At 74.7% G+C, this 115,343-nt stretch carries 82 protein-coding genes and 1 riboswitch (1 of these 83 cut by a window edge); of the genes, 33 read left to right on the plus strand and 49 right to left on the minus strand.

Features of this window, described 5'->3' with window-relative positions; genetic code table 11:
* Positions 1–48 precede the first annotated feature (48 nt).
* The 4 genes from CP977_RS05520 to CP977_RS05535 form a co-directional block, all read right to left on the minus strand.
* On the minus strand, positions 49–432 hold the full coding sequence (locus tag CP977_RS05520) for a DUF3037 domain-containing protein (protein ID WP_109186583.1): 384 nt from the start codon (positions 430–432) through the stop codon (positions 49–51).
* Positions 429–1,298, minus strand: coding sequence for a HipA family kinase (locus CP977_RS05525; protein WP_183953350.1), 870 nt, complete (start codon positions 1,296–1,298; stop codon positions 429–431). Before CP977_RS05525 ends, CP977_RS05520 begins: the two co-directional genes overlap by 4 nt.
* Before the next feature lie 336 nt (positions 1,299–1,634).
* Positions 1,635–2,321, minus strand: a complete 687-nt coding sequence (locus CP977_RS05530) for a 4'-phosphopantetheinyl transferase family protein (RefSeq protein WP_062758135.1) — start codon at positions 2,319–2,321, stop codon at positions 1,635–1,637.
* A complete protein-coding gene (locus CP977_RS05535) occupies positions 2,318–3,187 on the minus strand; it encodes a metallophosphoesterase family protein (RefSeq protein WP_152369714.1) in 870 nt (289 codons plus the stop codon). The genes CP977_RS05530 and CP977_RS05535 overlap by 4 nt, the downstream gene beginning before the upstream one ends.
* Before the next feature lie 515 nt (positions 3,188–3,702).
* Between CP977_RS05535 and CP977_RS05540 the strand changes: the two genes are divergently transcribed.
* The 10 genes from CP977_RS05540 to CP977_RS05585 all read left to right on the plus strand — a co-directional run bounded on the left by CP977_RS05540 (position 3,703) and on the right by CP977_RS05585 (position 33,356).
* Complete coding sequence (locus tag CP977_RS05540; RefSeq protein WP_152369715.1) at positions 3,703–5,598, plus strand: HAD-IIIC family phosphatase; 1,896 nt, start codon at positions 3,703–3,705, stop codon at positions 5,596–5,598.
* Positions 5,595–5,837 (plus strand): acyl carrier protein, encoded by a 243-nt coding sequence (locus tag CP977_RS05545; protein WP_062758140.1) that lies wholly within the window; start codon positions 5,595–5,597, stop codon positions 5,835–5,837. Before CP977_RS05540 ends, CP977_RS05545 begins: the two co-directional genes overlap by 4 nt.
* The gene (locus CP977_RS05550; RefSeq protein WP_152369716.1) at positions 5,834–6,667 is read left to right on the plus strand and encodes a thioesterase II family protein; all 834 of its coding nucleotides are present in this window, start codon (positions 5,834–5,836) and stop codon (positions 6,665–6,667) included. Before CP977_RS05545 ends, CP977_RS05550 begins: the two co-directional genes overlap by 4 nt.
* 105 nt (positions 6,668–6,772) lie before the next feature.
* Positions 6,773–19,288 carry a type I polyketide synthase gene (locus CP977_RS05555; RefSeq protein ID WP_152369717.1) on the plus strand — a complete coding sequence of 4,172 codons (12,516 nt, stop codon included), beginning with the start codon at positions 6,773–6,775 and terminating at the stop codon, positions 19,286–19,288.
* A gap of 68 nt (positions 19,289–19,356) precedes the next feature.
* On the plus strand, positions 19,357–26,034 hold the full coding sequence (locus tag CP977_RS05560; RefSeq protein ID WP_244412629.1) for a type I polyketide synthase: 6,678 nt from the start codon (positions 19,357–19,359) through the stop codon (positions 26,032–26,034).
* A gap of 133 nt (positions 26,035–26,167) precedes the next feature.
* Positions 26,168–27,703, plus strand: coding sequence for an MFS transporter (locus CP977_RS05565; RefSeq protein WP_167308992.1), 1,536 nt, complete (start codon positions 26,168–26,170; stop codon positions 27,701–27,703).
* A gap of 173 nt (positions 27,704–27,876) precedes the next feature.
* Positions 27,877–30,789: a helix-turn-helix transcriptional regulator gene (locus CP977_RS05570; RefSeq protein ID WP_079131415.1), complete on the plus strand. Its 2,913-nt coding sequence runs from the start codon at positions 27,877–27,879 to the stop codon at positions 30,787–30,789.
* 27 nt (positions 30,790–30,816) lie between these two features.
* The gene (locus tag CP977_RS05575; RefSeq protein WP_079131416.1) at positions 30,817–31,425 is read left to right on the plus strand and encodes a flavin reductase family protein; all 609 of its coding nucleotides are present in this window, start codon (positions 30,817–30,819) and stop codon (positions 31,423–31,425) included.
* A gap of 41 nt (positions 31,426–31,466) precedes the next feature.
* The gene (locus CP977_RS05580; protein WP_062758151.1) at positions 31,467–32,237 is read left to right on the plus strand and encodes an AfsR/SARP family transcriptional regulator; all 771 of its coding nucleotides are present in this window, start codon (positions 31,467–31,469) and stop codon (positions 32,235–32,237) included.
* A gap of 57 nt (positions 32,238–32,294) precedes the next feature.
* Complete coding sequence (locus tag CP977_RS05585; RefSeq protein ID WP_062758153.1) at positions 32,295–33,356, plus strand: LLM class flavin-dependent oxidoreductase; 1,062 nt, start codon at positions 32,295–32,297, stop codon at positions 33,354–33,356.
* On the opposite strand, the gene CP977_RS05590 is transcribed toward CP977_RS05585, so the two are convergent.
* The 7 genes from CP977_RS05590 to CP977_RS05620 all read right to left on the minus strand — a co-directional run bounded on the left by CP977_RS05590 (position 33,290) and on the right by CP977_RS05620 (position 41,098).
* Entirely contained in the window at positions 33,290–34,360 is a 1,071-nt protein-coding gene (locus tag CP977_RS05590; RefSeq protein ID WP_062758155.1) for an LLM class flavin-dependent oxidoreductase, read from the minus strand. The genes CP977_RS05585 and CP977_RS05590 overlap by 67 nt on opposite strands.
* Before the next feature lie 147 nt (positions 34,361–34,507).
* Entirely contained in the window at positions 34,508–36,151 is a 1,644-nt protein-coding gene (locus tag CP977_RS05595; protein WP_079131417.1) for a dipeptide ABC transporter ATP-binding protein, read from the minus strand.
* A complete protein-coding gene (locus tag CP977_RS05600) occupies positions 36,141–37,073 on the minus strand; it encodes an ABC transporter permease (protein ID WP_062758157.1) in 933 nt (310 codons plus the stop codon). The genes CP977_RS05595 and CP977_RS05600 overlap by 11 nt, the downstream gene beginning before the upstream one ends.
* Positions 37,070–38,002 carry an ABC transporter permease gene (locus CP977_RS05605; RefSeq protein ID WP_062758159.1) on the minus strand — a complete coding sequence of 311 codons (933 nt, stop codon included), beginning with the start codon at positions 38,000–38,002 and terminating at the stop codon, positions 37,070–37,072. Before CP977_RS05605 ends, CP977_RS05600 begins: the two co-directional genes overlap by 4 nt.
* A gap of 2 nt (positions 38,003–38,004) precedes the next feature.
* Complete coding sequence (locus CP977_RS05610) at positions 38,005–39,633, minus strand: ABC transporter substrate-binding protein (RefSeq protein WP_152369718.1); 1,629 nt, start codon at positions 39,631–39,633, stop codon at positions 38,005–38,007.
* 8 nt (positions 39,634–39,641) lie between these two features.
* On the minus strand, positions 39,642–39,857 hold the full coding sequence (locus CP977_RS05615; protein ID WP_167308991.1) for a ferredoxin: 216 nt from the start codon (positions 39,855–39,857) through the stop codon (positions 39,642–39,644).
* Between the two features lie 5 nt (positions 39,858–39,862).
* Positions 39,863–41,098, minus strand: coding sequence for a cytochrome P450 (locus tag CP977_RS05620; protein WP_062758166.1), 1,236 nt, complete (start codon positions 41,096–41,098; stop codon positions 39,863–39,865).
* 267 nt (positions 41,099–41,365) lie between these two features.
* Between CP977_RS05620 and CP977_RS05625 the strand changes: the two genes are divergently transcribed.
* From CP977_RS05625 to CP977_RS35180, 4 genes are read left to right on the plus strand one after another with little or no spacing between them, the layout of a single operon-like run.
* The gene (locus tag CP977_RS05625) at positions 41,366–42,133 is read left to right on the plus strand and encodes a 2-oxo acid dehydrogenase subunit E2 (protein WP_062758168.1); all 768 of its coding nucleotides are present in this window, start codon (positions 41,366–41,368) and stop codon (positions 42,131–42,133) included.
* Positions 42,130–43,308, plus strand: a complete 1,179-nt coding sequence (locus CP977_RS05630) for an alpha/beta hydrolase (protein ID WP_152369720.1) — start codon at positions 42,130–42,132, stop codon at positions 43,306–43,308. Before CP977_RS05625 ends, CP977_RS05630 begins: the two co-directional genes overlap by 4 nt.
* Positions 43,305–44,183: a TIGR03621 family F420-dependent LLM class oxidoreductase gene (locus tag CP977_RS05635; RefSeq protein WP_062758175.1), complete on the plus strand. Its 879-nt coding sequence runs from the start codon at positions 43,305–43,307 to the stop codon at positions 44,181–44,183. Before CP977_RS05630 ends, CP977_RS05635 begins: the two co-directional genes overlap by 4 nt.
* Positions 44,184–44,187: 4 nt before the next feature.
* Positions 44,188–45,663, plus strand: a complete 1,476-nt coding sequence (locus tag CP977_RS35180) for an FAD-dependent monooxygenase (protein WP_109186595.1) — start codon at positions 44,188–44,190, stop codon at positions 45,661–45,663.
* Between the two features lie 87 nt (positions 45,664–45,750).
* On the opposite strand, the gene CP977_RS05645 is transcribed toward CP977_RS35180, so the two are convergent.
* Positions 45,751–46,785 (minus strand): 3-oxoacyl-ACP synthase III family protein, encoded by a 1,035-nt coding sequence (locus CP977_RS05645; RefSeq protein WP_109186596.1) that lies wholly within the window; start codon positions 46,783–46,785, stop codon positions 45,751–45,753.
* Positions 46,786–46,869: 84 nt separating this feature from the next.
* On the minus strand, positions 46,870–48,144 hold the full coding sequence (locus CP977_RS05650; protein ID WP_152369721.1) for an eCIS core domain-containing protein: 1,275 nt from the start codon (positions 48,142–48,144) through the stop codon (positions 46,870–46,872).
* 389 nt (positions 48,145–48,533) lie between these two features.
* On the opposite strand from CP977_RS05650, the gene CP977_RS05655 reads away from it, so the two are divergent.
* From CP977_RS05655 to CP977_RS05665, 3 genes are all read left to right on the plus strand, one after another.
* Positions 48,534–60,497: a type I polyketide synthase gene (locus CP977_RS05655; RefSeq protein ID WP_152369722.1), complete on the plus strand. Its 11,964-nt coding sequence runs from the start codon at positions 48,534–48,536 to the stop codon at positions 60,495–60,497.
* Positions 60,494–63,793, plus strand: a complete 3,300-nt coding sequence (locus tag CP977_RS05660; RefSeq protein WP_229991804.1) for a type I polyketide synthase — start codon at positions 60,494–60,496, stop codon at positions 63,791–63,793. Before CP977_RS05655 ends, CP977_RS05660 begins: the two co-directional genes overlap by 4 nt.
* 81 nt (positions 63,794–63,874) lie before the next feature.
* Positions 63,875–64,420 (plus strand): TetR/AcrR family transcriptional regulator, encoded by a 546-nt coding sequence (locus tag CP977_RS05665; RefSeq protein ID WP_062758184.1) that lies wholly within the window; start codon positions 63,875–63,877, stop codon positions 64,418–64,420.
* Here the strand turns inward: CP977_RS05665 and CP977_RS05670 are convergent.
* The 4 genes from CP977_RS05670 to CP977_RS05685 all read right to left on the minus strand — a co-directional run bounded on the left by CP977_RS05670 (position 64,386) and on the right by CP977_RS05685 (position 68,852).
* The gene (locus CP977_RS05670) at positions 64,386–65,180 is read right to left on the minus strand and encodes a thioesterase II family protein (protein WP_062758186.1); all 795 of its coding nucleotides are present in this window, start codon (positions 65,178–65,180) and stop codon (positions 64,386–64,388) included. The two genes, CP977_RS05665 and CP977_RS05670, sit on opposite strands and share 35 nt — an antisense overlap.
* Before the next feature lie 377 nt (positions 65,181–65,557).
* Positions 65,558–65,863, minus strand: coding sequence for a hypothetical protein (locus CP977_RS05675; RefSeq protein WP_109186599.1), 306 nt, complete (start codon positions 65,861–65,863; stop codon positions 65,558–65,560).
* A 27-nt stretch (positions 65,864–65,890) separates the two neighbouring features.
* Complete coding sequence (locus tag CP977_RS05680) at positions 65,891–67,909, minus strand: hypothetical protein (RefSeq protein ID WP_229991802.1); 2,019 nt, start codon at positions 67,907–67,909, stop codon at positions 65,891–65,893.
* A 286-nt stretch (positions 67,910–68,195) separates the two neighbouring features.
* Positions 68,196–68,852 carry a fasciclin domain-containing protein gene (locus CP977_RS05685; RefSeq protein ID WP_062758190.1) on the minus strand — a complete coding sequence of 219 codons (657 nt, stop codon included), beginning with the start codon at positions 68,850–68,852 and terminating at the stop codon, positions 68,196–68,198.
* A 226-nt stretch (positions 68,853–69,078) separates the two neighbouring features.
* On the opposite strand from CP977_RS05685, the gene CP977_RS05690 reads away from it, so the two are divergent.
* Together CP977_RS05690 and CP977_RS05695 are read left to right on the plus strand one after the other, a co-directional pair.
* Entirely contained in the window at positions 69,079–69,786 is a 708-nt protein-coding gene (locus tag CP977_RS05690) for an adenosylcobinamide amidohydrolase (RefSeq protein WP_183953351.1), read from the plus strand.
* Positions 69,787–69,824: 38 nt separating this feature from the next.
* Complete coding sequence (locus CP977_RS05695; RefSeq protein WP_152369723.1) at positions 69,825–70,922, plus strand: MerR family transcriptional regulator; 1,098 nt, start codon at positions 69,825–69,827, stop codon at positions 70,920–70,922.
* Between the two features lie 95 nt (positions 70,923–71,017).
* On the opposite strand, the gene CP977_RS05700 is transcribed toward CP977_RS05695, so the two are convergent.
* The 4 genes from CP977_RS05700 to CP977_RS05720 form a co-directional block, all read right to left on the minus strand.
* On the minus strand, positions 71,018–71,674 hold the full coding sequence (locus CP977_RS05700) for an alpha/beta fold hydrolase (RefSeq protein WP_062758196.1): 657 nt from the start codon (positions 71,672–71,674) through the stop codon (positions 71,018–71,020).
* 335 nt (positions 71,675–72,009) lie between these two features.
* A complete protein-coding gene (locus CP977_RS05710) occupies positions 72,010–72,768 on the minus strand; it encodes a sigma-70 family RNA polymerase sigma factor (RefSeq protein ID WP_152369724.1) in 759 nt (252 codons plus the stop codon).
* Between the two features lie 125 nt (positions 72,769–72,893).
* On the minus strand, positions 72,894–74,267 hold the full coding sequence (locus tag CP977_RS05715; protein ID WP_152369725.1) for a cryptochrome/photolyase family protein: 1,374 nt from the start codon (positions 74,265–74,267) through the stop codon (positions 72,894–72,896).
* A gap of 365 nt (positions 74,268–74,632) precedes the next feature.
* Positions 74,633–76,306 carry an SDR family oxidoreductase gene (locus tag CP977_RS05720; RefSeq protein WP_152369726.1) on the minus strand — a complete coding sequence of 558 codons (1,674 nt, stop codon included), beginning with the start codon at positions 76,304–76,306 and terminating at the stop codon, positions 74,633–74,635.
* A 128-nt stretch (positions 76,307–76,434) separates the two neighbouring features.
* Here CP977_RS05720 and CP977_RS05725 point away from each other — a divergent pair, with 128 nt between their 5' ends.
* The 4 genes from CP977_RS05725 (at position 76,435) to CP977_RS05740 (ending at position 80,705) form a co-directional block, all read left to right on the plus strand.
* Complete coding sequence (locus CP977_RS05725) at positions 76,435–76,926, plus strand: MarR family winged helix-turn-helix transcriptional regulator (RefSeq protein ID WP_062758200.1); 492 nt, start codon at positions 76,435–76,437, stop codon at positions 76,924–76,926.
* A 214-nt stretch (positions 76,927–77,140) separates the two neighbouring features.
* Complete coding sequence (locus CP977_RS05730; protein ID WP_152369727.1) at positions 77,141–79,273, plus strand: MMPL family transporter; 2,133 nt, start codon at positions 77,141–77,143, stop codon at positions 79,271–79,273.
* Positions 79,274–79,356: 83 nt separating this feature from the next.
* On the plus strand, positions 79,357–79,947 hold the full coding sequence (locus CP977_RS05735; RefSeq protein WP_030222020.1) for a sigma-70 family RNA polymerase sigma factor: 591 nt from the start codon (positions 79,357–79,359) through the stop codon (positions 79,945–79,947).
* Positions 79,947–80,705: an anti-sigma factor gene (locus tag CP977_RS05740; RefSeq protein WP_109186606.1), complete on the plus strand. Its 759-nt coding sequence runs from the start codon at positions 79,947–79,949 to the stop codon at positions 80,703–80,705. Before CP977_RS05735 ends, CP977_RS05740 begins: the two co-directional genes overlap by 1 nt.
* A 59-nt stretch (positions 80,706–80,764) precedes the next feature.
* On the opposite strand, the gene CP977_RS05745 is transcribed toward CP977_RS05740, so the two are convergent.
* The 6 genes from CP977_RS05745 to CP977_RS05770 form a co-directional block, all read right to left on the minus strand.
* Complete coding sequence (locus CP977_RS05745; RefSeq protein ID WP_062758208.1) at positions 80,765–81,472, minus strand: DUF6230 family protein; 708 nt, start codon at positions 81,470–81,472, stop codon at positions 80,765–80,767.
* Positions 81,469–82,050, minus strand: a complete 582-nt coding sequence (locus CP977_RS05750) for a hypothetical protein (RefSeq protein WP_229991800.1) — start codon at positions 82,048–82,050, stop codon at positions 81,469–81,471. Before CP977_RS05750 ends, CP977_RS05745 begins: the two co-directional genes overlap by 4 nt.
* Positions 82,051–82,106: 56 nt before the next feature.
* The gene (locus tag CP977_RS05755; RefSeq protein ID WP_062758212.1) at positions 82,107–82,493 is read right to left on the minus strand and encodes a DUF6114 domain-containing protein; all 387 of its coding nucleotides are present in this window, start codon (positions 82,491–82,493) and stop codon (positions 82,107–82,109) included.
* On the minus strand, positions 82,487–83,272 hold the full coding sequence (locus CP977_RS05760) for a DUF6230 family protein (protein WP_062758214.1): 786 nt from the start codon (positions 83,270–83,272) through the stop codon (positions 82,487–82,489). The genes CP977_RS05755 and CP977_RS05760 overlap by 7 nt, the downstream gene beginning before the upstream one ends.
* Positions 83,269–83,805 carry a DUF6114 domain-containing protein gene (locus CP977_RS05765; protein WP_152369728.1) on the minus strand — a complete coding sequence of 179 codons (537 nt, stop codon included), beginning with the start codon at positions 83,803–83,805 and terminating at the stop codon, positions 83,269–83,271. The genes CP977_RS05760 and CP977_RS05765 overlap by 4 nt, the downstream gene beginning before the upstream one ends.
* A 145-nt stretch (positions 83,806–83,950) precedes the next feature.
* Positions 83,951–84,631, minus strand: a complete 681-nt coding sequence (locus CP977_RS05770) for a DUF6230 family protein (RefSeq protein WP_062758216.1) — start codon at positions 84,629–84,631, stop codon at positions 83,951–83,953.
* Positions 84,632–84,819: 188 nt separating this feature from the next.
* On the opposite strand from CP977_RS05770, the gene CP977_RS05775 reads away from it, so the two are divergent.
* Complete coding sequence (locus CP977_RS05775) at positions 84,820–85,434, plus strand: TetR/AcrR family transcriptional regulator (protein ID WP_062758219.1); 615 nt, start codon at positions 84,820–84,822, stop codon at positions 85,432–85,434.
* Between the two features lie 5 nt (positions 85,435–85,439).
* On the opposite strand, the gene lepB is transcribed toward CP977_RS05775, so the two are convergent.
* From lepB to CP977_RS05790, 3 genes are all read right to left on the minus strand, one after another.
* A complete protein-coding gene (gene lepB, locus CP977_RS05780) occupies positions 85,440–86,048 on the minus strand; it encodes a signal peptidase I (RefSeq protein ID WP_152369729.1) in 609 nt (202 codons plus the stop codon).
* A 179-nt stretch (positions 86,049–86,227) separates the two neighbouring features.
* On the minus strand, positions 86,228–87,271 hold the full coding sequence (locus tag CP977_RS05785; protein ID WP_062758223.1) for an AraC family transcriptional regulator: 1,044 nt from the start codon (positions 87,269–87,271) through the stop codon (positions 86,228–86,230).
* A gap of 134 nt (positions 87,272–87,405) precedes the next feature.
* On the minus strand, positions 87,406–88,308 hold the full coding sequence (locus CP977_RS05790) for a LysR family transcriptional regulator (protein ID WP_109186609.1): 903 nt from the start codon (positions 88,306–88,308) through the stop codon (positions 87,406–87,408).
* Between the two features lie 75 nt (positions 88,309–88,383).
* Here CP977_RS05790 and CP977_RS05795 point away from each other — a divergent pair, with 75 nt between their 5' ends.
* Complete coding sequence (locus CP977_RS05795; protein WP_167308990.1) at positions 88,384–89,418, plus strand: DMT family transporter; 1,035 nt, start codon at positions 88,384–88,386, stop codon at positions 89,416–89,418.
* A gap of 61 nt (positions 89,419–89,479) precedes the next feature.
* On the opposite strand, the gene CP977_RS05800 is transcribed toward CP977_RS05795, so the two are convergent.
* A complete protein-coding gene (locus tag CP977_RS05800) occupies positions 89,480–90,814 on the minus strand; it encodes an aminotransferase class I/II-fold pyridoxal phosphate-dependent enzyme (RefSeq protein ID WP_152369730.1) in 1,335 nt (444 codons plus the stop codon).
* Between the two features lie 35 nt (positions 90,815–90,849).
* On the opposite strand from CP977_RS05800, the gene CP977_RS05805 reads away from it, so the two are divergent.
* The gene (locus tag CP977_RS05805; RefSeq protein ID WP_152369731.1) at positions 90,850–91,569 is read left to right on the plus strand and encodes a pyridoxamine 5'-phosphate oxidase family protein; all 720 of its coding nucleotides are present in this window, start codon (positions 90,850–90,852) and stop codon (positions 91,567–91,569) included.
* Positions 91,570–91,677: 108 nt separating this feature from the next.
* Here the strand turns inward: CP977_RS05805 and CP977_RS05810 are convergent, their stop codons facing one another.
* From CP977_RS05810 to CP977_RS05820, 3 genes are all read right to left on the minus strand, one after another.
* Positions 91,678–92,640 carry a DMT family transporter gene (locus CP977_RS05810; protein ID WP_062758232.1) on the minus strand — a complete coding sequence of 321 codons (963 nt, stop codon included), beginning with the start codon at positions 92,638–92,640 and terminating at the stop codon, positions 91,678–91,680.
* 175 nt (positions 92,641–92,815) lie between these two features.
* Positions 92,816–93,946, minus strand: coding sequence for an EamA family transporter (locus CP977_RS05815; RefSeq protein ID WP_152369732.1), 1,131 nt, complete (start codon positions 93,944–93,946; stop codon positions 92,816–92,818).
* A gap of 41 nt (positions 93,947–93,987) precedes the next feature.
* A complete protein-coding gene (locus CP977_RS05820; RefSeq protein WP_062758237.1) occupies positions 93,988–94,629 on the minus strand; it encodes a Clp protease N-terminal domain-containing protein in 642 nt (213 codons plus the stop codon).
* Positions 94,630–94,825: 196 nt separating this feature from the next.
* Here CP977_RS05820 and CP977_RS05825 point away from each other — a divergent pair, with 196 nt between their 5' ends.
* Positions 94,826–95,050, plus strand: coding sequence for a hypothetical protein (locus CP977_RS05825; protein ID WP_062758239.1), 225 nt, complete (start codon positions 94,826–94,828; stop codon positions 95,048–95,050).
* A 68-nt stretch (positions 95,051–95,118) separates the two neighbouring features.
* Here CP977_RS05825 and CP977_RS05830 read toward each other — a convergent pair whose 3' ends face one another.
* Together CP977_RS05830 and CP977_RS05835 are read right to left on the minus strand one after the other, a co-directional pair.
* Positions 95,119–95,745 carry a PadR family transcriptional regulator gene (locus tag CP977_RS05830; RefSeq protein WP_079131424.1) on the minus strand — a complete coding sequence of 209 codons (627 nt, stop codon included), beginning with the start codon at positions 95,743–95,745 and terminating at the stop codon, positions 95,119–95,121.
* Between the two features lie 175 nt (positions 95,746–95,920).
* Positions 95,921–96,355: a VOC family protein gene (locus CP977_RS05835; protein ID WP_062758244.1), complete on the minus strand. Its 435-nt coding sequence runs from the start codon at positions 96,353–96,355 to the stop codon at positions 95,921–95,923.
* Positions 96,356–96,450: 95 nt separating this feature from the next.
* On the opposite strand from CP977_RS05835, the gene CP977_RS05840 reads away from it, so the two are divergent.
* Positions 96,451–97,128, plus strand: a complete 678-nt coding sequence (locus tag CP977_RS05840; RefSeq protein WP_062758245.1) for a HEAT repeat domain-containing protein — start codon at positions 96,451–96,453, stop codon at positions 97,126–97,128.
* Positions 97,129–97,133: 5 nt separating this feature from the next.
* The gene (locus tag CP977_RS05845) at positions 97,134–98,195 is read left to right on the plus strand and encodes a MerR family transcriptional regulator (protein WP_109186615.1); all 1,062 of its coding nucleotides are present in this window, start codon (positions 97,134–97,136) and stop codon (positions 98,193–98,195) included.
* A 79-nt stretch (positions 98,196–98,274) separates the two neighbouring features.
* Here the strand turns inward: CP977_RS05845 and CP977_RS05850 are convergent, their stop codons facing one another.
* On the minus strand, positions 98,275–98,634 hold the full coding sequence (locus tag CP977_RS05850; RefSeq protein WP_152369733.1) for a hypothetical protein: 360 nt from the start codon (positions 98,632–98,634) through the stop codon (positions 98,275–98,277).
* Positions 98,635–98,768: 134 nt separating this feature from the next.
* Between CP977_RS05850 and CP977_RS05855 the strand changes: the two genes are divergently transcribed.
* On the plus strand, positions 98,769–99,578 hold the full coding sequence (locus tag CP977_RS05855; protein WP_062758248.1) for a PhzF family phenazine biosynthesis protein: 810 nt from the start codon (positions 98,769–98,771) through the stop codon (positions 99,576–99,578).
* Between the two features lie 72 nt (positions 99,579–99,650).
* Here CP977_RS05855 and CP977_RS05860 read toward each other — a convergent pair whose 3' ends face one another.
* Both CP977_RS05860 and CP977_RS05865 read right to left on the minus strand, forming a co-directional pair.
* A complete protein-coding gene (locus CP977_RS05860; RefSeq protein ID WP_062758250.1) occupies positions 99,651–100,433 on the minus strand; it encodes a CPBP family intramembrane glutamic endopeptidase in 783 nt (260 codons plus the stop codon).
* A gap of 108 nt (positions 100,434–100,541) precedes the next feature.
* Entirely contained in the window at positions 100,542–102,041 is a 1,500-nt protein-coding gene (locus CP977_RS05865; RefSeq protein WP_062758252.1) for a glutamate-cysteine ligase family protein, read from the minus strand.
* A 480-nt stretch (positions 102,042–102,521) separates the two neighbouring features.
* Between CP977_RS05865 and CP977_RS05870 the strand changes: the two genes are divergently transcribed.
* Positions 102,522–103,136 (plus strand): hypothetical protein, encoded by a 615-nt coding sequence (locus CP977_RS05870; RefSeq protein ID WP_062758253.1) that lies wholly within the window; start codon positions 102,522–102,524, stop codon positions 103,134–103,136.
* A gap of 332 nt (positions 103,137–103,468) precedes the next feature.
* Positions 103,469–103,675: a DUF5999 family protein gene (locus CP977_RS05875; RefSeq protein ID WP_030221925.1), complete on the plus strand. Its 207-nt coding sequence runs from the start codon at positions 103,469–103,471 to the stop codon at positions 103,673–103,675.
* Positions 103,676–103,773: 98 nt separating this feature from the next.
* Here the strand turns inward: CP977_RS05875 and gcvP are convergent, their stop codons facing one another.
* Positions 103,774–106,659, minus strand: a complete 2,886-nt coding sequence (gene gcvP / locus CP977_RS05880; protein ID WP_152369734.1) for an aminomethyl-transferring glycine dehydrogenase — start codon at positions 106,657–106,659, stop codon at positions 103,774–103,776.
* Positions 106,660–106,837: 178 nt separating this feature from the next.
* A riboswitch (glycine riboswitch) is annotated at positions 106,838–106,937 on the minus strand.
* A gap of 112 nt (positions 106,938–107,049) precedes the next feature.
* Here gcvP and CP977_RS05885 point away from each other — a divergent pair.
* On the plus strand, positions 107,050–107,424 hold the full coding sequence (locus CP977_RS05885; RefSeq protein ID WP_062758256.1) for a PRC-barrel domain-containing protein: 375 nt from the start codon (positions 107,050–107,052) through the stop codon (positions 107,422–107,424).
* A 148-nt stretch (positions 107,425–107,572) separates the two neighbouring features.
* Here the strand turns inward: CP977_RS05885 and CP977_RS05890 are convergent, their stop codons facing one another.
* The 9 genes from CP977_RS05890 to CP977_RS05930 form a co-directional block, all read right to left on the minus strand.
* Positions 107,573–109,024 (minus strand): DNA polymerase IV, encoded by a 1,452-nt coding sequence (locus tag CP977_RS05890; protein ID WP_152369735.1) that lies wholly within the window; start codon positions 109,022–109,024, stop codon positions 107,573–107,575.
* Between the two features lie 133 nt (positions 109,025–109,157).
* Positions 109,158–109,775 carry a whiB transcriptional repressor BldO gene (gene bldO, locus CP977_RS05895; protein WP_183953352.1) on the minus strand — a complete coding sequence of 206 codons (618 nt, stop codon included), beginning with the start codon at positions 109,773–109,775 and terminating at the stop codon, positions 109,158–109,160.
* 192 nt (positions 109,776–109,967) lie between these two features.
* The gene (locus CP977_RS05900) at positions 109,968–110,441 is read right to left on the minus strand and encodes a bifunctional nuclease family protein (RefSeq protein WP_017238433.1); all 474 of its coding nucleotides are present in this window, start codon (positions 110,439–110,441) and stop codon (positions 109,968–109,970) included.
* Between the two features lie 53 nt (positions 110,442–110,494).
* Positions 110,495–111,238, minus strand: a complete 744-nt coding sequence (gene ftsR, locus CP977_RS05905; RefSeq protein ID WP_062758263.1) for a transcriptional regulator FtsR — start codon at positions 111,236–111,238, stop codon at positions 110,495–110,497.
* Between the two features lie 31 nt (positions 111,239–111,269).
* On the minus strand, positions 111,270–112,211 hold the full coding sequence (locus CP977_RS05910; RefSeq protein WP_079131470.1) for an FHA domain-containing protein: 942 nt from the start codon (positions 112,209–112,211) through the stop codon (positions 111,270–111,272).
* An 82-nt stretch (positions 112,212–112,293) separates the two neighbouring features.
* Positions 112,294–113,073, minus strand: coding sequence for a DUF881 domain-containing protein (locus tag CP977_RS05915; RefSeq protein ID WP_062758267.1), 780 nt, complete (start codon positions 113,071–113,073; stop codon positions 112,294–112,296).
* Between the two features lie 533 nt (positions 113,074–113,606).
* The gene (locus CP977_RS05920; RefSeq protein WP_015032176.1) at positions 113,607–113,939 is read right to left on the minus strand and encodes a small basic family protein; all 333 of its coding nucleotides are present in this window, start codon (positions 113,937–113,939) and stop codon (positions 113,607–113,609) included.
* Positions 113,936–114,862 carry a DUF881 domain-containing protein gene (locus tag CP977_RS05925; RefSeq protein WP_152369736.1) on the minus strand — a complete coding sequence of 309 codons (927 nt, stop codon included), beginning with the start codon at positions 114,860–114,862 and terminating at the stop codon, positions 113,936–113,938. Before CP977_RS05925 ends, CP977_RS05920 begins: the two co-directional genes overlap by 4 nt.
* Before the next feature lie 101 nt (positions 114,863–114,963).
* Positions 114,964–115,343, minus strand: the 3' portion of a protein-coding gene (locus CP977_RS05930) for a mannose-1-phosphate guanyltransferase (RefSeq protein WP_062758271.1). It continues 2,116 nt past the right edge of the window; 380 of the gene's 2,496 nt are visible here — the last part of the coding sequence; its start codon lies beyond the right edge, outside the window; it ends in the stop codon at positions 114,964–114,966.

Raw genomic sequence — 115,343 nt, forward strand, 5'->3', positions numbered from 1 at the left:
AACGGCCCACCGGGTGCACCTGGTCACCCTCCGTCCGGGTGCGGGCGCTCAGCGCACGAGGAGATCGAGCAGGCGTTCCACCTCGGCCTCGGGATCGGCGGTGAGGCCGGTGTGCACGGGGCCCGGCTGCACGACCGTGGAGCGCGGCGCGATCAGCCAGCGGAAGCGGCGCCCCGCGTCGTCGCGCGCGGCCTGCCCGGCCGCGTCCCCGCCGAGGCAGACCCCCTCGACGGCGCGCAGGGCCGCCCGTACCCCGGTCACGTCGGCCGCCGGGTCGAGGGCCGTAAGTTTGGCCTCGTCCAGGTGGGTGCGGGCGGCCACGAAGGAGCGGGCACGGCAGTAGACGACCACGCCCGCGTTGAAGCACTCGCCGCGCTCGACCCGCGGCACCACGCGCAGCAGCGCGTACTCGAAGACGTCGCGGTCGCTCACGGGGTGCCGTCCTTCTCGATGGCCCCGTCGGCGGGCCGGCCGGTGAGGTGCGGGCGGGGGGCGAGGCGCTCGGCGAGCCAGCCGGGCGGCTGCTGGGGGCGGTTCTCGGTGCGCGGCCCGAGCGTGATCCGCTCGTGGATGGTGGCGGCGCGGGGCAGCAGCGCCTCGACGTAGGCGGCGCGCACCTCGTCGGTGCTCGTGAAGCCGGGCTCGTCGACGAGCCATTCGTCGGGCACGTCGGCGGCGACCCCTTCGAGGAGTTCGCGGGTGACCAGCGGGGCCAGCTCGGCGGCCGCGGCGGCGATGTCGGGGCCGAAGGGGGCGAGCGCGTGGTCGGAGGCGTCGTACGGCTTGGCGGCGGACGTCTGCGCGCCCGGCCAGTTGTGGTGCCAGATCATGGTGGCGCCGTGGTCGATCAGCCACAGGTCGCCGTGCCAGACGAGCATGTTCGGGTTCCGCCAGGACCGGTCGACGTTGTTGATCACCGCGTCGAACCAGACGACCCTTCCCGCCTCGGCCGGGTCCACCTCGTACGCCAGCGGGTCGAAGCCCAGCGAACCCGGCAGGAAGTCCATGCCCAGGTTGAGCCCGCCGCTCGCCTTGAGCAGCTCCTGCACCTCCTGGTCGGGTTCGGAGAGCCCGATGACGGGGTCGAGCCGGATGGCGACGAGCTCGGGCACCCGCAGCCCGAGGCGGCGGGCGAGCTGCCCGCAGATCACCTCGGCGACCAGGGTCTTGCGGCCCTGCCCCGCGCCGGTGAACTTCATGACGTACGTGCCGAGGTCGTCGGCCTCGACGATCCCGGGGAGCGAGCCGCCTTCACGCAGGGGCGTGACATAGCGGGTCGCTACGACCTCTTCCAACACTTTCCCAGGCCACCCATCTCTTCAGGCTTGCACTTCACGGACGGCTTCTTCCCGGTTCTCCCCGGCGCAGAGGCGGGAATCACCGGTCGGCCGCGCCGGGGAGAATCCGGGGAGTCCCGGCCGGCGGGCCCGTCTCCCCGCTCCCCGGGCAGGCCGTCGAGGGTGCCGCGTCCCTTGCCGCCGGCTTCCGGCCTCCGGCCTCCGGCAGGAAGTGAGCATAGTAACCGAGGGTGATCGTCGGCGCGGAGTGGTCGAGCCGCCGAGCCGGGGGCACGGCGGGCGGCGGGGCGGGGCGGGGCCGGAGGCTGTGCCGGGAGCGCGGGCGGCCCGTGCGGCTCATCCCGGGACGGCGATCGCGGTGAGCAGGAGGCCCCGCTCGGCGAGCCAGCGTCCTTCGAGGCGGTCGGGCGAGGCGGCCGGCCTCGGGGCGGGGAACAGGATGCGGGCCGTGAAGCCGCCGCCGAGACGGCCGCCCCCGTCGCCCGCACCGGTCTCCACGGTGAAGGTGAGGGCCGCGTCCTCGAAGCCCAGGCGCCGACCGGTCCAGGGGTACCAGGTCTTGTACACGGCCTCCTTGGCGCTGAACAGCAGCCGGTCCCAGCGGACTTCGGGCTCCGCCCGCGCCAGCTCGCGCAGATGCCGCCGCTCGCCGGGCAGCGCGATGGTCCCGAGGACGCCGTCACGCACGGGCCCGTTCGGTTCGGCGTCGATGCCGAGGGCGGCGACGGCCGACGAGCGGGCGGCGACCGCCGCGCGGAAGCCCGTGCAGTGGGTGATGCTGCCGAGGACGCCCTCGGGCCAGGCCGGAGCGCCGTGCGGGCCGGGGAGCAGCGGCGCCGCGGGCGCGCCCAGGCCCGCCAGGGCCCGCCGGGCGCACCAGCGGGCAGTGGTGAACTCACGGCGCCGGGTGTCCACGGCCCTCGCGATCAGCGCGGCCTCCTCCGGATGGAGGTCGCCGGGCTCGGCGACGTCCTCGAAGGCGTCCACGGCGACGACGCCCTCCGGCACCAGTCGCTCGATCACCCGCCCTCCCCGGACTCCACAGGCGCGGACTCCTCGGGCAGGATCCGGCGGAGGCCGACCTCCGGGTGGCGGGGCCGGCTCCACTCGCGCGGGTAGCCGACCGACACCTCCTCGAAGCGCACCCCGTCGTACCAGGTGGTCCGGGGGATGTGCAGATGCCCGTAGACGACCGCGCGGGCCCGGAAGCGGAGGTGCCAGTCCGCCGTCCGTTCCGTGCCGCACCACTGCGCGAAGTCCGGGTGGCGCAGGATCCTCGTGGGTTCGCGGACGAGCGGGTAGTGGTTGACGAGCACCGTGGACAGCTCCGGGTCGCAGGCGGCGAGACGCTTCTCGGTCAGCGCGACACGGGCCTCGCACCAGGCCTCGCGGCTCGCGTACGGGTCGGGGTGGAGGAAGAACTCGTCGGTGCAGAGGATGCCGTTCTCCTCGGCACGGGCGAGGGACTCCTCCTTGGTGGTGACGCCGGGCACGCGGAACGAGTAGTCGTACAGCACGAAGAGCGGCGCCACCGTGACCGGGCCTCCCGCCCCCCGCCACACGGGGTACGGGTCCTCGGGCGTCAGGACGCCGAGGCGGCGGCACAGCTCGACCAGGTACTCGTACCGCTCCTGGCCGCGGAGCTGGACCGGGTCGTCCTTCGGGGTCCACAGCTCGTGGTTGCCGGGCGCCCACACCACCCGCGCGAAGCGCTCGCTCAGCAGGGACAGGGCCCACTCGACGTCCTCGGACATCTCGCCGACGTCGCCGGCGACGAGCAACCAGTCCTCGTCCGTCGTGGGCCGCAGCGACTCGACGATCGCCCGGTTCTCCCGGTAGGCAACGTGCAGGTCGCTGATGGCCAGCAGGCGGCCCTTGCTCTCGGTCATCCCGTCTTTCCTGTCGTCGGGGTCGGTCACGAGGTGCCCATGAGGTGCTCATGAACGCCTCATGAGATCAGGAAGACCGCGTCCCGGCCCGTGGCGGCGGCAGGGTGCCGGGGCGTCGATGGGGGACGGGCGCTCCAGGACGACGGTACCCCGGAGGTCCGCGCCAACTGGCGGTGCTCGAACGGTGATTCGGGTCATGGGGGGAGGCCGGCACGTCCGCCGGGCGGCCGGCCGCCGATCGCGCCGTGGCGCGGAGCAAAATCTAGGCGGGCCCGCCAAACCACGGCTTAAGAGCGCCTAGGGCCTACCCGACCCTGATCCGCCGGACAGGCCCTAGGGGGTGCCTCGTCGATCGGGTCATGACCCGATCGACAAGACCCGGCCCCACGGACGCCGCTCCGTCCCCGCCCCGCGAGGCAAGATCCGCAAGGCTCGGCACAGGCGGCTGCAAGGGCGGCTTTAGAACGCTCGCCAAGCATGGCCGACGTCGCACCCGACGTACGGGAGAGCTGGGAATGGTCGAGAAGACGGACGACGACGACACGCTGCGGTCGCTGCACGAGCGGGGCCGGGTCGCCGCCGAGTATCCGAGGGTACGGGCGCTGGTCGGCGCCGCCGACGCCGCCGGGCGGCGCTGGGCGGGCAACCTGCTGGCCCGCATCGGCCCGGACGCCGTGCTCGCCGAGCATCCGGACACACCGGTGGTGTCGGTGGCCTTCACCGGGCACAGCACCGTGTCCGGCCTGGTCGCGCCGGTCACCGCCGAACTGGCCCGGCACGGACTGCTGCTGCGCCCCCACGTCTCCGACTTCGACGGCTACGTCTTCGACCTGTCGGACACCGGGAGCGAGCTGTACGCGGCGAAACCCGACGCCGTCGTGTGCCTCCTGGACGCCTCCGTCGTCTTCGACGAGGTCCCCCGGCCCTGGCGGCCCGACGACGTGGCCCGGGTCTTCGACGAGAAGCTGCGGCTGCTCGACGGGCTCGCCGGCGTGTTCGACGGCGCGGGCCGCGGCACGCTGGTCCTCAACACCCTTCCGCTGCCGCGCGAGTGGCCGGCGCAGCTGGTCGCGCTGCGCGACCGGGCGCGGCTCGGCGCGGTGTGGCGGGAGGCCAACGCGCGTCTGCTGCGCCTGATGGACGGGCACCCCTCGCTGACCGTCCTCGACCTCGACCCGCTGCTCGGCGCGGACCTGCCGCTGCGCGACGACCGGCTGGGCGTCTACACGCACACCGAGCTGTCGCCGCAGGCGCAGGCGGCGTACGCGGGCGAGCTGGCCGGCGTGTTCCGCGCGGCGACCGGGCGGTCGAAGAAGGTCCTGATCCTCGACCTGGACAACACGGTGTGGGGCGGCGTCCTCGGCGACGACGGGATCGAGGGCATCGAGGTGTCCGGCTCCTACCGCGGCGAGGCCTTCCGCAGGCTGCAGCACACGGCGCGGCAGATCGTCTCGCAGGGGGTGCTGCTCGCCGCGGTCAGCAAGAACGACCTGGAGCCGGTGCGCGAGGTGCTGGGCCGGCACCCGGACATGACGCTGCGCGAGGACGACTTCGTCCGCGTGGTCGCCAACTGGCGCCCCAAGCACGACAACCTGCGCGAGCTGGCCGCCGACCTGAACCTCGGCGTCGACAGCTTCGTGTTCGCCGACGACAGTCCGTACGAGTGCGGCCTCGTCACCCGTGAGCTGCCGGACGTCGCGGTGGTCGCGCTCGACGACGAGCCGGCGCTGCACGTCGAGAAGCTGCTGCGGGACGGCTGGTTCACCGTGCGGGACGTCACGGCCGACGACCTGAAGCGCCCCGAGCGGTACCGGGAGGAGCTGGACCGCAAGGACTTCCTGGACAGCTTCTCGTCACTCGACGCCTATCTGCGCGAGCTCGACGTCCAGGTGCGCTTCGCGGACGCCTCGCCCGACGAGGTGGCCCGCGTGTCCCAACTGACCTTGCGCACGAACCAGTTCAACCTGACCACCGAGCGGCTCCAGGAGGCCGAGGTCGCCGAGCGGGCGGCCGCGCCGGGCTCCCTCGTCCTCACCGTCCGCTCCGCCGACCGGTTCGGCGACAACGGCGTCGTCGGCGCCGTCCTCGCCCACCGCGACGGCGACGCCCTCGTCATCGACAACTTCCTGCTCAGCTGCCGGGTGTTCGCCCGGGGCATCGAGCAGGCCTGCCTCTCGGCACTGCTCGCCCACGCCCGTGAGCAGGGCCTGAGCGCGGCACGGGCCGGCTACCGGCCGTCGGCCAAGAACGGCAAGGTGCGGGACTTCTATCCCGCCAACGGCTTCGTGCCGGTCGACCCGGACGGCGCCCCCGACGGCTCGCCCGTCCTCTTCCGTCACGACCTGGCGGACATCACCGCGCCGCCGGAACACGTCCGGCTGACCCTGAGCCTCGGAGGGCTGCACCAGTGAAGAACCTCGGCGACTTCCTGCTCCTCGTGGAGAACGAGATCGGTCTGTCCCTCACGCCCGCGACCGTCGGCGCCGGATTCGACGAACTCCCCGGCTGGGACTCCCTCCATCTGCTGACGCTGCTCACCGCGATCGAGCGGGAGACCGGGCAGCGGGTGCCCATGGCGCAGGTCCTGGAGGCGTCCAGCCTCCACGACATCTTCGTGCTCACGGCGCCGGCACGGACGGCGGGGACGTGACCGGCGCCTCCGCCGGGGCCGGCGCGACCGTGCCGGACCGCCGGGGCCCGGCCCGCTCGCCGTACCTGCTGCCCCGGCAGCCGGACCCGACGCGGGCTCCGCTGCGGCTGTTCTGCTTCCACCACGCGGGCGGCACGGCCTCCTCCTTCTCCGGCTGGCAGGAGCGACTGGGCGGCGGCGTCGCCGTCGTGCCGGTGCAGCTGCCCGGCCGCGAGCACCGGGCCAAGGAGCCCAGGCTGCGCGAGTTCGCGCGGCTCGTCGACGAACTCGACGAGGCCCTCGGCCCGCTGCTCGACGCCCCCCACGCCTTCTACGGGCACAGCATGGGCGGCATCGTCGCCCACGAGCTGACCCGGCGGCGGGTCGAGCGCGGCCTCACCCCGCCCCGGCAGCTCCTCGTCGGGGCCTGCCCGCCGCCGCACCGGCCGCACCCGGCCGACGGCGTCCCCCCGGAGCATCGCTCCGACGAGGAGCTGACGGCGTGGATGGCCGGTCTCGGCGGGCTGCCCGACCTCGTACGGCGCTACCCGGACTGGCTCCGGCTCGCCGTCGCCGTGCTGCGCGACGACCTGAGCCTCGTGCACAGCCACGCCTCGGGGCCGGGCGGCGCCACGGCGCCCGACCCGCTGCCGGTCCCGGTCCGCGCGCTCGCCGGGTCCAGCGACCCGCTGGTGACACCGGGGCTCGCCGCCGAGTGGGCCCGCCACACGACGGCCGACTTCCGGGTGTTCACCCTGGCCGGCGGGCACTTCTTCCACCGCACGGCACCCGGCGTCGTGCTCCGGCTCGTCGCCTCGCTGCTCGCCGCCGAGCACAGCACCCGGTCCTGAGGGCTCCCCCCGGTCCCGAGGGCTCCGCCCGGCGCCCCTTCTTCCACCCCCTCCCCCCGGCTCGACCTGTAACCCGCGCACACCGAAACTCGGAGACGGTAGACGATGACTGCTGCACCCCGCCCCGTCGTACTGTGGCCGGTCTCGGCGCCCGGACCGGCCTCGCTGCGAGCCCGCGCCACCGCGGCCGCGGAGCTGCTCGACGGCCTCACCGGCCTGTCCCCGGCGTCGGCCGCGGCCGCCCTGACGGCGGCCGACGAGGCCTCGGACCATCGGGCCGTGGTCGTCGGACGGGACCGCGACGAGCTGCTCGCGGGGCTGCGGGCCCTGGCCGCCGGGCGGGTCGAGGACGCCGGCGCGGAGGTGCGGCGGGGCCGGCTTCCGGAGGACGGCGCGGCACCCGGCGTCGTCTTCGTCTACTCCGGGTTCGGCGCGCACTGGGACGGCATGGGCGTCGATCTGCTGGACGGCTCCGAGGCCTTCCGGACCAGTCTCACCGCCTGCGCAGACGAGCTGCGGCCACTGGTCGGCTGGGACCTGCTCGACGTCCTGCGGGGCGCCGAGGGGGCGCCGGAGCTGGACTCCGCGGCCGTCGTGATGCCCGCTCTGGTGGCCGTCATGATCGCGCTGACCGAGGAGTGGCGTTCGATGGGCGTCGAGCCGGTCGCGGTGGTCGGGCACAGCATCGGCGAGATGGCCGCCGCGTACGCGAGCGGGGCGTTGCCGCGGGCCGAGGCCCTGCGGATCGCGTCGGTGTGGGGTGCGGGCCTCACCGACGCGCTCGCGGGCGGCCACGGCATCGTGGCGGTGCTGCTGCCCGCCGAGGAGATGCGGGAGCGTCTCGCGCGGTGGGGCGGCCGGCTGGGGCTCGCCGCCGTCAACGGCCCCGGTTCGGTGACCGTGTCGGGCGAGGAGGCGGCGCTCGGCGAGCTGGAGGCGGTGCTGGCCGCCGAGGGCGTGCGGACCCGCCGGATCCGGTCCGACGTGCCGGTCCACGTGGCGCAGGTGGACGCGATCACGGACCGGCTCCTCGCGGAGCTGCGGACGGTACGGCCCGCCGCGTCCCGGATCCCCTTCTACTCCTCCGCGCTCGGCGCCGCGGTGGACACGGCGGAGCTCGACGGGGCCTACTGGGCGGGCCAGTTGCGCCGCCCGGTGCGCTTCGAGTCGGCGGTGCGCGCGCTGCTCGCGGACGGTCACGGCGCGTTCCTGGAGGCCGGACCGCATCCCGTGCTCAAGATGGCCGTCGAGGAGACGGTCGAGGACACCGGTCTGGCGGCGGACGTCGTGGTGGCCGGGTCGCTGGTGCGCGGCCGCAACGGGCGGCAGGCGCTGTCGGAGGCGCTCGCCGGCCTGTGGACGTACGGCCTGCCCGTCGACCTGACCCGGGCGGCGGCGCCCCAGGAGGACCGCGCGGGTGGGCCCGCACCCCTGGAGCTTCCCCCGTACGACACCGCCGCGGACGCCTCCGAGGCCGCCCGCTCCGTCACCGGGCTCCGCGCCGAACTGGACGCGTCGACCGAGGACGAGCGCCGTCGGCGCCTCCTGGAGCTCGTACGGGAGCAGACCGCGGACGCGCTCGGCGTCGACCGGGGCACCCCCGCCGGCGGGCCCGACGACACGTTCCGCGACCTCGGCCTCGAGTCCTCGGCCGCGGTCGCGCTGCGCAACCGGCTGGCCGAGGCGCTCGGCCTGCGGCTGCCCGTGGCCGTCGCCTTCGACCATCCCACGCCCGCCGCTCTCGCCGCGCACCTCCACGCGCTGCTGTACGGGACGGCCCGGACGCCCGCGACCAGGGGCCGCCGCGCGGACGCCGACCCCGGCGAGCCGATCGCGATCGTCGGCATCGCCTGCCGCTACCCGGGCGGGGTGTCCTCGCCCGAGGACCTGTGGAAGCTGGTCAGCGAGGGCGTCGACGCCATCGGCCCGTTCCCCGGGGACCGGGACTGGGACGAGGACCTGTACGACCCGGACCCGGAGGCCGTCGGGAAGTCCTCGACGGCCCGGGGCGGATTCCTCTACGACGCGGGCGGGTTCGACGCCGGCTTCTTCGGCATCGGTCCGCGCGAGGCGACGGGCATGGACCCGCAGCAGCGGCTGCTCCTGGAGACGGCCTGGGAGGCGTTCGAGCGGGCGGGCATCGACCCGACGACCCTGCGCGGCAGCGACACCGGCGTCTTCGCGGGCACGTACGGCCTCGAGTACGGACCTCGGCTCGCGGACGCCGCCGAGGGCGGTGTCGACGGGCACCTCCTGACGGGCCAGTTCGGCAGCGTCGCCTCCGGTCGCATCGCCTACACCCTGGGCCTCGAAGGCCCGGCGATCACGGTGGACACGGCCTGCTCCTCCTCGCTGGTGGCGCTGCACCTCGCGGTGCGCTCGCTGCGGCAGGGCGAGTGCTCGCTCGCCCTCGCGGGCGGCGCCGCGATCATGGCGAGCCCCGGCATGTTCGTGGAGTTCAGCCGTCAGCGCGGACTGTCCCCGGACGGGCGCTGCAAGGCCTTCTCTGCGGCGGCCGACGGTACGGGCTGGAGCGAGGGCGTCGGTCTGCTGCTCGTCGAGCGGCTCTCCGACGCCGTCCGCAACGGCCACCCCGTCCTCGCCGTCGTACGCGGCACCGCGACCAACCAGGACGGCGCGAGCAACGGCCTCACCGCACCCAGCGGCCCCGCGCAGGAGTCCGTCATCCGCCAGGCGCTGGCCGACGCGGACCTCGGCGCGGGGCAGATCCACGCGGTCGAGGCGCACGGCACCGGCACCACGCTCGGCGACCCGATCGAGGCCCAGGCCCTCATCAACACCTACGGCACGGAACGCGACGCCGAACACCCCCTCTGGCTCGGCTCGTTGAAGTCCAACATCGGGCACGCCCAGGCCGCCGCCGGTGTCGGTGGCGTCATCAAGATGGTGATGGCGATGCGGAACGGGGTGCTTCCCCGGACCCTGCACGCCGACGAGCCGACGGACCACGTGGACTGGTCGGACGGCACCGTACGACTCCTCACCGAGGAGCGGGCCTGGGACGCGACGGGGGGCGAGCCCCGGCGCGCGGGTGTGTCGTCGTTCGGCATCAGCGGCACGAACGCGCACGTCGTGATCGAGCAGGCCCCGGCGACCGTGGAGGACACCGAACGCGCGGATCTTCCGTGGTTGTTGTCGGCGAAGAGCGAGCAGGCCCTGCGCGACCAGGCCCGTCTCCTGCACACGTACGCAACCGAGCACCCCGACACCCCGCCGCAGGACATCGCGGGAGCGCTCGCGGCCCGTACTTGCTTCGACCACCGCGCCGTCCTGCACACCACCGACCGCGACGCCCTGCTCACCGGTCTCGCCGCACTCGCCGACGGCGTCGAGGCCCCCGGCCTGACCACCGGCACCGCACTCACCGGCAAGACGGCCTTCCTCTTCACCGGCCAGGGCAGCCAGCGCCCCGGCATGGGACACGAACTCTACGAATCCGAGCCCGTGTTCGCCACCGCGTTCGACGAGATCACCGCTCTCTTCGACCCCCACCTCGACCAGCCCCTGCGCCAGGTCATGTGGAACCAGGACCCCACCACCCTCCACCAGACCCAGTACACCCAAGCAGCCCTCTTCACCCTCCAAACCGCACTCCACCGCACCCTGGAAGCCCAAGGACTCACCCCCGACGCCCTCATCGGCCACTCCATCGGCGAAATCGCCGCCGCCCACGCCGCCGGCGTCCTGGACCTCACCGACGCCGTCACCCTCGTCGCGGTACGCGGCCGGCTGATGCAGGCCGCCCGTGACGACGGCGCCATGCTCGCCCTCCAGGCCACCGAGGACGAGGTCGTCCCGCTGCTCACCGAGGGCGTGGACATCGCGGCGCTCAACGCACCCGGCTCGCTCGTGGTCTCGGGCGACGCGGAGAAGGTCGTCGCGCTCCAGGAGCACTTCGCGGCGCTGGGCCGCAAGACGAACCGTCTGTCGGTCAGTCACGCCTTCCACTCACCCCACATGGACGAGGTCCTGGAGGAGTTCCGCACAGCGATCAGCGGCCTGACCTTCCACCCCCCGAAGATCCCCGTCATCTCCAACATCACCGGCCTGCCCGCCACCGACGACGACCTCCGCTCCCCCCACTACTGGGCCCGCCACATCCGCGGAACCGTCCGCTTCCACCCCGGCATCCAACACCTCCAGACCAACAACACTACCCGCTACCTCGAACTCGGCCCCGACACCACCCTCACCGCACTCGCCCAACAGACCCTGGACGGAACCGAAGCCCTCCTCACACCCACCCTGCGCAAGAACACCCCCGAACCCACCACCCTCACCACCGCACTCGCCCGCCTCCACACCACCGGCCACACCCCCACCACCTGGCAACCCCAGACCCCGACACCCTCCGTGGAAGGCCTGCCCACCTACCCCTTCCAGCACGAGCACTACTGGCTGTCGCCGCGGCGGGCGGGCACGGACGTCACGGCCGCGGGGCTCACCGCCACTGATCACGCGCTGCTCGGCGCCGTGGTGACGCTCGCCGACAGCGACCAACTGGTCCTCACGGGCCGGATCTCGCTGCGTACCCACCCCTGGCTCGCCGACCACACCATCTCCGGCACCACCCTCCTGCCCGGCACCGCGTTCACGGACCTCGCCCTCCACGCCGCAGGTCTCGCGCAGGTGCGGACGGTGGAGGAGCTGACCCTCGAATCCCCCCTCCCCCTGGGCGCGGACACCGCGGTCACCCTCCAGGTGACGGTGGAGGCGGCGGACCGAACCGGCCGCCGGGCGATCACCGTGCACTCGCGCACGGACGAGTCGGAGCCGTGGACCCGGCACGCCTCGGGCACGCTCACGGACGCCGCCCCGGCTCCCGAGCCGATCGCGTGGCCGCCGCCGGGCGAGCGGGTCGATCTCACGGGCGCGTACGAGCGGCTCGACGCGCACGGATACGCGTACGGTCCGACGTTCCGGGGGCTGACCGCCCTCTGGCGGGACGGCGACGACTTCCACGCCGAGATCGAACTCCCCGAGGGCGTCGACACCACCGGCCACACCCTCCATCCGGCGCTGCTCGACGCCGCGCTCCACCCGCTGGTCGACGGCGCCGAGGGTCTGCTGCCGTTCGGCTTCGGCGGCGTGACCCTGTACTCGACGGGTGCGACCCGGCTGCGGGTGCACGCGGCCCCGTCCGCCGAGGGCGGTGTCACGCTCCGGCTGGACGATCCGGCGGGCGCGCCGGTCGCGGTCGTCGAGTCGCTGGTGCTGCGCCGGGCGGAGGCCGGTCGGCTCGCCGACGGCGGGCGCCGTCAGCCGCTGTTCACGGTCGCCTGGCAGCCGTCCGTGGCCGCCGGGGCCGAGGGCCACGACGACGGCGAGCGCCGGGTGGTGCTGGGTTCCTCGCCCGGGGCCGGCGAACTCGCCGTCGCGCTCGGCGCCGAGGCGTACACCTCCCTGGACGCGCTGCGGGCGGCTCTGGACGCCGGTGCGGCGACCGTCCCCGGGCTCGTCGTGCACGCGGCCGTGACGACCGGCTCCGGCCCGGAGTTCCCGTCGGCGGAGGCCCGCGGGGTCGCGCACGAGGCGCTGGCGGCGGTGCGGGCGCTGCTCGCCGACGAGCGGTTCGCGGACACCCGGATGCTGGTCGTCACGCGGGACGCCGTGGGCACCGCCACGGAGCCCGCAGCCCCGGGCGCAGTGCCCGAGGTGACGACGTGGGGCCTGGTCGCCGCGCCCCTGTGGGGCCTGCTGCGTTCGGCGCAGTCCGAGTACCCGGGCCGTTTCGCGCTCGTGGACGTCGACGGGGCCGCCGAGTCGCGGGAGCGGCTGCGGGCCGTGATCGCGTCCGGGGAGCCGCAGAGCGCGGTCCGCGCGGGCGAGGTCCTGGTGCCCCGGCTGGCCCGGGTCGCGGAGGACACCACGACGGCCCCGTCCACCACGACCGATGTTTCGGCGCCCACCGATTCCTCCGCGCCTTCCGCGCCCCTCGCCGCGGACGGCACCGTCCTGATCACCGGCGCCTTCGGGCGGCTCGGGCGGCTGCTCGCCGAGCACCTGGTCGTCCGACACGGCGTACGGCGTCTGCTGCTCACCAGCCGGCGCGGCCCGGAGGCACCCGGTGCGGACGAACTCGTCGCCCGGCTCGCCGAGGCCGGTGCCGAGGCGCGGGTCGTGGCCTGCGACACCGCCGACCGGGAGGCGCTCGCGGCCCTCGTCGCGTCGGTGCCCGCCGAGCACCCGCTGACCGCGGTCGTGCACACGGCCGGTGTCCTGGACGACGGCGTGGTCACCGCGCTGTCGGCGGAGCGGCTCGACACCGTGATGCGTCCGAAGGCGGAGGCCGCCTTCCACCTCCACGAGCTGACCGCGGGCCTGGACCTGGCGGCGTTCGTCGTCTACTCCTCGGTGTCGGGCCTGATCGGCACGGCCGGTCAGGCGAACTACGCCGCCGCGAACACCTACCTCGACGCCCTCGCCCACCACCGCCGCGCGCTCGGCCTTCCGGCGACCGCGCTGGCGTGGGGCCTGTGGGGCGAGGGCGGCATGGGCGAGAAGCTCGGCGGCTCCGACCTGGCCCGGATGGCCCGGTCCGGGGTGGTGGCGATGACGGAGGACGAGGGCCTCGCCCTGTTCGACGCGGCCTTCGGGCGTCCGGAACCGCTGCTCGTGCCCGCGCGCCTCGACCTGGCGGCGGTACGGGCGCGGGCGGCGGCCGACGGCGTGCCGCCGCTGCTGCGCGGTCTGGTCCGCGCGCCGCTGCGCCGGGTGGCCGCCGCCGCGCCCGCCGCCGGCGGTCTGGCGGCCGAGCTCGCCGGTCTCGACGAGGCCGGGCAGCGGCGCAGGATCACGGAGCTGGTGCGGGAGCAGGCGGCCGCGGTGCTCGGTCACGCGTCGGCGGCGGCCGTGGACGTCACCTCCGGGTTCAAGGACCTGGGCTTCGACTCGCTGAGCGCGGTGGAGCTGCGCAACCGGATCAACGCGGCGACGGGGCTGCGCCTCTCGGCCACCCTTATCTTCGACCACCCCTCGCCGCGGGCCCTGGTGGCGCACCTGCGGGAGCGGCTCACCTCCTCGGGAGCGCGGGGGGCGTCCGGTGGTTCCGCGCTCGTCCGGGCGGCGCGGCCCGCGGCCGGGGCCGGGTCGGACGACGCGTACGAGCCGATCGCGATCGTCGGCATGGCCTGCCGGTTCCCCGGCGGGGTGTCCTCGCCCGAGGACCTGTGGCGCCTGGTGAGCGAGGGCACGGACGCGATCGGGCCGTTCCCCGGGGACCGCGGCTGGGATCTGGAGAACCTGTACGACCCCGACCCGGAGGCGGTCGGCAGGTCCAGCACCGACCAGGGCGGGTTCCTGTACCGCGCGGGCGAGTTCGACGCCGAGTTCTTCGGCATCAGCCCGCGCGAGGCGACGGCCATGGACCCGCAGCAGCGGCTGCTCCTGGAGACGGCCTGGGAGACCTTCGAGCGGGCCGGCATCGACCCGGGCGAGGTGCGCGGCAGCGACACGGGCGTGTTCGCGGGCACGATGTACCACGACTACGCGCCGCACGTGCAGCAGATGCCGGAGGAGTTGGAGGGCATCCTCCTGACGGGCACGCTCGGGAGCGTGGTGTCGGGCCGGATCGCCTACACGTACGGCCTGGAGGGTCCGGCGATCACCGTGGACACGGCGTGCTCGTCGTCGCTGGTGGCACTGCACCTGGCCGCGCAGTCGCTGCGGCAGGGCGAGTGCTCGCTGGCCCTGGCCGGCGGCGCGACGGTGATGGCGACTCCGGGCACGTTCGTGGAGTTCAGCCGGCAGCGCGGTCTCTCGCCGGACGGCCGCTGCAAGTCGTTCTCCAGCGCCGCCGACGGCACCGGCTGGAGCGAGGGCGTCGGCCTGCTGCTCCTGGAGCGGCTCTCCGACGCGCGCCGCAACGGGCACCCGGTCCTCGCCCTGGTGCGGGGCACGGCCACCAACCAGGACGGCGCGAGCAACGGTCTGACCGCGCCGAACGGCCCTTCGCAGGAGCGGGTGATCCGCCAGGCCCTGGCCAACGCGCGCCTGACCGCCGGCCAGGTCGACGCGGTCGAGGCCCACGGCACCGGCACCCGCCTCGGCGACCCGATCGAGGCCCAGGCCCTCATCAACACCTACGGCACGGAACGCGACGCCGAACACCCCCTCTGGCTCGGCTCGTTGAAGTCCAACATCGGGCACGCGCAGGCCGCGGCGGGAGTCGGCGGCGTCATCAAGATGATCATGGCGATGCGGAACGAGGTGCTGCCCAGGACCCTGCACGCGGAGGACCCGACGGATCACGTCGACTGGTCCGACGGCACCGTACGGCTGCTCACCGAGAACCGGCCCTGGCTGCCGGCCGACCGGGAGCCGCGCCGGGCGGGCGTCTCGTCCTTCGGCATCAGCGGCACCAACGCCCACGTGATCATCGAACAGGCCCCGGAAGGCACCGGCGCCGCCGATGACACCGAACTCCCCGACCTGCCCTGGCTGCTGTCGGCCAAGAGCGAGCAAGCCCTGCGCGACCAGGCCCGCCGGCTCCACACCTACACCACCGAACACCCCGAAGTACCCGCACAGCAGATCGCCGCCACACTCGCCACCCGCGCCCGCTTCGACCACCGCGCCGTCATCGCCGCCGACGACCGCACGTCCCTCCTCACCGCCCTCGACGCACTCGCCGAGGGCAGGGAGGCCCCGGGTCTGACCGCGGGCACCGCGCTCACCGGCGGCACCGCGTTCCTGTTCACCGGGCAGGGCAGCCAGCGGCTCGGCATGGGACGGGAACTCCACGCCGTCGACCCGGTGTTCGCCGCCGCCCTCGACGAGGCGCTCGCGGCGCTCGACCGGCACCTCGACCGTCCGCTGCGGGAGGTGATGTGGGGCGAGGACGCGGAGCTCCTGAACCGCACCGAGTACACCCAGCCGGCCCTGTTCGCCCTGCAGACCGCGCTCCACCGGGCCCTCGAGCACCGGGGCGTCGTCCCGGACCGGCTGGCGGGCCACTCCATCGGCGAGATCGCCGCCGCGCACGCCGCCGGCGTCCTCGACCTGGAGGACGCGGCCCGGCTCGTCACGGTCCGCGGCCGGCTCATGCAGGCGCTGCCGGCGGGCGGCGCGATGGTCGCGGTCCAGGCGACCGAGGAGGAGGTGCTGCCGCACCTCACCCCGGGGCTGTCCGTCGCCGCGCTCAACGCGCCCGACTCCACCGTGGTGTCGGGCGTCGAGGAGGACGCGCTCGCGGTGCGCGACGCGTTCGCCGCGCTCGGCCGGCGCACCACCCGGCTCAAGGTCGGTCACGCCTTCCACTCGCCGCTCATGGAACCGATGCTCCGCGCGTTCGAGGAGGCCGTCGCGGGGATCCGCTTCCGGCAGCCGTCGGTCCCGCTCGTCATGAGCGGCGATCCGACGACCGCGGCCTACTGGACGGCGCACATCCGTGACACCGTCCGCTTCACCGACCACGTCCGGGCCCTGGAGGAGAGCGGCGTCGTGCGGTACGTCGAGCTCGGTCCGGACGCGATCCTGACGGCCCTGGCCCGGCAGACGCTGTCCGGTGCCGCCGTGCTCGCCCCGGCCCTGCGGCGCGGCGGCGACGAGGCGGGCACGTTCGGCGCGGCCCTGGCCCGGCTGCACGTCGGCGGGGCCTCCCCTGCGGACTGGCGGCCGGACCGCACCCCGGCGCGCCCCGAGGACCTGCCGACCTACCCCTTCCGGCGGGACCACTTCTGGCTCACCCGCCGCGCGGAGCGGTCGGGCGGCGCCGGGTCCGGGCACGCGCTGCTGGACGGCGCGGTCCGGCTCGCCGACGACGACGGGTTCGTGCTGACCGGGCGGCTGTCCCGGCGCGGCCACCCGTGGCTGGAGGAGCACGCGGTCGGCGGGGCGGTGCTGCTGCCCGGCGCGGCCCTGGTCGACCTGGCGCTGCACGCGGCGGACCTCGCGGCGGCCGGGTCGGTCGGCGACCTCACCCTGGAGGCCCCGCTGGTGCTGCCCGAGACGGGCTCCGTCGACCTCCAGGTGAGGGTCGGCGCGCCCGACGAGACGGGCCGCAGGCCGCTCGCGGTGCACGCCCGCCCCGCGGACGGCGGCGAGGAGACCACCGGGGCCGGTGACGGGGCGGACTGGACCCGGCACGCGACCGGCACGCTCACCGGTGCACCCGACGGCGCGGCCGTGGAGCACCTCTCCTGGCCGCCGGCCGGCGAGCGGGTGGACCTCACCGACGCCTACGACGCGCTCGCCGGGCGCGGGTACGCGTACGGGCCGTTGTTCCAGGGCCTCACGGGCCTGTGGCGGGACGGCGACGACCTGTACGCCGAGGTCGCCCTGCCCGACGACGCCGAGGAGGACGCCACCGCGGGTCACGTGCTGCATCCCGCGCTGCTCGACGCCGCGCTGCACGCCCTGCTCGTGGCCGACCCGGAGGCGCCGCTGCGGGTGCCGTTCAGCTGGTCCGGCGTCTCGGCGTACGCCGAGGGGGCCCGGTCGCTGCGGGTGCGGCTGCGCAGGACCGGGCCGGACACGGCGGCCCTGACGCTGGCCGACGCGACCGGTGCTCCGGTGGCGGAGGTGGCCGAACTGGCCCTGCGCACCGTGGACCCGGGCGCGCTCGCCCGGGCCTCGGGCGGCTCCCGCGATCCGCTGTACGTGCTGCGCTGGCGGCAGGTTCCCTCGGAGCGGCCGACGGATCCGGAGGCGCCGGCCGCGTCGTGGGCGACGCTCGGGAAGCACGGTGACGCGGTGGCCGACCGGCTGGGCGTCCGGGCCCGGCACGCGGACCTCGCGGGGCTGCGGGCCGCGCTGGACGCGGGCGGTCCCGTGCCGTCGGTGGTCGTGCTGCCCTGGCGGGAGGACGGCGCGGACGTGCTCGCCACCGCCGACGCGACGGCGGTCGACGCGCTGGCCGTGGTGCAGGAGTGGCTGTCCGACGACCGCCTCGCCGGCACCAGGCTCCTCATGGTCACGAGCGGCGCCGTCGCGGCGGGGCCGGACCCCCGGGTGACCTCACCGGGCGTGTCGACGGTGTGGGGTCTGCTGCGGACCGCGCGGCAGGAGACCGAGGGCCTGTTCACGCTGGTGGACCTCCCGCCCGTGCCTGCCGCCGACGGTGCCGTGGGCGGATCCGGGGGCGACTGGGCGGCGGAGGCGGAGTCGCTGCCGGCCGTCGTCGCCTCCGGGCGCGGCGAAGTGGCCGTACGGGACGGGCGGCTGTTCGCACCGACGCTGGCCCGCGCCGAAGGGACGGCGGGCTCCGAGGGCGCGCCGGCCGCGGGACGGTTCGATCCGGAGGGGACGGTGCTCATCACCGGCGGCACCGGCGCGCTCGGCAGCCTCCTCGCCCGCCACCTCGTGACCAAACACGGCGCACGCCACCTCATCCTCACCAGCCGACGCGGACCCGACGCCCCCGGCGCCACCCAACTCACCACCGAACTCACCCGACTCGGCGCCCACATCCGCATCGAAGCCTGCGACACCACCAACCCCGACCACCTCACCCACCTCCTCACCACCATCCCCACCCAACACCCCCTCACCACCGTCATCCACACCGCAGGCACCACCCACGACACCCCCCTCCACCACCAAACACCCACCCACCTCCACACCACCCTCAACCCCAAAGCCCACACCGCCTGGCACCTCCACACCACCACCCACAACCACCCCCTCACCCACTTCCTCCTCTACTCCAGCCTCTCCGGCCTCACCGGCACCCCCGGCCAAGCCAACTACGCCGCCGCCAACACCTTCCTCGACGCCCTCGCCCACCACCGCCACACCCACGGACAACCCGCCACCAGCCTCGCCTGGGGACTCTGGAACGAGGGCGGCATGGGCGAGCGGCTGACCGCGACGGACCTCGCGCGGCTGCGCCGCTCCGGGATCGTGCCGATGCCTCCGGAGGAGGCGCTGCGGATGCTGGACACGGCGCTCGGTTCGACGGAGGCGCTGCTCTATCCGGCGCGGCTGGACCTGAACGCCCTGCGGACCCTCGCGGCCGCCGGGACGGGCCCGGAGCCGCTGCTCGGCCTGGTGCGCGGCGGGCCCGCGCGGCGCGGTGCCGCGGCGGGCACGGGTGCCCGGGGCGCCGGAGGCGCGGTGCCGCTCGCGGACCGGCTCGCGGCGGCACCGGCGGAGGGGCGCGAGGAGCTGGTGCTCGCTCTGGTGCGGGAGCACGTGGCGGCGGTCCTCGGGCACGGTTCGCCGGACCGGATCGACGCGGAACGCGGGCTCCTGGACCTCGGCTTCGACTCGCTGACGGCGGTGGAGTTCCGCAACCGGCTGGGCGCCGTGACGGGGCTGCGGCTGCCGACGACGGTGGTCTTCGACCACCCCACGCCGGCGGCGCTCGCCCGGCACCTGCTCGACGAGCTGGCCGTGACGGCCTCCCCGACGGGGTCCGCGGGGCCGGCCGATCCCCTGGAGGCGATCGGGCACCTGGAGGAGCTGCTGCGGCGGCACTCGGCGGGGACCGCCGCGCGGGACGCGGCGGAGGCGGCCGAGATCACCCGGCGGCTGCAGTCGGTCCTGCGGGGCTGGCACGACGTGAGCGCCGCCCTCGGCGAACCGGCGGCCCACGACCTCGACTCCGCGACGGACGACGAGCTCTTCGAAGCCCTCGACAAGGAGCTCGGCCCGTCCTGACCTCCGCCCCGGCGCCCGGCGCCGTCCCGTCCATCCCTCCTTTCGACAGCAGTGAAGGTTGAGCTCCCGTGGCGAACAACGCTCCCGTGGCGAACGTGGCGAACAACGAAGACAGACTGCGCGACTACCTCAAGCGCGCGACCACCGACCTGAGGCTGGCGCGCCGCCGGATCTCGGAGATCGAGGGGGCCCGGCACGAGCCGATCGCGATCGTCGGCATGGCCTGCCGCTACCCGGGCGGGGTGTCCTCGCCCGAGGACCTGTGGAAGCTGGTCAGCGAGGGCACCGACGCCATCGGCCCGTTCCCGGACGACCGCGGCTGGGACGAGGACCTGTACGACCCGGACCCGGAGGCCGTCGGCAGGTCGACGACGGCCCGCGGCGGGTTCCTGTACGACGCGGCGCGGGCGGACGCGTCCTTCTTCGGGCTGAGCCCGCGCGAGGCGATGGCCACCGACCCGCAGCAGCGGCTGCTCCTGGAGACGGCCTGGGAGGCGTTCGAGCGGGCGGGCATCGACCCGACGACCCTGCGCGGCAGCGACACCGGCGTCTTCGCCGGGGTGATGTACAACGACTACGCCTCGCGGCTGCGGCCGGCCCCCGAGGAGTACGAGGGCTATCTCGCCGGCGGCAGTCTCGGCAGCGTGGCCTCGGGCCGCCTCGCCTACGTCTACGGCCTCGAAGGCCCCGCGGTGTCCGTGGACACGGCCTGCTCCTCGTCCCTGGTGGCGCTGCACCTCGCGGTGCAGTCGCTGCGGCAGGGCGAGTGCTCGCTGGCCCTGGCGGGCGGTGCGACGGTGATGGCCACGCCCAACACCTTCGTGGAGTTCAGCCGTCAGCGCGGTCTGTCCGCCGACGGGCGCTGCAAGGCCTTCTCGGCGGCGGCCGACGGCACCGGCTGGAGCGAGGGCGTCGGCCTGCTGCTCGTCGAACGGCTCTCCGACGCCGTCCGCAACGGCCACCCCGTCCTCGCCGTCGTACGCGGCACCGCGACCAACCAGGACGGCGCGAGCGGCCGGCTGACGGCGCCGAACGGTCCCTCCCAGGAGCGGGTCATCCGCCAGGCGCTCGCCAACGCCCGGCTGACCTCCGACCAGGTGGACGCGGTCGAGGCGCACGGCACCGGCACCACGCTCGGCGACCCGATCGAGGCCCAGGCCCTGATCAACACGTACGGGCGCGAGCGCGACGCCGAACGCCCCCTGTGGCTCGGCTCGTTGAAGTCGAACATCGGCCACACGCAGGCGGCGGCGGGGGTCGGCGGCGTCATCAAGATGGTGATGGCGATGCGCAACGGCACGCTGCCGCGCACGCTGCACGTCGACCGGCCGACGGACCACGTCGACTGGTCGGCGGGCACCGTACGGCTGCTCACCGAGGAACAGCCGTGGAAGGCCGCCGACACGGCTCCGCTGCGGGCCGCCGTGTCGTCGTTCGGCATCAGCGGCACCAACGCGCACGTCGTGATCGAGCAGGCGACGGAGCTGCTGGTCGAGCGGCACGCCGAGCAGCCCGGCGGCGAGCCGGCCGGGCGTGAGACGGCGGATGCCACGGCCCCCACGGCCGACACCCCGGAGCCCTCGGACGGGGCCACCGCGCTCACCGCCCTTCCGTGGCTGTTGTCGGCGAAGAGCGAGCAGGCCCTGCGCGACCAGGCACGCCGGCTCCACACGTACGCCACCGAGCACCCCGACACCCCGCCGCAGGACGTCGCGGCGGCGCTCGCGGCCCGTACCCGTTTCGACCACCGCGCCGTCGTCGACGCGGCGGACGGACGCGAGGCGCTGCTCACCGCCCTGGACGCGCTCGCCGACGGCTCCGAGGCCGCCGGACTGACGACCGGTTCCGTCCTCACCGGCAAGACGGCCTTCCTCTTCACCGGCCAGGGCAGCCAGCGCCCCGGCATGGGACGCGAACTGTACGAGTCCCACCCGGTGTTCGCCGCCGCGTTCGACGAGGTGTGCGACCGCTTCGACGCGATCCTGGACCGGCCGCTGCACGAGGTGATGTGGGGCCAGGACGCGGCGACGCTCAACCGGACGCAGTACGCGCAGGCCGCGCTCTTCACCCTCCAGACCGCGCTCCACCGCACCCTGGAACACCACGGCCTGGTCCCCGACACGCTGATCGGCCACTCCATCGGAGAGATCGCCGCCGCGCACGCCGCCGGCGTCCTGGACCTTCCCGACGCCGTCACGCTCGTCGCGGTACGCGGCCGGCTGATGCAGGCCGCCCGTGGCGACGGTGCGATGCTCGCCGTGCGCGCCTCGGAGGAGGAGGTGCGGGAGGTCCTCGCCGGTGTCGAGGGCGATCTGGACGTCGCGGCCGTGAACGGGCCGGAGGCCACGGTGATCTCCGGCTCCCGGAGCGCGGCCGAGGCGGTGGCGCAGCACTTCGCGGCGCTGGGCCGCAAAACCACCCGCCTGACGGTCAGCCACGCCTTCCACTCACCCCACATGGACGAGGTCCTGGAGGAGTTCCGCACGGCGATCAGCGGCCTGACCTTCCACCCCCCGAAGATCCCCGTCATCTCCAACATCACCGGCCTGCCCGCCACCGACGACGACCTCCGCTCCCCCCACTACTGGGCCCGCCACATCCGCGGAACCGTCCGCTTCCACCCCGGCATCCAACACCTCCAGACCAACAACACCACCCGCTACCTCGAACTCGGCCCCGACACCACCCTCACCGCACTCGCCCAACAGACCCTGGACGGAACCGAAGCCCTCCTCACACCCACCCTGCGCAAGAACACCCCCGAACCCACCACCCTCACCACCGCACTCGCCCGCCTCCACACCACCGGCCACACCCCCACCACCTGGCAACCCCAGACCCCGGCACCCTCCGTGGAAGGCCTGCCCACCTACCCCTTCCAGCGCGAGCGCTTCTGGCTGTCGCCCGGCACGGTGGCGACGGACGTCGCGTCCGCCGGTCTCGTGGCCTCCGAACATCCGCTGCTCGGCGCCGTGGTGACGCTCGCGGACAGCGACCAGCTGGTGTTCACCGGCCGGATCTCGACGCGCACCCACCCCTGGCTCGCCGACCACACCATCTCCGGCACCACCCTCCTCCCCGGCACCGCCCTCGCCGACCTGGCTCTCCACGCCGCCGGCCACACCGACACGCCCACGCTGGAGGACCTCACCCTCGAGTCCCCGCTGGTGCTGCGGGCGGACACGCCGGTGACCCTGCACGTCACGGTGGGCCCGGCGGCCGGGGACGGCAGCCGGACGATCTCCGTGCACTCGCGCACGGACGAGGCCGAGTCCTGGACCCGGCACGCCTCCGGCACCCTGTCGGACACGGTCGAGGCGCCCGAGGAGCTGCCGTGGCCGCCGCCGGGCGAGCGCGTCGACCTCACGGGCGCGTACGAGGAGCTGCACGCCCACGGCTACACCTACGGCCCCGCGTTCCAGGGCCTCACGGCGCTCTGGCGGGACGGCGACGACCTCTACGCCGAGATCGAGCTCCCCGAGGGCGTCGACGCCGCGGGGCACACCCTGCACCCCGCCCTCCTCGACGCCGCCCTCCACCCGTGGGCGCGCGAGGTCATGGGCGAGGACGCCGAGAGCGTGCTGCTGCCCTTCAGCTGGCAGGGCGTGACGCTGCACGCCGTGGAGGCGACCCGGGTGCGGCTGCGGCTGACCCGGACCGGCGAGGACACCGTACGGCTGTGGCTGACCGATCCGGCGGGCGCTCCGGTCGCCACGGTGGCGGCCGTGACCGCGCGGGCCGGCGCGCCGGCCGATCTCCCGGCCGGCGCGGACGGGCCGGGTGCCGGGCGGACGCCGCTGCTCCTGGTCGACTGGAAGCCGCTGCCCTCGGCCGGGACGCCGGCCCCGTCGCCGGAGGCGGTCGCCGTGCTCGGCCCGGACCCGCTGGGCCTGGCCGTGGCGCTCGGCGCGCCGGCCCACCCCGACGCCGCCGCGCTGCACGCGGCCGTCGCGGCGGGCGCGGAGGTGCCGGGTGTCGTGCTCGCCACCTTCCTCGACGAGACTCCGGCCGCGGACGACCTGACGGCGGCCGCCGGACTTCCGTCGCGGGTGGAGGCGTTGAGCGGCCGGGCGCTCGCCCTGACGCAGGACTGGCTGGAGTGGGAGTGGCCGGCCGACGCCCCGGCGGAGCCCCGGTTCGTGGCCGTGACCCGGGGCGCCGTGGCCGCGAGGCCCGGTCCGGAGATCCGGGACCTGGCCGCGTCCGCCGTGTGGGGCCTGCTGCGCGCGGCTCGCACCGAACACAGCGGCCGGTTCGGCCTGTTGGACCTCGACGACGTCGCCGGGGAGCGTACGGAGGGGCTGGCCGCCGCCGTGTCGGCGCTGCTCGCCGGGGACGAGCACCAGCTCGCGGTGCGTGACGGCGGTGTCTACGCGCCCCGTCTGGTGCGGGCCGACCGGGCGCCCGAGGTGCTGGTGCCGCCGAAGGACACCCCGTTCTGGCGGCTCGACGTGCACAGCTCCGGCACCCTGGGGAATCTGGCGCTGCTGCCCGCCCCGGAGGCGGGCGCGCCGCTGGGCCACGGCGAGGTGCGGGTCCGGGTGCGGGCCGCGGGGCTGAACTTCCGTGACGTCCTCGTGGGTCTCGGGATGTACCCGGGCGACGAGGCGCGGATCGGCGGCGAGGCGGCCGGTGTCGTCCTGGAGACGGGGCCCGGCGTGACCTCGGTGGCGGTCGGCGACCGGGTGATGGGGCTGTTCCCGCTGGGCGCGATCGGTCCCGTCGCGGTGACCGACCACCGCTGGGTGACCCGGATGCCGCGGGGCTGGACGTTCACGGACGCGGCGGTGATCCCGGTCGTGTTCCTCACCGCGTACTTCGGCCTGGAGGACCTGGCCGAGGTGCGCCGGGGCGAGTCGCTGCTCGTGCACGCGGCGACCGGCGGCGTCGGCATGGCCGCGCTGCAGCTCGCGCACCACTGGGGCCTGGAGGTCTACGGCACGGCGAGCAGGCCCAAGTGGGACGTGCTGCGTTCGCTGGGCGTGGCCGAGGACCGCATCGCCTCCACCCGGACGCTCGACTTCGAGGAGCAGTACCGGGCGGCCACCGGCGGCCGGGGCTTCGACGTGGTGCTGAACTCGCTGGCGCAGGAGTTCGTGGACGCGTCGCTGCGGCTGCTCGCGCCGGGCGGCCGGTTCCTGGAGATGGGCAAGACGGACATCCGTGACGAGGCCGAGGTGCGGGAGCGGCACGCGGGCGTGTCCTACACCGCGTACGACCTGATGCGGGTGGAGCCGGAGCGGGTCCAGGAGATGCTGGTCGAGCTGGTGCGGCTGTTCGAGTCCGGGGAGCTGCGGCGGCTGCCGGTGACCGCGTGGGACGTGAGCCACGCGCCGGAGGCCCTGCGGTATCTGAGCCAGGCCCGGCACACGGGCAAGGCGGTCCTGACGCTGCCGGCTCCGCCGGATCCGGAGGGGACGGTGCTCATCACCGGCGGCACCGGCGCGCTCGGCAGCCTCCTCGCCCGCCACCTCGTGACCAAACACGGCGCACGCCACCTCATCCTCACCAGCCGACGCGGACCCGACGCCCCCGGCGCCACCCAACTCACCACCGAACTCACCCGACTCGGCGTCCACATCCGCATCGAAGCCTGCGACACCACCAACCCCGACCACCTCACCCACCTCCTCACCACCATCCCCACCCAACACCCCCTCACCACCGTCATCCACACCGCAGGCACCACCCACGACACCCCCCTCCACCACCAAACACCCACCCACCTCCACACCACCCTCAACCCCAAAGCCCACACCGCCTGGCACCTCCACACCACCACCCACAACCACCCCCTCACCCACTTCCTCCTCTACTCCAGCCTCTCCGGCCTCACCGGCACCCCCGGCCAAGCCAACTACGCCGCCGCCAACACCTTCCTCGACGCCCTCGCCCACCACCGCCACACCCACGGACAACCCGCCACCAGCCTCGCCTGGGGACTCTGGAACGAGCGCAGCTCGCTGACGGAGAAGCTCGGGGACGCGGATCTGGCGCGGATGGCGCGGGACGGCATCCTGCCGCTGGGCACCGAGGAGGGGCTCGCACTCTTCGACGCGGCGCTCGAAGGCCGGCAGCCGCTGGCCGTGGGGGTCGGGCTCGATCGGGCGGCGCTGCGGTCACGGGCCCGGGCGGGCTCGCTGCCGGCGCTCTTCGGCGAGCTGGCCGGCGAGGGCCGGACGGTACGGAAGGCGGCGGGCGGCGCGTCGGCCGGCGCGGACGGCGGGGCCGGGGTCCGGGAGCGGCTCGCCGCGCTGGCCGGTCCCGAGCGTCTCGACCTGCTGCTCGGCCTGGTGCGCGGCCACGCGGCGACGGTGCTCGGGCACACGGACGCGGCCGGCGTCGGCACCGAGCGGCCCTTCAAGGAGCTGGGCTTCGACTCGCTGACCTCGGTGGAGCTGCGCAACCGGCTCAACGCGGAGCTGGGTCTCCGGCTGCCGAGCACGCTGGTGTTCGACCATCCGACGCCGCTGGCACTCGCCCGGCACCTGCTGACGGCCCTCGCCCCGGCGGAGGAGGACCCGGTGGCGTCGGCCCTGGCCGAGCTCGACCGGATCGAGGCGCGGCTCGTGTCGCTGGGCGCGGGCGAGGGCGGTCGCGGCCGGCTGACCGGCCGGGTGCGCGATCTGCTGCTGCGCCTGGAGTCCGAGGCCGGTGACGCGGTGGAGGCGAACGCGGTGGAGTTGAAGGAGGCGTCCGACGACGACCTCTTCGACTTCATCGACCGGGAGCTCGGCGTCAACTGAGCCGCCGGACGCACGTCGACGGCGGCGCCAACTGCCCCGGCGCCGCCGTCGATTGCTAAACGGGGACGGTCCCTGTATGTTCGGAGAGAATCGTGGAACGTCCCCGTTTAGCTCCTCGAGGAGATGCCGAATCATGAGTGAAAAGTCCGTCACGAGCGCCGCGGGCCAGGGTCCGCCCACCGCCGAGGCGGCCGGCCGCCGCAACGGCATGGTGCTCCTCATCGTGCTCACCCTCCAGACGATGCTCATCCTCGACGTGAGCGTGGTGAACATCGCCCTGCCCGACCTCAAGGTCGCGCTCGACTTCACCCCCACCGGTCTCTCCTGGGTCCTCAGCTCCTACCTGCTGACCTTCGGCGGTCTCCTGCTCCTCGGCGGCCGCGCCGGAGACGTCCTCGGCCACCGCCGCGGGCTGCTCATCGGCGTCACGATCTTCACCGCGGCCTCGCTGCTCGGCGGTCTGTCCGACTCGGCCGCGATGCTGCTCGCCGCGCGCGCCCTGCAGGGCGTCGGCGCCGCCTTCGCCGCGCCCACCGTGCTCGCCCTGATCGCGACCCACTTCACCGACGAGAAGGCCCGGGCCAAGGCCCTCGGCATGTACGCGGCGGTCTCCGGCTCCGGCGCGGCCATCGGCCTCATCGGCGGCGGCCTGCTGACGGACTGGCTCTCCTGGCGCTGGGTGCTCTTCATCAACGTGCCGATCGGCCTCGCGCTGCTGATCACGGCCCCGATGTTCATCCGCGAGACCGAGCGCAAGCCCGCCGGTTTCGACCTCGGCGGCGCGCTCACCTCCACCCTCGGCATGACCGCCCTGGTCTACGGCTTCATCCGGGCCGCCGAGAGCGGCTGGGGCGACGCGCTCACCCTGGCCTCCTTCGCCGCCGCCATCGTGCTGCTCGTGGTCTTCGTCTTCATCGAGACCCACGCCAAGCAGCCGATCACCCCGCTGCGGCTGTTCGCCGACCGCAACCGCGCGACCGGCTACCTCTCGCTGCTCTTCGTGATGGCGGCCGGCAACTCGATGTTCTTCTTCCTCACCCAGTTCCTGCAGGAGGTGCGGGGCTTCAGCCCGATCCAGGCGGGTCTGGCCTTCGTGCCGCTCGCGGTGCTGATCCTGATCTCCTCCAGCGTCGCCGCCAAGTTCCTGCCCAAGGCCGGACCGCGGGTCCTGACCGCCGTCGGCGCCGCCGCCATGAGCGTCGGCCTGATCTGGTTCGCGCAGCTCAGCCCCGAGGCCGGCTTCGCCTCCGCGATGCTCGGCCCCATGCTCATCGCCGGTCTCGGCATGGGCACCCTGCTCGTCGGCGTCACCACCATCCTGATGTCCGGCATCGCGCCCGAGGAGACCGGCGCCGCGTCCGGCCTGCTGAACGTCATGCAGCAGATCGGCGGCGCACTGGGCCTCGCCATCATGGTGACCGTGTTCGGCGCCGCGAGCCGCGGCGCCGCCGACGAGGTGCCGGCCGGTCTCGACGCCAAGGGCTCCGCGGACTTCGTCCTCACCGAGGGCGTCACCATGGCCTTCGCCTGGGGCGCCGGCTTCACCGCCCTCACCATCCTGCTCACCCTCATCATGCGCTCCGTCCCCATGGGCGGCGGCGCGGAGCAGGGCGCGGAGGACGCCCCGGAGCAGTCCGGCAGCCCCACCCAGCCCGTCTCGTCCCTGTAGTTCCCTTTCGCGACTCCACGCGCAGCCCTGGCCGGTTCTCGACGGTCAGGGCGCGTTCGTGTGCCGGCGGGGCGGACATCTCCGGCTCAGACCCCTGTAACAAAGCGCTCGTACCATCGGGGTCGAGGGACAAGGATGACCTGCGGACGAGACGCCGACACAAGGGGGAAGAGATGGTCACCACAACCGTGTCGCTGGTTGGCGACCAGAGCACGTCGTCGGTCCGGTGCGAGGAATCCTTACGGTTACTGGGCGCCCTACAGGCCCTGCAGGAGGGCCGGGGAGGCATCGTCGAGCTGCTCGGAGAGCCCGGTGCGGGCAAGAGCCGGCTGCTGGCACAGCTCGCCTCCGCCGCACGCGCCCGAGGAGTGACGGTCCTCGACGGACACTGCTACCCCTCCGAACTTGACGAACCTCTGCACGTTTTCACCCGCGCACTGCACGGCATCATGACGGCCGACCGGCTGTCCGCCCTCTCGCGCGAGCACGCCGAGCTGCTACGGGCCGGCCTCTGCGCCCGGCTGGGCGGCCGGGGCCCGCAACCGTCCCCGTTGCAGCTCTCCCAGGCGCTGCACGCCCTGCTGAGCCAGGCCGCCGATCACGGCCTGCTGCTGGTCCTGGACGACTTCCACTGGGCCGACCCGCAGTCGCTCGCGCTCGCCGACCACCTGGCCCGCTGGAACTTCCGGGCCCCGGTGCTGCTGGTGATCGCGCACCGGCCGCGACAGGCCGCGCCCTCGCTGCTCAGCACCCTCGCCCAGGGCGCCGAGCAGGGCCGGGTGGAACGCATCGACCTGCCGCCGCTCGACCTGGACCAGGCAGCCCGGCTGCTCGGCGTACGACCCGACGCGATCCGGCTGCCGTCGGCGCTCCACGAGAGCGACGGCAATCCGCTCTACCTGCTGGCGCAGGACGAGACGACCGTGAAGGGCGCGGACCCGCGCACCCAGCTGCTCACCGGGCGCCTCGCGCCGCTGGCCGCCGAACTGGCCGAGCTGGACCCCGCCGAAAGGCTCGTGGCCGAGTCCGCGGCCGTCCTCGGCGACCGGTTCAGCCGGGACGAGCTGGCGGCCGTCTCCGAGCTGCCCACCGAGGAGACCTGCGCCGTCGTCAGCGCGCTGATCCAGCTGGACGTGCTGCGGCCGCTGCGCTGCTCCGGCACGCTCCTGGGCTTCCGGCACCCGACGCTGCGCCGGGTGCTGCACGACCAGGCCGACCGCTGCTGGCGCTCACAGGCCCACCGCAGGGCGCTGACCGTGCTCAACCGCCGCGCCGCCTCGGCGTCCGAGCGGGCGGTGCACATCGAGCTGTCGACCAGCTCGTTCACCCCCGAGGACCTGGAGACGCTGGCGAAGGCGGGCCGGGAGACCGAGCAGAGCGCTCCCCACGACGCCGTACGGTGGCTCCTGACGGCCCTGCACGAGCTGCCCGCCTTCGAAGAACAGGCGTCCGGCAGGCTGCTCGCCCTGATCCCGCCCCTGGCGCGGGCGCTGCGGGCCGCCGACTACCTCGCCGACGACCCCTCGCTGCGCGCCCTGCTGACCCGGGGGTCACAGCTGGCCCCGGAGGGCGCGAGCCGGGCGGCGATCGGACTCTGCGTCGTCGTCGAGTGCCTGCAGGGACGATTCAGCCGAGCGACGGAGCTGCTCTCGGCCGCGCTCACCGACCTGCGGGCGGCGAAGGCCGACAACGACGTCCTCGCCCGGCTCACGATCCACCGCGGCATCATCTCCACGCTGTGCGACGACGAGGAGCTGCCCCGGATCGCGGACCGGGCCCTGGTCCTCGCCCGGTCCGGCGGGAAGCGCAGCACCCTGGCCGGGGCCATGGCGCTGCACGCCCTCGGCGAGCTCGCGGCCGGCCGGGTGACGCAGGCCCTGGCCTCGTACGACGCCGCCGTGCGCCAGATGGACGAGCTCTCGCACGCCGACATCGCCTGCCACAGCGAGTACCTGGCGCTGCTCGGCTCCTGCGCCATGGCGCTCGGCCGGCCGCGCGAGGCGGAGTCGTTCTTCGAGCGCGGCACCGCGGTCGTCCAGGAGCGCGCCCACAACGTGGTGCTGCCGGTGCTGCTGAGCGGCCTCGCCGAGGCCCAGCTGCGGCAGGGCCGTCTGGAGAGTGCCCGGAGGTCCGCCGCCGAGGCCACCGAGCTCGCCGGCTACCTGGGCGCCGAGCAGCTGCGCGTGGTGGCCCTCGCCCAGGAGGCGCTGTGCGTGACCTACGCCGAGCCGCCGGGCAGCAGCCGGGCCTCCGCGCTCACCGAGCAGGCCGTGCACTCGCTGCGCCGCTCGTCCTGCCGCTGGCACGGTTCGTCCGTGCTCACGCTGGCCGAAGCGCTGCTGATGCAGGGCAGCCCGGACCGCTGCGTCGGTCTGCTCCTGGAGCTCGGCGGCCCCGGGCTTCCCGGGCTCGACCCCACGCTGCGGCCCCGGGGCTTCGAACTGCTCGCCCTGGCCTCGCTCTCCGGCGGCACCGGCAGCTCCGGCGGCACCTCGCTGTGGGCCGACCGCGCGAACGTCGCGGCGCAGGGGCTGCGGCTGCCGCACAACCGGGCGTACGCACTGCTCGCGCGCGGGCACGTACTCGCCGAGCAGGCCGAATGGGACGCGGCGGTGACGCTGTACCAGGAGGCGGAGCGGGCGTTCGACGGCGCCCAGCTGCGGTTGCACCGGCTGACCGCCCGGATCCGGTCGGCCCGTGCGGCGAGCAACAGCAGCCGTCCGGAGCTGGCGGCGGAGCTGTGGGTTTCGGCGCAGGAGCTGGCCGAGCAGTGGGACGTGCTGCTGCTCGCCCGGCTGAATCCGGACACTCCGCTGGAGAACTCGCTGGGTCGCGGCTGCCACGCGCTGCTGCCCGCGCCGATCCCTCCCGTGGCCGGTCTCGAGGTGCTGACCGGGCGCGAGCGGGAGGTCGCGAGAGAGGCCGGAACAGGTCGGCGGACCCGGGAGATAGCCGAGGCGCTGGGATTGAGTCCGCGCACCGTGGAGGTCCATCTGTCGCGGATCTACCGCAAATTGGAGATCGGTTCGCGAGCGGAATTGGCTCGGTTGATGGCCGTACGTATTTCCACGGATGCCGCCACCTGATCCTTCTGTGAGCCTGAAGGCACGGCAATGAAGGCGCTGGATCCGACCGGCGCCGGAACAGTGCTTCAGGGGGTTGAAGTGAGTCACGGCGGGATCGCCCATCATCACGTCTGGTCGGCTTCCGGCAGGTGTCCGGGGGCCGGCGCGACGGAGGAGGAGCCGATCGCGGAGGACGCGTTCCGGAGCGTTTTCCGGACGCATCCGGCCGGCGTGGCGATCATCACGGCGATGGGCGAGAGACGGCCCGTCGGCTTCACCGCGACCTCGCTCGCCTCCGTCTCCTCCGCGCCGCCCCTCGTGTCGTTCGGGGTGGGCCGGAACGCGTCGTCGTGGGCGACGGTCTGCGCCGCCGAGTACGTGGCGGTGCATCTGCTCGCCCACGACCAGCGGGAACTCGCCTCGACCTTCGCGCGCAGCGGCGCCGACCGCTTCGCGCCGCCCACTCGCTGGAGCGCCGGCCCGCACGGCGTGCCGCTGCTCGACGGCGTTCCGACAACGATGGTCTGCCGCAAGGTGTACGACCTGCCCGCCGGCGATCACACCGTGGTGATCGCTCAGCCGATTCGCGCGTATCAGGGCGACCCCGCCCGTCCCCTCGTCTACCTGGACGGCCGCTTCGGCTCAGTGTCGCGCTGAGCGCTGCCAGTCTCAGCGATCTCCGGAAGGTCACACAAGACATGCGATTCGAAATCCTGGGCAGCCTGCGCATCACGGACGCCGACGAGGTCTTCACCATCAGTGCGCCGAAGGTGGAGTGCCTTCTCGCCGCCATGCTGGTCCGCGCAGGGAACGTCATATCGACGGACCAGTTGTGCTCGGAGATCTGGCGCGACGATCCGCCGCGCCGGGCCACCGCCACGCTGCACGTGTACATATCCCAACTACGCAAGACGCTGAAGGGCCCGAGCCGGGCGAAGGGTCCCATCGTCACCCGCTTCCCGGGCTACGTCCTGGAGCTGGGCGGCGAACACACCCTGGACGCGCACGACTTCCAGCGTCTGGCCCAGCAGGGCCGGGCCGCGGCGCGTGCCGGCCGGCACGCGGAGGTCTCCGCGCTGTGCGGGCAGGCGCTGTCGCTGTGGCGCGGCACGGTCCTCGGCGAGCTGCGCGGCGGCGACGTCGTGGACGAGTTCGCCACCTGGGCCGAGGAGACCCGGCTGGAGTGCGTCGAGCTGCGGAACGAGGCCGACCTGGCCCTCGGACGGCACCGCGAGCTCGTGGGTCCGCTCTACGCGCTGGTGTCCAAGCACCCGCTCATCGAGGCGTTCCACCGGCAGCTGATGCTCGCCCTGTACCGCTCCGACCGCCGGGCCGACGCGCTCCAGGCCTTCCACACGGTGCGGTCGGCGCTCGACCGGGAGCTCGGGATCAGCCCCTGCCGGCAGCTGCACGAGCTGCACCGGGAGATCCTCCTGGACTCCGGCCCCGCGCTGACCAGAGCGGCGTGAAACGAGCGGTGTCCAGGCCGTGTTGAAAAACGGGGACAGTCCCCATATTCTCGTTCCATGACCACCGAACTGGGATTCCGACTGTCCGTCCTGGACACCGCTCCGGTGTGGCAGGGGTCGACCGCGACCGTGTCCCTGCGCAACACCATCCGGCTGGCCCGCGCCGTGGACCGGCTCGGCTACCACCGATTCTGGCTGGCCGAGCACCACAACATGCCGGCCCTCTCGACCTCGTCGCCGGCGATCCTCGCCGGGCAGATCGCCGCCGCCACCACCCGTCTGCGGGTGGGTGCCGGCGGCGTCATGCTGCCCAACCACCCGCCCCTCGTGGTCGCCGAGCAGTTCGGCACCCTGGCCGCCCTGCACCCGGGCCGGGTCGACCTCGGAGTCGGCCGCGCGCCCGGCACCGACCCGCTGACCGCCCGGGCCCTGCGGCGCCAGACCGGCCCGCTCGGCGGCAACGACTTCCCCGCCCAGATCCAGGAACTCATGCGCTACTTCGCGCCGCCCGCCGGCACCGCGCACGTCCTGGAACCCGGACACGGCACCGTCTCCGCCGTGCCCGCGGCCGAGCACTCCGTCCCCGTCTGGCTGCTCGGCTCCAGCGGCTACAGCGCGCAGCTCGCGGCGGCCCTGGGCCTGCCCTTCGCCTACGCGCACCACTTCTCCCCGCACGGCACGACCGCCGCGCTCGACGCCTACCGCGCCGAGTTCCGGCCCTCCGAGTACCTCGCCGAGCCGTACACCATCGTCTCCGTCTTCTGCGGCGTGGCCGAGGACGACGAGCGCGCGGCCCGGCTGAGCGACCCGCTGCGCGTGATCACCGCCCGGTCGCTGCGCGGTCAGAACCCGTACTTCCCGTCCGTGGACGAGGCCGCCCGCTTCTCCTACACCGCGGAGGAGCGGGCGGTCGTCGACCAGATGTACGCGCCGCAGATCTTCGGCGGGCCCGAGACCGCGCGGCGGCGGGTCACCGAGTTCGCCAAGGCCACCGGCGCCGACGAGCTGATGATGCTCAGCGTGATCCAGGACCACGACGAGCGGGTCCGCTCCTACGAGCTGCTGGCCGAGGTGACCGGGCTGGGCTCCCCCGCCGACGCCCCCTCCGACGCGGCCTGAGCCACCGCCTCGGCGAGGAGCCGGAACGTCCGGACCCTGGCCCGCAGGCCGTACACGGGCACCGACGCGAGCAGTTCGTCGGCGCCCGTGCGGGCACGGAGACCGGCGAGACGCCGGCCCGCCGTCTCCACCCCGCCGATGATCTGCGGAGCCGCGTACTCGTCGAGGAAGCGCCGCTGGGCGCCCGTCAGCGGATACGCGGCCGCCTCCTCGGGCGTGCGGAACAGGGTCAGCGGATTGATCCGCCCCTCCACCTGGGCCACCTTGGCGGGCCCGGCCTGGTACTCGGCCTCCTCGTCGGACTCGGCCACCACCACCTGCGCCGACACCGCGACGTACGGTCGCTCCAGCCGCTCCGAGGGGCGGAACTCCGCACGGTAGCGGTCCGTCGCGGCCTCCGTGCCCGCCGGGTTGAGGTGGTGGGCGTAGGCGTACGGCAGGCCGAGCCGGGCCGCCAGCGAGGCGCTGGAGGGGCTCGTGCCGAGCAGCCAGACGGGCACCGGGTGCTCCACCGCCGGACAGACCGCGACCGGCGGGCGGTCACCCGGCGCGGACGGCGACAGATAGCCGATCAGCTCCGCCAGCTGCTCGCCGAAGGCGCCCTCGTGCGCCGGGTCGCCCGTGCGGCGCAGCGCCCGCGCGGTGGCGGGCTCACCGCCCGGAGCGCGGCCGACGCCGAGGTCGATCCGGCCCGGGTGGAAGGCCTCCAGGGTGGCGAACTGCTCCGCCACGACGTACGGCACGTGGTTGGGCAGCATCACGCCGCCCGAGCCGATCCGCAGCGTCGAGGTGACGCCGGCCAGCTGCCCGATCAGCACCGGTGGCGTGGAGGTGCCGAAGGCCGGCATGTTGTGGTGCTCGGCCAGCCAGTAGCGGTGGTAGCCGAGGCGCTCCACCTCCGGCGCGAGCTCCAGGAGTTCCCGCAGCGCCCGGGCGGCCGGAACCCCGTTGAAGACGGGCACCGTGTCGAGCACGGAGAGACGGAAGGGGACGGTGTCGTTCATGGGCGACTCACGATCGTCGGACGCGGCCGGAGCCCGGGGGCCCGGCCGGGGTGGTCGGGGAATCGGCGGACCGCGGCGCGACGCCGTCGGCCCGCGGGGGCGGGGCGGACAGGGGTGCCCACGGGCGTCCCGGGGGCGCGCCGGCCGTCACGCCGGTCTCCCGGCGTCCTGCCGGTCCGGTACGGCGACGGGGGTCGCCGCGCCGAGGAGCTCCCGGGTCCAGGGGTGCTCCGGGCGGGTGAAGACCTGCTCGGAGGGCCCGGTCTCGACGACGCCGCCCGCCCGCATCACCGCGACCCGGTCGCTGACCCGGCGCACGACGCCGAGGTCGTGCGAGATGAACAGCAGGGCCACGCCCAGCTGTTCACGGACCCGCTCGAACACCTCCAGCACCTGTGCCTGCACGGAGACGTCCAGCGCGGAGACCGGCTCGTCGCAGACCAGCACGTCCGGTTCCGGCGCGAGCGCGCGGGCGACGGCCACCCGCTGCCGCTGACCGCCGGACAGCCCGCGCGGGCCGCGGTCGAGCAGCTCGGGCCCCATGCCGACGAGGCCCAGGAGTTCGACGACCCGCTCCCGGTGACGGCGCGCGGCCCGCCGGCCGCCGGCGCCGAGCGCCTCGGCCACGATCCGCTCCACCGTCCAGCGCGGGTCGAAGGAGGACAGCGGGTCCTGCTGCACCAGCTGGATCCGGCCGCGCAGGGCGGCCCGCGAGCGTTCGCCGGCACCTGACCAGGGTCGGCCGAGCAGGGTCACCGACCCCTGGTCGGGCTCGGTGAGCCCGAGCACGATCCGGGCCAGCGTGGACTTTCCCGAGCCGGACTCGCCGAGGACGCCGAGCGTCTCGCCCGCGTGCAGCACACAGGACACGCCGTCGAGCGCGGTCGTGCCGCCGCCGGGCCCGGCGTAACGCTTCACCAGGCCGTCGGCGCGCAGCACCTCCGTGCCGGCGCCGCCGCTTCCGGCGCTCGGCCGACGGGCGGCACGGGCGTCGGGGACCGCGTCGAGAAGACGGCGGGTGTACGGATGGGCGGGCGCGGCGAGGACCTTCGCGGCGGGGCCGCTCTCCACGATCCGCCCGTCCCGCATCACCGCGATCCGGTCGGCGAGCCGGGCGACCGCCGCCAGGTCGTGGCTGATCAGCAGCAGGGCGGTGCCCGCGTCCCGGCGGGCGGCGAGCAGGTCGAGGATCTGCGCCTGCACGGTCGTGTCGAGTGCGGTGGTCGGCTCGTCGGCGATCAGGACGCGGGGTCCCGCGGCGAGGGCGGAGGCGATCAGCGCCCGCTGCCGCTGCCCGCCCGAGAGCTGGTGCGGGAACTGCCGGGCCCGCCGCTCGGGCGCGGGCACGGCTACCTCGCGCAGCAGCTCCACGGCCCGGTCCGGCCGGTCGCGGCGGGTCCCGATGCCGTGGTTGGCGAGCGACTCCTCGATCTCGGCGCCGACCCGTCGCAGCGGGTCGAGGGAGACCAGCGCGTCCTGGAGGACCAGGCCGATCTCGGCGCCGCGCAGCCGGCGCCACGCGCGTTCGTCGAGGGCGGTCAGGTCCCGGCCGTCGAAGTCGAGGGTGCGGGCGGTCACGGTGGCGCCCGGCCCGGTGAGTCCGGCGAGGGTGCGGCCGGTGAGGGTCTTGCCCGAGCCCGACTCGCCGACCAGGGCCAGGCACTCGCCGGCCCGCAGTGTCAGGTCCACACCGTGCACGACCTCCGTGCGCCGGCTGCCGCGCCCGAAGGAGATCCGCAGGTCCTCCACGGTGACGAGGGCCCGCTCCGCGCGGGTGGTGTCAGGCTTCACGGCCGTCCCTCCGGTCGAAGCGGCGTTGCAGGGCCCGGCCGACGACCGTCACGGAGACGACGGTGACCGTGATGGCCAGGCCGGGGAAGACGGCCGCGGCCCACGCGGTGTCCAGGTGGTCGCGGCCCTCGGCGAGCATCGCGCCCCACTCCGGTGAGGGCGGCTGCGGCCCGAGGCCGAGGAAGCTGAGGGTCGACCCGGCGACGACGGCGCCGCCCACGTTGACCGTGGCCAGGACGAGCAGCGGCGGCAGGGCGTTGGGCAGCAGGTGCCGGAACAGGATCGACGCCCGGCCGCGGCCCATCACCAGGGCCGCCTGCACGTAGTCGCTGCCGCGGATGGCGAGCGCCTGGCCGCGGGCGAGCCGGACGAAGCCGGGCAGCAGCGAGGCACCGATGGCCAGGGTGGCGTTGCCGGTGCCGGGGCCGAGGACGGCGACGACCACCAGCGACAGCATCAGCCCGGGGAAGGCCATCAGGATGTCGGTGGCGCGCATCAGGACCTGGTCGACGGCGCGGCCCGCGGTCGCGGCGAACACGCCGAGCAGCGAGCCGCCCACGACGGCGAGGGCGGTCGCGCCGAAGCCGATGACCAGCGAGGTGCGGGCCCCGTGCACGATCCGGCTGAACACGTCGCGTCCCAGCTGGTCGGTGCCCAGCCAGTGTCCCGACCCGGGCCCCGCGAGCGCGTCGACCGGATCGATGAGGTCCGGCTGCCGGGGCGCGACCAGGTCCGGCGCCACGGCGGCGGCGACGACGGCGAGCAGCGTCACCGCGGCGAGCGCCACGCCCGGCCGGAACCCGCGCGGCTCGCGGCGCGGGAGCGCGGCGGCGTCGCCCGGGGGGCCGGCGGGCGTCCCGTCGGCGCCGGCCGCGGCACCGGGTGCGGAGGTCGGGGCGGACGCGGAGGCCGAGGCGGTCATCCGATGCTCCTCTCGTCGATGCGCGGGTCCACGAGCCGGTAGAGCACGTCCACCGCGAGGTTGATCAGGGCGAAGGCGACGGCGGAGACCAGTACGACGCCGGTCACCACCGGCAGGTCGCGGCCGGCGACGGCGGCGGCCGTGACCTGGCCCAGGCCCTGACGGCTGAAGACGGTCTCCACCACGACCGCGCCGCCGAACAGCGCGCCCACCGCCCAGCCGGACAGGGTGATCAGCGGGATCAGTCCGTGCCGCAGCGCGTGCCGGAGCCGGATCGCGGTCTCGCCGCCGCCCCGGGCGCGCGCGGTGAGCACGAAGGGCTGTTCCAGGGCCCGTTCCAGCTCCTCCCGCAGCACCTGGGTGAAGGCCCCGACGAGACCGGCCGCGAGGGTGACCGCAGGGAGCACCAGGGCGGCGATGTCGCTGCCGCCCATCGCCGGGAACCAGCGGAGCCGGAAGGACAGCAGCGCCAGCAGGAGCAGGCCGGTCCAGAAGGCCGGGGTGGAGGCGGCGACGAGTTCGAAGGCGGAGGTGATCCGCCGGGCCCGCGGCCGGTGGGCGGTGAGCACGGCCAGGGCGACCGAGACGAGCAGCGCGAGCAGCAGGGCGGCGACGGCGAGCTGGACGGTGGGCCACAGCTGCCCGCCGATCACCTCGCCGACCGGCTCCTGGAGCTGGAAGGACTCGCCGAGGTCGCCGGTGAGCAGCCCGCGCATGAACCGCCCGTACTGCACGGCGAGCGGCTCGTCGAGGGCGAGGTCGTGCCGTACCCGCGCCACGAGTTCGGGCGTGGGGTTGGTGGAGCCGAGCATGCTGCGCACCGGATCGCCGGGCAGCAGCCGGAAGGCGAAGAAGACGGCGTTGGCGGCGCCGAACACGACGAGGGCGGCCAGCGACAGGCGCCGCGCGAACCAGCGGAGGGGCGGCATCGTCAGTCCTCCAGCCGGGCGTCGTGGAAGCGGGGGTACGCCTGGACGTCGAAGGTCACGCCGCGCACCCGGTCGGCGACCCCGAGGAGCGTGGCGGGGGCGTACACGGGCAGGGCGTAGACCTGGTCGTTCACGCGTGTCTGGGCCTTCGCGTACAGGGCCGTGCGGCGGGCGGGGTCGCGGGTGGCGGAGGCCTCGCGGAGCCAGCCGTCGAGCTGCGGGTCGCTGAGCCCGAAGGCGTTGACGCCGCCCTTGTCGCCGGTCTGTCCGGAGTCGAAGAACGTCCGCAGGATGTCGGGCTCGGCGCGGTTCCAGCTGAAGGCGAGGACGTCGGCGTCGCGGCCGACCGCCTTCTCCAGGTAGGCGCCGGGTTCGAGGGCGGTGAACCGCAGCTCGATGCCGGCCCGTTTGGCCTCGGCCTGGATGCCCTGGCCGAGCAGCGCCCGCTGGTCGCGCATCAGACTGGTCATGTAGGGCCAGTGCACGGTGAGGCGGGCGCCGTTCCTGGTGCGGTAGCCCTGCTCGTCGCGCCCGGTCCACCCGGCCGCGTCGAGGAGCCGGGCCGCCTCCTCGGGGTCGTACGGCCACTCCCCCTCGGTCGCCCGGGAGTACCCGTCGGTGGCGGGTGTCAGCGGGCTCCACGAGCGCTCGTACACGCCCGAGTACAGCGCCTTCACCAGCGCGTCGAAGCGCACGGAGCGCTGCAGGGCGCGGCGCACGCGCGGGTCGTCGAGCGGCGCCCGGTTGACGTTGAGCAGGAGGGTGTACGGCGCGCCGGGCTGGGTGGCCCGCATCAGCCGGAAGCCGTCGGCGTGCCGGAGCCTGCCGACGTGGCTGGGCGGTACGGCGGAGGCCAGGTCGACCTGGCCCGAACTGAGGGCGCCGAAGCGCGAGGCGGCCTCCGGGATGAACTCGACGGTGATGCCGGCGACGTGCGCCGGTCCCCGGCCGGCGGCGTCCGGCGGGCCCCACGCGTAGTGCGGGTTGCGGTCCAGGTCGAGCCGCCGGTTGCGGGTCCAGCCGGCGAAGACGAACGGGCCGCTGCCGACGGGCTTCAGGCACGTCCGGCCGCGGTTCGCGCGCAGCGCGGCGGGCGACTGGATGCCGAACGTGGCCGTGGACAGCACCTGGAGGAACGGCGTGTACGGACGGGAGAGCCGGATCCGTACGGTGCGGGCGTCGAGGACGGTCGCGCCCTCGTACATGGAGATGAGCCCGGCCGCGTACTGCGACTTGGTCTCGGGCGCGACGGTGTGGTCGAGGGTGGCCTTGACGGCGGTCGCGTCGAAGGCGGTGCCGTCGTGGAAGCGGACCCCGTCGCGCAGGTGGAAGGTGTACGTCCGCCCGTCGCCGGAGATCTCCCAGGACGTGGCGAGCCAGGGCCGGACGCGGCCCCGGGCGTCCGTGGAGAGCAGCGAGTCGAAGACGTTGCGGCCGAGGGCCGCCGTCACGTCGTACGGGCTGATCTGCGGGTCCAGGCAGTCGGGCTGGGAGTCGACGGCGTACACGATCCGGCCGTCCCGCCCGTCCGCCCGGCCGGGCCCGGTGCCGCACCCGGTGGCGACGGAGGCCAGGGCCAGCGCCGCCACCAGGGCCCGGCGGACGACGGAGCGATGCGTACGGATCCTCATGCGCCCGGCTACCCCTCGCCGTCGTCGGTGCCGGCGGTGACCCGGAGCGCGGCGGCCGGGCACAGGTGCTCGGCCTCCCGGGCGAGCTTCGCGTCCGCCTCGGTGGCGACGGAGTCGGTCAGCAGGACGACGATGCCCTCCTCGTCCTGGTCGAACAGGTCGGGCGCGGTCAGGACGCATTGTCCCGCGCCGACGCAGCGGTCGGAGTCGGCGAGGACGCGCACCGGCCTCACCACGCCACGGGGAGTTCGTAGATGCCCTGCACACCGCTCTGCGCGGGCTTGATCTCCACCTCTTCGGCGGGAACGGCGAGCCGCAGCCCCGGGATGCGGGAGAAGAGCAGGGTGAGCGCGCTCCGCAGCTGGGCGCGGGCCAGGTTCTGGCCGATGCACTGGTGCACCCCGTAGCCGAAGGCGAGGTGGTGGCGGGCGCCGCGGCCGAGGTCGAGCACGTCGGGGTCCTCGAAGGCCTCCGGGTCGCGGTTGATCTCGGCGGCGGAGAGCATCACGCTGTCGCCGGCCTCGATGCGGACGTCGCCGACGGTGATGTCCTCGGCGGCGATCCGCATGGCCACGTCTCCGATGGAGAGGTAGCGCAGCAGCTCCTCGACGGCCGGTCCCGCGGCGTCCGGGTCGGCGCGGAAGGCCTCCAGCTGCCCCGGGTGCTGCAGCAGCGTGAACGTGCTCAGCGTGATCATGCTGGCGGTGGTCTCGTGACCGGCCATCAGCAGGATGATGCCGAGCGCGATCACCTCCTCGCGGGACAGCGAACCCTCGGCGAGGTCCTTGTGCACCAGGGTGTCCAGCAGGCCCTCGCCCGGCTCCGGTTCCTTCTCCTTGCGGTCGACCAGGGAGACCAGGAAGTCCCGCAGGTTCGTCAGCGCCCCGGTCGCGTCCTCCTCGGACGCGTGGGAGGCGACGAGCATCGCCGACTGCTCCTCGAAGTAGGCGTGGTCCTCGTAGGGCACGCCGAGGATCCCGCAGATGGTGTGCGAGGACAGCGGCAGCGCGAGGCCGCGCAGGATCTCCGCGGGCGGGCCCTGTTCGAGGAGGGCGTCGACGAGTTCCCCGGCGCGCCGGTGGATCGACTCGCCGAGCTCGCGGGTGCGGCGCACGGAGAAGGACGGGATGACCCGGCGGCGGTACGCGGAGTGCTCCGGCTGGTCCATCCCGATGAGCATCGTCGCCTTCTGGATGGCCTTGCGGCGCGGGCTCGGCGACGGGAAGTCCGGCCGTCCCCAGTCGGAGGACAGCCGCGGGTCGACGAGCAGCTCACGGGCGACGGCATGGCCGAGGACCACCCAGGTGGGGCGGCCGTCGTACAGCCGGGCGCGCACCACGGGCCCCTCGGCCAGCCGCAGATCGCGGTAGCCGGGCGGCGGCTGGTACGGGCAGGTGCGCAGCTGCGGGAAGTCGGGCAGAGGCGCGTTACCGGTGGTGAGGCCCACGGCGCTGGGGCGTGACATGCGCAATCTCCTGCGAGCGGCGGCATTCGGGCTGGGCGGCCAGATTGGAACGGGTGTCTTGCGCCGCGCTAAAGGACGTCTGTGGGTGACGCCGTCGCGTGCGGCGCACGACACCCGCGCCGTGCCGGAGGACTGCTGTGGGTGACGTCCCGCGGCGCGGCACGCCGTATGTGCGCTGCTCCAGAGGGCCGCCGTGGTGCGGCCGGCCGGAAGACGGGTTTAGGCCGCGCTAAAGGGTCCTTTAGCCGGGCTGCGGAGATTGGCGGGATGCAGATCGCAGCCATCGCCCGGGAGCGGCGACACACGCTCTTCTTCCTCGACCAGATACGGCCCTTCGCGCCGGTCCACCTCGACACGGAGGTGGACATGTCCGGGGTGCTCGCGCACCGCGAGGCCCACCGCGGCGACAGCCGGCTGTCCGTGGTCACGTACGTGCTCCACTCCGCGGCCCGGGTGATCGCCGCCCACCCGGAGGCGAACGCCGCGATCCGCGGCCGGCTGCGCCCCACGGTCGCCCGCTACGGCGAGGTCTCCGGGAAGGTCGCCCTCGACAAGCTGGTCGGCGGCCGGCGGGTCGTGGTCTCCACCGTCCTGCCGGACCTGGACCGGACCGACCTCAAGGGCATCCAGCACGAGCTGGAGCGCTTCCGGGACGGCGATCCGGAGACCATGCCGGAGTTCGCCCCGATGCTGCTGCTGCACCGGCTGCCGTCGCTGATCGCGCGCGCCGCCTACCGCCGGGCGGTGCGCCCGCTCCTCGCCCACCCGCGCTTCTTCGGCACCTTCTCGGTGTCGTCCCTCGGCCACCGGGCGGTCGACGGCTTCCACTCGGTGGGCGGCACCACCCTCACCTTCGGCGTGGGCCGGATCGCGGAGCGTCCCGTGGTGCGGGACGGCGAGGTGACGAGCGCGCCCGTGATGCGGCTGAACCTCACCTTCGATCACCGCGTGATCGACGGCGCGGAGGCGGCGGACGTCCTCACCGAGGTCAAGGAGTCGCTGGAGGGCTACACGGCCGAGGAGGCGCTGCGGTGAACGACGTCACGGAGCTGAAGCGGTTCGTGGAGGTGCACGGCCGCATCCTCGGCATCCCGGGCGGGCGGCTGGCCCGGGTCCTCGGGCGGATCCGGCACGACGAGGAAGGCGAGCCCGGTTCCTGGGCCCGGGAGTGGACCGAGGCCGGCGTCGAACTGGAGCGGCGGGGCCGGGAGGCGGAGGCCGGACGGCACTTCAACATCGCCCGCTTCCCCTACGTGGACGGCCCCGCGCGCGCCGACGCGCAGGCGCGGACCGTCGCCTCCTTCGACCGCTGGCGGCTCGGCGGCACCGCCGGGATCCAGCGGATCGACCTCGGCCTCTCCGGCGGCCGGGTGCGCTGCTGGGCGGCCGGTCTCGCGCCCCGGGGCGGCGAGCGGCGGCCCGTGCTGCTGCTGAGCGGCGGCATCGTCAGCGTGAAGGAGCAGTTCGGTCCGATCCTCGCCGGGGCGGACCGCTTCGGTCTGGCCGTCGTCGCAGTCGAGATGCCGGGGGTCGGCGAGAACGAGCAGCGGTACGGGCCGGAGAGCCACCTCATGGTCTCCGAGCTGCTCGACGCGCTCGCGGACCGGGCGGACACCGACCGGACCGTCGCCGTGATGATGAGCTTCAGCGGCCACATGGCGCTGCGGGCGGCCCTCCACGACAAGCGGATCCGGGGCGTGGTGACGGCCGGCGCGCCGATCGGCGACTTCTTCACGGACGCCGATTGGCGGCCGCGGGTGCCCCGGGTCACCGTCGACACCCTGGCCCACCTCACCGGCCTCACCCCGGACACCGTGCTTCCCGGGCTGGTGGGCCTGGCGCTGACGCCGGACGAACTCGCCGCGATCCGGGTGCCCGTGGCGTACACGGTGAGCGCGCGCGACGAGATCGTCCCGCCCGGTGACCGGCTGCTCCTCGAACGGCACGTGCGCGAGCTGCGGCTGCTCGTCCACGACGACGTGCACGGCTCGCCGTCCCACGTCGCCGAGTCCCGGCTGTGGAGCCTGCGTTCCGCCCTGGACGCCCTGGGCGGTTTCGGGCCCCAGCGCCGGTTCCTCGGCCTCGCCCTGGCCGCGGTCCGGGCCCGCGAACGGCTGACCGGGGCGCGCGGGCGCACGACGGACACGGCGCCCACCCCAGCCACCACCCTCACCCCAGTCACGACAGCCACGACAGGAGGCGACGCATGAGCGGCGGACCTGGGACGGAGTTCCGCTTCGGGGTCAACGAGATCTCCCCCGAGGCCGACTGGCCCGAACGCGCGCGGGAGGCCGAACGGCTCGGCTACGACACCCTCGCGACCACCGACCACCTCGGCATGTCGGCGCCGTTCCCCTCGCTGGTGGCCGCGGCCGCCGTCACCACCCGGCTCCAGGTCGCCACCTACCTCACCAACGCGTCCCTGTGGGACCCCGAGGTACTGGCCCGGGAGATCGCCGGTACCGACCGGCTGACCGGCGGGCGGCTCAGCGTGGGCCTGCACGCGGGCTGGACCGGGAGCGCAGGGACGGCCGCGCTCACCCCCCAGGACAAGCGCGACCGGCTCGCCGACACGGTGGACGTCCTGGAACGCCTGCTGACGGACCCCGGGCAGCGGCCCCGCCCGGTCAGCAGCCCGCGGCCGCGGCTGATGCTCGGCGTCGGCGAACCGGAAGAGCTCGAACTCGCCGCGCGCCGGGCCGACACGGTCGTCTTCATCGGCGCCTCGCTGCCCCCGGGCAAGGACTTCGTGCTCCTCGGCCCCGACGAGTTCGCCGCCCAGGTGGACACCGTCCGGCGGCGCGCCGCCGAACTCGGCCGCTCCCCCGAACTGAACGTGGGGGTCAAGAGGGTCGTCGTCACCGACGACCGGAAGGCCGCCGCCGAGGCGCTGCGGCCCTCCCTCGCACCCCACCTGACGGCCGAACAGCTCCTGGAGCTGCCCACCCTGTTCCTCGGGACCCACGAGGAGATCGCCGAGCAGGTCCGGCACTGCCGCGACCGGTACGGCCTCACGTCGTACATGGTCCTCTCCGCCCACCTGTACGACTTCGCTCCCGTGATCCCGCTCCTGAGGAAAGGATGACCCCGTGACCGACCCCGTGATCGTCGTGGGCGCCGGCCCCACCGGTCTGATGCTCGCCTGCGAGCTCGGCCTGGCCGGGGCGCCCGTCGTCGTCCTCGACCGCCGCGACGCCCCCGATCCGCACGCCCCCGGCCAGGCCGTCAACGCGGGCGTCGTCGCGCTCCTCGAACAGCGCGGCCTGGCGGACGCGCTGCGCGCCTCCGGCCTCCCGCTGCCCGGCGCGCACTTCTCCCTGCTGTGGCTGCGGCCCGAGGAGATCACCGCCGACCGGCCCGAGGTGGGCACCGGACTGCTCGTGGCCCAGCCCCGGCTGACCGAGGTCCTGGAGCAGCGGGCCCGCGAACTCGGCGTGGACGTCCGCCGCGGGCACGAGGTGACGGAACTCCGCCAGTCCCCCGGACACGTGACGCTGAAGCTGCGCACCTCCGCGGGTGACTCCACGCTGCGCGGCTCGTACGTGGTCGCGGCCGACGGTGCCGGAAGCACCGTGCGGCGCCTCGCCGGCATCGACTTCCCCGGCAGCGGCTGGACCGTGTCCGGCATCGTCGGCGACGTCACGGTCGACTTCTCCGAGCTCGCCGTGCACCACCTGGGCGCCCACTACCTGCCCGCCGGCGGGGTGTACTCCGGGGCGCCCGCCGGGCCCGGGGTGCTGCGGGTGATCACCACCGTGTTCGGCGCCACGCCTCCCGCCCCGTCGGGTCCCGTCGCCGCGGAGGAGCTCCAGGGCGAGGTCGAGCACCTCACCGGGCAGCCGCTGCCGGCCCGCGAGGTGCTGTGGGCCCGCCGGTTCACCAGCCACAGCGGCAACGCCGAACGGTACCGCTCCGGCCGGGTGTTCCTCGCCGGCGACGCCGCGCACTCCTTCTACCCGCTGGGCGGGCTGCGGCTGAGCACCTGTCTCCAGGACGCCGTCAACCTCGGCTGGAAGCTCGCCGCGGACCTGGCGGGCTGGGCGCCGCCGGGCCTGCTCGACACGTACCACGCCGAGCGTCACCCGGAGGGCGAGCGGGCCCGGCTCGCGCTCGACGCCCAGCTGGCCCTGATGCACCCGGCGGCCCGCACCGCCGGTGCCCGCTCGCTCGTCGCGGACCTCGCCCGCTTCGAGGACGTGAACCGGTACCTGGTGGAGCTGGTGACCGGGGTCGACCCGCGCTATCGCGTGGGCACCGACGGCGCCTCCGGCTCCGTCGTCCCCGACCCGGCGCTCGGCGGCCGTGTCCCCGGCGCCGCGCCCCTGCTCCACGGCGGCGGGGGCCTGCTGCTCCTCGGCGCTGCCGACGGGGACGGCGAGCGGGGCGAGGGCGGTGCCCACGCCCGTACGGCGGCGGCCTGGGCCGACCGCGTGGGCGTCGCGCCGGCGCTCGCGGCCGACGCGACCCGCTCCGTGCTGCTGCGCCCGGACGGGCACGTCGTGTGGGCCGAGGGCTCGGGCTCGCTGGAGACGGCCCTGAAGAACTGGTTCGGCACGCCGCGCTGAGCGACCGGGGACACGGAAGAGGCGCCCGCGGTCACCGCGGGCGCTTTCGTGTACGGGGACGTGGCCGTTCGGGCCGCGTGGGGGCGGTCAGACCACTTCGAGGGCGAAGCCCGCCTTCAGCCACTTGCTGGACTCGACGGAGATCCCGAGGACCCGGTCGCCCGGCGCGAGCTGCGGCAGGACCTCCTCCAGCTGGAAGAACGGCATCGCGTTGCCCGTGTTGGCGATGGTGTCCACGCGGGTGATCTCCTCCGCGAGCGGCAGGTCCAGGCCCTCGACGATCCGCCGCGTCATGCGCCCCGACAGCTGGGGCGGCAGCAGGTAGTCCACGTCCGTGGCCGTCCAGCCCAGATCGCCGAGCAGTTCCTCGGCGATCTCCCGGGACATCACCGGGACGGACTCCTCGATCGCCTTGTAGTCCTCCTTGATGTGCGCGCGGTCCGCGTGGGCCCGGTCGAGCGCGCCGGTCCACTCCACGATCTGGCCCGGCGCGCGGCCCCGCCCGGTCAGCCGGTTGAGGACCCGGCGGATCACCGGCGCGCCCCCGGTCGGCTCCGAGGTCAGCACGGCCGCGCCGGCGCCGTCGCCGAACAGCACGAAGTTGACCAGCTCGCCCGAGTCGAGCTTCCTGAGGTCGACGCCCGGGTCGTAGTGCCGGGAGCACAGCTCGCCGCCGATCACCAGGGCCGTGCGGTGCCCGCCCGTGCGCAGCATCTGGCCGCCGACGTCGAGCGCCTGGAAGGCACCCGCGCAGCCCGACTGCAGCTGGTAGGTCGGCACGCCGTCGATCCCGAGCCGGTCCGCGACGATGTTGACCGTCGCGGGCATCAGCTGGTCGGGCGTGGCGGTGCCGAGGACGACCAGGTCGATGTCACCGGGCCCGAGGCCGGCGTCCGCCAGGGCGCGGGCGCCTGCCTCGGTCGCCAGATCGGCGAGGGTGGACCGGAGCTTGCCGGTCCCCAGATCCACCGACAGGTGCCGGGCCCTGGTCCCGACGAACGCGTCGACCCACTCCTCCCAGATCGGGTCCATGCCGAAGTGCCGGGCCAGGTCCGCGTTCTCGAGGGGGTCACCGGGCAGGGCGGTGCCCACGGACAGGATGTGGATTTCCGAGGCTTCCATCCCGCCACTCTCGGCCGCCCGGCTGTCGCTCCGCTGACGCCCGCCTAAAGGGCTCCTTAGGGCCTGTCCGGCGGCCCTCGGACGTCAGTCCCCCTCCGCGAGGATGCCCTTGATCTCCAGCATGCTGCGCAGGGCGGCGAACACGGCGGTGAAGGCCCTGTCCATGTCCGCCTTGGCCGCGGTGTACCAGCCGCCGTTGACGGCGGCCGCTCCGAACCGGTTTCTCACGTGCCCGAGTGCGACCATGTCGACGATGCTGGCGTCGCGTGCGCTCTCCAGTTCGGCGAGACTTCTCGGGGCCGCGTTCTCCAGGAAGAGCCTGTCCGGGCCGCAGTCGTTCAGCAGCGCCAGGATGTGCCGCTTGTACAGGCCGTACACCTCGGCGTTGGCGTCATCACCCAGCCCCGAATTCACCGTGCCGTAGTGGTGGTGCCGCCGGTGCGTGTCGAGCGTGGTGGCGAACTCCGTGCTCAGGAGGTCCAATTGCGTTTTCGCCGCCACCAGTTTCGCGTAGATGCGTTTCAGCTTCTCACTGCCGTGCACCTGCCCGGCTCCGTTGCGCCAGGCGACGAGAGCCGCGCCTTGCGCTTTGGCGGCCTCCCGGAATTCGTTGACCAGGGTCGCGACGTCGTTGAAGACGTGTTCTCCCTGGGCGTGGGCGACTCCGGCCGTGCTGTTGTTCTCTCCGATCACCCGCTGGACCGCGGCACCCCCGGTGACGGCCCGCTGCTCCCGTTCGGCGGCGGGTGCGTGTGTGACCTCGGGGAGTGCGGAGCGCAGGACGCGGGTGGCGTTGGTCTCGGCTTCGCGTTCGTAGCGGTCGGAGGGGTCGGAGATCTTCAGGCCGCTTCCGTTGTCGGTGCCTGCGACGGGGCCCTGACGTTGCTGGATGACGTGGGTGAGTTCGTGGGCGAGGGTGTGCCGGTCTCCGCCGCCTTCACCGATGACGACGTGGTTGCCGGAGGTGTAGGCGCGGGCGCCGACCTCGGCGGCGGAGGCCCTGGCGGCGGAGTCGTCGTGGACGCGGACGTCGGAGAAGTCCGCGCCGAGCCGGGATTCCATGTCGGTGCGGGTGGCGTCGTCGAGGGGACGTCCGGAGGTGCGCAGCACGTCGTGGACGGCGGAGCGCTGCACGGCGGGCTGTCCGGCCCGCGCGTTCTGCTGGTGGCCGCAGCCGGCCGTGTGCTGGTGCTGCTCCTGGGCCCAGGGGTGACCCGCCTGGCGCAGGAGCTGAACCAGCGCCTTGTTCCCGGCGGTGCGTTGGATGTCGAGGGCGTCGGACGGGGCGAGCGGGGCTCGCGCCGCCGTCTGCTGGTGTCGGTGTTCGGAGTCCGGAGACCGGTCGCCTTCGCGAGCCATGAAGAGGGCGCCTTTCCGCGGAGACAGTCGGGTTCCACTCCACGACACCGCTTCGAACAGGCCGGAGGAATGCCTCGGCGGGCAGGAGGGAGGGCAGCGGTCGCTGCCCGAGCGCCCCGGGGCGGGCCCTCCGAGAACACGCGCGTCACCGGCCCGCCCGGGTGTGAGGACGTACTCCGGTGGCCGGCGTCGGCTGCCGCGGCGAGGTGGATCTTCGCGGTGAGTCCGGCGCGGGACCGTCCGGGGGCATGGCCGGCCGGCGCGCCGGCCGGGCCCGTCAAGGGGTGACCGCGACCGCTCGGCGACGGCTTTAGGTCACGCTAAGCAGCCCGCAAGCCGCGTCGGCGACGTTGCCCGCAAGACCGTCTGGCATCACGAGGGATGGGTTCATGGCCAACGAAGCGAAACTCCGGGACTACCTCAAGCGGGTGACGACCGACCTGCAGCAGACCCGGCAGAGGCTGACCGACGTCGAGGCCGCGGCGCACGAGCCGATCGCGATCGTCGGCATCGGCTGCCGCTTCCCGGCCGATGTGCGCAGTCCCGAGGATCTGTGGCGGCTGCTCGCCGCCGGCGGCGACGCGATCACCGACTTCCCCGAGGGCCGGGGCTGGGACCTCGACCGGCTGCACGCGCCGGGCCCCGAGTCCGACGCCCAGGCCACCACGTACGTGGCCAAGGGTGGCTTCCTGCACGACGCGGGCCTCTTCGACGCGGGCTTCTTCGGCATCAGCCCGCGCGAGGCCGAGGCGATGGAGCCGCAGCAGCGCGTGCTCCTGGAGACCGCGTGGGAGGCCCTGGAGCGCTCCGGGATCTCCCCGGACAGCCTGCGCGGCAGCGACACCGGCGTGTTCGTCGGTGCCATCGCCCAGGACTACGCGCGCCCCGAGGAGATACGCCCCGAGCTGGAGGGCTACCTCGTCACCAACACGACGAGCGTGGCCTCCGGCCGGATCGCCTACACCCTGGGCCTCGAAGGCCCCGCGCTCACCATCGACACCGCCTGCTCGGCCTCGCTGGTCGCGCTGCACCTCGCCACCCGGTCGCTGCGGCAGGGCGAGTGCTCGCTCGCCCTCGCGGGCGGCGCGACGGTCATGGCGTCCCCGGTGCTGCTCACCGAGTTCAGCCGACAGCGCGGGCTCGCGGCCGACGGCCGCTGCAAGGCCTTCGCCTCCGGCGCGGACGGCACCGGCTTCAGCGAGGGCTCCGCGCTGCTCGTCCTGGAGCGTCTCTCGGACGCCCGCCGCAACGGCCACCCGGTGCTCGCGGTGATCCGCGGCACGGCCGCGAACCAGGACGGCGCGAGCAACGGCCTGACCGCGCCCAACGGCCCTTCGCAGGAGGCCGTCATCCGCCAGGCCCTGGCCGACGGGCGCCTGACGGCGGACCAGGTCGACGCGGTCGAGGCGCACGGCACCGGCACCCGCCTCGGCGACCCGATCGAGGCCCAGGCCCTGATCAACACGTACGGGCAGGGCCGCGGCGGCGACGAGCCGGTGTGGCTGGGCTCGATCAAGTCGAACATCGGCCACACGCAGGCCGCGGCGGGCGTCGCCGGCGTCATCAAGATGATCATGGCGATGCGGAACGGGGTGCTTCCCCGGACCCTGCACGCCGACGAGCCGACGGACCACGTGGACTGGTCGGACGGCACCGTACGACTCCTCACCGAGGAGCAGCCGTGGCCGGCGCGGAGCGGCCGGCCCCGCCGTGCGGGTGTGTCGTCGTTCGGCATCAGCGGGACGAACGCGCACGTCGTGATCGAGCAGGCCCCCGAGGAACCCCCCACGGCCACCGACGGGGCCGAACCGTTCGACCTTCCGTGGTTGTTGTCGGCGAAGAGCGAGCAAGCCCTGCGCGATCAAGCGCGCCGGCTCCACACGTACGCGACCGAGCACCCCGACACCCCGCCGCAGGACATCGCGGGAGCGCTCGCGGCCCGTACTTGCTTCGACCACCGCGCCGTCGTCGACGCGGCGGACGGACGCGAGGCGCTGCTCACCGCCCTGGACGCGCTCGCCGAGGGCTCCGAGGCCCCCGGCCTGACCACCGGCACCGCACTCACCGGCAAGACGGCCTTCCTCTTCACCGGCCAGGGCAGCCAGCGCCCCGGCATGGGACGCGAACTGTACGAATCCGAGCCCGTGTTCGCCGCCGCGTTCGACGAGATCACCGCTCTCTTCGACCCCCACCTCGACCAGCCCCTGCGCCAGGTCATGTGGAACCAGGACCCCACCACCCTCCACCAGACCCAGTACACCCAAGCAGCCCTCTTCACCCTCCAAACCGCACTCCACCGCACCCTGGAAGCCCAAGGACTCACCCCCGACGCCCTCATCGGCCACTCCATCGGCGAAATCGCCGCCGCCCACGCCGCCGGCGTCCTGGACCTCACCGACGCCGTCACCCTCGTCGCGGTACGCGGCCGGCTGATGCAGGCCGCCCGTGGCGACGGTGCGATGCTCGCCGTGCGCGCCTCGGAGGAGGAGGTGCGGGAGGTCCTCGCCGGTGTCGAGGGCGATCTGGACGTCGCGGCCGTGAACGGGCCGGAGGCCACGGTGATCTCCGGCTCCCGGAGCGCGGCCGAGGCGGTGGCGCAGCACTTCGCGGCGCTGGGCCGCAAAACCACCCGCCTGACGGTCAGCCACGCCTTCCACTCACCCCACATGGACGAGGTCCTGGAGGAGTTCCGCACGGCGATCAGCGACCTGACCTTCCACCCCCCGAAGATCCCCGTCATCTCCAACATCACCGGCCTGCCCGCCACCGACGACGACCTCCGCTCCCCCCACTACTGGGCCCGCCACATCCGCGGAACCGTCCGCTTCCACCCCGGCATCCAACACCTCCAGACCAACAACACCACCCGCTACCTCGAACTCGGCCCCGACACCACCCTCACCGCACTCGCCCAACAGACCCTGGACGGAACCGAAGCCCTCCTCACACCCACCCTGCGCAAGAACACCCCCGAACCCACCACCCTCACCACCGCACTCGCCCGCCTCCACACCACCGGCCACACCCCCACCACCTGGCAACCCCAGACCCCGACACCCTCCGTGGAAGGCCTGCCCACCTACCCCTTCCAGCACGAGCACTACTGGATCGAGCGGACGACCGCGGTCGGGACCGACGTGACGTCCGCCGGGCTAGTGTCCGCCGGGCATCCGTTCCTGGGCGCCCTGGTCACCCTCGCGGACAGCGACCAGCTGGTGTTCACCGGCCGGATCTCGACGCGCACCCACCCCTGGCTCGCCGACCACACCATCTCCGGCACCACCCTCCTGCCCGGCACCGCGTTCACGGACCTCGCCCTCCACGCCGCCGGCCACACCGACACGCCCACGCTGGAGGACCTCACCCTCGAAGCACCCCTCGTCCTGCGCGAGAAGGGTTCGGTGGAGGTGCAGTTGGTGGTCGACCCTGCGGCCGGGTCCGACCGGCGGGCGTTCACGATCCACGCGCGGGGCGAGGACGCCGAGTCGTGGACCCGGCACGCCTCCGGCACCCTCTCCGTCGCCCCGGGCGCGGGGGCGGACCGTGCGTCCCTGCCGTGGCCGCCGCCCGGCGAGCGGGCCGACCTGACCGGTCTCTACGAGGAACTGCACGCCCGGGGCTACGCGTACGGCACCGCCTTCCAGGGCCTCACGGCGGCCTGGCGCGACGGCGACGACCTGTACGCCGAGATCGAGCTGCCCGAGGAGGCCGACGCCCTCGGGCACCCGGTGCACCCCGCGCTCCTCGACGCCGCGCTCCACCCGCTGCTGCTCGACCTGGTGGGCGGCGACCCGGCGACGGTGCGGCTGCCGTTCAGCTGGTCCGACGTCACCCTGCACGCGACCGGCGCCGCCCGGCTGCGGGTCCGGCTGACCCGGTCCGGCGCCGACACGGTCACGCTGGCCGCCGACGACCCCGAGGGCGGTCCCGTCGTGGACGTCGGCGCCCTCCTGATCCGTCCGGCCGACATCGGTGCCGCGTCCGCCGCCTCCGGCGACGGCTCGCACGCCCTGTACCGGGTCGACTGGCGGCCCGTTCCCGGCGCCGCCGAGGCCCGTGCGGGGGACGCCGCCCCCGTCCGCGCGGTGATGGGCCCCGACGTCATCGGAGTCGCCGACGCCCTCGGTGACGGCGCCGTGCGGTACGCCGACCTCGACGAGCTGGCCGCCGCCGACGGGCCCGTGCCGGCCGAGGTGCTGGTGCCGTTCACGCCGGGACGCCCGCCCCGGGGCACGTACGACCCGGTGGCGATCGCCCGCGAGGCGCCGCACCGGATGCTGGGGCTGATCCAGCGCTGGCTGGCCGACGAGCGGTTCGCCGACTCGCGGATGGTCGTCGTCACGCGCAACGCGGTCTCCACCCGCTACGACGAGTCGATCCGGGACCAGAGCCTGGCCGTGTGGGGGCTGGTGCGTTCCGCGCAGACCGAGCACCCGGGCCGCTTCCTGCTGGTCGACGTGGACCGGGACGAGGCCTCGTACCGGTCGCTCGGCGCGGCGCTCGACACGCCCGACGAGACGCAGCTCGCGCTGCGCCGCGGCACCGTGCTCACCGCCCGGCTCTCGCCGAGTGCGCCCGAGGGGCGCCTCCCCGTGCCGGCGGGCGACGCGAACTGGCGGCTCGGCGCGACGGCCGAGGGCACCCTGGAGAACCTGGCGCTGCTGCCCGCCGAGGCGCCCGACGCGCCGCTCGCCCCCGGTCAGGTGCGGGTCGGGGTGCGGGCAGCGGGCCTGAACTTCCGCGACGTCCTGATCACCCTCGGCCAGTACCCGGGCGAGGCGCCGATCGCCAGCGAGGGCGCCGGACACGTCCTGGAGACCGGCCCCGGCGTCGTCGGCCTCGCGCCCGGCGACCGGGTGATGGGCCTGTTCACCGAGGGCGCGGCCGGGCCGGTCGCGGTCACCGACCACCGGCTGCTCTCCCGGGTGCCGGCCGGCTGGTCCTTCACCCAGGCCGCCGCGACGCCGGTGGTGTTCCTGACCGCCCTGTACGCCCTGACCGACCTGGCCGACGCCCGCGCCGGGCAGACGGCGCTGATCCACGCCGCCGCCGGCGGCGTCGGCATGGCCGCGACGCAGATCGCCCGCGCCCTGGGGCTGGAGGTCTACGGCACGGCCTCGCCCGCCAAGTGGGACGCGCTGCGCTTCCAGGGCTTCGACGACGCCCACCTCGCGAACTCGCGCACCCTCGACTTCGAGCGGGAGATCCTGGCAGCCACCGACGGCCGCGGCGTGGACGTGGTCCTCGACGCGCTCGTCGGCGAGTACGTCGACGCGTCGCTGCGGCTCCTGCCGCACGGCGGCCGGTTCATCGAGATGGGCAAGGCCGACATCCGCGATCCCGAGCGGGTGGCCCGGGACCACCCCGGCGTGGTCTACCGCTCGTTCGACCTCATGGAGGCCGGCCCGGACCGCATCCGGGAGATGCTCGCCGAACTCCTCGCCCTGTTCGAGGCGGGCCGGCTCGGCCCGCTGCCGGTGGAGGCCTGGGACGTCCGGCGGGCCCGGGACGCCTTCCGGCACCTGGGCCAGGCCCGGCACACCGGCAAGGTGGTCCTCACCCTGCCGCGCGCCCTGGACACCGACGGCACGGTCCTCGTGACCGGCGCCACCGGCACCCTCGGGCGGCTCGTCGCCCGTCACCTGGCCGCCCGCCACGGCATCCGGCACCTGCTCCTGACGAGCCGGCGCGGTCCCGGGGCCCCCGGCGCCGACGAGCTGGTCGCCGAGCTCGCGGAGATCGGCGCCCGGGCCACCGTCGTCGCCTGCGACACGGGCGATCCGGCGTCGGTGCGGCGGCTGTTCGCCTCGGTCGACCCGGCGCACCCGCTGACCGCCGTGGTGCACACGGCCGGTGTCCTCGACGACGGCACGATCGAGTCGATGACACCGGAGCGGCTCGACCGGGTCGCGCGCTCCAAGCAGGACGCGGCGTGGCTGATCACGGACGAGATACGCGACCTGGACCTGGCCGCGTACGTGATGTTCTCCTCGTTCGCCGGGATCATCGGCAACGCCGGGCAGTCCAACTACGCGGCCACCAACTCCTTCCTGGACGGCGTCGCCGCGTACCAGCGCTCCAACGGACTTCCGGGCGTCTCGCTCGCCTGGGGTCTGTGGGGCGCGGAGGGGACGGCGGACGGCGGCGGCATGGCCGGGACCCTCGACGCGGGCGACCTGGCCCGGCTCGCGGGCGCGGGGCTCGCTCCCATCGACCCCGAGCGGGGCCTGGCGCTGTTCGACGAGGCGCTGACCACCGACGAGCCGCTGCTCGTCCCGCTGCGGCTCGACGTGCCCGCGTTGCGGGCCCGCGCCGAGGCGGGCACCCTGCCTCCGCTGCTGCGCGGTCTGGTGCGCTCGCGCACCCGGCGCGCCGCGGCGGGGCGTCCGGCCCCGGCGGGTGCCGGGTCGCTCGCGGAGCGGCTCGCCGGCGCCGACGCGGCCGAACGCGACCGGCAGCTCCTCGCGCTCGTGCGGGCCGAGGCGGCGGCGGTGCTGGGGCACGGCGCCGGTGACACGCTCGCCCCGGAGCGGGCGTTCAAGGACGTCGGCTTCGACTCGCTGACGGCGGTCGAGCTGCGCAACCGGCTCAACGCGGCCACCGGCCTGCGCCTGCCGTCGTCGCTGGTCTTCGACCACCCCACGCCGGCCGCCCTCGCGGCGCACCTGCGCACCGGCCTGTTCGGCGACGCCGAGCCGGCCACGGCTCCGGCCGCCCGGCGCGCGGCGCCGGCCGCGGCGGTGCCGGCCGACGACGACCCGATCGCCATCGTCGGGATGGCCTGCCGCTACGCGGGCGGTGTCGCCTCGCCCGAGGACCTGTGGCGGCTCGTGCTGTCCGGCACGGACGCGGTGACCGGCTTCCCCGAGGACCGCGGCTGGGACACGGAGGCCCTGTACGACCCCGATCCGACCCGGTCCGGCACCTCGTACACGCGGCGCGGCGCGTTCCTCACCGGCGCCGACCGTTTCGACGCGGCCTTCTTCGGGATCAACCCGCGCGAGGCGACGGCCATGGACCCGCAGCAGCGGCTGCTCCTGGAGACGGCGTGGGAGGCCGTGGAGCGGTCCGGGATCGACCCGACGACGCTGCGCGGCAGCGACACGGGCGTGTTCGCGGGCGTCGTCGCCGGCGACTACGTGACCCGGCTCGGCCGGGCGCCGGAGGCGGTCGAGGGCTATCTGGCGACCGGCACCACGGCGAGCGTGGCCTCCGGCCGCATCGCCTACTCCTTCGGCTTCGAGGGCCCCGCGGTCTCCGTGGACACGGCGTGCTCGTCGTCGCTGGTGGCGCTGCACCTGGCCGCGCAGTCGCTGCGGCAGGGCGAGTGCTCGCTGGCCCTGGCCGGCGGCGCGACCGTCCTCGCGGGTCCCACGAGCTTCGTCGAGTTCAGCCGGCAGCGGGCCCTGTCGCCCGACGGCCACGCCAAGGCCTTCTCGGACGCGGCGGACGGCACCGGCTGGGGCGAGGGCGCGGGTCTATTGCTCCTGGAGCGGCTCTCCGACGCGCGCCGCAACGGGCACCCGGTCCTCGCCCTGGTGCGGGGCACGGCCACCAACCAGGACGGCGCGAGCAACGGCCTGTCCGCGCCGAACGGCCCTTCGCAGGAGCGGGTGATCCGCCAGGCCCTGGCCAACGCGCGCCTGACCGCCGGCCAGGTCGACGCGGTCGAGGCCCACGGCACCGGCACCCGCCTCGGCGACCCGATCGAGGCCCAGGCCCTCATCAACACCTACGGCACGGAACGCGACGCCGAACACCCCCTCTGGCTCGGCTCGTTGAAGTCCAACATCGGGCACACGATGGCGGCGGCCGGGGTCGGCGGCGTCATCAAGATGATCATGGCGATGCGCAACGGCCGGCTGCCGAAGACGCTCCACGTCGAGCGGCCGACGACGCACGTCGACTGGTCCGACGGCACCGTACGCCTGCTCACCGAGGAACAGACGTGGCACACCACGGGCGACGAGCCGCGCCGGGCGGGCGTCTCCTCGTTCGGCATCAGCGGCACCAACGCCCACGTGATCATCGAACAGGCACCGGAAGAGGATGTGATCACCGAGCAGGCCCCGGAAGGCACCGGCGCCGCCGATGACACCGAACTCCCCGACCTGCCCTGGCTGCTGTCGGCCAAGAGCGAGCAAGCCCTGCGCGACCAGGCCCGCCGGCTCCACACCTACACCACCGAACACCCCGAGACACCCACACACCGGATCGCCGCCACACTCGCCACCCGCGCCCGCTTCGACCACCGCGCCGTCATCGCCGCCGACGACCGCACGTCCCTGCTCACCGCCCTCGACGCACTCGCCGAGGGCAGGGAGATGCCCGGTCTGGTGACCGGCACGACGGTGGGCCACGAGCCCGGCCGCGCCGTGTTCGTCTTCCCCGGCCAGGGCAGCCAGTGGCTCGCCATGGGACGCGCCCTGATGCGGGACAGCGAGGACTTCGCCGGTTACGTGCGGGAGTGCGCCGAAGCGCTCGCCCCGTACACGGACTGGGACCTGACCGCGGTCCTCGCGGGCGACCCCGACGCCGCCCCGCTCGACCGGGTCGACGTCGTACAGCCCGCGCTGTTCGCGATGATGGTGTCGCTCGCCCGGCTCTGGCGCCGGCACGGCGTCGAGCCGGCCGCGGTGATCGGCCACTCCCAGGGCGAGATCGCCGCCGCGTACCTGGCCGGCGCCCTCACGCTCGCCGACGCCGCCCGGATCGCCGCGCTGCGCAGCCGCGCCATCACCCGGCTCGCGGGCACCGGCGGCATGCTGTCGGTGCAGCTGCCCGCCGGCGTCGTACGGGAGAGGCTGATCGACGACACGTACGTCGCCGCCGTCAACGGCCCCGCGCTCACCGTCGTCTCGGGCGCCCCGCAGGCCCTGGAGACGCTCAAGGAGACGTTCACCGGCGAGGGCGTCCGGGCCAGGACGGTCCCCGTCGACTACGCCTCGCACTCCCCGCACGTCGACGCGCTCCGCGACGAGCTGCGCGAACTGCTCGCCGGGATCGAACCGCGCGCCACGGACGTGCCGTTCTGGTCCACGGTCACGCGCGGCCCGCTCGCGGGCACCGAGCTCACCGTCGACTACTGGGTGCGCAACCTGCGCGAGCCGGTGCTCTTCGAGGAGACCGTGCGCGGGCTGCTCGCCGCCGGACACACCACCTTCGTCGAGGCCAGCGCGCACCCCGTGCTCGTCCCCGCGATCCAGGACACCGCGGAGGAGGCGGGCGCCGCCGCCGCCGCGCTCGGCACGCTCCGCCGTGACCAAGGGGGCCTCGACCGCTTCGGCACCTCGCTGGCCGAGGCGCACGTCACCGGCACCTCGCCCGCGGCGTGGCGGCCCCCGATGCCGCCCGCGGACCCGGCGGGGCCGCCCACGTACCCGTTCCAGCGGCAGCGCTACTGGCTGGAGGCCACCGGCGGGGCCGTCGACGCGGACGGCCTCGGTCTGGACACGGCCGGGCACCCGCTGCTCGGCGCGAGCGTCCCGCTCGCCGACTCCGGCCAGGTCGTGTTCACCGGCCGCGTCTCCCCGCGCACCCACCCCTGGCTCGCCGAGCACGCGGTGGAGGGCACGGCGCTGCTGCCGGGCACCGGTCTCCTGGACCTGGCGCTGCACGCGGCGGACCGCACCGGTGCGGACGGCGTCGAGGACCTCACCCTGGAGGCCCCGCTGGTCCTCTCAGAGCAGGGCGCGACGGTGCTCCAGGTGACGGTCGGCGCGCCGGACGAGGCGGGCCGCCGGCCGCTGGGCGTCCACTCCAGGACGGGTGACGACGCGGAGTGGATCCGGCACGCGACCGGCCTGCTCGGCGCGGCCTCCGCCTCAGCCCCGGCCGACCGGGCCTCCGCCGGGCACGCGGTCTGGCCGCCGGCCGGGAAGCCGGTCGAGCTCGGCGACGCGTACGGCGAACTGCTCGCCCGCGGCTACGCGTACGGGCCGCTGTTCCAGGGCCTCACCGCGCTCTGGCGCGACGGCGACGACCTCTACGCCGAGGTGTCGCTGCCCGAGGACACCGACACCGCCGGTCACTCCGTCCACCCGGCGCTCCTCGACGCCGCCCTGCACCCGCTGGCCCTCGCGCCGGCCGGCCCGGACGGCTCCGGGGGATCCGGGGGATCCGGGGAGATCCTGCTGCCCTTCTCCTTCGGCGGCGTACGGCTGCACCGCACCGGCGCGAAGGCGCTGCGGGTGCGGCTGACCAGGACCGGTGAGACCTCGGTCGCCCTGCGGCTCACCGACGCGGAGGGCGCGCCCGTCGCCGGGGTCGAGACGCTGGCCCTGCGTCCGCTGCCGGCCGCCGAGCTGGCCGCGCTGCGCTCGCGGGGCGCGGCGGACCTGCCGCTGTACGCGGTCGACTGGACGGCCGCCGGTCGGACCGCCCCGGCCGAGGGCACGTGGGCGGTGGTCGGAGAGCACGGCGCCGCGTTCGCCGCTGCGCTCGGCGACGCGCCCGTGTTCGCCGGCTCGGCCGAGCTCCGCGCGGCCGTCGCCGACGGCTCGCTGCGCCTGCCGGACACCGTCCTCGCCGTCCTTCCGGCGACCGAGGAGCCCCCGGGCGCGGCCGGCGCCCTCCCGACGGGTGCCGATGTCCGGGCCGTGCTCGACCCGCTGCTCGCGCTGCTGCGCGACTGGCAGTCCGACGAACTCCTCACCGCCGGACGCCTCCTGGTGGCCGCGCGCGGCGCGGTCGCGGTACGGGACGGCGACACCGTCGATCCGGTGGCCGCCGCCGCGTGGGGGCTGCTGCGCACGGCACGGAGCGAGAACCCGGACCGGATCGCGCTGGTGGACCACGACGGCACGGACGCCTCGCTGCGCGCCCTGGCCGCGGACGCCGGACCCGCCGAGAGCGAACTCGCGCTGCGCGAGGGCACCTGGTACGCGCCCCGGCTCACCGCCCTGCCGGACGCGCCGGGGCCAGGCACCGGAGCCGACGCCGGGACCGGGGCCGGGGCCCGGCCGTGGGATCCGGACGGCACCGTCCTGGTCACCGGTGGCACCGGCACCCTCGGCGGGCTCCTCGCCCGCCGGCTCGTCACCGGCCACGGCGTCCGGCACCTGCTGCTCACCGGCCGGCGGGGACCCTCCGCCCCGGGCGCCGCGGAACTCGCCGCCGAACTCACCGCGCTGGGCGCGGAGGTCCGGATCGAGGCCTGCGACGCGGGCGACCGCGACGCACTGGCCGCGCTGCTCGCCGGGATCCCCGCGGACCGCCCGCTCACGGCGATCGTGCACGCGGCGGGCGTCCTGGACGACGGCGTCGTCCGGTCGCTCACCCCGGAGCGGCTCGACACGGTGCTCTCCGCCAAGGCCGACGCGGCCCTGCACCTGCACGACCTCACCCGCGAGCTGCCGCTCGCCGCGTTCGTCCTGTTCTCCTCGCTCGCCGGCGTGGTGGGCAACGCGGGACAGGGCAACTACGCCGCCGCCAACGCCCTGCTGGACGGCCTGGCCGTACGCCGCCGGGCCCTCGGCCTGCCCGCGCTCTCCCTGGCCTGGGGACTCTGGGCCGACGGCAGCGCGCTGACCGGGCACCTCGACGGGCGGGAACGCGACCGGCTCGGCCGCGACGGCGTCGTGCCCCTGACGGCCGAGGACGGGCTCGCCCTCCTCGACCGCGCCCTGGCCGGAGCGCCGGCCGCCGTCGTCGCCGCGCGCCTGGACCGCGCCGAACTCCGGCGCCGCGCCGGGGCCGGGCTGCTGCCGCCGCTGTTCGGCGGACTCGCGCCGGCGCCCGCGCGCCGGGCCGCCGCGACCCCCTCGGGCTCCCTGGCCGAGCGCCTCGGCCAGGTGCCGGAGAAGGACCGGGAGCGCCTGGTCCTCGACCTGGTGCGGGAGACGGCCGCGCTCGTCCTCGGCCACAGCGACACCGGTCTCATCGACGACGAGCACTCGTTCAAGGAGCTCGGCTTCGACTCCCTGACGGCGGTGGAGTTCCGCAACCGGTTGAACGCCGCCACCGGGCTGCGCCTGCCGGCGACCGTGGTCTTCGACCACCCGTCGCCGGCCGCGCTGGCCACGCTGCTGCGCGGCCGGGCCGAGGAGGCCGCGGTGCGGGCGGCGGGCGCTCCCGACACGAACACGGCCCCGGCCGCCGGCGCCGGTCCGCTCGCCGGGCTCGACGCCCTGGAGAAGGCGCTCGCCCTGACCCTGGAGACCGACACCGACACCCGTGCGGAGGTCGTCAGGCGGCTGCGGGACCTGCTCGACGGCCTGGAGGCCCCGGCGACCCCGGCGGGCTCCCCGGCTGCGGGCCCCGAGGACGTGGCCGGCCGGATCGAGTCCGCCTCGGCGAGCGACCTCCTCGACCTCATCGACAGCGAATTCGGCAGGAAGGACCGGTCGAAGTGACGACGACGCCGACGACGGAGAGCACCACCGGGACGGGCTCCACCGCCGAACCCGCCTCCCAGGAGGAACGTCTGGTCGAGTACCTCAAGTGGATGACCGCCGAGCTGCACAGGACGCGGCAGAAGCTCGGCGAGGCGGAGTCCGCGGCCCGGGAGCCGATCGCCGTGGTCGGCATCGGCTGCCGCTACCCCGGCGGCGTGCGCGGCCCCGAGGACCTCTGGCGGGTCGTGGACTCCGGCACCGACGCCATCGGCGGGTTCCCGGAGGACCGCGGCTGGGACCTCGACGCGCTGTACGACGCCGACCCGGACCGGTCGGGCACCTCGTACACCCGCAGTGGCGGTTTCCTGCCGGACGCCGCCGAGTTCGACGCGGGCTTCTTCGGACTCGGCCCGCGCGAGGCGCTGGCCACCGACCCGCAGCACCGGCAGCTCCTGGAGACCGCGTGGGAGGCGCTGGAGCAGGCCGGGCTCGACCCGCGCGAGCTGCGGGGCAGCCGGACGGCGGTCTTCGCGGGCCTGATGTACAGCGACTACGCGGCACGGCTCCCCGTCATCCCGCCGGAGGTGGAGGGCTTCATCGGCAACGGCACCGCGCCGTCGGTCGCCACCGGCCGCATCTCGTACACCTTCGGTTTCGAGGGCCCGTCCGTCACCGTCGACACCGCCTGCTCCTCCTCCCTGGTCGCCGTCCACCTGGCCGTCCAGGCGCTGCGCCAGGGCGAGTGCTCGCTCGCCCTGGCGGGCGGCGCGACGGTGCTGTCGACGCCCGGCCTGTTCACCGAGTTCAGCCGGCAGCGGGGTCTGTCCGCCGACGGCCGCTGCAAGTCCTTCGCGGCCGGCGCCGACGGCACCGGCTTCGGGGAGGGCTCGGCCCTGGTCGTCCTGGAGCGGCTGTCCGACGCCCGCCGCAACGGGCACGAGGTCCTCGCCGTCATCCGTGGCAGCGCCGTCAACCAGGACGGCGCGAGCAACGGGCTCACCGCCCCCAACGGGCCCGCCCAGGAGGCGGTGATCCGGCAGGCCCTCGACAACGCCCGGCTGGCCCCCGCCGACGTCGACGCCGTCGAGGCGCACGGCACCGGCACCACGCTCGGCGACCCGATCGAGGCCCAGGCCCTGATCAACGCGTACGGGCGGGAGCGGGCGGACGACCGGCCGTTGTGGCTGGGCGCGCTCAAGTCGAACATCGGCCACACCCAGGCCGCGGCCGGCGTGGGCGGCGTCATCAAGATGGTGATGGCCCTGCGCAACGGCGTGCTGCCCCGCACGCTGCACGCGGACGAGCCGACCCCCCACGTGGACTGGTCGGACGGCACGGTCCGGCTGCTGACCGCGCCCCGCCCCTGGCCGGCCGAGGAGGGCCGGCCGCGCCGGGCCGGGGTCTCCTCCTTCGGGATCAGCGGCACCAACGCGCACCTGATCCTGGAGGAGGCTCCGGAGGAGCCGGCCGACGGGGCGCCGGGGGCGGGCGCCGGGCCCGAGGCGGATGCCGGGACCAAAACGAACACCGGGACCGGGGCGGATACCGGGCTCCCGCTGGTCGCCTGGCCGCTGTCCGGGCGGGGCCCGGAAGCTCCGGCCGCGCAGGCACGGCGGCTGCTCGGCCATCTGGCGGAGCACCCCGGGGCGACCGACGCCGAGGTGGCGCGGGCCCTGGCCGCACGGCCCGCCCTGGAGGACCGGGCCGTCGTGCTCGGCGAGGACCGCGAGGCCCTGCTGCGCGGCCTGGAGGACCTGGCGTCCGGCGCCCGGTCCCCGGCCGTCGTCCGGGGCAGGACCGAGCGCCGCGCGGGCACCGCGTTCCTCTTCACCGGGCAGGGCAGCCAGCGCCTCGGCATGGGCCGCGAACTGTACGGGTCCCACCCGGTGTTCGCCGCCGCCTTCGACGAGGTGTGCGGGCTCTTCGACCGGCACCTGGAACGGCCCCTGCGCGACGTCGTGTTCGCGGCGCCCCGCACTCCCGAAGCCGCGCTGCTCGACCGTACGCGGTACGCGCAGGCCGCCCTGTTCGCGCTGGAGACGGCGCTGTTCCGGGTGCTCGGACACCACGGTCTCGTACCGGACTTCGTCATCGGGCACTCGGTGGGCGAGCTGGCCGCCGCGTACGCGGCGGGCGTGCTGACCCTGGAGGACGGGGTGGCGCTCGTGGCCGTGCGCGGGCGGCTCATGGAGTCGGCGCGCGGCGACGGCGCGATGGTGTCGCTGCAGACCTCCGCCGAGGAGGTCGAGGCCTTCCTGACGGAGTACGCGGAAAGCGGGGAAGGCACGGAAGCCGGGGAAGGCGGAGAAGGCGCCGGGGGCGCGCGGGGCTTCGCGGGCCGGCTGTCGATCGCGGCGGTCAACGGGCCCCGGTCGGTGGTCGTCTCGGGCGACGCCGACGCGGCCGCCGAGGCCGCGGCGCACTGGCGGGCGCGGGGCCGCAAGACCAAGCGGCTGCGGGTGAGCCACGCTTTCCACTCGCACCACATGGACGGCATCCTGGAGGAGTTCCGCCGGGCCGTGGCGAAGCTGTCCTTCGCGCCGCCGGTGATCCCCCTGGTCTCCAACCTGACCGGCCGGCCGGCGAGCGCCGGGGAACTGGCCGACCCCGACCACTGGGTGCGACACGTCCGCGAGGCGGTCCGCTTCCACCCGGGCGTCCGGCACCTGGAGGACGAGGGCGTCCGGCTGTACGTGGAGCTCGGCCCGGACGGCGTCCTCGCGGCGCTGACCGCGCAGAGCCTGCGCAAGGAACCGCCGGTCCTGGTCCCGGCGCTGCGCGGCGACCGCCCCGAGCCGCGGACGCTGTTCTCGGCGCTCGGCCTGGCCTGGGCGCACGGACGCCCGGTGGACTGGGCCGGGCTCGTCCCGGCGGGCGGACGGGCGCCCCTCCCCCCGTACGCCTTCCAGCGGCGCCCCTACTGGCTGCACGCCCCGGCCGTACGACCGGCCGGGGACCCGGCGGTCCTCGCGGTCCCGGCGCGGGACGGCGACTCCGCTCTCGCCGGTGCCCCCGGAGGGCCCGTCCCGCGCCGGGATCTCGCCCGACTCGCGCCCGAGGAGCGGGAGGCGGAGCTCCTGGAGCTCGTGCTGTCCTCGGCGGCGTCCGTGCTCGGGCACGACTCCGCCGCCGGGATCGCTCCGGACGCCACGTTCCTGGAGGCCGGATTCACCTCGTTCACCGGTCTCGAACTGCGGAACCTGCTGGCCGACGCGACGGGTCTGGAGCTGGCGGCGACGCTCGCGTTCGACCACCCGACGCCCGGGGAGCTGGCGGCTCGGCTGAGCAGGATGATCGGCGGGGAGGCGGGGTAGAATCGGGGCTATACCCCGTTTACGGTGCCGCCGCCTCAGGCGGCGGCACCGTTCGAACACGGCCGAGGAGAAGACAGCACGATGCGCGCAGACGCCCGCCGCAACTACGAGCGACTCCTGGCCGAGGCCAGGAAGGCCTTCGACACGCACGGCATCCAGACCTCACTCGACGACATCGCCAAGCAGGCGGGACTGGGCAACGCGACGCTGTACCGCCACTTCCCCACCCGGGAGGCGCTGCTGGAGACGATGCTCCGGGACAGCCTCTCCGAACTCGGCGGCACCGCACGGGAACTGCTGGCCACGGAGCCGGCCGGTGCGGCCCTCGCGACCTGGGTCCGGGCTGCGGTGGCGCACGCCACCACGTACCGGGGGCTCGTGACCATGCTGATGGACAGCCTCAAGGACGAGACCTCCGAGCTCAACGACGCCTGTACGTCCATGCAGTCGTCCGGCCAGCAGCTCCTGGAGCGGGCGCAGCGGACCGGCGAGGTGCGGGACGACATCTCGCCGGCCGAGCTGTTCGCGCTGATCGCCGCGGCGGCCTGGACGCGCGAGCACGCACCCGACGAGGCCGATCAGGTCCTGACGGTCATGATCGACGGCCTCTGGCCACCGCGACGCTGACCGACTCGGCCCCGGCGGCGAGCCTGCCGGTGATCAGGGCGACGAGTTCGTCGGTGCGGTCCGTCAGGTAGAAGTGCCCGCCGCCGGGCACGACGGTGCAGCCGAACTCCCCCGTGGTGTGCGCCTGCCAGGCCCGTGCCTCCTCCTCGGTCACGCGCGGGTCCCGGTCGCCCAGGATCACCTCGACGGGCACCCGGACGACGGCGTCCGGCTCCGGGCGGTAGGTCTCGATCGCCCGGTAGTCGGCGCGCAGCGGCGGCAGGACGAGGTCCCGCGTCTCCGGGTCGGCGAGCAGCTCCGCCGAGACCCCGCTGAGCCGCACCGTCTCGGCGATCAGCGCGTCGTCGTCGAGCAGGTGGAAGGCCTCCTCCCGGTGGGTCGAGGGCGCGCGCCGCCCGGAGGCGAACAGCATCCGGGGCTCGCTCAGCCGTGCCGCCTCGAAGGCGACGGCGGCGCCCATGCTGTGCCCGAAGTACGCCGGCCGGCGATCCGCCCACGGCGAGAGGGCCGCGACCACCGCGGCCGCGATCTCCCGCACGTCCTCCATCGGAGCCTCGCTCCTGCGGTCGAGGCGTCCCGGGTACTGCACGGCGAGCACCTCGATCCCCGCGGGGGCCAACAGCCCCGAGAGGCCGTGGAAGGAGGCGGCCGACCCGCCCGCGTGCGGGAAGCAGACCAGCGGAGTCCGCTCCGGCTCGCCCGCCGCGGGCGGATGGAAGCGCCTGATCCACACGTCGCTGTCGGCCGTGAGCCCCGTCATGCCAGCACTCCTCGCATCGGTTTCCCTGGGAACGCGTCATCGTCGCCCACCTTCCTTAAGCCGCGATTGCGCCCCGGTGGCAGCTCGCGCCGAAGGCGGCGTACGACCGCGTGCGCCTCGACGGCATCGGCGCGCGCCTGGAGCCCGCCCGTCACGAGGCGTTCGTCCCCCTCGTCAAGCCGGATCGGGGAGACCCGGTCACGCTCCCGGCCCGTGACGCGCTCGCCTGCCGGCCGGTCTCCCGGGGCTTTCGCCGAGCGGTTCCGCGCGGGAGGCCTCCCACCCGAACCGGGCGACCGCGGGGCCGGGCGAGCACGTGGCCGACGTCGCCCGCCCCCCTCCGTCCCGGTCCGCTGCCCCCGCCGGCCGCGCGCCCCTCACTCGGGTGCGCGCGGCTCCGGTTCCCCGCCCCGCCGCTCGGAGCGGTCCTCGGAACGCCCCTCGAACCGGCCGAGGAGGACGGCGGTCGGGGTGCCGGTGACGACACCGCTGTCCAGGATCGTGCGGCCCGGCCGGGGAAGCCGCCGCACGGGTCCGGGGTCAGGAGCCGGAAGCAGGCCGGTCGCGAGGGCCTGGGCGGCGGCCGTGGAGCTCGTACCGGCCCCGGAAGGGCCGGCGCGGCGGAGCATCTCGACGCCCGTCACGGCGATCACCGCGTGGACGACGAGCGAGGAGCCGCGCACGACCGCCTCCGGAATGCCGACGAGGGCTCAGGGGCCGGTGAGCCCCGGAGATCCGGTGACTCCCGGGGGGCCGGCGAGCCCGGGGAGCGCCGAGCCGTCGGGAAGCCGGCCCGTGAGCCGCACCGGCCCCTCCGCCGTGGTCCGGACCGCCAGGAACGGGCCGCGCGCGGCAGCGGTCACGGCTCCCCCGGCGGTGACGCCGGTCAGCCGGCGACTGCCCGCCGAGAGCAGGTACCGCGCGCCCGACGGGGCCGTCCAGTACGTCCCCGCGAGGACGTGCTGCCCGAAGCGGCCGCACGCCGCCGTGTCCCGGAGCTCCGCCACGGGCCGGGGCGCGGTGCCGCCCGGCGCCTCGAAGGAGACGGCCGCCCGGCCGCTCCCCTCCCAGGTCTCGACGCGGGAGCAGACCCACAGGGCCCGGCCCGCCCGATCGGGCAGGAGCTGTTCGGCGTACTCCCAGCGGTTGACCGACCGGACCCCGGTGCCGTGCAGCGGCGCCAGGGAGCAGGCCGAGCGCGCCCAGGCCGCGAGCCCGCGTGCGCCGGTCGCCTCGCGGGGCGCGCGGGCCGGGGCGCCCGCCCCCGGCGGGGGCGTCCACGTGAGGTGTGCCGGGGCGAGTTCCCCGAGGTCCGCGAGGAGGAAGGCGTGGTCCTCCACGATCCGGGTCGAGGAGCGCAGTTGGAGCGCGGTCACGCCCGCGCACGCGCCGGGCGCACGCCCACGGGTGTACGGGGCGTCGTACGGGACGGGGGCGGTCACGCCGTCCGGGGTGACGTCCAGCGGGCGGGCGGCGGTGCCGGGCGCGCGGAGGTCCCGTACCGCCGCCCCCGCGATCCAGGGCGCGAGGAGGTACCGGACCCGCCCGGGGGTGCGGATGAGGACCACGGCGGCGCCGGTGGTGACGTCGGCGTCGTCGGCCCGCGCGAGGTCGAGGACGGCGGGCCCCCGTCCGCCGCGGGGTTCGGCGTACCGGGCGAGCCTGCGCCCGTCGTGCAGGAGCACCACGTCCGCGCCGTCGACCGGACCTGCGAAGAGGAGGCGGGGCGGTTCGGCGGGCGGGGAGGCGGGCGTGCCGGGGGTGGCGGTCCGCCGGACGCCGTCCCCGGCGCCCCGGGCCCACGCCTCCAGGGCCCGCCGGAGCAGGGCCGTGTCCCGCGTCCCGGCACCGCGCGCGGGCCAGGCCGTGAGGTCGACGCGCGAGGTGTCGGCCCAGCGGTCGGCGGGCGTGCGAAGGAGCGCGGCGGGGTCGGTCGTCCGGGCCCTGGCGGACGGGGAGGCGGACTCCGGTTCCGTCCCGGCGCGGACCCCTGCGGTGACGGCGGCGCCCGCCGTGACGAGCAGCAGCACACCGGCGAGGGTGGCGAGACGGGTGCGCCGGCGGCGGCGCAGGAGGTCGGTGGGGCGGGTGTGGACGGTGCACGGGTCGAACTCGGCGCTGCGCAGGAGCGCCCCGACGTCGGTTCCGGAGGCCGCCTCGATCCGTTCGGCGGCGCGGAGGGCGACGGCGGGGTCCGCCACGCCCACCGAGGCGAGGAGCCGGGCGGTCGCGTCGGCGGGAAGGCCTTCGAGGATCCGCAGGGCGAGCGCGGCCCGTGTTTCGGGGGCGGCCTCGGCCAGGGCCCGGTCGAGCGCGAGTTCGTCGGTTCCCCCGGCCCGGGGGAAGAGCCGCAGGCCGAGCACCAGGGGCAGCGGGAACGCGGGCGGGAAGCGGCGCGGCGGGCGGAGCGCGGCGCGGACGACGGTCGCCCGCAGCCACGCGTGCGCGGAGCGCTCGCCGGAGCGCTGCCCCGGCAGGGAGGCCCCGGCGGGCGGTGTCCCGGCCCCGTGCGTCCCGGGTTTCGGCCGACGGGCCGCCTCCGTCAGGGAGTTCTGTACGAGGGCGTGGGCGGCGAGGACGCGGCGGTGGCGGCCGAGCGCGGGCGGCAGGACGAGGTGGGCGAGCCGTACGAGCGTGGGGTAGTGCTCGACGAGCGCGGCCTCGGCGGCCTCGCGGGCGGGGCGGTGGGCGGATATCGCGGCGCCGGGGAGGGCGTGACGGGACGGCATGCCCGGCAAACGAGTCGGACGGGCCCGGCGTCACTCCGCGTCGGTGGCGGATCCACGCCTCCGGCGCGGCACGGCATGGCACGGACGCGGAGTGGCGCGGCGCCGGGGGCGGTCACGGACACGGGCACGGGCACGGGACCACCGGCCCCAAGTTCCGGTGGTCCCGCGCGTGGATGCCCTTCGGGCGTGTCGCGCGTGTGGGTCCGATCCCGTTCGGTCCGTCCCGCGGCCGCTCCCGCCGCGGGTCACGCGCGCGCGGCGCCTGCTCGGGCGCCTGCTCGAACTCCTACTTGGGCATGAGGACGGTGTCGACGATGTAGACCGTCGCGTTGGCCGTGGGGACGTTGCCGCAGACGACCTTCGAGGAGTCGTTGACCGTGTACTCCTCGCCGGAGCCCTTCGTGGTGAGCGTGCTCTTCTCAAGGGTCTCGAAGGTGCCGTTCTCCAGCTGCTTCGGGGTCAGCTTCTCCCCCACCACGTGGTAGGTGAGGACCTTGGTGAGCATGTCCTTGTCGGCCAGGACCTTGTCCAGGTCGGCCTTCGGGATCTTCGCGAAGGCGTCGTTGGTGGGCGCGAACACGGTGATGTTCTGCGCGTTGTTGAGGGTGTCGACCAGGCCGGCCTTCTTGACGGCGGTCACCAGGGTGGACAGGGCCGGGTTGTTGGAGGCGGCCGTGGCGACGGGGTCCTTCGCCATGCCGTCGAACGAACCGGCGCCCTCCTTGGGCACACCGGCACAGGCCGGGCCGAACGGACCGTCGGGCGTCATCTCCGAGTCGGCGGGGGCCGAGGAGGCGGTCTCCTGCGCGGGGGCGCTGGAGGCCGGGGCCCCGGCCCCGGAGGCCTCGTCCTTTCCGGAGTCCGAGCAGGCGGCCAGGGAGAAGGGCAGCACGGCCGCGGCGGCCACGGCGACGGCGGCGCGGCGGATGCGGGAAGTGGTCATGGGAGGAACCTCTTTGGTCCGGATGCGTAGAGGACTGCGCACGTATGAAGGAGACGGCACTGCCTCCCCGGCGGGGAGGGCGGTGGCGCGCCCGGGCCGTCCGTGGCGAATCGCTCACTTCCGGCCCTGCTGTCACGGGTGATTCGGAGCCGGGTGCCGGTCGGATGGGTCCAGGCGGGGCTTTCACCCGTTCGAGTGAGAAAAGGGCCGCGCGTTAGGGTGTGGGGTGCTCTCCCGGACCCTCCCCGCCCGCCCGTCCCTCGCCGACGCCGTCCTCCTCGGCCACACGGAACAGGGGCGGGAGTGGCCGCTCCTCGTCTGGGTCCCGGGGCCGGGCGTGCGGATGGTGTCGAGCGCGGTGCTCGGCGGGGGCATCGGCGAGCGGGAGTGGGTGGTCAACGCCCAGGTGCCGCCCGGTTACGACCGGCTCGACCCCGTCGCCCACCTCCGCGAACTCGCCGCGGGCGCCGGGCTCCCCGGCCCGGGCGTGGGGCTCATGACGGCGGCCTCGGTCGCGGACCGGCGCCACGCGGTGGACGGCGGCGCGCACGCCGTGGTCACGGCCGGGATCGGGGTACGGGGCTGGGCCGCCGCCCCGGGCGTCGGCGGGGTCGCGGTCCCGCACCCCGGGACGATCAACATCATCGTGTCGCTGCCCGTGCCCCTGACGGACGCGGCCCTGGTGAACGCGGTGGCCACCGCCACCGAGGCGAAGACGCAGGCCCTGGTCGAGCTGGGCGCGGACGCCTCCGGCACCCCGACGGACGCGGTCTGCGTGGCCGCGCCCGCCCCCGCCCTTGTCGGGTCCGGCGCCGAGCCGTTCGCCGGGCCTCGCTCGCTCTGGGGCGCGCGGCTCGCCCGCGCCGTGCACCGGGCGACCCGGGAGGCCTGCGCGGGCCTGCTGGCCGCCGAACGCACCGGACCCGGCGCCTGAGGCGTACTCGCATCGTTCGTGCGTCGTAACCTGGCCCCATGAGCGATTCGGCGACGTACGGCCTCACCACCGGCGCGGTGGCGCGCCGCCTCGGGGTCTCACCGACCACCCTGCGCTCGTGGGACCGGCGGTACGGGATCGGCCCCGCCGCCCGCGAGGACGGGCGGCACCGGCGGTGGGCCCCGGAGGACGTCGCGATGCTGGAGGAGATGTGCCGTCTGACGGCCTCGGGCGCCCCTCCGGCCGAGGCGGCACGGATCGTACGGACGGCCAGGGCGGCTCCTGGTACGACCGGGACGGAGGTTCCTGGTACGGCGGGCCCCGGCGCGGTTCCCGGTACGGAGCCGGGGACGCGGGTCCGGTCCGCGGAGCCGGAGTCGTACCCCGACCACCCTGGAGGACCGCGCCGGGACCGGCCCGAGGAGCCGGGACCGGCCCGGCAGCCCGGGTCCGGCAACGGGCTTCCGCTCGGTGACGTGCGGCGGGAGTGCCGGGGGCTCGCGCGGGCCGCCGTGCGGCTCGACGGCCCCGCCCTGGACGCCCTGCTCCGGGACGCCGTCGCGGACCACGGGCTCGTCACCGCCTGGGAGGAGGTGATGGCCCCGACCCTGCACGCGGTGGGGCGCAAGTGGGAGTCGTCCGGGGACCGTTACGTCGAGGTGGAGCACCTGCTGTCCTGGCACGTGTCGACCGCGCTCCGGCAGGTCGTGCCCGCCGGACACCGCTCCGTGGCCCCCGTACCGCCCGTCCTCCTGGCCTGTGTGCCCGGCGAGCAGCACACGCTGCCCCTGGAGGCGCTGGCGGCGGGCCTCTCCGAACGCGGTCTGCCGACCCGGATGTTCGGCGCGGCCGTCCCCGCCGAGGCGCTCGACGCCGCCGTGCGGCGCATGGGCCCGGCCGCGGTCGTCCTCTGGTCGCAGGCGCGGTCCACCGCGAACCACGCCCTCGCCCGGCACGTCGCCGGGAGCTCGTTCGGCGTGAAGGGGGCGCGGACGCGTCCGCTGGTGCTCCTGGCCGGCCCCGGCTGGGCGGGCCGGACCCCGGAGCCGGGGACGCTGCGCCCGGGCGGTCTGCGGGAGGCGCTGGACGCGCTCTCCCGCCACCAGGCCGGCGTACGGGCCGCGCCTCCGGTGTGACGGGCGCTCCCCCGGTGCGGCGGGGCGCGCTCCCCTCCGGGGGACGGGGATGCGCTTCCCTCGTGTGTGGGGGGTACGGGGCCGGGTCCGGCGGCTCAGCCGTGCGACAGCAGCGCCGCCGTGAGCTCGGCCGCCCGGCGGTGCCAGAGGTCCGCGCCCCGGAGCATGGCGTGCCCGCCGATCCGCATCGGGATGCCCACCGCGTCGGCCCCCGCCGCCCGGGCCCTGCGGACGAAGTCCCAGGACTCGCGGGCGGAGGTGACGCGGTCGGTCTCGTCGTGGAGCAGGTAGAGGCGCCGGCCGCCGAGGTGTTCGACGGGTTCGTCGGACGGGCACCAGGGCGCGAGGGCGACGACCCCGCGCACGGCCGGGTCGCCGGCGGCGCGGAGCGCGGCGCGGCCGCCCATGGAGTGGCCGAGGAGGACGACGGGCACGGGCCCGATCCGCTCCCGGAGGTCGCTCAGGGCGGTCTCGGCGTCCCGCGCGGCGTCGGCGCGCGCCCCGTTCCAGCCGCGGTGGCGGTAGCGGACCTCGGCGACGAGGACGCTCCGGCCCCGTACGGCACGGGTCACGGCGGCGGCGAAGGGGCGCATGCGCAGCGCGGGGAGGTTGAGGGCGGGCGGCGGCTCGGGCCCGTCGGCGCGGCCGCCGTGGAGCAGCAGGACGGCGGCGGTGGGGGCGGCGGGCGCGACGGGGGCGCTGCGGACGAGGAGGGCGCCGGGGGTGGCGCGCCGGACACGGCAGACGTTCACCGCGCGGCCGTCCCGTCCGCGCGCCGGTGCGGCGGCCGGGGTGGGAACCCGCTCGCGCGGGCCTCGTGGGCCGCGTGTCCGGGCCGCTGTGCCATGGGGGCCTCCAGGAGTCGCCTGCCGCCTCCCCGGGCGAGCGGTCCGCTCGTGACGAGCGCTCGTGACGAGGGGAGGCGGCCGTGTGGGTCGCAGTCTGCCAGGCCCCACGGCCCGTCAGGTACGGGCTCCGCCGGACGGGAAGGCCGCCGGGGCGGTCCGGGTGCCGGAGGCGCGGCCGCGCGGAGCGGGGAAGGGCCTCGCGCGCGGGGCGTAGAAAGTCAGGTCGCCCGGGGCGGATTTCAGGCGACGGCCGCCCTGCCGCTGATCGCCCTGCTGCCGGCCGCCCCGCCGGGGACCGCCCTGCCGCTGGTCTCCCCGCCAGGGGCCATCCCGCCGGGGACAACCCCGCCCGCGGCCGCTTCGGTGGCGCCGAGGCTGCGGCGCATGCGCTGGAGGCCCCGGCGCGCGTGGCTCTTGACGGTGCCGAGGGGCAGGCCCGTCCGGTGGGCGATCTGCGTCTGCGTCAGGTCCGCGAAGAACGCCAGGGCCAGGACGTCGCGCTGGACGCGCGGCAGACGGGCGAGTTCGCGGGTGACCACGATCCGGTCGAGGACGTGGTCGGGGCCCTCCCCGGTCCCGTCGGACGGGGGCAGGGCGGCTCCGGCGGCGGCGACGAGGTCGAGCCGGCGGGTGCGGGCGGTGAGGGCGTCGGCGATCTTCCGCCGGGTGATGCCGACGAGCCAGGCGGGCACGGAGCCGCGCTCGGGACGGTATCCGGCACGGCCGCGCCAGGCGGCGAGGAAGACCTGCTGGGCGACGTCCTCGGCCTCGCGCGGATCGCCCAGGGCGCGGGAGGCGAGGGTGTGCACGAGGCGCGCCCAGCGGTGGTGGGCGAGGGCGAGACAGCGCTCGTCGCCCCGGACGAGCCCCCGGCCGATCTCCGCGTCGGAGAGGGCGGCCGGAGGAGCCTCCTCGCCCGGGAGGACCTCCTCGCCCGGAAGGAGGCCCTCCCGGTGCGCGGGGACGGGGCGGCGGGCGGCCGTACGGGCTGCGTTCATGGCGAAGCTCCTCCTCGCCGGGGCTCCGTGCCCTCGGTCCCCTCAGCCTCCGGCCGGAGGACGAGGCGGAACAACTCGCATCGTTTGTGCGTCGCCTCTCCTCTTTCGACGCACCGCTTCCCGCGCTACTCCAGGCCCCTGCCGTGCCGGAAGCGGGCGGCGCCTTCGGCGAGGGCGACGAGCGGTTCGGGGTAGTCGCGCGCGACCCCTTCCCGGTCCTTCGGCTTCCAGGGTTCGTGGACGGACGCGCCCGGCAGGGCGGCGAGTTCGGGGACCCAGCGGCGGACGTAGGCGCCGTCGGGGTCGTACCGCCTGCCCTGGGCGACGGGGTTGAGGACCTTGTTCGGCCGGCTGTCGGCCCCCGTCCCGGCCACCCACTGCCAGTTGAGCTGGTTGTTGGCGAGGTCGCCGTCCACGAGGAGGCTCAGGAAGTGCCGGGCGCCCTCCCGCCAGTCGAGGTAGAGCGTCTTGGTGAGGAAGGAGGCGGTGAGCAGCCGGCCCCTGTTGTGCATCCAGCCCTCGTGGGCGAGTTGGCGCAGGGCCGCGTCCACCACGGGGTAGCCGGTACGGCCCTCCCGCCAGGCCCGCAGGTCCGCCTCGGCCGCCGCGCCGCGCCGCCAGCGGTCGTGCCGGGACCGGTAGTCCTCGGTGGCGATCGCGGGCCGCACGGCCAGCATCTGGCGGTGGAAGTCCCGCCAGCACAGCTGCCGCACGAAGGCCTCGGCGCCCGGGCCGCCCCGGGCGCGGGCCCGGTGGACGGCCTCGGTGGCCGAGAGCGCGCCGAAGTGGAGGTACGGGGAGAGCCGCGAGGTCGTGTCCCCGGCTAGGTCGTCGTGGCCCGTCCCGTAGGCGTCGGCGTGCCGGGACAGCCAGGCGCCGAGCCTGCGTCGGGCCGTGGTCTCGCCGCCCTTCGCCAGGCCCTCGGACACGCCCGCCACGGAGGCGCGCGACGGCGGTTCGTCGGAGCGCAGGCCGCTCGGCACCCGTACCGCCCGGGGGGCCGCCAGGGGCGACCGGAGCGGTTCGCCCGACCAGCGGCGGAAGTACGGGGTGAAGACCGCGAAGTGGTCGGAGCCCTGCGGGGTGACGTCGCCGGGCGGCACGACGGTGGTCACGGCGTCGTGGACGTAGAGGCGGCGCCCGTCCGCCTCCAGGGCGTCCCGCAGCCGTTCCTCGCGGGCGCGGGCGAAGGCCGAGTGGTCGGCGGCCATGTGGACCTCGTCGGCGTCGGACCGCCGCACCACGCCGCACACTTCGGCCACGGTGTCGCCCGCGTGCACGACGAGCCGCCCGCCGCGCCGCCGCAGTCCGGCGTCGAGGTCGGCCAGGCAGTCGGCGAGGAAGGCGAGCCGGTTCGGGGCGGCGAACCCGGCCCGGTCGACGGCGGGGTCCCGGACGAACAGCGGGACGACCTCGTCCGCCGCGTCCACGGCGGCCCGCAGGGGCGGATGGTCGTGCAGCCGGAGGTCGGAGGTGAAGAGGACGACGGAGACGGTCATGGCGCCTGTTCCTGGGGTTCGGCCATCGGACGGCGCCCGCGGGGGCAGGGCGCCCGGTGGACTGCGACTGTGGTGCGGCCGTGGTGCGGCTGCGGCCGCGTGGCGGCCGTGCCGTCCCTTTTCTCCCTGCGGCCGGTGCACGGATGCGGAGGCGCTCCGCGCGGACCGGCGCGCCCCGGGGGCCGGCGACGAAGGCGGCGTGCCGGGGGCCGGTCCCGGAGACGGCCCGCGCCGGGCGTACCGGCGGCGTACTCAGGACGGACCGGTCGCGGCGACGGCGTACCCGCGACGGGCCGGCGTCCCGCGACGGACCGGCGACGGCGACACGCGCCCCGGCGGGCGGATACGCCCCCGGAACGCGGACCTCAGCCGCGGGGCGGCGCCTCCCCCGCCCGGGCCGGTACGTCGCCGGAGCGGGCGGCGGCCGGCCCGTCCCCCGGCACCACGGGTTCACCGGCCGCCGCACGCTCCGCCGTGCGGGCGATCTTCCGCGCCATGCCGCCGAAGACGACGGCGTGGAACGGCGCCACGCTCCACCAGTACAGCTGCCCGGCGAGGCCGCGCGGGTGGAACAGGGCGCGCTGGCGGTAGCGGGTCCGGCCCTCCTCGTCGCGTTCGGAGCGCATCTCCAGCCAGGCGAGCCCGGGGAGCCGCATCTCGGCGCGCAGCCGGAGCAGGCTGCCCCGCTCGATCTCCTCGACCCGCCAGAAGTCGAGCGCGTCGCCGACCCGGAGCCGCTGGGCGTCGCGGCGGCCCCGGCGCAGGCCCACGCCGCCGACGAGCCGGTCGAGCCAGCCGCGTACGGCCCAGGCCAGCGGGAAGGAGTACCAGCCGTTCTGGCCGCCGATCCCCTCGACGACCTTCCAGAGGGTCTCCGGCGGGGCGTCGACGGTCCGTTCGCGTTCGTCGGTGTAGAGGCTGCCACCGGCCCAGTCGGGGTCGGTGGGCAGCGGGTCGCTGGGCGCGCCGGGCAGCGAGGCGGAGGACCACCGGGTGGTGACCTTGGCCTCCTGGATCCGCTGGAGGGCGAGGGTGAGGGCGCGGCCGAAGGGGATCGGGGAGCCGGGCGGATCGGGGACGTACTCCGCGATGTCGTGCTCGGCGCAGACCACCTCGTACCGCAGCGACTCCGCGAGCGGCCGGGCCAGGCCGGCGGGGACGGGCGTGACCAGGCCGATCCAGTGGCTGGACAGGCCGGGGGTGAGCATCGGCACGGACACGATGAGGCGCTTGGGCAGTCCGGCGACCGCCGCGTACTCGATCATCATGTCGCGGTACGTGAGGACGTCCGGGCCGCCGACGTCGAAGGCCCGGCTGACGTCCGGCGGCATGTCCGCGCTGCCGACGAGGTAGCGCAGCACGTCGCGCACGGCGATGGGCTGGACGTGGGTCCTGACCCAGCTGGGCGTCAGCATCACGGGGAGCCGCTCGGTGAGGTAGCGGAGCATCTCGAAGGAGGCGGAGCCGGAGCCGATGACGACGGCGGCCCGCAGCACGGTCGTGGGGACGCCGGAGTCGAGCAGGATGCGCCCGACCTCGGCGCGGGACCGCAGGTGCGGGGAGAGTTCGCGCTCGGGCACGCCCTGCGGGGTGAGGCCGCCCAGGTAGACGATGCGGCGGACGCCGGCGGCGCGGGCCTCCTCGGCGAAGGTCCGGGCCGCGCGCCGGTCCGTCTCCTCGAAGTCGTGTCCGGAGCCGAGGGAGTGCACCAGGTAGTAGGCCACCTCCACGCCCTCGAACGCGGGCCTCAGGGTCGCCGCGTCGGTGACGTCGCCCTTGACGACCTCGACCCGGTCGGCCCAGGGGTAGTCGCGGAGGTTGGCGGGGGTACGGGCCAGGCAGCGCACGCTGCGGCCGGTGTCGAGCAGCTCGGGGACGAGCCGGCCGCCGATGTAGCCGCCGGCGCCGGTCACGAGACAGAGACCGGAGCGGGGGCCGGGGTCGGAGTCAGGGGCGGGGCCGGAGTCGAGGCCGGGGCCGGGGCCGGACGGCTCCTCGGGGTCCGGGCCTTCCGGCGTGGCCCTGGGATGTGTCGCCATGGCAGGGGGTGCTCCGTTCCGTCCCGGGGGCGGGCTCGCCGGGACCCGCGCAGGGCGGGTCCCACGCCACTTCTTCTCCCACCATGGCCCGGACGGATGCGGGAGGGCGAGGTCTATAGGCTGAACGCGTGGCCCGCGAAGAAGACCGAGACGTTTCCGCCGCCCCTCCGGGCGCGGCCGGTGACCTGCACAGTTTCGCCGTCGCGCTGCGTCGGACGCAGGGTGAGATCAACCGCCTGGTGCACGGTTTCGCCCAGGCGCAGGGGCTGCACCCCACGGACGTGCAGGCGCTCGCCGTCGTCCTGGACAGCCCCGAGCCGCTGACGCCGGGGCGGCTCCGGGAGCACCTCGGGCTGACCTCGGGCGCGGTGACGGCCTGTCTGGACCGGTTGGAGCGGGCGGGGCACATCCGCAGGTCCCGGGAGAGCGCCGACCGCCGCGTGGTGCACGTGCGCTACGAGGACGGGGCGCGGGCGGCGGCCCGCCGGTACTTCCTGCCTCTCGCGGAGGCGACGGCCCGGGCGCGGGACCGGTTCGACGCCGACGAACTCGCGGTGGCCCTGCGCTTCCTGAACGTCCTCAACGACGAACTGGGCGCCCTGCGCGTACCGCGCCGCTGAGACTGGCGCTCCACAAGAAGGGCGCGCGTCCGCCGAACGGGTGCATCCACGCGGCCCGCCGAGGCGGAAGGTCCGACGAGAGCACGCGTACGTGGTGTTCCGTGGCATCCGATCGCCCGTTCCGGGTACCCGGTCGTCCGGCCCTTCCCGGGATGGTGCACACTTCTCTCAATCATTGAGATTGTTAATGGTCAAGTCATAGTTCGGAGACCCGATGCCCCGCGCCTCCCGCCGGACCCGCTTCCTCGTCCCCCTGGCCCTCCTCCTCGTCTGGCTCGCCGTCGGCGGCGGCCTCGGCCCCTTCGCGGGCCGGCTCGGCGAGGTCTCCACCAACGACCAGGCGGCCTTCCTGCCCCGCAGCGCCGAGTCCACCAAGGTCATCGAGGCGCAGAAGGCCTTCCGGACCTCGGAGTCCGTGCCCGCGATCGTGGTGTGGACCGCCGAGGACGGCGGGACCCTGGACCCCGGCTCGGCCGCCGGGGCGACGAAGGCCCTCGCCGCGCTCTCCGGCCGCCCGGGGATCGCCGGACCGCCCTCCCCCGCCCTGGCCTCCGAGGACGGAAAGGCGCTGCGGGCCGTCGTCCCGCTCCGGCCCGACCTCGGCGACGCCCTGCCGGACGCGCTCGACGAAGTACGGAAGGCGGCCGCCCCGGTGCCCGGGACGACCGTCTGGCTCGCGGGCCCCGCCGCCACCCAGGCCGACCTCTCCGGCGCCTTCGCCGGCATCGACGGTCTCCTGCTCGGCGTCGCCCTGGTCACGGTGCTGCTGATCCTGCTCGTCGTCTACCGCAGCGTCCTGCTGCCCCTGATGATCATCTTGGGCGCGGTGTTCGCCCTCGGCCTGGCCTGCGCGATCGTGTACGTGCTCGCCGACGCCGACCTGGTCAGGGTGGACGGCCAGGTGCAGGGCATCCTGTCCATCCTGGTGATCGGCGCCGCGACCGACTACGCGCTGCTGCTCGCCGCCCGCTACCGGGAGGAGCTGACCGCCCCGGGGGCCGACCGGTTCGCCGCCATGCGCAAGGCCCTGCGCCGCTCGGTCGAGCCGATCGTGGCCAGCGCCGCCACCGTCGCCCTCGCGCTGATCGCCCTGCTCGCGAGCGACCTGTCCAACAACCGGGCGCTGGGCCCGGTCGGCGCCATCGGCATCGTCTGCGCGGTCCTGAGCGCGCTCACCTTCCTTCCGGCGGCCCTGGTCCTCACGGGCCGCGCCGCGTACTGGCCGGCCCGCCCGAAGACGCTTCCGGAGGGTGCGGAGCCCGAGGCCCCCAGGGGCGGCCAGGCCCTCTGGACCCGAATCGCCGCCGTGGTCGACCGCGCGCCCCGCAAGGTGTGGGCGATCACCCTCGCCGGCCTCCTGGCCTGCGCCGCCTTCGCGCCGATGCTGAACTCCCGGGGCGTCCCCCTCGACGAGATCTTCGTGAACGACGCGCCGTCCGTCGCCGCGCAGGAGACCCTCGGCCGCCACTTCCCCGGCGGCGCGGGCAACCCCGCCGTGATCGTCGCCGACGCCGGGGCGGCGACCCGGGTGGCCGCCGCCGCGCGGGAGGTCGAGGGCGTCGACTCGGCGTTCCCGGTGGACGCGACGGGCCGCCCGGCCCCCGGGAAGCCGCTCGTGGTCGACGGCCGGGTCCGGATCGACGCCACCCTCGCCGACGCCGCCGACAGCGACGCGGCACGGGAGACGATCGCCCGGCTCCGTACCGCCGTGCACGCGGTCCCCGGGGCGGACGCCCTGGTGGGCGGCTCGACGGCGCAGCAGTACGACACCCAGCGCACCGCCGCCCGGGACCGTACCCTCATCGTCCCGGTGGTCCTGGCGATCATCCTGGTGATCCTGGTGGCGCTGCTGCGCTCCCTCGTCCTGCCGCTGCTCCTGGTCGCCACGGTGGCGCTCAACTTCGCCGCCACCCTGGGCGTCTCGGCGCTCGTCTTCGAGCACGTCCTCGGCTTCACCGGCACGGACTCCTCGGTGCCGCTGTACGGCTTCGTGTTCCTGGTGGCGCTCGGGGTCGACTACAACATCTTCCTGATGTCCCGGGTCCGCGAGGAGTCGCTGCGCCACGGGGTCCGCGAGGGCGTCCGCATCGGCCTGACCGCGACCGGCGGCGTGATCACCTCGGCGGGCGTGGTGCTCGCGGCGACCTTCGCCGCGCTCGGCGTGATCCCGCTGGCGTTCCTCGTGCAGATCGCGTTCATCGTGGCCTTCGGCGTGCTGCTCGACACCCTGGTGGTCCGCTCGCTCCTCGTCCCGGCCCTGGTACGCGACCTCGGTCCGAAGGCCTGGTGGCCGGGCGCGCTGAGCCGCCTCCCGGCGGAGGGGGCGGCCGCACCGGACAAGTCGTAGATCCGGCCAATCCCCCGGGTCCCCCGCTCCGAAGACCCCTTCAGGAGCAGCGCACCCGAGGCCACGCAGGAGGGCACAGGCGGATGAGAGAGCACGCACGCGTCGGAGGCGGTCCGGTCCCGGACCGGGGCGACGGGCTGCCCGAGCTGATGGACCGGGTGGCCCGCGGGGACCAGGAGGCCTTCGCCGGCGTCTTCGACCGGGTCTCGGGGCCCGTCCTGGGCGTGGTCCGCTCGGTGCTGCGCGACCCCGCGCAGTCCGAGGAGGTGGCGCAGGAGGTGATGGTCGACCTCTGGCGCTCCGCCGCCCGCTACCGGCCGGACCGGGGCTCCGTCCTGAACTGGGCGCTGACCCTCGCCCACCGCCGGGCCGTGGACCGGGTGCGCTCCGAGCAGGCCGCCTCGGACCGCGCCCGGCGGGTCGCGCTGCTCGACCACAGCCCCGCGTACGACGAGGTGACCGAGGAGGTGGAGAGCCGGCTGGACCGCGAGCGGGTACGGCGCTGCCTGCGCGGCCTCACCGAACGCCAGCGCCAGTCCGTCACCCTCGCCTACTACCGCGGCCTGACCTACCGGGAGGTCGCGGAGCTGCTCTCGCTCCCCCTGGGGACCGTGAAGACCCGGATGCGCGACGGGCTCATCCGGCTCCGCGACTGCCTGGGGGTGACCGCGTGATGACCACCGACGAGCTGCACACCCTGACCGGTGCCTACGTCCTCGACGCCCTGGAGACGGACGGGGAGCGGGAGGCGGTCGAACGGCACCTGACCCAGTGCGGGCCGTGCGCGCACGAGGTCCGCGAGCTCTCCGAGACGACCGCGCGCCTCGGCCTGGCCGTCGCCGCGCCGGTCGATCCGGCCCTGCGCGCCGAAGTGCTGCGCCGGATCACGGACGTCCGTCAACTCCCGCCCGCCACTCGTCCCTTCGGCCGCTCGTCGGGCGGTGCGCGGGGGCTGCGGCGGCTGCCCCGCTGGGCGCTCGCCGCCTCGGTCGCCGGCCTGGTGGCGCTCGGCGGGATCGCGGGCTGGCAGTACGGGCGCGCGGAGGAGGCGGACCGGCGCGCGGCGGTCGCGGAGGAGCGCGCGGAGGCCGTCGCGGCCGTCCTCGCCGCGCCCGACGCCCGGGTCTCCACGGCCCGGCTCGCGGACGGCGCGGTGGGCACCCTGGTCCACTCCCCGTCCCTGGACCGGGCGGTGTTCGCCGCGGCGGGGATGCCGGCGCCGCCGCCCGGGAAGGTCTACCAGCTCTGGTACGACGACTCCGGGACGATGCGGCCCGCCGGTCTGATGACGCCGGGCGCGGCGACCTCGGCGGTCCTCCTGGAGGGGCCGGCGAACCGCTCGGCCGGCATCGGCATCACCGTGGAACCGGAGGGCGGTTCGCCCCGCCCGACCTCGGACCCGGTGGCGACGATGGCGATGCCGGAGGCGTGAGGCGGCGGGCGCGGGGCGGCGGCCCGATCGCCGCCCCGCGCCTCAAGCCGCCCCCCGCCTCACGGCGTCCCGGGCGTTCCGGTCGGCGCCGGCGGGGTGGGGCAGGCGACCGTGCCGGGCTTCACGGACAGCTTGAGCTTGGGGGTGGTGAGCAGGCCCGGGAGCTGGAAGTCCTGGGCGGTGCCGACGATCCGGTCGAACTTGGCGTAGCGCGCCTGGATGCCGAAGCGGTGCTGCGGGCTGTTCAGCGGGTTGTCGACGTACGCCCCGGAGGAGTCCTTGACGGTCTTCACGTCGGCGCCGTTGGTGTTGAGGTCCACGATGCCGTCCATGTCGAGGACGCCGGTGGCGTTCCTCAGGTCGAGGACGGTGTTCTTGGTCCTGATCTCCCAGGAGCCGGGGTTGTCGTCGCCGAGGACCAGCATCAGGGTGTACGTGGCTCCGCCGATCTGCTGCTTCTGGCTCAGGCACAGGCCGTTGATCATGCCGTCCGCGAAACCCATGCGGAGGACCCGCACGGTGCCGGTCGAGCCGTCGGGCCGCACGACGGGCTGGTCGACGACGGCGGCGCCGTACTGCGTCCCGTACAGGCTGCTGGTGGTGAAGTCGACGGGCCGGTCCTGGATCTGGAGGCCGACGGCGAGGGCGCCGGTCGCCATGGCGGTGCCGAGGCCGCCGGCGGCGAGGAGCGCGGGCACGGCGACGGCGAGCGACCGACGCCAGTGCGTGCGGCCCTCCTCGGAGGTGCTGCGGCTTTCGGGGCTCATGGGGAGGTCACCGTGATGGTTCCGGGGAGGTGGACGGGGTTGTCGGTGGAGTTGAGGGCCGCGTGGTCGTCGACGGTCCGGATCGCGTAGATGTCCCCGGCGAAGTCCTCGGCCCCTGCGGTCAGCGGGATGATGGAGCCGAAGAAGTCGAGGAGGCCCTGCACCCCGCAGATCTTGACGAGGACGCGGAGGCAGACGTTGGTGATGTTCCCCCACATCGTCGTCGTCTCGGGCTTCCCCGCGCTGTCGTAGCCGCCGAGCGAACCCTCGTCGGGCACGTCGATGGTGACGGTGTGGCCGTTCGCCTTCTGGACCACGTTCATGTGCGAGCGGATCTTGAGCTTGGTGAAGGTGTACTGGTTGGTGACCCGGGTCGTGCCGTCCGAGAGCCGGATGGTGACGTTCTTGTCGACGGTCAGCGAGACGGCGACCATGCTGTCGATGGTGACGCGCAGCGGGTCCGGGGAGGGCAGGAAGGGGACGCCGAGGGGCTGGACCGCGGCGGGCGCCCCCGAGGCGCTGCCCGGCTGTCCCGACCAGACGGCGGTGGCGACGGCGAGCACCAGGGCGGTGCTCACGGCGAGCGACTTCCGCCGCGCGGCGCCCCTTCCGCGCGTCCCGCGCGCCCCGGCCGTCACCCTTCCACCGCCCTGCGGCGCGGGCGTTTGACTCCCCAGCCCACCATCATGGAGCCGCCGAGGACGCCGAGGACCATGCCGAGCAGGAAGCCGCCCAGGTTGGAGACGACCAGCGAGACGACGGCGAGGACCGCACCGATGAGCCCGAAGGTGTACCGCTGGGCGGGCAGCGCCATCGGGATGAGGCCGCACAGGATCATCCCGCCGCCGACGAGGTAGCCGGCGATCCCCCCGAAGCCGGTGCTCACGATCAGCTGGAGCGAGCTGAGGGAGAACTTGAGGACGGTCCAGCCCCCGGCGACCAGCCACACCCCGCCCCAGAAGGGGCGGGTGCGGCGGAAGGCCCGGAACCACGCCCACGCGGCCCTCACCCGGCTCAGCACGTCGTGGCCGTTCCGGGGACGACCTTGATCTTCAGGTCGGGCAGGACGAGCGCGCCCGCCATCTCGGCGTCGTACGCGGTGGCGTTGAGGCCGTGCAGCTTGATGGAGCTGCCGCCCTCGCCGCCCGCCGAGCCGAGTCCGAAGCCGCCGGGCAGCGCGCCCGTGAGGGGCTTGCCGGCGACGGTGACCTGGTCGGCGGACTGGCCGAGCACCGCGTTCTGGAGGGTGGTGGGTCCGTACGCCTGGAGTTCGGTGGCCTGGATGTAGAGGTTCGAGGCGTCGATGTCGGTGGTGAAGGTCCCGGGCGGGGTGGCCGTCACCTTCTGACCGCCGGTCAGGAGCAGCGAGTACGGGACGCCGGCGATCTTCTGGTGGACGATGCCGCACAGTCCGGCGAGCCCGGCGCTGGCGAAGCCGACGCGCGCCATGGCGGTGTTGGTGGTCGTGGTGCCGTCGGGGCGCCCGACGGCCGGGGTGTTGACGATGGCGCCGAAGCCGCTGCCCTGGACGCCGTTGGAGGTCAGGGTGAAGGGCTCCCCGGTGACGCTGAAGTTGGCGGCGAGCGCCCCCTGGGCGAGCGCCGTGCCGAGGGCGCCGATGGCCAGGGCGGAGGGGACGAGGGCGAGGGCGCCGCGTCCCCAGCGGGTGCCGCGGCGGGTGTCGTCGGCGGCCTCGGCCAGCATCCGGGTGTTCCAGTCGGCGGCGGCGCGGGCGCCGGCCGTGCGCATCCGGGTGAAGGACTTGCCGAGCCCGCGGGCGCCGGAGAAGAGGTGGTTCATGCGGTTCCGCTCCCAACGGACACGGGGGGTACGGGGGCTTCGGCAGCCGCCCGGTCGCGGCGGAGGAGGCCGCGGGTCCGCTTGGCGGGCTTCTCGGGGAGCCAGGCGAAGGCCATGGAGCCGCCGAGGACCGAGAGGAACATGCCGACGAAGAGGCCGCCGAGGTTCGACAGCGGGAAGGAGGCGACGCCCGCGATGACCGCGAGGACGCCGGCGGTGTGGCGCTGGCTCGGCAGCAGGAGGATGAGCAGGGCCATCGCCATGAGGACGATCCCGCCCGCCATGCCCGCGATCCCGCCGACGCCGACCTGGAGGATCTTGCCGAGGGGGGCCATCGGCAGGAAGAAGATGACGAAGCCGCCGATCCCGGTCCAGACGGCCGCCCAGAAGGGCCGGGTGCGGCGCCAGCGGCGGAACGCCGCGCGGGCGCCGCGCGCCACGGTCCTCTCGGGAGAGGCGGTCCCCTCGGGGGACGAGGTCCCCTCTGTCGGCCGGGTCGGCTCGGGCGGGTCGGTCGGCGGATCGGTGCTCATGGAGGCCTCGCAGCGGCGGGTCGGGGAGGGGCGGGAGAGGGGGCGGGGTGCCGGGGCGGGGCCCCGCGCCCTCCGGGAGGCCCGTATGGCTCCGGAAGGCTCGGGACCCCGGCCGGGTGGCGGCGGTGCGCCGGGGCCGTACGGCTCAGCAGCCCTTGTCGCCGTGGGCGATGCCGATCGCCAGGTCGGGCAGGGTGATCGCGCCGGAGATCGTGGCGGCGTTGGCGTCGGCGTTGAGGTTCTTGATGTCCGTCCGGCCGCCGGTGGCGTCCAGACCGAACTGACCCGGGGTGCCGTCGGTGATGCCGGTGCTCTTGATCCCCTCGCTGTCGGCGGCGGCGCCGATGACGTTCGGGCTGCCGTCGGCGGCGTGCAGGGTGGCCGTCGACGCCTTGAGCGCCTGGGCGTCCAGGACCAGCTTGTTCGCCTGGAGCCCGGCGCCGGCGACGAGCTGGTCGCTGGTGAGCGGGGTCGCGGCGGCCGGCGAGGAGATGTTGAGCGACCAGGTGCCGAGGTTGCCGATCACCGGGAGGTCGACCGACTGGACGGCGTGGACGCAGATGCCGTCGAGGCCCGCCTTGGCGAGGCCCACCTCGGCGGCGCCCTTCGGCCCGCCCGCGTCGACGGTGTGCATGACCGCGCCGATGCCCTGGGGCGCGGCCACCGTCTTGGAGCTGAGGGTGAAGGGGACGCTCGTCAGCGAGAGGTTCGCGGCGAGGGCGCCCTGGACCATCGCCGTGGCCATGGCACCGATCGCCACGGTGGCCGGCAGGGCCAGGAACGCCGATCTGCGCCAGCGGGTGACCCCTCTGATCTCTTCCTGCATGTGCTCTCCAACCGTCGTCCCGCACGTGCCGTGCGGGTGGGGATGTGAACACAGCCGTGCGTCCTCGGCCGGATGGTCGGAGACGGGTGACACTTTGCGGCTGCATGTTCGAGAATTGGACACTCTCTCATTGAGTGTCAACACTTCGGACAATCCTGGGGAGAATTCCTCTGGACTAGGCTTGGCCGATGCCACGGTTCAGGGAGACGGTCCGGACACTGCTGCGCGAGCGCCTGCTCGACGCCGCGTACGAGGCGGTCGCGGACCGCGGCTTCGACAAGCTGCGCATGGCGCACCTGGCCGGCGCGGTCGGCGTCAGCCGGCAGACCCTGTACTCGGAGTTCCCCTCCAAGGAAGCGGTCGGCGAGGCCCTCTTCCAGCGCGAGCTGGAGCGCTGCCTCGTCGGCATCCAGGCGGGCCTGGACGCGCACCGGGACGACCTGCGCGCGGCCGTCGAGGCCGCCGTCGGCTTCACGCTCACGCTGGCCGGCCGGAACCCGCTGATCCGGGCCATGCTGACGAGCACCGGCGAGGACGGACTGCTCCCCTATCTGACGACCCGGTCGGCGGCGGCGTTCGCCACGGCCACGTCCATGGCCGACGCGTACGTCACGGAGGCCTGGCCCACCGTCGATCCGGTGGCGCGCGAACTGGCCGTGGACGCGGCGGTGCGACTGACCGCGAGTCACATCGTGCAGGCCACGGCCTCCCCCGAGGAGTCGGCCCGGCGCATCGCGGACACGGTGGTCCGGGTCGCCCTGAGCACGGGCCGCGAACGGCTCCCGCCGGGCCCGGGGCGGTAGCCGCCTCAGGGACCCGGCCCCCGGTACTCCTCCAGGACGGGCCGGTTGCCGAGGCCCGGGGACGTGGAGACGGGGTAGGCGCGCACGCCGACCCTCCCCTCGATCCGGTCGATCTCGCCCCAGCCGTACGCCCGCGAGTCGTCCGACAGGTCGGGGTTGTCGCCCAGGTAGAAGAACGAGCCCTCGGGCACGGTCCGCAGCGCCGCCCGCGCCGAACGGCTGCCCTCCGGGGTGCAGCAGGCGCCCGTACGGTGGGCCTGCGCGGCCCACTGGGGCGCCGCCACCCGGTAGAGGGGCCCCTCGCCGCCCTTCTGGAGCAGCACGCGGAAGGGCTCGTCCGGCGTGGAGACGATCGCGACCCGGTCGCCGGGGAGTCCGATCACCCGCTTGACCATGAGGGTGTCCTTGTTCGTGGCCCGCAGCAGCACCACGTCGAACCGGCGCGCCTCCCCGGCGGAGCCGGGGGCGGCGAGGACGCGGTCGCCCTGGTGGAGGGTGGGGGCCATGCTGGTGCCGTCGACCCGGATGCCGAGGGCGGTGACGGCCACGCCCGCGAGGAGGCAGAGCAGGACTCCGGCCCCGAGGACGGCGCCGGCCGCCCGGCGCGCGCTCATCGGCGTCGGGTGGGGTCCGGGGGCCGCACGCCACCGGACCGGTCGGTTTCGGTCATGGCGGGACGGTAGGCCGGACGGCGGCCTTCGGCCGTGACCGTACCGCTCAGGGTTGTTGACCGGACGGACCGAGCGGGCCCGGAGGAACGGTACGAGCCGCGGGCCCGGCAGCCGGCGCGGGGCTACCCCCGCCCCCTCCCCCGGTACGCCCGGGGCGTCTCGCCCGTCCAGCGCCGGAACGCCCGGTGGAACGCGCTGGGTTCGGAGAAGCCGAGCTGCCGGGAGAGCCGCTCGATGGAGACCCGGCCGCCGGCCAGCTCGGCGAGGGCGTGGTCGCGCCGCACCTGGTCGCGGAGGCGCTGGTACGTCGTCCCCTCGGCGGCGAGCCGGCGGCGCAGGGTCTGCGGGCTGACGGAGAGCCGGACGGCGAGCTGCTCGGGCGTCGGCACGGGCCCGGCGGGCAGGGCGCGCCCGATCAGGTGCCGCACCCGGCCGGTGACCGTACTGCCGTAGTCGGCGGAGACGAGCACGTCGACGGGGGCGCGGCGCAGGAAGACCTTGAGCGCGGCCCCGTCGCGGAGGACGGGTTCGTCGAGGTCGGCCCGGTCGAAGACGGCGGCCGTCCGCCCGGCGCCGAAGACGCAGGGCGCGCCGAACAGGAGGTCGTACTCCCGCGCGTGCCGGGGCTCGGGGTGGACGAACTCGACCCGGCGCAGGCCGATCCTGCGCCGGATCAGCCAGCCGGCGAAGCGGTGGGCGACGAGGACGGTGGACTCGGCGCCGAAGTGGAGGGGGTCATCGTAGTCGGAGACGTCGAACTCCAGCCGGGCCTCGTCGGCCACCGCCTCGCCGGAGGTCTCCTCGCCCGGTACGGGTTCCACGAGCCGGAAGCGCGGCCCGGCCGGGAAGAGGGAGTAGAAGGTCTGGGCGCGTCGCAGGGCCTCGCGCAGGTCCCGGCTGCCGTGGACCACGACGTGGGCCATCATCGCGAAGGTGCCGACCTTGCTGGGCGCGCCGCCGAAGCCGATCAGCTCGTCGTCCAGGGTGGCCCACAGCGTCCTGACGAGCTGCCCGAACTGCTCGGCGGGGACCCGGGCCCGGGGCTCCTCCAGGAGCGCGGAGGGCAGTCCGGCCCGGGCGAGGAGCGGCCCGGCGGCCACCCCGCGCCGCTCGGCACCGAGCAGCGCGGCCCGTACGTGGTGGGAGCTGACCGACCGTGTCGGCATGCGCGTCGCCTCCGTTCCGGCCGCGTCGCGCCCCGGGATCACCCGGGGCTGGACACTTCCCTTGCAGGATGTCCAGGTTCGGACATTCTACTGAGAACTGTAAGGCGCTTCGGTTTTTCCCGGAAGGCCGCTCCTCAGCAGTCCAGCGGCCCGGCCACCGCCCGCAGCGCCCCGACGACCGCCCGCACCGAGGGGCGGCGGCCCGCGTCGGCGCGCCAGGTGGCGTAGATGTGCCGCCGCATCTTCTGGCGCACGGGCACGAAGGCGACGCCCTCCGGCACCGGGCGGCCGAGCCGGGGGGTCACGCAGACGCCGAGACCGGCCGCGACGAGCGCGAGCTGGGTGTGGTGCTCGCCCGCGAGGTGGCCGATGCGCGGCTCGATGCCCTGCGAGCGCAGGGTGAACATCAGCCAGTCGTGGCAGAACTCGCCCTCCGGCCAGGACACCCACTCCTCGTCGGCGAAGTCGACCAGGTCCACCGCCTCGCGTCCGGCCAGCGGGTGCGCGGCGGGCAGGGCCACGTCGGCGGTGTCGTCGAAGAGGTGGGCGCGCTCCAGGCCGCCGGGGACGGGCGCCCGCTTGTTGCTCCAGTCCAGGACGATCGCGAGGTCGGCGTCGCCGCGCAGCACCGCGCGCACCCCCGGCTCCGGCTCCAGCTCCGTGGTGCGGACCCGGAGTTCGGGGTGGTCGGCGCGCAGGGCGGCGAGCGCGCCGGGGAAGAGCCCGCGGGCCGCCGTGGGGAAGCCGGCGAGCCGCACCTCGCCCACGACCCGGCCCCGCTGGGCCTCGATGTCGGCCTGGGCCATCTGGACCTGGGAGAGGATCCGGGCGGCGTGCTCGGCGAGGAGCATGCCGGCGTCGGTGAGGCGCACGCCCCGCCCGTTCCTGGCGAGCAGCCGCTGCCCGACCTCGCGCTCCAGCTTGGAGAGCTGCTGGGAGACGGCGGAGGTCGTGACGTGCAGCCCGTCGGCCGCGCCGCTGACGGAGCCGTGGCGGGCGACGGCGTCGAGGGTGCGGAGGCGCTCCAGGTTCAACATGTAAGGAATGCTAAGGGAAGGGGTCGAGGAAGTCTCACTTGTCCTAAGCGGTCGGTTCCGGTCACCCTGAGTGCCATGAGCCCCGCAGCCCCGCCCCCCGTCCCTCCCGCTCCCTCTGCCGCGACGTCCGCCACGACGTCCGCCGGGCCGCCCCGGCCCGCCTCCCGGCTGCTCGACTGGCGCGTCCGGTTCGGCGCGCTGGCCCTCATCTGGGGCTTCAGCTTCCTCCTCATCAAGGTCGGCACGGAGGGCTTCGCGCCCTTCCAGGTCACCTTCGGACGGCTCCTGTTCGGTACGGCGGTGCTCGCCGTCGCCCTGGTCGTGAAGCGGGACCGGCTGCCGCGCGGCGCCCGCGTCTGGGGGCATCTGACGGTCGCGGCCTTCCTCCTCAACGCGCTGCCGTTCTCCCTCTTCGCGTACGCGGAGCTGACGATCCCCTCGACCCTGGCGGGCATCTGCAACGCGACGACCCCGCTGTGGGGCATGCTGCTCTCCCTCGTCGCGCTCTCCGAGGACCGCCCGACCCGGGTCCGCGCGGCCGGCCTGGGCATCGGCTTCGTCGGCGTACTGACCGTGCTCGGGGCCTGGCAGGGCTTCTCCGGCCTCGACGCGACCGGCACCGCGCTCGCCCTCCTCGCCTCGTTCAGCTACGCGGTGGGCTGGATCTACGTCCGCCGGACGCTGGCCGGCACCGGCGCGTCGAACCTCTCGCTCGCCGGCTCCCAGGTGGGCCTGGCGACGCTGCAACTGGCCGTGGTCACCCCGTTGTTCACCTCGATGCCGGATTCGGTGGAGCTCCTGCCGCTGCTCGCCGTGGTCGCGCTCGGCGCGCTCGGCACGGGGTACGCGATGCTCCTCCAGTACGGCATCGTCGCGGAGGTCGGCCCGACGACGGCCTCCATGGTCACGTACTTCATCCCGGTGATCGCCACGGCGGCGGGCGTCACGCTCCTGGGCGAGCGGCTCGGCTGGAACACCCCGGTGGGGGCCGTCGTGGTCCTGGCGGGCGCGGCCCTCACCCAGACCCGCTCCTCCCGTCGCCGTACGGCTCCGCTCCCCGAAGCGCGGGAACCGGCCCCGGCGCCCCGGGAGTCCGCGTCCTGCTCCTGAGCGTCCGCGCTCCCGGGGGGACGCCCCGGGGGCACGGACGCCCCGGTTCACGGACGGCCCCCTACCCGTAACTCCGCGCCGGCGCGGGCCCCGCCGCCCCGGCGACGGCGTCGGCCAGGGGCTCGACGTCCGGGACGGACAGGCCGGAGACGGTGAGCCGGACGGCGGGCCCGGTGTCCATCCGGAACCGGGCGCCGGGGGCCACCGCCCAGCCCGCCGCGAGGAGCCGCGCGACCGCGCCCGTCTCGTCGGCGACCGGCACCCACACGTTCATGCCGGAGCGCCCGTACGCCGTGACGCCGCGCCGGGCGAGGGCGCGGACGAGTCCGTCGCGCCGCTCGCCGTACGAGCGGGCGACGACGGCCGGGTCCACCGCCCCCGAGGCCCAGAGGTGTGCGACGGTCCGCTGGAGCAGCCGGCTGACCCAGCCGGGGCCGAGCCGCTGCCGCCCGAGGACCCGGTCGACGGTCTCGGCGTCCCCGGTGAAGGCGGCGATCCGCAGGTCGGGGCCGTAGGCCTTGGCGACCGAGCGGACGAGGACCCAGTGATCGGTGACCCCGGCCAGGGGCTGGAGCGGCTGTGCGACGATGCCGTGCCCGTGGTCGTCCTCGACGAGCAGGACGCCGGGGTGCGCGGCGAGGACCCGCCGCAGCTCCCGGGCCCGGTCCGCCGTGACGCAGGCGCCGGTCGGGTTCTGCGCCCGGTCGGTGACGATCACCGCCCGCGCCCCGTCCCGCCGGGCCGCCCGCTCGACCTCCTCGGGGAGCGGCCCCTCGTCGTCCACGGCGACCGGCACGGGCCGCAGGCCGAGCGCGGGCACCAGGTCGAGGAGGCTGCCCCAGCCCGGGTCCTCGACGGCGACGGCGTCGCCGGGCCTGAGGTGGACGGCGAGGACGCGCTCGATGGCGTCGAGGGAGCCCGAGGCCACGCCGACGGGCCCGTCCGGCACGCCGTCCGCGTCGAAGGCGGCGCGGGCGAGCCGCCCGAACTCCTCGTCCACCGGGGCCTCTCCGTACATCCCGGGCCGCTCGGCGTACCGCCGGGCGACCTCGGCGAGGGCGTCGCCGAGGGGCGGGAGGAGGGCGGGGTCGGGGTTGCCGTTGCTGACGTCCCGTACTCCGGCGGGCGCCTCGACCCGGATCGAGCCGCGCGCGGTCGTGGCGGGGCGGGGCCGCACCCGGCTGCCGCGCCGCCCGTCCGTCTCGATGACCCCGCGCTCGCGCAGGATGCGGTAGGCGGCGGCGACGGTGTTGGGGTTCACGCCCAGGGTGGCCGCCAATTCCCTCATGGGAGGCAGAAGTTGACTGGGCGCGAGCGCGCCGGCTCCAACCCCCCGTTCGACGCTGGCGGCAATCTCCGATGCGCGGCGACCTTCGATCCTATACTCTCCTAGCACAAACACAAGTATGCACTAGTGCAATGGAGTACGCAATGAGCGCCCCCGCCGAAGACCTTCCGTCCTCCGACATCCCCTCACCGGTGCCGGCGCGGCCCGCCGCCTACACGCCGACCGCCCGGACCGTGCCCACCCGCTCGCGGGAGCGCGCCTCGTACGACCGGGAACTGGTCCACTCGATCCTGGACGAGGCCTACGTCTGCCACCTCGGCTTCGTCCGCGACGGCGTGCCGGTCGTGCTCCCCACCCTCTTCGGCCGGGTCGGCGAGCGCCTCTACCTCCACGGCTCCACCGGCTCGCGTCCGCTGCGCGCGACCGGCGACGGCACGAAGGCCCCGGGCCTGCCGGTCTGCCTGACCGTGACCCACGTCGACGGCCTCGTACTGGCCCGCTCCGCGTTCCACCACTCCCTCAACTACCGCTCGGTCGTCGTCCACGGCACCGCCCACCGGGTCACCGACCCCGAGGAGCTGCGGACCGCCCTCGACGCCCTCGTGGACCACGTCGTCCCCGGCCGCTCCGCCGACTCGCGCCCCGCGAACGCCAAGGAGCTCGCCGCCACCGCCGTGATCCGCCTCGACCTCGACGAGGTCTCCGCGAAGGTCCGCACCGGCGGCCCCAACGACGACCCCGAGGACGCCGCCCTCCCCCACTGGACCGGCGTCGTCCCCCTGCGCGGCGGCTACGGCACCCCGGTCCCGGCGGACGACCTCGACCCGTCCGTCCCCCTGCCCGCCTACCTCGCCGCGCTCTGACGGCGGGCGGAGGGGCGCAGGAAGCACGCCGATCCGACCGGGAGGCCGGGCCCGTCGGCCGTGCCGCCTCGCGACCGGCCGACACCCGGGCCTCCCGGTCGGATCGGCCTACACCGTCACGGCCTCCCGCCCCCGCCCGACCGCCGTCCGCGTCTCCGCGAAGGCGAGGCCCGTGACGGCCGCGAGGAGCAGCAGCGTGCCGAGCACGATCGCGGCGGTGAGCCGCTCGCCGAGGAGCGAGACCGCGATCAGGGCGGCGCTCACCGGCTCCAGGAGCATGATCACGGAGACGGTGGCGGCCCGGACGACCGCCGCTCCGGCGAAGTAGAGGGCGTACGCGAGCGCGGTCGGCACCGCCGCCACGTACACGAGGAGGAGCAGCACGCCCACCGGCGCGTCGGTGTGCGGGACGAGCCCTTCCGCGAGCGCCGCGGGCAGCAGTCCGACCGCCCCGATCGCGAAGGCCCAGGCGGTCGTCGCCAGGGCGTCCGCGCCGCCGCCGGCGCGGCCGAGCCGGCGGGTGAGCAGGGTGATCGCCGCGTATCCGGCCGCCGAGACGACCGCGAGGGCGACGCCGACCGGCCGCACCTCGGCGTCGCCGCCGCCCAGGACGAGGACGACGAGCCCGGCGAGCGCGCCGACGACGGCGAAGGTCCCGCCCCGGCCCAGGCGCTCGCCCATGGTGAGGCGGGCGCCGAGGGCGATGAGGACGGGGCCGGCGCCCAGGGTGACGACGGTGCCGACGGCCAGGCCCGTGGCCTCGACGGCGGCGAAGTACGCGCTCTGGAAGACGGTGAGCCCGACGCCGGTGCCGAGGATGCGGACCGCCCTCCGGCGGCGCGGCTCCCCCGTGGCGGGGGCGGCCGCGCGGCGGGGCCGCAGGGCGAGGGCGCCGAGCAGCAGGACCAGGCCGCCGAGACAGCGCCAGAAGGAGAGGGCGAGGGGGCCCATGTCGCTGACGCGGAAGATCAGCGAGGCGGCGGCACCGGCCGTGCCCCAGGCGATCCCGGCGACGATCAGATAGAAGAGGCTCCGCCCGACGGACAGGGCGGATCCCGAGGAGTTCGACACGTGACTTCTCCGTGGAAGACGGGAGGGAAAGGTGGTCGCTCGACTCCGCGCGCGGGCAGCGACGAACCGCCCGGCGGCGAGGGATCGCCACCCGGGCCCGGTCTTCGTCGGGAAAGGTCTCCGCGCGCGCTAGGCGGCGGGAGGCGGAAGCACGGTCGCATGCATGATCGGCACCCTACGGGGCGGTCCGCCCGGCGGACAACCCGGCCTCTTGACCGGCCGCGCCGTCCCCGGACCCGGTACCGCTCCCGGCCCCGGCACCGTCCCCAGACCTGGTACCACTCCCGATCCCGGCCCCGGTTTCGGCACCGCCCTCGGCCTCGGCCCCGGTCCCGGCCGTGAGCGCGCCCACGTCCCCCGTCCCGCCGGCCACGGGCCCGGCCGACGGCGCCTTCGGCGTCGAGGACTGGGCGATGAAGGCGCCGACGAGGACCACCGCGCCGCCGACGATCTGCGGCGCGCCCAGGTGCTCGCCGAGCAGGACCCAGGCCAGGACGGTCGCGATGACGGCCTCCAGGCAGGCCACGACGCCCGCCACCTGTGGGGAGAGCCGGCGTACCGAGATGACGCCGGTGGTGTAGGCGAAGACGGTGGCGATCAGCACGATCCAGCCGAGCAGCAGCCAGGCGGGCACAGCGGTGCCGTCCATGGCGGCGTGGCCCCCGAGGACCGCCCAGTCCATGCCCCAGGGCCGGGCCACGACGGTCAGGACGAGCGCGCCGATGAGGAGTCCGTACGCGATGACGCCGACCGGATCGGGCCGCTCGGCCCCTCCGTCACCGTCGGCGCCCTGGTCGGAGAGGACGAAGTAGCCGACCTGGCAGCAGGCGGCGGCGAGCGCCAGGAGGAGGCCGAGGAGGTCGAAGCCCAGCCCGGACCAGACCTGGACGACGCACGCGAGGCCGCCGACGGCGAGGACGACGCCGAAGGCGGCGGCGCGGGTGACGGGCCGGCGCTGGACGAAGCGGACCCAGCCGAGGACGAGGGCCGGGGCGAGGTACTCGATGAGGAGGGCGACGCCGACGGGGATGCGGGAGATCGAGGCGAAGTAGAAGGCCTGGACGCCGGCGACGGCGAGGAGGCCGAAGCCCACGAGGAGGGCGGGTTCGCGGCGCAGGAGGTCCCGGTGGCGCCAGGCCACCGGGAGCATGAGGAGCGCGGCGCCGGCGACCCGGAGCCAGACGACGTGGAGCGAGTCGAGTCCCGCCTCGATGAGCGGCTTGGCCGCCACTCCCGAACCACCGAATGCGAAGGCCGAGGCCAGGGCGAGTCCCAGGCCGGCGCTTCTCCCCTGAGACGCGTGCATGGGGTCATCATGACAGGGCGCCGTCAGGGGTGTAACCCCCGTTACACCTGTTGAGACGGTCCCTCGCGGCGGGTGCCGCCCGAGGCACCGTCGGGAGCGGGGCCGCCGACGCCGTCGAGGGCCTCGCGCGGGGTGGCGGCGAGGTCGGCGCGGGCGGCCAGGGCGGCCGGGTCGATCCCGGCGCGGCGCAGCACCTCGACGGCCCGGCTCTCGGGGTCGGCGGCGACGGCGGCGAGCAGGTCGACGCCCCGGGCCTGCGGTTCGCCGCGTCCGGCGGCCCGCCGGAGGGCGCCCTCCAGGGCGCCGGCCGCGGCCGGCGACCAGCCGGGGGCCCGTACTTCGCGGGACTCGACCCCGCGCGTCGCGGGCAGCATGCGCCGGGCCGCGGACTCCTCGACGGAGCGCTGCCAGCGCAGGCCGTAGCCGATGGACCGCTGGACGAGGTAGCCGAGGACGCGGGCGAGCCGGTCGCCGCTCTCGAACACGGCGGCGGCCTCGGGGTCGGACTCGACGAGCGAGTGCAGCAGGTGCGCGGTGTCGATCTGACGGTCCCCGTCCCGGAGGGCCCTGCGGCGCGCGCCCGAGACGGCCGCCGCGAGCGGGGGCGTCAGGAAGGGGGCGAGCTCCGCGCGCGGGGCGACGGACTGCCGGAACGACGGGGGGCGCGGGACGGGACTGTGCACGCTCCCACCTCATCAGGCTCCGGCGGCCGGAACATCACCGGAGAGAAGCATGTCCGCATCCCACCGGAGTCGGGCACGGACGCGCGATTCCTCCTCCTTGCGAAGGAGATTGCGCGTGTCGCCCCCGAGAGGCGCGCGCCGCCTTGCTTCGCGCCCCTTCTGCAACCACGACCCCCTCTCCGCTCGTCTTCCGAACGTGTTCTGGATGGTGGGTCTGCTCGCGCTCGACGGGCGGCAGTACGTGTACCGGGTGTACGCGCCCCGGGAGGCGCTGCCGGCCGATCTGTTCTGGGCCGCGTTCCACTGCCACGAGGAGGACGGGGCGCCGCGCGCCTCCGACAGCTTCGACGCGGCGGAGATCTGGTGGATCGGCGACGGGGCGGGCCCGACCACGGCGGAGCTGACGGTCCACAGGTCCTGAGCGCCCGGGAAACGGGGGAAGGGGCCCGCGGCGACTGCCGCGGGCCCCTTCCCTTTTTTCCTCCTGCCTCAGTGCTCGTCGGCCAGGATCAGGTACAGCTTCTTGCGCGCCTCGTTGATCACGGCGACCGCCTTCTCCCGCTGCTCGGGGCTGCCGGTCTTCCAGACCTGCCCGAACGCCTCCATCAGGCCGAAGCCGGCCTGCCGGATCTCGTTCACGGCGTCCCAGTCGACTCCGCGCCCGGCCTCCTCCCAGGGGGCCTCGGGACCGTTCTCGGCCTCGGCGCGCCCGGAGTCGGTGAGCGTGAACAGCTTCTTGCCGCCCTCGCTCGCGCTGATGATCAGCCCCTCGTCCTCCAGGAGCTGGAGGGTGGGGTAGACGGAGCCGGGACTGGGCTTCCAGGCCCCGTCGCTGCGCTCGCCGATCTCGCGGATCATCTCGTAACCGTGCATCGGGCGGTCCTTCAGGAGCGCCAGGATCGAGGCCCGCACGTCACCGCGCCGCGCCCGTCCCCGGCCGCCTCCGCCGCGCCCCCGCCCCCCGAAGGGGCCTCCGCCGAACGGCCCGCCGCCGAACCCGGGCCCGAAGGGTCCGAACGCGGCACGCCGCCCCTCGAAGTCTCCCCGGCCTCCGGGGCCACGGCCTCCACGACCGGCTCCGTGTCCGTTTCCGTACTCGTGTCCATGTGAACGCATCGCAACGCTCCTTCCATCGGGATTCCTTCTGCGAACCATCGCGATGCGTCAACGATATATCGGAACTGTTCGGTAGGCAAGAAGTCGAGAGGGCGATGGACGGATACCGAACACCAGTTCGATAGAAAGGGAAAAGAAAATAGAGGGTGCCCCGGCCGGGACACCCTCACGGACCTCAGTCCAGACAGAACTCGTTGCCCTCGATGTCCTGCATCGCGATGCAGGACTCGTTCTCCTCGTCGGCGAACAGCGTGTACAGATGGACCGCGCCGAGCTCGACCAGCCGGGCGCACTCGGCCTGGAGCGTGGTGAGCCGCTCCTCGCCCACGAGCCCGGTGCCGGCCCGTACGTCGAGGTGCACCCGGTTCTTGACGACCTTGCCCTCGGGGACGCGCTGGAAGAGCAGCCGCGGGCCCTCGCCCGAGGGATCGACGCAGGAGAACCACTTCACCTCGCGCCCGGGCGGCAGCGAGCGGTGGTACTCCTCCCACGTGTCGAAACCCTCCGGCACCGGCGACACGACGTAGCCCAGCACCTCGCACCAGAAACGGGCGAGGCGTTCGGGATCGGCACAGTCGAAGGTGACCTGGAACTTCTTGATCGTCGGCATCCGCACACCCTAGGGGCGCGTGCCGCCCGCCAGAAACCCCTATTTGACCTTGTCACGGTGTCAAGCCCTTCACTGGCGCCGAGGAGGTGGTCCCGATGACCATGCCGAAGGAAGAGGACGAGACCGTACGGGTTCCGGGGGCTCTGGGAGCGCTGGGGAGCGACGACCCGTCGGTCCGGCTGCGGGCGGCCCTGGCGGTCGGCTCGGCCCCGGACCGGGGGTCCGTGGACGAACTGGTCGAACGGTGCGCGGTCGAACCCGACTTCTCCGTACGGGAGATGCTGACGTGGGCGCTCACCCGCCACCCGCCGTCGGTGACGGTCCCGAGGCTCCTCCCCGAGGTCCGCTCGGAGAGCGCGCAGGCCCGGAGCCAGGCCCTGCACACCCTGTCCAAGATCGGGGACCGGCGGGCGTGGCCGGTGATCACCCCGGCACTGCTGTCCGACGCCGACGACGAGGTGGCCCGGAGCGCCTGGCGGGCGGCGGTCGTGCTCGTGCCCGAGGGTGAGGAGCACGGGCTGGCCGTAGGGTTGGCGACACAGCTCGGGCGCGGCGGACGCGAGACGCGGCTGAGCCTCAGCCGGGCGCTGATCGCGCTCGGGGAGGCGGCGGTGCCGGTCCTCGCCGCGGCGGCGACGGACCCCGGCCCCGAGGTGCGGGCGCACGCGATCGCCACGGAGCGGCTGCGGCGCGACCCGGACGCCGGATTCGAGTGCGCGGTCGAGGAGGCGAAGCGCGTCGTGGCCCTCGGCGTGGCCGGCCAGGAGGAGTGACAGGCGTGTTGATCGGTGACGTGGCCCGGCGGTCCGGGGTCAGCGCCCGCATGCTCCGGCACTACGAGTCGCTCGGCCTGGTGCGCCCGACGGGCCGCACCGGCTCGGGCTACCGGGAGTACTCCGACGAGGACATCCGGCGGATCTTCCACATCGAGAGCCTGCGGTCGCTGGGCCTCTCGCTGCGCGAGGTCGGGCGCGCCCTCGACGATCCCGGCTTCGCGCCCGCCGAGCTCGTCGCCGACCTCGCCCGCCGGACCCGGGAACGCATCGCGGCGGAGACGGAACTGCTCACGCGGCTCCGCCGGATCGACGCGGCGGGACCCGCCGGCTGGGAGGACGTCCTCCGGACCGTCGCGCTCCTCCAGGCGCTGGGGTCGAACGACGCGGACGCGCGCCAGCGCGCGGCCCTGTCCACCTCCGAGGAGACCTCCCTGCCGGTGGAGGCCCTGGTCGAGGCCGTACTGGACGAGTCGGACCCGAACGTCGCCGGGGCCCTCCGCTGGGCCCTGGCGCGAACGGACGGGGACGCTCCGGCACTCCTGGCGGAGGGCCTGGACTCCCCCACGGCCGAGGTGCGGGAACGTGCCGTGCGGTCCCTCGCCGAGCTGCCGGACGACGAGGCGACGACCGCACTCCTGCGGGACGCCCTCGCGCACCCCGACGCCACGGTCCGCCGGCACGCGGCCGTGGCACTCGGGGCGCGGGGAGCGGCCGACACGGTCCCGGTCCTGGTCGACATGGTCGTCGGGGAGACGGGCAGAACGGACGAGACGGAGGGGACAGAGGGGGCGGAGGGAGCGGTGGGGACGAACGACGTCGACGCGGCCGACACCCTGAGCGCCCTCGCGGACGACCCCGTACTCGCGGACCGGATCGCCGGCGCCCTGGTCGACCGCCTCTCCCACGCCACCACCGGAACGCCCGCGCGCCGCCGCCTGACCCAGGCCCTCGCGGACATCCCCGGCCCCACGGCGTCCCGCGCCCTCGAGGCCCTGTCCCACGACGAGGACCCCGCCGTCGCCCTCACCGCGAGGTACGTCCTCGAACTGCGCGCCGGCCGCTGACGCGCCCCGGCACCGGATGCCGGGCGCGCGTACCGGGGTGCCGCCGGGCGCCCCGAACCCGGCGGCGCAGACGGCACCGTCACGAACCCCCGCCGCCGGACCCTCGGCGGCGTTCCCGGCGCGCCCGCGCGGCCCGGACCAGGCGGGTGGTCCCGTACCCGAGGAGCCAGGGCAGCAGCGTGATGCCGCCGATGTGGACGGTGGCGTAGCCGACGAGGTCCTCGGTGCGCTTCTCCTGGTCCAGGGGCAGGACCATCACGGCCGCGGAGACCCCCACCGGCACCAGCGGGAGCAGTACCGACCACAGGCGCGGCCGCCACCCGGGCCGGGCCGCGCACCACGCCCCCGCGGCCCCCATCAGGAAGGGCCCGAACGGCACCCACAGCAGCACCGGATAGAGGAACAGGACCCACCAGTCGTCCGCGTACCCGAACATCATCGAAGCCCCCCGAGTCCGCGCACGGCGACACCTTCCACGTCCGATTCCACGTCCGACGACGCGCAAAGCGGCCGGTCCAGTTCTCCGCGATTGGCCTTGGCCGCCGGAAAACCGCCCCCAGTACCGTCGGCGCCATGCGCATCCGAATCGTCGACGCCTTCACCGATCGGCCCTTCTCCGGCAACCCCGCGGGGGTCCTCCTCCTCGACTCCTTCCCCGAGGACGCCTGGCTCCAGAGCGTCGCCGCCGAGGTCAACCTCTCCGAGACCGCCTTCGCCCACCCGCTGCCGGCCGGCGGCGAGGCGGACTGGGCCCTGCGCTGGTTCACGCCGACCACCGAGGTCGACATGTGCGGCCACGCCACCCTGGCCACCGCCCACGTCCTGCACACCACCGGCGCCGCGACCGGCACCGTCCGCTTCGCGGCCCGCTGCGGCGTCCTCGGCGCCACCGCCGAGGCCGACGGCACGATCACCATGGACTTCCCGACCTCGCCCCTCACCCCCGTCGCGGTCCCGGACGGCCTGGAGAAGGCGCTCGGCGCCGAGATCGTCGCCGTCCACGACACCGGGGCCCACATCGGGGACCTCCTCGTCGAACTGCGCGACGAGACCGCCGTCCGCTCCCTCGCCCCGGACTTCGCCGCCCTGAAGACCATGTCCTCGCGCGGGACCATCGCGACCGCCGCCGCCGAACGCCCGGACGGCGGCTACGACTTCGTCTCGCGCGGCTTCTTCCCGGCCGTCGGCATCGACGAGGACCCGGTGACCGGGAGCGCCCACACCGCGCTCGCCCCCTACTGGTCGGCCCGGTTCGGCCGCGACGACCTCACCGGCCTCCAGGGCGGCGCCCGCACCGGCCTCGTCCGCACCCGCCTGCGCGGCGACCGCACCCTCCTCGGCGGCCGTGCCGTCACGGTCGTCGAGGGCGAGCTGCACGCCTGACACCCGTCCGCGAGAACGGTGAAGGGGCGTACGGAGGATCCCGTACGCCCCTTCACCGTGGACGACCGCCCGTCACACGGTCGGCAGCCACCCCACCTTCCCGGCGAGCAGCCCGTACCCGACGAAGGCCACGATGTCGAGCAGCGCGTGCGCCACGACCAGCGGCCCGACCCGGCCCCAGCGGCGGTACAGCAGGACGAAGACCACGCCCATCACCACGTTGCCGATGAAGCCGCCGACGCCCTGGTAGAGGTGGTACGAGCCGCGCAGCACCGAGCTGGCCACGAGCGCCGCCATCGGCGTCCACCCCAACTGCCCCAGTCTGCGCAGCAGGTAGCCGACGACGATGACCTCCTCCACGACGGAGTTCTGGATCGCCGACAGGATGAGGACCGGGTACTTCCACCACACGTCCGGCAGCGACTCGGGCACCACCGTCAGGTTGAACCCGGTCGCCCGCGCCGCCAGGTAGAAGGCGAGCCCGGCGCTGCCGATCCCCGCCGCGACCAGCGCCCCGCGCCCGAGGTCGGGCCACGGGCGGGTGCGGTCGAAGCCGATGGCCCGCATCCCGGCGCCCTCGCGCAGCAGCAGGTGGGCGACGAGGACGACCGGCACCAGGGCCGTGGCGATGCCGAAGAGCTGCCAGGACAGGTCGAGCCACGGCCGCCCGGGGGCGTACGAGCCGTTGAGCGTCGCCGCCTGCTCCTTCAGCGCCCCGGGCTTGGTCAGCGAGCCGACGAAGCTGATGAGGGCCGACACCGCGCTCGCCCCGAGCGAGAGGGCGAGCACGATGAGCGTCTCGGAGCGCAGCACCGTGCGCGGCAGGCCCCCGGGGGGCGGGGAAGCGTCTCTCACGCGTTGCTCCGACACCACGCCTGTCCCCGCTTTCCGAACGACCCGAACCGTCCGGACATGATCGCCCATGAACCGCCCGGGAGGGGCGCGGGGACCGGGAAGCGGGTGTCAGTGGATCCCCACCGGCCAGGTGTGGACCGGCTCCCCCTCCCGCATCAGCGTCCGGTACCGGCGCGTCATCGCCGCGAGCGCCGTCTTCCGGTCCAGGCCCGCCTCCAGGGCCCGGTGGAAGGTGTCCACCTGCCAGGAGGCTCCGTTCACCCGCCGCCGGCAGCGCTGCTCGATCACCCCGAGGTAGCGGTCCCGGTCGGCGGGCTCGACGTGCCAGGCGTCGAGCCCGGCCGCGGCGAGCGGCAGCAGCTCGTCCAGGACGAGCCGTACGGCCGGCAGGGTGGCGACGCCGCCCGCGCGCCCCGGCCGGGGCCAGCGCAGCTCCGCCTCGATGCCGTGGCGACAGGCCGTGTCGAAGTTGGCCTCGGCGTCCTCGAAGGCCAGCCGCTTCCACACGGGCCTCGGCTCGTCGGCGAGCGCGCGCACCAGGCCGTAGTAGAAGGCGGCGTTCGCGATCACGTCCGTCACGGTCGGCCCCGCCGGCAGGACCCGGTTCTCGACGCGCAGGTGCGGGACGCCGTCGACCAGGCCGTACACCGGCCGGTTCCAGCGGTAGACCGTGCCGTTGTGCAGGACGAGCTCCTGGAGGCGCGGGACCCCGCCCCGGTCGAGGACGAGCAGCGGGTCCTCCTCGTCCTGGAGGGGGAGGAGGGCGGGGAAGTAGCGCAGGTTCTCCTCGAAGAGGTCGTACGCCGAGTCGATCCAGCGCTCCCCGAACCAGGTGCGCGGCCGCACCCCCTGGGACTGGAGCTCGGGCGGCCGGGTGTCGGTGGCCTGCTGGAAGAGCGGCGGGCGGGACTCCCGCCACAGCTCGTGACCGAAGACGAAGGGGGCGTTGGCGCCGAGGGCGATCTGCACCCCGGAGACGGCCTGCGCCGCGTTCCAGACGGCGGCGAACCGGGCCGGGGTCACCTGGAGGTGGAGCTGGACCGAGGTGCAGGCGGCCTCGGGGACGATCGACTCCGAGGTGCATTGGAGGCGTTCGACGCCGTGGATGTCGAGGATGAAGTCCTCGCCCCGCGCGGCCAGTATCTGGTCGTTGAGGAGGGCGTAGCGGTCGTTGTCCGACAGGTTCTCGGGGACCAGGTCGTGCTGTTCGAGGGTGGGCAGTACGCCGATCATGACGACGCCCGCGTCGAGCTCCGCCGCCTTGCGGTCGGCGTACCCGATTCCGGTTCCGATCTCCTCCGCGAGGCGGTCGAATACGTGCCCCTCCAGCTGGTGGGGGGCGATGTTCACTTCGAGGTTGAACATTCCGAGTTCCGTCTGGAAATCGGGGCTCGCGATCTTTTCGAGAACCGGTCCGTTCAGCATGCGGGGCAGACCGTCCGCGCCGGCGAGATTGAGCTCGATCTCCACGCCCATGAGATTGCGCGGGCGGTCGAACCTCTTCTCCGCCAGGAGCCTCGCGAGCCCCGCCAGGCATTGCTGGAGTTTCCTCCGGTACTGCTGCCGGTCGGACGGGCCGAACCCGTCGGCCACGACCTTCTCGCCCATCGAAGCGTCCTTCCCCGGGTGGGCGGCCGTCAGGGCGGCCGCGCGTCACGGACCATGATGCCCACCTCTTTGATCCACAACGCCTGCGGGGCGGGCCTGTCGGAGGATAGGCTGGATGCAGCACTCCAACGGCACATTCCAGGGGCACACGACAAAAGACATATACCAATGTCATATTGTCCCGGGATTCGGGATCGCAATTCAGCCGACCGGCTCCTCGCGGTGTGCGCAGGTGAGAGGGGTATCGTCCTCCTGATTCCGCTCGGACGCCTCTCGATGACGGCCTGATGAGGTCTTGTCAGGAATATCGGCGACGTCTAGCGGAAACACTGTGTGAACACATGTCGTATAAACTCCGCGGACGAGGCAGAGTGTTGGCGCCCGGCCATGGCCCCATGGCCCCTCTCTGGCCCCGCCGCCGACAGCGCCGTCGTACCTGCCCACGCGTCACCGTGTCTCCTGAGCGAGAGGCGACCCACCATGCTCCGACCCTCCCCGGCCCCCGCGCCGGCCCTCCGCAGCGTCCTCGCGGCGCTCGGCTCACCGACCGCCGTCCGTGAGGCGCGCACCCCCGCCCTGCGGGCCGCGCAGGGACCACTGAGCCCCGAACTCCCTTTGCCCGTCCACGTGTTGGGCGTCACCGGAGCCCCGGGACACCCTCCCCGCACCCGGCTCGCCGGCTGGCGCTTCCTGATCCGGAACGGGGACCGGACGATCGCCGCCGCGGACACCATGCTCACCCCGGACGGCTGGTCCTTCTCGCACTTCTTCGAGGGGCCGTACGTCTCCGCCACGGAACGGGCCCTGCACCAGGCCGAGGGCCTGCCGGTCGCCTACCGGCCCCGGCTGCTCTCCGTGCCGGAGCTCTACATGCTGACCCTCTGGCTGCACGCCGTCCCGGAACCGGACGGCGCCACCGCCCCGGACGCCGACGACACCACCGTCGCCCCGGGCGCCGCCGACCTGATGGTGCCCCTGGCCCCCGCGCCCCCGGGGATCGCGGCCCACCGGCCGTACCCGGTCGCCGACCTCCTGCCCGTCCTCAGCACGCGCCTCGCGCCGCCGCCCCTCCTGGGCTCGGCGGCGCCCGCCTGATCCACCTCACGCGCGTCCGCGCCCCGTGGCCCGGCCGGGTCACGGGGCGCACTGCTGTCCGAACCGTCCGCCCGAACGCCCCGCCCGAACACCCCTCCCGTACGGACTAGCCCGCTCGGGCCACCCCGAACCACCCGAAGGGACGGGGTGGTTGAGCCGAACCGCCCCTGCGGGTGACGCGTCCTCCCAGGAGAGGACGAGCTGCCGCGAAATGCCTGCGGAAGTCCGTCCCGGGGGCAAGACTTGGACCGGAACCGAACCGACCGACGGGGGCGGCCATGAACGCGCAGAGCCGCAGGACATCCACCACGACGCAGCGAAAGAACCCACCCATGTGCCAGCACCAGCCCGCCTGTCCCACCGCCGACTCCGCCGACCGCGAGGCGGCCCGACTGACGGCACACCACCCCGAGCAGGGCTGGAGCCTGCTGTGCAACGGCGTCCTGCTCTTCGAGGACACCGGTGAGCTCCTGCCGGACGGGCAGATCATCGCCCCGCACCGGCCGCTCGCGGCGGGCCGGGTGACGACCGCCGCCTGAGCGAACCGTACGAGGGAGGAAGCCCGAGGGCCGGCCCGGAGAAGAACTCTCCGGGCCGGCCCTCGATCGTCGGCACCCCGTCGTGAAGGGCTGCGCCCCTACTGGTCGTACTCGTCCAGCGGCGGGCAGGAGCAGACCAGGTTCCGGTCGCCGAAGGCGCCGTCGATGCGGCGCACCGGCGGCCAGTACTTGTCGGCGGCCGAGACGCCGGCCGGGAAGACCGCCTCGTCACGGGTGTACGGGTGGTTCCACTCGCCGCCGAGCGCGGCCGCGGTGTGCGGGGCGTTGTGCAGCGGGTTGTCGTCCGCCGGCCACTCGCCCGCGGCGACCTTCTCGATCTCGGCCCGGATCGCGATCATCGTGTCGCAGAAGCGGTCGAGCTCGGTCAGGTCCTCGGACTCGGTCGGCTCGATCATCAGCGTGCCGGCCACCGGGAAGGACATCGTCGGCGCGTGGAAGCCGTAGTCGATCAGGCGCTTGGCGATGTCGTCGACGGTGACGCCGGTCGCCTTGGACAGCGGGCGCAGGTCCACGATGCACTCGTGGGCGACCAGACCGGCCGGGCCGGTGTAGAGCACCGGGAAGTGCGGCTCCAGGCGCTTGGCGATGTAGTTCGCCGCGAGCACCGCGACCTGGGTGGCGCGCTTGAGGCCCTCGCCGCCCATCAGGCGCACGTACGACCAGGAGATCGGCAGGATGCCGGCGGAGCCCCACGGGGCGGCCGAGATCGGGCCGACGCCGGTCTCCGGGCCCGCGGTGGGCTGGAGCGGGTGGTTCGGCAGGTACGGGGCGAGGTGGGCGCGGACGCCGACCGGGCCGACGCCGGGGCCGCCGCCGCCGTGCGGGATGCAGAAGGTCTTGTGCAGGTTCAGGTGCGAGACGTCGCCGCCGAAGTGGCCGGGCTTGGCCAGGCCGACCAGGGCGTTGAGGTTGGCGCCGTCGACGTACACCTGGCCGCCGGCCTCGTGGACCTCGGCGCAGATGTCCGCGACGTGCTCCTCGAACACGCCGTGCGTGGACGGGTAGGTGATCATCAGGACGGACAGCTCGTCGCGGTACTGGGCGATCTTGGCCCGCAGGTCCTCGACGTCGACCTCGCCGTCGTCGGCGGTCTTCACCACGACGACCTTCATGCCGGCCATCACCGCGGAGGCGGCGTTGGTGCCGTGCGCGGAGGACGGGATGAGGCAGACGGTGCGCTGCTCGTCGCCGTTGGCCCGGTGGTACGCGCGGACGGCGAGGAGGCCGGCCAGCTCGCCCTGCGAACCGGCGTTGGGCTGGATCGACACCTTGTCGTAGCCGGTGACCTCGGCGAGGCGCTCCTCCAGCTCGGTGATGAGCGTGACGTAGCCCTGGGCCTGCTCGACCGGGGCGAAGGGGTGGATCTGGCCGAACTCGGGCCAGGTCACCGGCTCCATCTCGGTGGTCGCGTTCAGCTTCATCGTGCAGGAGCCGAGCGGGATCATGCCGCGGTCCAGCGCGTAGTCGCGGTCCGCGAGACGGCGCAGGTAGCGCAGCATCGAGGTCTCGGAGCGGTGCGCGTGGAAGACCGGGTGGGTCAGGTACGCGTCGGAGCGCAGCAGACCGGCGGGCAGCGCGTCCTCGGTGGCGGCGTCCAGGGCCTCGACGTCGGCGGTGACGCCGAAGGCGCCCCACACGGCGGCGAGCTGCTCTCGCGTGGTGGTCTCGTCGCAGGAGACCGACACGCGGTCGGCGTCGACGCGGTACAGGTTGACGCCGGCCTCGCGGGCGGCGGCCACGACCTCGTCGGCCCTGCCGGGCACGCGGGCGGTGAGGGTGTCGAAGAAGACGTCCCCGGTCAGCTCGACACCCCCGGCGCGCAGACCGGCGGCGAGGATCGCGGCGTACCGGTGGGTGCGGAGCGCGATGCCCTTGAGGCCGTCGGGGCCGTGGTAGACGGCGTACATGCCGGCCATGACGGCGAGCAGCACCTGGGCGGTACAGATGTTGCTGGTGGCCTTCTCGCGGCGGATGTGCTGCTCGCGGGTCTGGAGGGCCAGGCGGTAGGCGCGGTTCCCGTCGGCGTCGACGGAGACGCCCACGAGGCGGCCGGGCAGGGAGCGGGCGTGCTTGTCCTGGACGGCCATGTAGCCGGCGTGCGGGCCGCCGAAGCCCATCGGGACGCCGAAGCGCTGGGTGGTGCCGACGGCGATGTCGGCGCCGAGCTCGCCGGGCGAGGTGAGCAGGGTGAGCGCGAGCAGGTCGGCGGCGACGGTGACGATCGCGCCCAGCTCGTGGGCCGCGTCGATCAGCGGCTTGATGTCGCGGACCGCGCCGGAGGCGCCGGGGTACTGGATCAGCACGCCGAAGACGCCGCGCTCGGCGACCTCGGCGGGGATGCCCTCGCTCAGGTCGGCGACGACGACCTCGATGCCGGTCGGCTCGGCGCGGGTCTCGATGACGGCGATCGTCTGCGGCAGGGCGTCGGCGTCGATCAGGAAGACGCCCTTCTTGACCTTGCCGACGCGGCGGGACAGCGCCATGGCCTCGGCGGCGGCGGTGCCCTCGTCGAGCAGGGAGGCGCCGGAGGTGGGCAGGCCGGTCAGGTCGGCGACCATCGTCTGGAAGTTCAGCAGGGCCTCCAGACGCCCCTGGGAGATCTCCGGCTGGTACGGCGTGTACGCCGTGTACCAGGCGGGGTTCTCCATCACGTTCCGGAGGATCACCGGCGGGGTGAAGGTGCCGTAGTAGCCGAGGCCGATCATCGGGGCGAGGACCTGGTTGCGGTCGGCGAGCGCGCGCAGCTCGGCGAGCACCTCGGCCTCGGTGCGCGCGGCCGGCAGGCCCAGCGCCTCGGCGTTCTTGATCACGTCCGGCACCGCGGCGGCCGTGAGCTCGTCGAGCGAGCCGTAACCGACCTGGGCGAGCATCTTGGCCCGGGCCTCGGCGTCGGGCCCGATGTGCCGCTGCTCGAAGGGGATGCCCTGCTCGAGCTCGGAGAGCGGAGTGCGGTTGGCGGTCATGTACGGAGGCCTCCTGGTCGTCACGACCTGCGAGGGGCACCACGGCGCGGGTGCCCGGACGGCCTCCCCCTCTGTCATCTCAACCTGAGAGCTTCACCGGCGCGCCTCGCGGCAGGCCGGCTTTCACCGTCGGTGAGAGCGCATGCCGTCGGACATCCGCTCTGCTTTCCAGAGTGACCTCGTCCGTGCGGTACGGGGGCCTGAGAGATTCCGGGGAGGATTTGCTCCTTCGGCGCCCACCGGAAGGTTTCTCCGGGGGACTCTCCCGCACGGGGTCGACAGCCACACCCAGCCTACCAGCGCGGTTGAGGCTCCTTTCGCTCAAGTGGCCGACATCCCGGATGTGCCCTTTGGTAGGGGGTAGAGGAGTTGCGACCAGTTGGAGGGACCGTGCAGACCGACATCGATCCGCGCAGCCTGATCGGCCGCAAGGCGTACGACCGGAACGGACACAAGATCGGCACCGTCGACGAGGTGTACCTGGACGACGCGACGGGCGTCCCGGAGTGGGCCGCGGTCCGCACGGGCCTGTTCAGCAGGGACGCGTTCGTCCCCCTGGAGCCGAGCGACCTGCTCGACGACGGCCTCCACGTCCCGTTCGAACGCGCCCTCATCAAGGACGCCCCGGACTTCGGCGTGGGCCGCCACCTCTCCCCGGAGCAGGAACTCCAGCTCTACCGCCACTACAGGCTCGCCCTCCCCCCGCCCCCCACGGACACCCCGGACAAGGACTTCGGCCGCCTGGCGGGCCAGGAGGGCGGCTGACCCGAAGCCGATCCCCGCACACCGGAAAGCCCGCCGGCCACGACGGGCGACGGTCGGCCCCCGGCCCGGCCGAAAACGCCCCGGGGCCCGCAGCCGCCGACGGCGCGGCACCACCCACGGGAGAACCCGCACCTCTGCCCACCCACCGTCACGGGCGGCGCGGGTGGGAACCCGGCCCGGCCGCAAGGCCGGGCGCACCCCCACGGCCCGCAGCCGTCGACGGCGCGGGCACCGGCACCGCCCCCGGCACAGGGTCCCGCACCAGCGGCAACGCCTCCCCCGCCTCCAGCTCCGGATCGTCCACGGCGAACGTCCGCACCCGCCCCGGCGCCGACCCCGGTTCCTCGAACCGCACCGTGACCCGCCCGAGCCCGCTCCCCTGCACCCACCCGGCCCCGTACACCGCGTGCCGCACGTCGTGCCCGGGCGCCCAGTACCGCTCGGCGGCCGCGACGGGCCCGGTCGGCTCGGCCACCGCGACCTCGGGCGCCACCGGAGCCGCACCCTCCGCGCCCCGCTCCCCCACCAGCTCCGCCTGGGCGAACAGGTCCTCCTGCGTGTAGTCCGCGAGCCCGCTCACCCCCACCCCGAGCAGCCGCACGCCCCCCGTGGTGTCCACGGAGTCGAGGAGCCGCCCCGCAGCCTCCCGTACGACCCCGAGCGCGTCCGTCGGCCCCCGCAGCGTCTCGGACCGGGTCAGCGTCGAGAAGTCGAACCTCCGCACCTTCAGGACGATCGTCCGCCCCGAGTGCCCCGACGCCCGCAGCCGCTCCACGCACCGCTCCGCGAGCCGCTCGACCTCGCCCCGGATCCGTACCCGGTCGTGCAGGTCCACGGCGAAGGTGTCCTCGACGGAGACGGACTTGGCGTCCCGCTCGGCCACCACGGGCCGGTCGTCGTACCCCTGGGCCATCCGGTACAGCGAGGCCCCGTGCGCCCGCCCCAGGAGCCGTACGAGCTCGTCCTCGCCCGCCTCCGCGAGGTCGGACACGGTCGTCATCCCGGCCCGCCGCAGGTGCTCCCCGGTCGCCGGCCCGACCCCGGGCAGGATCCGTACGGACTTCGGCCCGAGGAGCGTCCGCTCGGTGCCCGGCGGTATGAGGACGAGCCCGTCCGGCTTCGCCTGCTCGGAGGCGATCTTCGCGAGCATCTTGGACCCGGCGAGCCCCACCGACCCGGTGAGCCCGGTCGTCGCGAGGATGTCGGCCCGCAGCCGCTCCCCCGCGGCCCGCGCGCTCGCCGTGTCGTCGGCGACGCCCCCCGCCTCCAGGTCCACGAAGGCCTCGTCGAGGCTGAGGGGCTCCACGAGCGGGGACAGGCTCCCGAGCAGCCGCATGACCTGCTCGCTGATCGACCGGTAGAAGGCGAAGCGCGGCACGAGATAGGCCGCGTTCGGCGCGAGCCGTCGCGCCTGGCCCATCGGCATCGCCGAGTGGACCCCGAAGCGGCGCGCCTCGTACGAGGCGGTGGCGACCACGCCCCGCGGCCCGAGCCCGCCCACGACCACCGGTTTTCCGCGCAGGCTCGGCTTCGACGCCTGCTCGGCGGCGGCGAAGAAGGCGTCCATGTCGAGATGCAGGATCGTCGGCGCGGCTCTCACGCCTCCGATGCTCCCCCACGCCACTGACAACGCTCGACCGCCCCACGGCTCACCCCGCGGCCGGGCCGGCCCAAGAACCAAACCCGCCCCGCCCCGCGACGGGGCCGCCCCGCGATCCGTCCCGTAAACCGGTTCAGACCGCCCGGTCCCGCCGTCTCCGGGCCAGCTCGTCGCCGGGGTTGTGCCCCACGAGCGTCTCGCCGGTGTCCACCCGCTCCCCGTGGAGCTGGGAGAGCGCCGCCTCCACGTCCCGCCAGACCACCCCGACGGCGATCCCGAAGACGCCCTGCCCGCCCTGGAGCAGGTCGACGACCTCGTCGGGCGAGGAGCACTCGTAGACCGTGGCCCCGTCGCTCATGAGCGTCATCCGCTCCAGGTCCCGGAAGCCCCGGGCCCGCAGGTGCTGCACGGCGGCCCGGATGTTCTGCAGGGCCACCCCGGTGTCGAGGAAACGCTTGACGATCTTCAGGACGACGACGTCGCGGAAGCTGTAGAGCCGCTGCGTCCCCGACCCGTACGCGGGCCGCACGCTCGGCTCCACGAGCCCGGTGCGCGCCCAGTAGTCCAATTGGCGGTAGGTGATGCCGGCGGCCGCGCACGCCGTGGGGCCGCGGTAGCCGATCACCTCGTCCGCCGCCCCCGTACCGGCGTCCGTACCGAAGTCGCCCACCCTGCCGTGAAGCGGATACGGACCGTTCTCCCCGGACACCCGTCCGAGGGAGCTGCCCGCCGTACCGTCCGCGCTGCTCATCACGCCGACCCTCCGTCCTTGACCTGCCCACACGAAGGTAGGCAGTCACTCGGGGTGCGTCAACGATCGCCACACTCGGCACGCCGAGTGATAATCACCCTGAGAGTGGTTTCCCGTGTCTCTCTTCAGGGAAAGGCTACTCGAATGCTCTGACGGCGCCCCGCGAACGGCCTCCGGCCGTACCGCTCGTTCTCACTGACTGTTGGTCCCGAAGTCCTCCGGTGAGATCTGGTCGAGGAATTCGCGGAACTTCTCCACCTCGTCCTCCTGCTCGTCCGGAATCGCGATGCCGGCGTCGTCCAGGACGCCGTCGCTGCCGAAGATCGGCGTTCCGGTCCGGAGGGCCAGCGCTATCGCGTCGGACGGCCGGGCGCTCACCTCGACGCCGCTGGCGAAGACCAGTTCGGCGTAGAAGACCCCGTCACGCAGATCCGTGATGCGGACTTCGGTGAGCTCCTGCCCCACGGCCTCCAGCACGTCCTTGAACAGGTCGTGCGTCAGCGGCCGCGGAGGGGCCATCCCCTGCTGCGCGAAGGCGATCGCGGTCGCCTCCCCCGGTCCGATCCAGATGGGGAGGTAGCGATCGCCTCCCACTTCACGCAGGAGCACGATCGGCTGGTTGGAGGGCATTTCCACTCGGACACCCACAACGTCGAGCTCGTTCACACAGCAACCCTAGGACGTGCCCGACCGGTTTGGATAGTCGGGCCCCTCCGAGGTCACGTGGATCGGATGCCCAGGGCGATCTGCACCAGGGCCGCGTGCAGCCGTACGGACTGCGCGGCCAGCTCCTTGGCGGTGGCCTCCGCATGGGCCCTGGTCTGCGGATTGCGGTGCCGGCGCAGCGGCGCGACCACCTGTTCGATCAGCCCGGCCTCCCGGTCGGCGGCCGCCTTCACGGACCGCAGGTGGCGGGGCTCCAGACCGAATCTCCCCAGATCCGCCACGAGCCGGGCGACGGTGACGGCCTCGGCGTCGTAGCCCCCGCCCTCCGTCTCGGCGAGCAGACCGTACGACTCCCACTCGGCGAGCTCGGCCTCGGTGACCTCGGCGGCGGCGAGCAGCTCGTCCCGTCCGAGCCGCGCGGCGGCGGGCGGCTCCGCCTCCTGCTCCCAGGGGCCCTCCAGGAGGTCCCGTCGCCGCCCGGGGGCCGGGAGCTCGACCTGCTCCCCCCGGGCAAGGGCGTCCAGGTGCTCGCGGATGACCTTCAGCGGAAGGTAGTGGTCCCGCTGCATCCGCAGGATGCGGGCGAGCCGCTCCACGTCCTGCGGGCTGAACTTCCGGTACCCGGAGGCCGTCCGCCGGGGCTCGACGAGCCCCTCGGCCTCCAGGAACCGGATCTTGGAGATGGTCACTTCCGGAAACTCGTCGCGCAGCTGGTTCAGCACCGTGCCGATGCTGACCAGCCTGTCGCCCGCGGTGGCGGTGCCGGTTCCGGCACCGCCCGTCGGTGTTCGCAGCATGGACCTTCCCTGAAGGGGATTCCCCGGGGCGTCACACGCCCCGCTGGCTCGAATAGAAGACCAGCCGGTACTTGCCGATCTGCACCTCGTCACCGTTGGACAGAACGACGGAGTCGATCGGCTCGCGGTTGACGTACGTGCCGTTGAGGCTGCCGACGTCGGCGACGGTGAAACTGCCGTCCTGGGCCCGCCGGAACTCGACGTGCCGCCGGGAGACCGTGACGTCGTCCAGGAAGATGTCGCTCTGCGGGTGACGGCCGGCCGTCGTCAGCTCCCCGTCGAGGAGGAACCGGCTGCCGGAGTTCGGCCCCCGGCGCACCACGAGGAGCGCGGAGCCCGGCGGCAGCGCCTCCACGGCCGCCAGCGCCTCCGGGGAGAGCGAGGGCAGCGCGGTCTGGCCGGTGACCTCCGCGTCGTAGGCCTCGAGACCCGAGATGGAGATCGTGGACGTCGTCTCCGACGCGCGCTCGGGGGCGACCCCGCCCCGCAGCGGCGTGCCGCAGTGGGAGCAGAAGCGGCTGTCGGCCGCGTTGCGGTGACCGCACCTCGTACACACCGGCATGGACGCATCCTCCTGCCGCGGCTGCCCCGCCGAGGTCTGTGTCGCGTACGGGTCGGGGGCAAACCCTCCACCCGTACTTGAGGTCGATGGTTCTCCGAAACCTATGCGGGCGGCCCCGGCGGGGTCAACAGAAGACGCGCCCGGTGCGCCCGGAATGTCACCGCCCCGACCCTCGACCTCGTCACGGAAGAGCGGGCGCTCGCCGCCCTGCTCCTCGCTCTGGGCATGGCGCGGCGCGCGGTGCCGGGCGTTGCCGCCGTCCTCGCGTGCGCTCTTGCCGAACAACTTCGCAAACAACTTCACGGGCGATTCCCCTTGACCGAAACAGACCCGCCCGTGGGGCAGGACGAACCGAGATCCATCACACCTGCCGACCCGGACACCTTCACAACGTCCGTATCCTCCGGACAGTTTCCACCACGCACCACCGTTGTGATGCGCCGACCCCCCGCAAGGCCCTGCCCTTGTCGCGGGACCCCCCTCGTACGCCTCCTCACTGCGAGGACGACTGAGCGTAGTCAGGCCGCTTCGCCGGTCGCAAGGCGTCGACGACGATCTTCGCCGACCGCTCCACCGTGGCCGTGGCCTGCTCCTTCTCGAGGGTCTGCACGACACCGCCGGGGATGTTGAGCGCGGGCTCGAGATCCTCCGGCTTGCCGATGACCTTGAAGACGTACGGAGCGGCCACCTTCGTTCCATCGATCCGCATGTCGTCACCGCTACCGGTGAAATAGCTGTCCGCCACCACCCGTACGCCGTTGACCTGGATCGCCTCGGCGCCCGCCGCGCGCAGCTCCTGGATGGCGTCGAGCAGCATGTCCGACTCGACGGCCCCGGTGGGATCGCCGACGGACAGCGTGATGCCGGGCCCCTCGGCGGCGATCGTGCCGGCCAGGATGCCGAGCTGCCGCTCCTTCTCCTGGGTCTGCTTGCGCGCCTCCTCGGCCTGGTCCGAGCTGGACTCCAGCTCGGAACGCTGCTTCTCCAGGCGGGCCTTCTCGTCCTCCAGGCGCTGCGTGCGGTCGTCGAGTTCGTCGAGAATGCGCACCAGGTCCTCCTGGCGCGCGCCCCGGAGGGCGCTGTTGTCGCTGGTCGAGGAGACCTGGATGGCCAGACCGAGCCCGAGGCCGAACAGCAGCAGGGCGACGACGAGTTGGGCCCGGGTCACCCTCGGTGGCCACAGCGCGGAGACCAGCCTGCGCCGTCCGCCCTGCTCGTCCCGGACGGACACGCCCGCAGCCGGCGGTTCACCGGCCGGGGGCGGACCGGCCACCGGTGACGCCTCGGGTACGGAGGACGCCCCTGGCTCTCGTACGCCCCGGTCCGCGCTCTCCGGTGCCGCGGGCGTACCGGGCACACCCTCTCCCGCGGGCTTCCGGTGCTGGTGGGGGTGCGGGGAGGGCGGACGGAGTTCCACCTTCCGGAGGGCCCGGGTGCTCTCGTCCTCGGGCACGGCGGGCCGCTCGTGCGCCGCGGGCCTTGCCGGAACCCCTGGAGCCCCGGACTCCCCCGAAGGCCGCCGCGCTTCCGGACCACGAGGCTGCCTCGGGTCCGGTCCCTGAGGGGTTTGGGGGGTTCGGGGGCCCTGAGGATTCCGGGAAACCTGGGGGTTCTGCGGCCTCTGTGGGGCCTGAGGAGCCTGGGGGTCCTGCGGAGTCTGGGGACCCTGCGGCCTCTGCGGGCTCCGGGAGACCCCGGGATCCTCCGGATTCTCCCGGTTCTTCGGGGTCTCCGGGTTCTCGGGGTCCTGCGACCCCCGGGGGTTCTGAGGGCTCTGGGGATTCTGCGGGTTCTCGTTCATCGGCCTCACGCCCGGAAGACGTGGCGCCGGATGGCGGCCGCGTTGGAGAAGATCCGGATGCCGAGGACGACGACCACACCGGTCGACAGCTGCGCGCCCACGCCCAGCTTGTCGCCGAGGAAGACGATCAGCGCGGCCACGACCACGTTGGACAGGAAGGAGACCACGAAGACCTTGTCCACGAAGATCCCGTCGAGCATGGCCCGCAGGCCGCCGAAGACCGCGTCGAGGGCGGCGACCACGGCGATCGGAAGATAGGGCTCGACCACCGCCGGAACCTCGGGGCGGACCAACAGTCCGACCACCACTCCGACGATCAGGCCCAGTACGGCGATCACGATGTGCCCTTCCCTGTGTCGGCCGTGGCCCGACCGGAGGGCGTCGCCCCGGCCCCCCTCGGCTCTGCGGTACGTACGGTCAGGCTCGGCGCGGCCGGCAGGCGCACGTCGCCCTCGGCGGAGATGCTGCTCCTGATCCCGAAGCTCTCCACCAGCGCGTGCAGGTACTGCCCGTCGGCGCTGTCCTGGAACGCGGTGCTCAGCTTCTGCCCGTTCCCGATCGCGAGGACGGTGTACGGCGGCACCAGCGGCTTGTTGTCGACCAGTATGGCGTCGCCGGCGGCCCGGATCGCGGACAGCGATGTCAACCGCTGCCCGTTGATCGCGACGGCTTCGGCGCCCGACTCCCACAGCCCGTTGACCACGCGCTGCATGTCACGGTCGCGGACCCGGCCCGTGTCGGAGAAACCGCTGCTCTCCCGCGGCCCGCCGCCACCGGTGTCGGTGCCCTTGGCGTCGTCCACGACGAGCCGCACCCCGGGGCCGTGCACCGGCGCCGCGCCCGAGAGCAGCGCCACCAGTTCGGCCTGGTCGCCGCCGTGCTCCTGGAGCGCCTGCCGCTGACGTTCCCCGACCTCGGCCCGGATCCGCTCGATGTCCTGTTCCAGGTCGTCGGCCCCCGACGACTCCGCCTCGATCCGGTCGATCAGCTCCTGCCGCTCCTTGGCGACGACCGGAGCGGAGACCCGCGCCTCGGCCCCGCCGACGGTCACCACGGCGGCCGCGAGCAGGAGGCCGACGGCGACGCCGAGCTTCGCCCGCAGGCTGCGGGGCGTCCCGCCGCCCTCGGCGGCGCGCCGGGCGGTCGCCTCGGCGTACCCGTCGTCGAGGGCGTGGTCGATCACGTTGTTCAGCAGCGACATGGACGCGTCGGGTCGCGGCGGCGGTGATCCGGTGCTCCGAACGGGGGGCTGCTGCGACATGCCGCACATCGTCGCACGTCGCGCGGCGTACCGCCGAATGGCCCCTCCGTCCGGTGGGGAGGCACCCCTGGGGCGCCTCCCCACCGGACGGGGCGATCGCGTCAGCTACCTGCGCTGTCGACCACCGCGGCCCACTCGTCGAGCAGGGCCTGCGCGGAGGTGTCGTCGGGGCCCTCCGCCCACAGATGGGTGACGGCCTCGGCCGGGTCGGGCAGCACCATCACCCAGCGTCCGTCGGCCTCGACCACCCGGACGCCGTCGGTGGTGTCGACGGAGCGGTTGCCCGCCGCCTCGACCACCTTGCGCATCACGAGCCCCTTCACGGCCCACGGGGTCGCGATGTCCCGCTTGAGGACGTGGGCCCGCGGGATCCGGGCGTCGATCTGGCTCAGCGTGAGCTGCGTCCGCGCCACGAGACCGAGCAGTCGCACGAAGGCGGCGGTCCCGTCGAAGACGCTGCTGAACTCGGGCACGATGAACC

Source organism: Streptomyces cinereoruber (genome assembly GCF_009299385.1).
Lineage (GTDB): Bacteria > Actinomycetota > Actinomycetes > Streptomycetales > Streptomycetaceae > Streptomyces > Streptomyces bikiniensis.

Bases quoted from the DNA above. Each gene is read 5' to 3' on its own strand.
- CP977_RS05535 (WP_152369714.1), bottom strand. From the start codon at position 3,187: ATGACCGAGAGCAAGGGCCGCCTGCTGGCCATCAGCGACCTGCACGTT.
- CP977_RS05540 (WP_152369715.1), top strand. From the start codon at position 3,703: ATGGTCGAGAAGACGGACGACGACGACACGCTGCGGTCGCTGCACGAG.
- CP977_RS05555 (WP_152369717.1), top strand. From the start codon at position 6,773: ATGACTGCTGCACCCCGCCCCGTCGTACTGTGGCCGGTCTCGGCGCCC.
- CP977_RS05565 (WP_167308992.1), top strand. From the start codon at position 26,168: ATGAGTGAAAAGTCCGTCACGAGCGCCGCGGGCCAGGGTCCGCCCACC.
- CP977_RS05570 (WP_079131415.1), top strand. From the start codon at position 27,877: ATGGTCACCACAACCGTGTCGCTGGTTGGCGACCAGAGCACGTCGTCG.
- CP977_RS05575 (WP_079131416.1), top strand. From the start codon at position 30,817: ATGAAGGCGCTGGATCCGACCGGCGCCGGAACAGTGCTTCAGGGGGTT.
- CP977_RS05580 (WP_062758151.1), top strand. From the start codon at position 31,467: ATGCGATTCGAAATCCTGGGCAGCCTGCGCATCACGGACGCCGACGAG.
- CP977_RS05585 (WP_062758153.1), top strand. From the start codon at position 32,295: ATGACCACCGAACTGGGATTCCGACTGTCCGTCCTGGACACCGCTCCG.
- CP977_RS05590 (WP_062758155.1), bottom strand. From the start codon at position 34,360: ATGAACGACACCGTCCCCTTCCGTCTCTCCGTGCTCGACACGGTGCCC.
- CP977_RS05600 (WP_062758157.1), bottom strand. From the start codon at position 37,073: ATGACCGCCTCGGCCTCCGCGTCCGCCCCGACCTCCGCACCCGGTGCC.
- CP977_RS05605 (WP_062758159.1), bottom strand. From the start codon at position 38,002: ATGCCGCCCCTCCGCTGGTTCGCGCGGCGCCTGTCGCTGGCCGCCCTC.
- CP977_RS05610 (WP_152369718.1), bottom strand. From the start codon at position 39,633: ATGAGGATCCGTACGCATCGCTCCGTCGTCCGCCGGGCCCTGGTGGCG.
- CP977_RS05620 (WP_062758166.1), bottom strand. From the start codon at position 41,098: ATGTCACGCCCCAGCGCCGTGGGCCTCACCACCGGTAACGCGCCTCTG.
- CP977_RS05625 (WP_062758168.1), top strand. From the start codon at position 41,366: ATGCAGATCGCAGCCATCGCCCGGGAGCGGCGACACACGCTCTTCTTC.
- CP977_RS05635 (WP_062758175.1), top strand. From the start codon at position 43,305: ATGAGCGGCGGACCTGGGACGGAGTTCCGCTTCGGGGTCAACGAGATC.
- CP977_RS05645 (WP_109186596.1), bottom strand. From the start codon at position 46,785: ATGGAAGCCTCGGAAATCCACATCCTGTCCGTGGGCACCGCCCTGCCC.
- CP977_RS05650 (WP_152369721.1), bottom strand. From the start codon at position 48,144: ATGGCTCGCGAAGGCGACCGGTCTCCGGACTCCGAACACCGACACCAG.
- CP977_RS05655 (WP_152369722.1), top strand. From the start codon at position 48,534: ATGGCCAACGAAGCGAAACTCCGGGACTACCTCAAGCGGGTGACGACC.
- CP977_RS05665 (WP_062758184.1), top strand. From the start codon at position 63,875: ATGCGCGCAGACGCCCGCCGCAACTACGAGCGACTCCTGGCCGAGGCC.
- CP977_RS05670 (WP_062758186.1), bottom strand. From the start codon at position 65,180: ATGACGGGGCTCACGGCCGACAGCGACGTGTGGATCAGGCGCTTCCAT.
- CP977_RS05680 (WP_229991802.1), bottom strand. From the start codon at position 67,909: ATGCCGTCCCGTCACGCCCTCCCCGGCGCCGCGATATCCGCCCACCGC.
- CP977_RS05685 (WP_062758190.1), bottom strand. From the start codon at position 68,852: ATGACCACTTCCCGCATCCGCCGCGCCGCCGTCGCCGTGGCCGCCGCG.
- CP977_RS05695 (WP_152369723.1), top strand. From the start codon at position 69,825: ATGAGCGATTCGGCGACGTACGGCCTCACCACCGGCGCGGTGGCGCGC.
- CP977_RS05710 (WP_152369724.1), bottom strand. From the start codon at position 72,768: ATGAACGCAGCCCGTACGGCCGCCCGCCGCCCCGTCCCCGCGCACCGG.
- CP977_RS05715 (WP_152369725.1), bottom strand. From the start codon at position 74,267: ATGACCGTCTCCGTCGTCCTCTTCACCTCCGACCTCCGGCTGCACGAC.
- CP977_RS05720 (WP_152369726.1), bottom strand. From the start codon at position 76,306: ATGGCGACACATCCCAGGGCCACGCCGGAAGGCCCGGACCCCGAGGAG.
- CP977_RS05730 (WP_152369727.1), top strand. From the start codon at position 77,141: ATGCCCCGCGCCTCCCGCCGGACCCGCTTCCTCGTCCCCCTGGCCCTC.
- CP977_RS05735 (WP_030222020.1), top strand. From the start codon at position 79,357: ATGAGAGAGCACGCACGCGTCGGAGGCGGTCCGGTCCCGGACCGGGGC.
- CP977_RS05740 (WP_109186606.1), top strand. From the start codon at position 79,947: ATGACCACCGACGAGCTGCACACCCTGACCGGTGCCTACGTCCTCGAC.
- CP977_RS05745 (WP_062758208.1), bottom strand. From the start codon at position 81,472: ATGAGCCCCGAAAGCCGCAGCACCTCCGAGGAGGGCCGCACGCACTGG.
- CP977_RS05760 (WP_062758214.1), bottom strand. From the start codon at position 83,272: ATGAACCACCTCTTCTCCGGCGCCCGCGGGCTCGGCAAGTCCTTCACC.
- CP977_RS05765 (WP_152369728.1), bottom strand. From the start codon at position 83,805: ATGAGCACCGATCCGCCGACCGACCCGCCCGAGCCGACCCGGCCGACA.
- CP977_RS05770 (WP_062758216.1), bottom strand. From the start codon at position 84,631: ATGCAGGAAGAGATCAGAGGGGTCACCCGCTGGCGCAGATCGGCGTTC.
- CP977_RS05775 (WP_062758219.1), top strand. From the start codon at position 84,820: ATGCCACGGTTCAGGGAGACGGTCCGGACACTGCTGCGCGAGCGCCTG.
- lepB (WP_152369729.1), bottom strand. From the start codon at position 86,048: ATGAGCGCGCGCCGGGCGGCCGGCGCCGTCCTCGGGGCCGGAGTCCTG.
- CP977_RS05785 (WP_062758223.1), bottom strand. From the start codon at position 87,271: ATGCCGACACGGTCGGTCAGCTCCCACCACGTACGGGCCGCGCTGCTC.
- CP977_RS05790 (WP_109186609.1), bottom strand. From the start codon at position 88,308: ATGTTGAACCTGGAGCGCCTCCGCACCCTCGACGCCGTCGCCCGCCAC.
- CP977_RS05795 (WP_167308990.1), top strand. From the start codon at position 88,384: ATGAGCCCCGCAGCCCCGCCCCCCGTCCCTCCCGCTCCCTCTGCCGCG.
- CP977_RS05805 (WP_152369731.1), top strand. From the start codon at position 90,850: ATGAGCGCCCCCGCCGAAGACCTTCCGTCCTCCGACATCCCCTCACCG.
- CP977_RS05815 (WP_152369732.1), bottom strand. From the start codon at position 93,946: ATGCACGCGTCTCAGGGGAGAAGCGCCGGCCTGGGACTCGCCCTGGCC.
- CP977_RS05830 (WP_079131424.1), bottom strand. From the start codon at position 95,745: ATGCGTTCACATGGACACGAGTACGGAAACGGACACGGAGCCGGTCGT.
- CP977_RS05835 (WP_062758244.1), bottom strand. From the start codon at position 96,355: ATGCCGACGATCAAGAAGTTCCAGGTCACCTTCGACTGTGCCGATCCC.
- CP977_RS05840 (WP_062758245.1), top strand. From the start codon at position 96,451: ATGACCATGCCGAAGGAAGAGGACGAGACCGTACGGGTTCCGGGGGCT.
- CP977_RS05850 (WP_152369733.1), bottom strand. From the start codon at position 98,634: ATGATGTTCGGGTACGCGGACGACTGGTGGGTCCTGTTCCTCTATCCG.
- CP977_RS05855 (WP_062758248.1), top strand. From the start codon at position 98,769: ATGCGCATCCGAATCGTCGACGCCTTCACCGATCGGCCCTTCTCCGGC.
- CP977_RS05865 (WP_062758252.1), bottom strand. From the start codon at position 102,041: ATGGGCGAGAAGGTCGTGGCCGACGGGTTCGGCCCGTCCGACCGGCAG.
- CP977_RS05870 (WP_062758253.1), top strand. From the start codon at position 102,522: ATGCTCCGACCCTCCCCGGCCCCCGCGCCGGCCCTCCGCAGCGTCCTC.
- CP977_RS05875 (WP_030221925.1), top strand. From the start codon at position 103,469: ATGTGCCAGCACCAGCCCGCCTGTCCCACCGCCGACTCCGCCGACCGC.
- gcvP (WP_152369734.1), bottom strand. From the start codon at position 106,659: ATGACCGCCAACCGCACTCCGCTCTCCGAGCTCGAGCAGGGCATCCCC.
- bldO (WP_183953352.1), bottom strand. From the start codon at position 109,775: ATGAGCAGCGCGGACGGTACGGCGGGCAGCTCCCTCGGACGGGTGTCC.
- ftsR (WP_062758263.1), bottom strand. From the start codon at position 111,238: ATGCTGCGAACACCGACGGGCGGTGCCGGAACCGGCACCGCCACCGCG.
- CP977_RS05925 (WP_152369736.1), bottom strand. From the start codon at position 114,862: ATGTCGCAGCAGCCCCCCGTTCGGAGCACCGGATCACCGCCGCCGCGA.